The sequence below is a fragment of the Pontibacter ramchanderi genome (assembly GCF_002846395.1).
GTDB lineage: Bacteria > Bacteroidota > Bacteroidia > Cytophagales > Hymenobacteraceae > Pontibacter > Pontibacter ramchanderi.
Window position 1 is genome coordinate 804583 of record NZ_PJMU01000002.1, and the last position, 115343, is coordinate 919925.

Genomic DNA, 115343 nt, shown 5'->3' on the forward strand with positions numbered 1-115343 from the left:
TACCTGTTACATTGGAGGTATACCGCAACGGCGTGAAAGTGGCCACCCTCACACAGGTATACAGCCAAACGCTAAGGTCATTTGAAACAGATGAGCTTCTCCTGACTGCGGACTTCCAGACGGAGGCCGGCGCCACATATGAGTTGGTGGCAGCGGCAGGCAACACAACAGATGCTGTACCGGAGAATAACACATTGCGCAGAAGCTTCGGCGTAGGTGGCAACACGGCAGCCCCACAGGCCGTTGCGACCCGCTGCGGCAACGAGCCCAGCTATACCTTAACGGGTTCCGGCGAGGGCACTATCTTCTGGTACAACACGGCAAGCGGCGGCACACCCATAGCCGCGGGCAACACGGCCAGCGTCTCCTCCAATGGCCTGAGTGGCTCGCTCTACGCCTCCCTCAACGATTTCTCGGCCACCATCGGGCCGGCCACTAAGAAGTTTGCGACAGGCGGAGGCTACAATCAGTTCACGCCAGATGTAATTGTAGAGACAAAGGCACCGATGCTATTGGAGAGTGCCCGGCTTTACATTGGCAACCCTGGCAAGATCACCTTCACTGCCTATAACAGCGACGGCTCGCCGGTAGCTACCAGAACGCTTAAGGTAGAAGCCACCCGCTCCACCCCTGCCCCAGGCGTGCAGGAGGACGACCCGAACGATCAGGGCGCCATCTATTACCTGGGGCTAGAGCTGCCTGAGGCCGGCACTTACAACATCGCGATCAGTTATGACTCCCCAGGTGGAGCTACCATCTACCGAAACAACGCAGGTGTTACCGGCTACCCGTTTGGTGTGCCCAATGTGTTCACCATCACCGGCACCACAGCTAACCCAGGCCCGCTTGGCTATTACTATTACTTCTACGACCTGAAGGTGCGGGCACTTGGCTGCGTTAGCCCAAGAGTGGCTGTGCCGGTGGAGAATGGTGCCCCGATCCCGACGCCGCTCATCACACGCCAAGGGCTGAATCTACAGTCCAGCGTGGCGGACGGCAACCAGTGGTACCTCAACAACCAGCCTATACCCGGCGCCACCGGGCGTACTTACACCCCAACCGTAAGCGGCGACTACAGTGTGCAGGCGCAGTGGCAGGGCTGTGTTTCTTCCCGGTCACAGACCTATACCTTCGCCTACCAGGCAGATGGGCGCGAACTGAAGCAGGAACTGGTTGCTTCACCAAACCCAAGCAACGGTGTGTTCAAAGTCCAGTTCGAAACGGCACAGCAAGAGGATCTGTACCTGCGCGTGACCGACATGCTGGGGCACGAGATTTACAGCCGTCAGGTGAAGAACTTCAACGGCTTTTATGAAGGCAACATCGACCTGTCAGGCAGAGGCTCAGGCATATACCTGCTGCGGGTGGAATTTGGCGACCAGCATTATACCCAGAAACTGGTGCTGCAACGCTAACCGGCAACGCCCAAAGAACAAAGCCCCGGCCCTGAAGCCGGGGCTTTTTCTGTGGAGAGCCTTCTCCGCAATGGCCAGGTATAGCAACAGGTATAGGATTGATTGCCGGCTATACCTGCAGCGGCAGCACGCCGCCTGTTTGGCCAAACCGTCTGTTATACCTATCTTCAGCGGACAAACAATCAAAAACAGACACGATGAAGAAACTACTACTCGCGGCCGGCATGGCCTTTATGTTCGCTTCCTGCGCCCAACAGCCACAGGCCAGCAATGTACCGCCACAAACTGAGGAACTGGAAGAGGTGCCTGAAATGCAGCAGCTGGCCTCGCCGGTAACGGCTACGCAACAGGCTTTCTTCTCCGAGCTCAGCAAACTATGCGGCAAGAGCTTCCGGGGCAAAGCCGTGTTTCCGGCCGATGGCAAAGACCCTTTTGCCGGTAAGGAGCTGACCATGCACGTGCGCGAGTGTTCCGACGAGGTAATCCGTATTCCTTTTCACGTGGGCGAAGACAAATCCAGAACGTGGGTGTTCACTAAAATGGAAGAAGGCCTGCAGCTGAAGCATGACCACCGCCACGAAGACGGCACCCCGGACGAAGTGACCATGTACGGTGGCATTGCCCTGGACACAGACGATGCAACTACCATGCGCTTCCCCGCCGACGCTTTTACCGCCCAACTTATACCTGCCGCCGCTACTAACGAGTGGAACGTAGTGTTGAGCGCCGACGGCCGCACGTTCAGCTACATCCTCAAGCGCGACAACCAGCTGCGCTTCCAGGCCGATTTTGACCTGACCCAGCCAATTAACTAGTCTATACCTGCTGTACCTTAAAAATCAAAACCCCCAAAGCCACGACAGCTTTGGGGGTTTTTGGTTAGAATCGTTTCAACCTTAGGATTTCGAAAGCTGTTTCTTCAGCACCTGGTAATCTATAAAGTAAAGTATGCGCAGCGACAGGCTGTTGGTCTGCGGGCCCGTGATGGTACGGGTAAAGTTTTCGTGGTAGCGCGGCACAATATCACCCTGGCTTTCCAGAATCGCGTTCTTCCACATCAGGCTGATTTCGCTACCCGGCGCAAACCACCACGAGTAGATCATGTCGATGTTAAAGGTATTGAAGTTGATGTTGTGGTTCGGGAGCTCGCCGTCTGCAAAATAGCCGCCGTTCGGGTACGCATCCGTGAGCAACTCCCCTTTGTCGCCGAGCCTGAAAAAGCGATTGTACTCGGCCTTGGACCAGTAGTGCCGCGCCCGCAGCGATAGCGACATGCGGTTGTTGAAGATGTAGGAGCTGGTCAGTTCATTTGATACCGTGTTCACGTCGCGCAGACCGAAGATGATGTCGTGGCTTCTACCGGCATCGGTTGTGCGGGTGAAATGGTTTGCATAGCCCATGTCGTCGAGCCTGATGTTGCGGTTATACCTGTACACGAACATCAGCTTGTCGTTGACGCGGTAGCGGGGCGCAATGGAGTAGCTGAAGCTCTGGCGGTCGTGCTCATCGAAGGTGCGGTAATTGAGCTCCACGTCCAGGGCCAGTTTCTTGCGGTAGTCCGAGGAGATCCAAGTGCCGATGCTGTGATTGACTGGGAAGGCATAGTAGCGGCCATTCACACGCGGCTCAAAAAAATCGTAGGTCACGACAGGCTCCAGGTTAAAGAAGGTGCCCATGCTCAGGAAGTTGCGGAACGTGCCGCTCACCCGGCCATAGATCACGAAATTCTGGAAATCGTCGGGCTTATACCGGCGGCTGTACTGCGCACCCAATTGGGTGTTCATGTTGAGTAGTTTCCAGAACGGCTGGTAAATGTTATACCTTAGGTTCAGGTCCTCGTCCACGGTGTTGCGGATGAAGTTGATGCCCATGTCGTTCGGGTCGTAGGTGTCGGACTTCATGGAATGGGTGAACCGGTACTGAAAATTGCCACTTACCTTGCCCCCTCCCACGCTGTACATATGCCCCAGCTGCGCGTCGCCGGGGTAATATTTCTGGCTCAGGGCGGCGCTGCCCTCCATGGCATAGCGGTTGCCTTTGTTGGCCACCCGAAACAGCATACCCGTCAGGTTGGCGTCGTAGGTGCTTCCGGCGCGCAGCACATTGGTGTTCACCAGCGTAACGTAGGAGTTGTTTTTGAGCGACTGGTCCAGCACCAGAATGTTGTAGTTGGTGAGCGGCTGCGTCTCTTTCTGGAAGCGGTTGCCTTCGCTGTCTTCCAGTGTCGCAAACTGCTTGCCCACCACCGCGTTGAACAAACCTATACCTAACCCGGACTGGGTGCGACCCGATATCTTGGTGCCGTTCAGCATTTTGGTCTCGCGCGGGTTCTCGATGATGGTATTGCCTTGCTTGTGCTCTTCCCGCTCATCGAGGTAATTGATCGGCATGCCCCCGATGCGCCGCGAGTACAGAAAACCACCTTTGTTGAAAAGCTCCGTCCCTTCCATAAAAAATGGCCGGTACTCGTTGAACTGCACCTCAAAAGGCGACAGGTTGAGCACCTGGTTGTCGGACTGCACCTGGCTGAAGTCAGGTATAAGCGTCATGTCGAGCGTAAAGGCGTCGTTGATGCCGTACTTCACATCCATGCCACCGCTGAAATTGAAATTATCCTCATACCGGGTGGAGCCATCGCCGTTGCGTACCGGGTATTTCTCCACATAGCCCGACACATAGGGCGTAAGCGACAGGCGCAGCGGGGCCTCTACGTTTTTGATGCCCGTCAGTCGGCCCCATTGGTTCACGAAGCCGTTGATGGCCGGGTCTACGTGGTTCCAGAAAAAGCCCTGCCGCGTTGACTGGCGGTTGCGCATGAAGTTGAGTCCCCAGAGTTGTTCTGGCTTGCTGCTGAAACGCAAGGCCGAGTACGGAATGCGCATCTCAGCTACCCAACTGTTGCTCTCAATGCGGGCACTGCTCTCCCACACGGCATTCCAGGTAAAGTCCTCGCCGTTGGAAGAGTAGCGGGCATCAAGCTGCACCCCGGCAGGCGTCACAAAAAAGCCGAAGCCGTTTATCTGGTCGTTGTACGTATCGAAAAACACCCCGAAGAAGTCCGTATTGCCTAAATCGTCGCGGCGGCCCAGCTGCCTGAAAATGCTGTCGGGCGATACGTCGTGCATCACCGCGCCCACATAAATAAAGTCATCGTCGTAAAGGATTCGCACGTGAGTAGGATGCACCTCTTTTGGGCCAGGGTTAGGGCGGTTCTGTATAAAGTCGGTGGCAATATCGGCCTGCTGCCAGATTTCTTCGTTCAGGGCTCCGTCTATTTTGATGGGTTCAGTAATACGGAGGGCCTTCAGGTGCTTTAGTTGCGCAAAGACGGGAGCCTTCCTCTCCTGGGCCCATGCCTGTTGGCACATCAGCACCATCAACAGCAACACAACTAACCGCACAAAGACAGGTTTAGGCAGACAATTCATCATAAAGTAAAAAGCACAACAAAAGTGAGTATCCTACAAAGGTATAGAATAGATAAGCCTCAGACTACAATAGTTGCTTTTGAGCGCAAAACAAAACGGCCAATATTATCTGTGACAGGGCAGACAGGCTTATTTTATCGATGAGCACAAAAAAAGAAGCGCCATACCTGGTTATCAGGTATGGCGCTTCCGCAAAAGCTGTCCGAAGTGCTTAGAGGTCCTCTTCGCGCACCAGCATCAGCACCGCCGACTGCGGCACGATGTAGTACTTCTCGCCCACGTAGTTAATCTCGATGGCATCGCGCTGCAGGTAGATGGCCAGGTCGCCTTCTTTTATCTGAAGCGGAAGGTAGCGTACCTGCTCTTGCTCCCCATCGCCAAGCACCTCGTCCTCAAAGCCATAGTCGGCTGGCATCGGGTAGCCGGGCCCCACTTTCATCACGTAGCCCTCCTGCACCTTCTCTTTCTCCTGCACGCCGGGCGGCAGGTATAGCCCGCTCTTGGTTTGCTCCCTTGCGCTTTTCGGCTTGATCAGCACCCGGTCGCCTACAATGATGATCTTTTCCAGTTTGTTATCTTCTGAAATTCTCATAGATAAAGTATGCATGCTTAAATAGGGTCTGCGGTCACTTTAAAACGCATGGCTGCCTTGATGGCAACGTCACGTGTGATTGGTTTGGCAATAGCAGCTCTTGTACGTACGGTATACGTTTCTCCTTTAATGTACTTATCGAGCCTGGCGTTGGTCGACTTCAGCTCAATGGTTTTCACACCTTTCGGCACTTCGTCCAGGTAAGCGATCTTTGTTTCCTCATTTTTATCGTTGCTCAGGTAGATCTCGATGCTACGCAGGAAGTCAAAGTTCTCGTCGGTCGGCTCGGCCACGCTCAGCGTCAGTCTGTTCAGGCTCACGTCCTTCACTAGCTCGGCGCGCGTCTTGTTGTTCTTGAACGTCTCCGACGAGTTCGTTTTGACAGGTATAGGCGAAAGTGGCGTCACCACACCAATCGGGAAGTTTGACTCGATGCGGATGGTCTCTTCCTGATCGATGTAGAAGGTAAGCAGATCGTCTATCTTGTCGCAGGAAGTTGCAATAAACGTGAACAGCAACAGCACCGCCAAAAACATTTTTTTCATAAAAGGGTGAAATTTAAAGTTCTCTTCGTTAATCATATTAATGCCCTACAGGTATGAAAAAAGGAAAGCAGCCTTGCGGGCTGCCTTTCTTGTATGCCTGCACATAGTGCAAAATTAAGCAAAATGATCGAGAGTAAAGAAGTCCTAATCAAACATGTCTGCGGCGCGGGTCGTGTTCGGACCGTTTTCGAGCCAGCTCATCGGGTAGTTTTTGTCCATCAGGCCCACTGCCTCCTCGGTCAGGTATAGCGGCTTGAAGGTGTCGATCATTACGGCGTACTCGTGCGTTTCTTTCTTGCCGATGCTTGCCTCCACCGTGCCCGGGTGCGGTCCGTGCGGAATACCGCCCGGATGCACCGTAAACGAGGCCCTATCCACGCCCTTGCGTGACATGAAGTCGCCGGCCACGTAGTAGAGCACCTCGTCGGAGTCTACGTTGGAGTGGTTATAGGGCGCAGGTATAGCCTGTGGATGGTAGTCGAACAGGCGCGGCACAAAGGAGCAAATCACGAAGTTGTGCGCCTCGAAGGTCTGGTGCACGGGCGGTGGTTGGTGAATGCGGCCTGTTATGGGCTCGAAGTCGTAGATGGAAAGCGCATACGGGTAAAAGTAGCCATCCCAACCCACCACGTCGAACGGGCTGAAGCCGTAATAGTACTGGTGCAGCAAACCGTCTTTTTTAATCTGCACCAGGTGCTCGCCGCCCTCGGTGTACTCGATCAGTTCGTGCGGCGCCCGGATGTCGCGCTCACAGAACGGAGAGTGCTCCAGCAGCTGACCGAAGTGGTTGCGGTAGCGGCGCGGCGTCTCGATCGGGCTGAACGACTCGGTGATCAACAAACGAACCGGCCCGTCGTTGAAGTGGAACTGGTGGATGATGGTGCGCGGGATCACAATGTAATCGCCCTCACGGAACTCCAGCTTGCCCATCTGCGACAGCAGCACGCCGCTGCCCTCATGCACAAACACCACTTCGTCGGCCTGGCCGTTTTTGTAGTAGTAGTCCATTTTGCGCTCCGACGGGTTGCAGATGCTGATGGCCACGTCGCTGTTGAGCATCATGGTTTTGCGAGCACTCAGGTAGTCAGTGCCGGTAATGGTCTGGTCGAGTGTTTTGAGGTGATGCGGGGCCAGCTTGATGCCTTCGGCTACTTTGGGGGCGTACGGCACAGGCTCTCCAATGCGGGTAATGCGCGTCGGCGGATTTTTGTGATATAGCAACGACGACAGGCCACTGAAGCCCAGCGTGCCCACCAGTTGCTCGGCGTACAGACTGCCATCCTCCTGCCTGAACTGCACATGCCGCTTTTGCGGGAAAGTGCCCAATTTGTGATAGTAAGCCATTCCTTTTCTTTGGTTATGGTTTTCAGAAGCTACCTTACCAGGTGCTCTTTCTTATACAAATATAGTATTCTGGATGCTTATACACCTCCCTTGGCCAGACGCTGCGCCTTTCCAAACTGGCGAAGCGCTTCCTGAAACTCCTCGTCCTTTTCGTGCAGGATCGGGAAGAAGCCTGGGTTGCCGTACACGCTGCGCCCGATAAAGGCTTTTACGTTGTTGCGCAACATCCCCTGCGAACGCTTGTACTGCGCCTCGTCATATTTCACCTCCGACTGCGCTGCCATCCGCATCAGGTCCTGCAGCATTTTGTCTGATACATTAAAGGACTTGATAAACTTGTCCATCTGCATCTTCTGCAGGTCTTTTCGGTTGTCGTTGTAGTAGGCCAGGGCATACTCACGAATCACGTTTTTGCTGTACAGTTCGCTCAGCAGCTCCGAAATTTCAGTCGTGTCGCGGGCCACAAACACATCGGGCATGATGCCACCACCACCGTACACCACACGTCCTTTGCCCGTCTTGTACTTGAGCGAATCCACGAACAAGCTGCTGTCGGGGTGGAAGTACTCGCCGTTTTCGAAACGCTGCAGCATGTCTTTCTGGTAGTCTTCGGTACCGGCCACGTATGGTTTCTGGATAGAGCGGCCACTTGGCGTGTAGTAGCGCGAAATAGTCAGGCGCAGCTCCGATCCGTCGTTCAAGGGGATAGGCATTTGCACCAGCCCCTTGCCAAACGAGCGGCGACCCACGATCAGGGCGCGGTCGTTGTCCTGCAGGGCTCCGGCCACAATCTCGGAAGCCGAGGCACTTCCTTCGTCCAGCAACACGATCACCGGATTGTTCTCAAAATCGCCTTTGGTGCGCGCAAATGATTTGGAATCGTAACGGGAGCCTTTGCCATCGGTATAGACGATCATCTTGTCGCCGGCAATGAACTCGTCGGCCATGCGGGTAGCGTGGTCCATGTAGCCGCCGGGGTTACCGCGCAGGTCCAGGATCAGCTGCTGCATGCCCTTCTTTTTGAGGCTCGTCAGCGCTGTCTTAAATTCATCGAAGGTGTTGGCGGCGAAGCGGCTCACTTTAATGTAACCGGTGTTGCTGTTCACCATGTAGCTCACGTCCACCGACACGGTTGGTATCTTGTTGCGGGTGATGGTGAAGTCGAATGGTTTCTTGCTGGCCTTTCGCAGCACCTGTATTTTCACGTCAGTGCCCTTCGGACCACGCAGGCGCTTGAAGACGCCCTCGTTGGTTATACCTGTACCGGCCACGTTTTCGCCATCCACTGTAATGATCTTGTCTCCGGCCTGTATACCTGCCGCTTCAGAAGGACCGCCGCTCAGGGGCGTAATCACATATATCGTGTCTTTGAAGATATTGAACTCTACCCCGATGCCCTCAAAATCGCCTTCCAGGTATGAGCGGGCCATGGCCAGGTCGGCAGCCGGAATGTAAGAGGTATGCGGATCGAGCTTTTCGAGCATTTTGGTGATGGCGTGGTCGGTGAGTTTCTCGGTGTCCACGGTATCCACGTAGTCGCGGTCGATGTAACTGAGCACATCGCGGAACTTAAGGTAAGCCTTGGCCGTGCTCTGCGGGTTAGTGTCGGAGGGCGAGAAAGTATTTGCGCCAATCAGCACCCCTACCACCAGGGCCAGGGCGATGTATAAAGGCAGGCGCACCTGGAAAGGGGTGTTTCGGGGCTTGACCTGCCCATCTGCTTCCGGTTCCTCCTGCGGGTTATAGTTTGTTTCTTCGCTCATCTCAATCTTAAAAACGGTTAAATATAAAGCTAAGCAGGCGCTTTTTGCAGCTTTATAGCGATAAATATTCTGGCTTCACTATACAGGGTTCCTTTACAAGGTATACCGGTCTGCGGTGTGGCTTGTTATTCTTTTAACAATGGTTTGGTCGGGTTTTATTCCATTTTGGTATAAATTAATGCTGTAATGGGGTTGTGGCTTAATTAGCAAAGCTCATTTTGTTGAGGAGCACTAGCAGTTACAGGTATAGCGGTAATAGTGCGAGCGTCCTTGCTTATGACGGCTATCCCGGGGCCTCTATACCAGGTATAGGTAAGGTATAGCCACTACTTCTGTTGCATAGCTGGCTTTTGCCCTGGCCGGGCGGGCCTCACTTTTTTTCTTGATAAAAAAAGTAAGCAAAAAAATCAAGACGCTCCAAACTCGCTGAACGCTCAAACAGTGGAGCGCCGAAAAGTGCACCTGGCTAGTGCTATTTGTTTCATAGCATCCGGGGCAAGTTACTCTTTCAATGCGTGCCAGCGGTTCGTACTACAGCGTTTATACCTAAGAACTGGCAGTTACAGGCTCCCCTCCTGGGGGTAGGGGGCCCTCTTAAAAGGACAAGGAGGGGCAGTTCGACCCGGTATAGCTAAACACTAACTACATCGCTTATACCTTTTGAATGGCAATGCCAGAAAGTCCCCCTTGGGGGTAGGGGCCCTCGAAAAAGAAGGGGGCAGGTGGATGTCAATCGTGCACCTCTCCTTCCCCTGTTTTTAGGGGAAGGCTGGGATGGGGTAATAAGCGTGCACCAGAATCCTGTTAATCCTGTAATCCTGTAAATCCTTGGGGTAGGGGCCCTATATAAAGATTCAGACAACCTTTTCCTCCGCAGCCCGCATTAGACACTCGCAGGTCTGGAAGACGCTGGGAGGTCAAGGAATCCCGAACCCTTCCCCCACAAGCCTCTGCAAATCCCGATTAAATCACTTAACTTTGTACTTTTATGCACAGACCGCCTGTTAATCAGTGACAGCGGCAACTAATCAGGTAGCATGGCGAGGATTTTAGGTATAGATTATGGCAACAAGCGGGTAGGACTGGCCGCGACAGACGCGCTCCAGATCATTGCATCGCCACTCGAGACCATACATGCCAAAGACGTGCTCACCTACCTGAAAGCCTATACCCAGCGCGAACCCGTGGAAGCCTTTGTGGTAGGCATGCCACGCCGCCTGACAGGTGAGGCAACCGATGCAACGCCACACGTGATCGGTTTTGTGCGTAAGCTGCAAAAGGAGTTCCCGGCCATACCGGTGCATACTGTGGATGAGCGCTTTACCTCCAGCATGGCGCAAAAGGCGATGCTGGCCGGCGGCCTCAAGAAGAAGGACCGGCAGGACAAAGGCACCGTAGACCGCGTGAGCGCCGCCATTATTTTACAGTCGTATTTAGAAAGCAGAACGATATGATTTACCCAATTACCGCCTACGGCGACCCGGTGCTGAAAGAGCCGGCGCAGGATATTCCGAAAGACTTCGAAGGTCTGAATGAACTCATCGAAGACATGTTCACCACCATGTACCATGCGCATGGCGTGGGGCTGGCTGCCCCGCAGATTAGCAAGGGCATTCGCCTGTTCGTGATCGATTCGGAGCCGATGATGGACGAGGGCGACGAGGGCAAAGGCGTGAAAAAGGCATTCATCAACCCGGAGATCATCGAGGAAGACGGCGAAGAATGGGGCTTTGAAGAGGGTTGCCTGAGCATTCCGGGCGTGCGCGAAGTGGTGTATCGCCCCGAGCGCATCGTGATCCGCTACTTCGACCAGGACTGGAACGAGCACACCGACACCTATGACGGCATGACGGCCCGCGTGATCCAGCACGAGTACGACCACATCGAGGGCATCCTGTTCACAGATCATTTAACCGGCCTGAAAAAGCGCCTGATCAAGAACAAGCTCACCAAGATCTCCAAAGGTGAAGTCGATGCGGACTACCGCATGAAGTTCCCGGTGAAGCGATAGGCTATACCTTAGAAATAAAGAAAGCGCCTGCCCCAGAGATGAGGCAGGCGCTTTTTTTATACCTGAGGCCTAATGCCTACTCGGTAATAGTCACGGTATAGGTATCGTTCAACACAATTTTTTCGCCTTGGTGGTAGTCAAACTCCTGCCCCTTGGCTATTTCGCCTTCCTCAGCCTCCACAAGCTTTACCTGAACAGTCTTTGGCGTGCTGTAATCGCGGCTGTGGTACACCCCCAGAAACCCGTAATGGCTTGTCAATATCGGTGAGATTGTATTGGGCGGCAGCACAAAAACACCTTCGCTTGTTTCGTAGTCGGTGCCCATTTTGGCTGATCCGGAAAACGCGAGCTTTACGGTTTGAGGAAATTGAAAAAATCCGTTTACAGTTATAGGCAGGATCATGGCCGTCGAACCATCTTTGGAATTGACAACTATCGTTCTGGATGCAAAATCGGCAGGTATACCGAAGATGGGTTTCGGCGTTTTCTCCTCAAAGTTCAGCTTCATTTCCGTTTTGTGCTGGATGGCACCATTCTCATAAGCCATCACTTTCAGATCGAACGGACGGTTACCGCGGAACATGTTGTCTTCCACAGACTTCAGTCGTACCACCTTTTGCTTTTCGCCAGCCAGGAAAGGAATCCGGAGCAGCCGTACCGGCCTGTCAACGCCATACCTCCTGATCTGTATACTGTCTTTGCGCAGGCTGCTCTCAAAGAAATTAGGATACTCCCCTTCTACATCGCCATAATCCAGGTACAGGTATTTTATTTCGTCGTATTCCCGGTCCAGCTCAACTGTCACCTCCACTTCATCTCCCCCTTCCACCAGTGTCTGACTGTTACTAGACATACTTACCTGCATTTTAGCAGGAGCAACAGGTTCATCCCCCTTGCAGCTTGTTAGAAAAAGACTCAGGCACAAGCCCAGACAGAGTAATACTTTGGGTTTCATAGGCAGTAAATATTAGCGGTTAGAAAACATTGTTTTAAATATATATTTCTGAGAGACAGTGTTCTAACAAGCAATATCTATACCATATTCGCTATACTTTATATATTTCCACTGTAATTTACTCTATCCATCTGAAAAGCCTGTCCCAGCGTACTTTCCCGGACAGCGCGGCCTCGTCGTCCACGGAAAACCAGGTGAACAGCGGCTTGCCCACGATGTGGTTTTCCGGCACAAAACCCCAGTAGCGCGAGTCGAGGGAGTTGTGGCGGTTGTCGCCCATCATGAAGTAATAGTTCTGCTGAAAGGTATAGCGTTTCACTTCCTGCCCGTTCAGGTATAGCCTGCCGTCGCGTACTTCGGCTCTTTTGTTGTGCTCGTAGCTGAGGATGATTTTCTTGTAGAGCGGCAGCGTTTCGGGGGTGATGGCCACAGTGGCGCCCTGCTTCGGGATGTAGAGCGGGCCGTAGTGGTCACGGTTCCAGGCTTGGCTGCCGAAAATTCCCGGCTCTGCAGTGCCGGCTGGCATTTGCTGCAGCTCTACCTGCTGTATAAAATCGAGCGAGGCCAGCGCCTGTGCCTTGGCGGGGGTAGTGTGCAGCATGTAGCCGCCCGGCACAGGGTATAGGTCGGTGATGGCACGCTCCTGAAAGAACTTGGGCTGCAGCACCTTATCCGTGGCTACAAAGTAAGCGTACTGCATCTGCTCCGGGTTATTGAGTGGCTTGCCGTTCAGGTATACCTGCCGGCCGCGGACCTCGAGTATGTCCCCGGCTATACCTACGCAGCGCTTCACGTAGTGCGTGCGCAGGTCCAGCGGGTGCTCGTCCTCCACCGGCAGGTTAAACACCACAGGGTCGTTGCGCCTGATTTCGGAAAAGCCGGGCAGGCGGAGCGACTCCAGCTGCAGCGCATCAGAATAGGCAGGCAGATCGGTACCCCAGATGGTCTGGTGCGTGAGCAGCACCTGCAGCGGCGTTGTGGGCGTGCGGGGGCCGTAGTGCAGCTTGCTCACAAACAGGCGGTCGCCCACCAGCATCGACTTCTCCATGGAGGAGGTAGGGATGGCATAGGCCTCAAAAGTTGCCCACCGGAAAACCGTAGATACCACCACGGCAAACACCAGGGCATTTCCCCATTCGCGCAGGGCATTTTTTGGGGCTGGATTTTCCGTCTTTTTCTTCTTCCAGAATGGTAACTGCATGTGCTGAGTATAGTGGGTTTACTATACTCTAACTGCAGGAAGGGTGCTTACATTATACTTTATGCAAATAAAATTACAGGGCTATAGCTTACGGTGAGGGGTCCACTACAGTTTGTTCAGCAATTGCAGCGTTCTCTCGTCGGCTTTGCCGGCGTAGTACTTGTCCAGCACAGCTTTAAACACAGAGTCTAGCTCTGGCACGGCGGCAAAAAGCGTCATGCTGGAGCGAAGCTTGAGATCGTCGGGGTTACCCAATATCTGGTTAGCAGTTTTCCCCTCCAGCGCCAGCATGGCCTTGGAAATTTCGATTAGCCTCGGCCCCAGCACAGGGTGTTGCAGGTATAGCTCAGCTTCGGTTAAGTCTTTAATGGCATAGAAGCGGGCCGTCTCGCTGTAGCCCAGGCCCTGCAGCTGCGGGAAGATGAACCACATCCAGTGGCTGCGCTTGCGGCCGCTCTTTATTTCGGACAGGGCCTGCTCGTAGCTAGTGGACTGGGCATCGAGGAAGCGGTTGAGGCTATCGTGTGTTTTCATATCAGATCGTTAGTGGTTACGCTGACCGTGGTTACTACAGGTACGCAACAGGTAGATGGCCGTATACGCTCGGCCGCTTTGCACCAGGCTGTTTTTCTCTTCTTTTGACATCTTTCGGATGCGGGGGCTCATGCCCACCGACGAAACGGAGATCGTCCGCGCCCAGTCCGCTTCGGTCAGCTCATGGCGGTTCAGGTTCTCGAGCACCAGGGTATAGAGCGCCGCGACATAATCGTTCAGGCTCCGAATTTCGAGCGGCACCAACTCTCGAGTCGTAGCATCGTTCTCAATCTGCAGGTCCGAGTCAATCCGCACACCCACGGTACCAGGGTCGGGCACTCGGTGGCTTTTCCCTGTCGAGTCCGTCTCAAAGGTGTCGAACAGGGTAATGGGGAAATTGCCGATGATGCCGCCGTCCACGACCACGTCCAGTTGCTGCCCTGCGGTCGGCTTTTTATACACCGCCCCCTCGCTGTCGATAAATACGGCCTTGAAGTAGAGCGGGATAGAGATCGATATCCTGACCGCGTCTTTCACTTTCATGTTCGGGTAGTTCTCTTTGGAAAAGACGAGCAGCTTCTGTCTGTTCAGGCTTGTTGCCGTAATATACAGTTCCTTATACCCCTGGGCGCTCAGTTCCTGAAAGGTAATATCTGGATTACCTGTTTTGGCCTCGATCAGTTTGCCGGTCCAGTCCGTGAACCGATCCCCGCGGTACCACCCGTATACGCTGTTCATGCGCGCAAAGCCCCCAATAAACATAAAGCGGCCGTCGTTAAATTTTCGGAACTGTGTCGAGGAGATGATATCGGCTATCTCTTCGGCTGAATAACCCAGCGAGAGCATCATGGCCGTCATGGCTCCAGCCGAGGTGCCACCTACTTTCTCTATACCTTGCAGCTTGCCCTGCCGCTCCAGTTCGTCGATCACGCCCGCATAGGCAATGCCCCGTATACCTGCCCCCTCAAAAGCCAGGTTCCTGATCTGGCAGTTTTGGCCGCATACCTGCGTAGTAAATAAGTAGAGGATAATGGCGAGTAAGGCAGCATGTTTCATAGGGGTAGTGAACTTATTCTACAGACTACATAAGCACAGGCCGCAGAACAGGCGCTTTGTGAGTTATCACTTTCAAGTAGTTAAGTAGGTATAGCGAATGCGAAGCGGCACAGCATAAGCTAGGTTAATAGCGGCGATTCTTCTGACAATATACAAATTCCCCAATTCTCCGTACACCGCAGGTATGGCTTTCCGACAAATCGCTGTATTGCTTCTCCTTGCGTTCGTGCTGCCGCTCACCGGGTATGGCTGGGGCTTCTTTGCACACCAGCGCATCAACCGGCTAGCCGTCTATACCTTGCCACCCGAAATGGTGGGCTTCTACAAAAAGCATATCCGCTACATCACGGAGAATGCCGTGAACCCGGACCGCCGCCGCTATGCCGTAGCAGGCGAGGCACCACGTCACTACATCGACCTGGACGTGTACGGCGACAGCGCCCTGTATAAAATGCCCCGCTACTGGCAGCAGGCCGTGGAACGGTATGGGGAGGATACGCTGATGGCGCACGGCATCGTGCCCTGGCATATCAACCGCATGAAATTTCAGCTTACGCAGGCGTTCAAAGACCGCAACCTCGACCAGATCCTGCGCCTCTCGGCTGACATGGGCCACTACATTGCCGATGCCTGCGTACCGCTGCACACCACCCGCAACTACAACGGCCAACTCACAGGTCAGCGCGGCATCCATGCCTTCTGGGAAAGCCGTCTGCCCGAACTGCTCTCCGACAACTACGACTTCTTTGTGGGACCAGCGAAATACATCGAACAGCCGCAGCTTAAGGCCTGGGAAATTGTTGCCAGTGCCCACATGGCCCTCGACTCGGTGCTCAGTTTTGAGCGGGAACTGACTCTGGCGTTTGACGAAGAGAAGAAATACAGCTATGAAGTGCGCGGCAATATGACCACGCGGGTTTACTCCAGAGAGTTTTCAGAGGCTTACCATCGCAGACTGAACGGACAGGTGGAGCGGCAGATGCGCCTGGCCATCCACACGGTGGCCAGCTACTGGTTCACGGCCTGGGTCGATGCGGGCCAGCCCGATTTGCGGCAGCTGTCCCCCAACCTGTCGGCAGAAGAACTGGAGCGCCTGCGCATGGAGTTGAAGGAGTATGAGCAAGGACCGCACCTGCCCCGCGAAGAGGGTGATGCCCACCTGCACCGCAACCTCTGGATTTCGGGCCGCAGGGAGTGACCTTGCGGGTATACCTGACAGATTTCCAGAACTGTTGCCTATACAAGAACGGGCAGGCTATGTTATGTGAAACATCTAAAATTCCCTATCTTGCCTGTCTAACACACTCACCTGCTTATGAACTATACCTTTACCCTTTTTAGGCGCTTTGCGCTGTTCCTATCGCTTGTCGCTGTCGTTAGCCTGCAGGCGTCGGCCCAACAAAATACAGCCGCCACCCTTCAGAAACTCGACGCCTATTATCAAAAAGCCCTCAAAGACTGGGACGTACCCGGTATGGCCATTGCCATCGTGCGGAACGACTCGGTGATCTTTGCCAAAGGCTATGGCGTACGCGACCTCAAAACAGGCGGTCAGGTAGACGCCAACACCGTGTTTGGCATCGCCTCCAACTCCAAGGCCTACACCGCTGCCGCACTAGGTATACTGGTGGACGAGGGCAAGCTCAACTGGAACGATAAGGTAACAAAGCACCTGCCCTGGCTGCAACTCTACGACCCTTACGTGACGCAGGAGCTAAACATCAAAGACCTGCTGAGCCACCGCGCTGGCTACCGTACCTTTAGCGGCGATTTGCTCTGGTACAACACCACCTATAGCCGCCGCGAAATTCTGGAGCGTGCCCGTCACCTCAAGCCTGCATACAGCTTCCGCGATGGTTACGGCTACTCCAATATCATGTTCATTGCCGCTGGCGAGGTGATTGAGGCCATATCGGGCCAGACCTGGGAGGATTTTATCAAGCAGCGCTTCTTCTCTCCGTTAAGCATGAACCGCTCCTATACCTCCGTGAACGAGCTGGCTGGCAAAGACAACGTCGCTTCTCCGCATGGCTTCGACGAGAAGCATAAGCCTTACCCGACTACCTTTACGGCCTGGGACAACTGGAACCCGGCGGCAGGTATCTTCACAAGCGTGAGCCAACAGGCCCAGTGGATGCGCCTGCAGTTGAACCGCGGTACTTACAAAGGCCAGAAGATCTTCAGCGAAGACGCCAGCGGCATGATGTGGACCGCCCACAATGCCCTGCCCATTTCCAAGCAAGCCGAAACCAACGTGCCCTCCACACACTTTTCGGCAGCCGGCCTGGGCTGGATGATGAATGATTATGAGGGGCGCAAGATACTGGCGCACGGTGGTGGCCACGAGGGCATGAACAGCCGCACGGTGCTGGTGCCCGAAGAGAACCTCGGCATCGTCATCCTGACCAACAGCATGAGCAGCATCATGTCGCCGCTGGCCAACTACACCCTGGACCAGTTCTTCGGGGTGCAGAATGGCCGCGACTGGAGCCAGACCTCGCTCGACAACATGGCCAAGGCACGCAAAGCGCAGGAAGAGGCTGCCGCCAAAGCCGCCAAAGAAAAGCCGCGCAAAAGCAAACCAACTATGGACCTGGAGGCCTACGCGGGTACCTATACCAGTCCGCTGTATGGCGACGCCACCATCAGGGTGCAGAACAAACAGCTGGTGCTGGACTTAGCCCCTGCCCCAGCCCTGGGCGGCAAGCTCACGCACTGGCAGCACGACATCTTCGACCTGGAGTGGAAAAACAACTTCGCCCTGCTTACTCCTACCAAGGTACGCTTTATTGTAGGATCAGACGGAAAGATCGCGGAGATGCGACTCGACGCCAATAACCCTGACTTCCACTTCAGTGAGCTGGAATTCAGGAAGGTGAAGTAAGCGGCCATACCACGAAAAACAGCGGGGCCATACCTGAATTCAGGTATGGCCCCGCTGTTTTTCGTGTAGAAACTTAATAAGCTACAATCACGGAAACAATGCTAGCTACTGCGAAATATCCAGCAATAACAATGTAAGCGAGTGCATCTTCATCAAAGTAAAGTTTTTTCATGAGTGACAACCTTTTAAATGTTAGAAATGCTTTAAAATACCTTTGGCTGTCTTTGTATTTCTTTACGATTATTGCACTCGAAAGTTGTTACCTTATGCTATAACATAACTATACTATATTCAGATATATAAATGTAACCAAATAGTCAGTTTTCAGGCTTTTATCTCTTGAACCCCATTGAATTTGGATACGAAAACTACTCAGTTTTAACCACTATTTTTATTGAACTATTTTTAGCCAACAACTTAAAACAGAAGAGGCAGCACCTCAGCGGTGCTGCCTCTCAGTAAATTATGATGCTTAAGCTAATCTAGGCTACTGCTACCAGCAAGCTGCTAATGGCACATCCTGCCAAAAAGTAAACAGCAACAATTACATTAGCCATTGTTTCACTAAGGGTAAATTTTTTCATGACAATAGAAGGTTTTAATGTTTAGGTTGGACTTTATTATTGTAAGCATAAAAAAATTCACTTCAAGAATAATATTGTTCTATTATTTCTAGAAGACCGTGCAAATGAATATAAATTAATTCTAATAAGCAAATTTATTTATATATTATTTGATAAATATAGTTGCTTAAATACAAATCACATTTATGAACACTTTACATAGTGCAAATTAAAATTAGCTTATCTGATTTTTAAGGAAATTATTAATTGTTTTAGTACAATTAATAATTTCCTTAAAAAAATAATCCCCTGCTAACCAAATAGTTAACAGGGGATCAGACAAAGACTTATGACTTAACCTGCAGAGCAGGTGGCTGGGTTATACCAATTTTTTGTAACGGATACGCTTTGGCTCTATGTCGCCCATGCGCTTCTTCTTGTTCTCTTCGTAGTCGGTGTAGTTACCTTCGAACCAGTATACCTGTGAGTCACCTTCGAATGCCAGGATGTGCGTACAGATACGGTCCAGGAACCAGCGGTCGTGCGAGATGATCACAGCACAGCCAGCAAAGTTCTCCAAGGCATCCTCCAATGCGCGGATTGCGTTCACGTCCAGGTCGTTGGTTGGTTCGTCCAGCAGCAATAGGTTACCGCCCTCTTTCAAGGTCATGGCCAGGTGTACGCGGTTGCGCTCACCACCCGACAGCTTCTCCACTTTCTTCTCCTGATCACCGCCTGAGAAGTTGAACTTACTTACATAGGCACGGGAGTTAACCTGGCGGCCGGCCATCATCATGTGCTCCGTTCCGCCAGAGATCACCTCAAACACCGATTTGCTCGGATCCAAGTTCGCATGCTCCTGGTCTACATAAGAGATCTGCACCGTAGAGCCAACTGTAAACTCACCAGCGTCCGGTTTTTCCTGACCTGTGATCAGCTTGAACAAAGTGGTTTTACCAGCACCGTTCGGCCCGATGATACCCACGATACCACCCTGTGGCAGGGAGAAGTTCAGGTTTTCGAACAACAGCTTGTCGCCGTAGGCCTTGCTGATGTTATGGGCCTCAATAACCTGCGCCCCCAGACGCGGGCCATCCGGTATAAAGAGCTCCAGCTTTTCTTCTTTCTTAGAGGCCTCTTCGCTAGCCAGCTTATCATACTGACTAATACGGGCCTTCGACTTGGCGTGGCGGGCTTTCGGGGCCATACGCACCCACTCCAACTCGCGCTGAAGGGTTTTCTGGCGCTTGCTCTCTGTTTTCTCTTCCTTGGCCAGTCGACTGGCTTTCTGCTCCAGCCAGCTGCTGTAGTTGCCTTTCCACGGAATGCCCTCGCCGCGGTCCAGCTCAAGAATCCAGCCAGCCACGTTGTCTAGGAAGTAACGGTCGTGGGTTACGGCAATCACAGTGCCTTTGTAGTGCTGCAGGTGCTGCTCCAGCCAGTCCACAGACTCGGCGTCCAGGTGGTTGGTCGGTTCGTCGAGCAGGAGTACGTCCGGCTCCTGCAGTAGCAAGCGGCAAAGGGCCACGCGACGCTTCTCACCACCCGACAGGTTGCCGATCACGGCATCTTCCGGCGGGGTGCGCAGGGCATCCATAGCACGCTCCAGGCGGTTGTCCAGCTCCCAGGCGTTGAGTTGGTCCAGACGCTCCTGTACCTCTCCCTGGCGCTCAATGAGCTTGTTCATCTCATCGTCGGTCATCTCCTCACCAAATTTCATATTGATCTCGTCGAATTCCTTCAACAAGCCAACTACTTCGCTCACGCCTTCCTCTACTACTTCGCGCACAGTTTTGGTCGGGTCCAGCTGCGGCTCCTGCTCCAGGTAACCCACTGTATAACCTGGCGACCATACCACTTCGCCGCGGATCTCTTTGTCCACGCCGGCAATGATCTTGAGCAGGCTCGACTTACCAGAGCCGTTCAGACCCAGCACACCGATTTTGGCGCCGTAAAAAAAGGAGAGGTAGATATTTTTGAGTACTTGTTTCTGTGGCGGGTAGATCTTGCTGACCCCGGCCATGGAGAAAATAATAGTTTCGTTGCTCATTTTCCTGTATATCAGTTTAGTGCCGTCTGCCGACAGCAATTTTAATTCATGTAAAAACGGCATTTAAGGCAAGCCGTCCGACAAATGCGCCCGGTTTGGCCATTATTTGTGTCGACAATTACAAATATCGTAAAAATTCATGTGTTTATGGTTCACAAAAGTGCTTTGAAATCACTAAACTTGTAGAAAAACTGTATGGGAGAAGTCCGCACAGACTTATCATAGCACCAAGTCAGGTTACTTTCAGAAGACGTTTGCGCCTAAACAGCAGACTGTCAACGCTACACCCTGACTTGCGTATGCTAAGGTTAGTCTAAATTTTGGACCCTTTGCCCTTTTATGTTCCGATTCTAACCCGATCCTTAAATGGAAAACAACGACCTATTGGAAGAAGCCAAAAAGTATGGCTTTATTCAGGACCAGCAAGTATGGCTGAAAGCTTTTATGACTTACCCCGACCGCAAGGTAGGCGAAGTGAAAGAATCAGAAGATGACTCGCTGGTTTATTTTGCCAGGCGCTTTCACATGTTTAGCGATAAAGTTAACGCCCTGCTCGAGCGCATCGCAGCTTCCGAGAACAAAGGCTCTTTCCTGATGAAGGTGCTGCACATGAAAGACCAGGTGGGTAACTACGACGCGCTGGGTGATTTTGAGGCGATCTACCATACCCTGAGCAAGGCCGAGGAGGAGATCAACGAGACCATCAAGCAAAACCGCGAAAAGAACCTGAACATTAAGATCGGGCTCATACAGGAGGCAGAGGCACTGCAGGACAGCCTAGAGTGGAAAGAAACCTCAGATAAAATGAAGGAGCTCCGTGCCACCTGGATCAAAACAGGCCCTGTGGAGAAAGAGCTCACCGATGAAATAGAGGAACGCTTTAAAACGGCGCTGGAAGCTTTCTTTGAGCGCAAGAAGTCTTTCTTCAACGATAAGAAACAGATGCAGAACCGCACCTACGACAGGTATAGAGACTTGATCGCAAAGTCGGTGGCACTGCAAAACTCGGAGGAGTGGGAAGCTACCACAGCCAAACTGAAGGACCTGCAGACGCAGTGGAAGCAGATTGGCGGCTCGCTGCCACGCGCTACGACGAACAAGCTGTGGACGGAGTTCAGAAAAGCGCACAACCACTTTTTTGAGCGCCTCAAAGTAAAGATCACGAACGAGAAGACCGACTCGAAAGAGAAATACTACGATACCAACCTGGAGCGCAAGCAGGAACTGGTAAGCCAGGCCGAGCAACTGCTTCAGCAAAACAGCCTGAACGACGCCGTGAAGCGCGCCAAGGAACTGCAGGCAGAGTGGAAAAAAGTTGGGCCTGTGCGCCCGGATGTTTCGGATGCGATCTGGGAGCGCTTTATCAAGGCCTGCGACCGCGTGTTTGAAATGAGCAGCCTGGAGCACTACATTCGCAAGCGCCAGCAAAACGCCAACGAAACCTACGGCCACGAGGAAGGACTGCACGCCCGCATCAATGCCCTGCGCGATTTCATTAAGTCGGACCGTCAGGAGTTGGAGGTACTTGAATCGAACCTGGGCAAACTGAGTGAGGCACCGAGCAACGACTCGTTCCGCAGCATGCTTTTAGGCAAGATCCGCAACTTTAACCGCAAGATTACAACAAAGCAGGCCCTGATCGAGGTATTTCAGGAGCAGCTGAGCACAATTAATAAATAGATAAATTAAGATTTAACTATATATTTTAGGGAAGCGCCTATTGCGAATGCGATAGGCGCTTTTTATATTTACATACAGCCCGATTAAAGAGGATTGCAGTAAAAATAGGAGGCTAAAAAAGTTTGACCCAAAATGAACATTTGCAGTGTATTTGCGTTGTTTTGGTAAAAACAATCACAAAAAGCAATAAATATTTCAAAAAAATTTTAGTTTGTGAATTAATTCATACTTTTGCGAACTTATTTTTCAAACGCCATTATTTAAGGAGACACATACTATGTATTGGACACTGGAATTAGCATCATACCTGGAGGACGCACCTTGGCCAGCAACTAAAGACGAGCTGATTGACTACTCTATTCGCTCAGGCGCCCCAATGGAGGTGGTAGAGAACCTGCAGGCACTTGAAGATGACGGACAGCCTTACGAGAACATCGAGGAGATCTGGCCTGACTATCCTACCAAAGAAGACTTCATGTTCAACGAAGACGAGTACTAATTAATGATGAATTAAATAATGACTAATGAGTAATCAATCTCATATTATTCATTAATCACTATTCATTACTCATTGAGCAGCGTCGTTGAAGTAAAAAATCTGGTTGCGGGTTATGAGCATCGTACTCTGATCCGCAACCTTTCTTTTTCTGTGCCAGCGCAGGCCTTCGTGGCTATTATAGGCCACAACGGAGCCGGCAAAACAACGCTTTTCCGCGCTTTCCAGCAAAAAATCCCTTACCAGGGACAGCTCCTGCTACAGGGCCAGGACCTGCGCCACACTAAAGATGCGGCCGCCTCGGGTCTGCTCTCATACCTTCCCCAAAAGAACATTGTCTCTTTCTCCATCAGCGTGCTTGACCTGGTGGTGATGGGCCTCTTCCGTAAGAAGAGCTTTTTTGAGAATTACACCGCCCAGGATTATGAGCAGGCTCGCGCTATCCTGGCGCAACTGGAGCTAACACACCTGCAGGAACAGGATTTTACGACCTTGTCGGGGGGAGAACAGCAAATGGTATGGCTGGCGCAACTCATGCTGCAGGATGCAGACGTGGTGCTGCTCGACGAGCCTACCCAGCAACTGGATGTGTACTACAAGAAGCAGGTGTTCCAACTGTTGCAGCAATGGGTACAGCAAAAAGGCAAAACAGTGTTCTGCATAACACATGACCTATACAACCTGCAACCTATGCAAGGCTACCTGCTCAACCTCTCCAAACCCGACCCCACACTTGAGCTGCTTTCTCCGGAAACGGTGCAGCAGAACCAGGACTACCTCGAAGCACAGCGCATTGTCCGTTAAGGCAGTGATTTAAACTGCTTCACAAGCACTTCGGCCAACAGCAGGTCTTCCGGCGTCGTGATCTTGATATTGCTATAGCTGCCCTCCACCAGTGCTATACCTGCGCCCAACTGCTCTACTACCGAAGCATCGTCCGTAAAGTACTCCTGCTCGGGTTGTTCGTATGCTTCCTTCAGAAGGCTAGCCTTGAAGCACTGAGGCGTCTGCACCAACTTATACCTGGTGCGGGGCACAGCACGGCTCCCATCCTCAGTCAGCTCCCGGATAGAGTCTTTTGGTGAAACGGCCACCACGGCAGTTCCCGACTCGGCTGCCTGCTCGAAGGCTGCCTTGATGATGCCTGTGCTCACGAATGGTCGAACGCCGTCGTGCACCGCTACAAGCGCCTCACCCTGCACGGCAGCCAACCCGTTCTTCACAGAGCCAAAGCGTGTCTTGCCACCCGCCACTGCCATATGGAAAACAGGAAACTTATGTTGCTTGCACAGGTTACGCCATACCTGCAGTTGGTCCTCGGGCAACACCACGACTATCCGTAAATTGGGATTATAGGCATAGAACCGCTCGATGGTGTGCATTAGAATAGGCTTGCCGGCCAGTTCAATGAATTGTTTGGGCAAACTGTGCTGCATGCGGCTGCCCGTCCCACCGGCTACGATAATGGCGTATTCTTGCAAGGCTTTTTCCATGTGATGGCTAACTCTATATAATCTCTGCTACTGGCAATCAGCCAGGCGGGATACATCTGCTGAAGAAATGAAAGCTAAGTTCCGGGTAATTTTTTCTACACTCCAGTTCCACCAGGCAATCTGGAGCAGTTGCGCTATCTCGCTTTCCGGGAAACGCATCTTCACCACCTGCGCCGGGTTCCCAGCCACAATCGCGTAATCGGGCACATCCTTGGTAACCACGGCTTTGGTGGCTACAATGGCTCCGCTCCCGATCTTTACTCCAGGCATGATCACCGCTTCGTAACCAATCCATACATCGTTTCCTACCACAGTATCGCCTTTGTAAGGATAGTGGTCTGCTCCATCATCCGCTCGTTCCCACCCATTTGCGAAAATCTCAAAAGGGTATGTCGAGACGGGTCTGGTCTCATGATTACCTCCATTCATGATGAATTTCGCACCCGAGGCAATGGCGCAGAACTTTCCGATGCGAAGTTTGTCTCCTATAAAATCGAAATGGTACAGCACATTCTTCTCGAAATTGTGCGGGTTCTCCATGTCGTGGTAATAGGTATAGTCGCCCACTTCTATGTTGGGGTTCCGGATGATGTTCTTCAGGAAAACCAAGTTGTTGTGGTGCGGAAGCGGAAACGGATTATTTGGATCTGGACCGGTCATACAGGCTGGTTTAGATGTAGATGAAGCTGCTGCAAAGAAAGCAAAAAGCCCCGACTTTGGAGGCCGGGGCTTTTCTAAAACTTATACCTGCGCTTACAGAATCAGCATTACGTCGCCGTAGCTGAAGAAGCGGTATTTCTCTTTCACGGCCTCTTCGTAGGCTTTCATCACCAGTTCGTAACCACCAAAGGCTGCCGTCATCATCAACAGTGTGCTCTCCGGCATGTGGAAGTTTGTCACCAGCGCATTGGCGATCTTGAAGTCGTATGGAGGGAAGATAAAACGGTCAGTCCATCCCTCGTTAGGCTTCAGGCGGTTGCTGGCCGACACCGACGACTCCAGCGCACGCATGGTGGTCGTACCGATAGCGCACACGCGCTTCTTGTTGTCCAGGGCTTTGTTCACCATCTCAGCTGTCTCGGCTGGCACCATGAAGTTCTCTGAGTCCATCTTATGCTTGGTCAGGTCCTCCACATCCACCGGGCGGAAAGTACCCAGGCCCACGTGCAGCGTCAGCGGCGTCACGTCCACTCCTTTGATCTCGAGGCGCTTCAGTACCTCTCTTGTAAAGTGCAGGCCGGCAGTTGGGGCAGCCACGGCTCCTACGTTTTTGGCATACACGGTCTGGTAACGCTCCTTGTCTTCCGGCTCGGCTTCGCGCTTGATGTACTTCGGAAGCGGTGTCTCACCCAGCTCGTTGATGGTCTTGTAAAACTCCTCGTCCGGACCGTCGAACAAGAACTTGATCGTGCGGCCACGTGACGTGGTATTGTCTATTACTTCAGCCACCAGGTCGCTCTCGCCAAAGTAGAGTTTATTGCCAACGCGGATTTTACGGGCAGGGTCAACCAGCACGTCCCACAGGTGGATGTCCTTGTTGAGCTCACGCAGCAGGAACACCTCGATCTTGGCGCCGGTTTTCTCCTTGTTGCCATAGAGGCGGGCAGGGAACACCTTGGTATCATTTACAACCATCACATCGCCTTCATCAAAATACTCCAGGATGTCTTTGAAGATGCGATGCTCAATCTTGCCCGAATCGCGGTGCACCACCATCATGCGCGACTCGTCGCGGTTAGCGGATGGGTGTGTGGCTAACAGGCTTTCAGGGAGCTCAAACTTAAATTCTGATAACTTCATACTTTTTATATTACAGTATAAATCGTGCTGACTTCGTGCGGTCTGTACAGGTATAATGCCAGCTTTCTAAAAAATCGGCATGGCCTACCCATGATACAATTAAAAAATCAAACCGCAAATTTACTTAGTTTGCCCGAAATATTCTTACTTTTAAGAAAATTACTTTGCCCTAAGCCAAACTATGATCTACCTCCGCCTTATAGCTGAAAGTTTCCGCTTTGCATGGCAGGCCTTGCGTGCCAACCTGCTCCGGACGATTCTATCCCTGCTGGGCGTTACAATAGGTATTTTCGCCATCATTTCGGTTTTTACGCTGGTCGATTCGCTGGAGCGGAACGTGCGCGACAGCATGAGCTTTATCGGCGACAAGGTACTGTATGTGGAGAAGTGGCCCTGGAGCTTTGGCGGCGAATACCCGTGGTGGAAGTACTTTAAGCGGCCGCAGCCCAACACCCACGAATACCGGTTGCTGGACCGCAACCTGACAAATGATGCGGGCGTGGCCATATTTGCCAACAGGGGTCGCTCGCTGTTCAAGCATCGCAACAACAGCTACAAAGACGCCGGCCTGATGGGCGTGACCTACGATTACAACAAGGTAACCGAGATACCGGTGGCCGAGGGCCGCTACTTCGTGCCGCAGGAGGTTGACGCAGCCCGCAATGTGATGATCATTGGCGATGAGGTGGCCAGCACGCTATACCCGGGCCAGTCGGCCATCGGGCAGGAGCTTCGGGTAAGCGGACATAAGTTCACGGTGATAGGCGTTATGGAGAAGCAGGGCGAAAGCATGTTCGGGATGCCTAACTTCGACCAGATGGGAATTATACCTTATGGGGCGTTCAGCAAGATGTACGCCACGGGCCCCAATGGCATTGGCTCGACTATAGCCGTAAAAGGCCGCGACGACGATGTGGGGTTGCTGGAACTGGAGTATGAGGTGCGCGGCATGATGCGCAACATCCGGGGCCTGAAACCGCGCGACGAGGACAGCTTTGCCATTAACCGCCCCGAAATGGCGACCCAGGCCGTGACAGGTCTGTTCCAGGTGATCGGGTTGGCCGGCTGGGTCATCGGTGGGTTTGCAATTCTGGTGGGCGGCTTCGGCATCGCCAACATCATGTTCGTGTCGGTGAAGGAGCGGACCAACATCATCGGTATACAAAAATCGCTGGGCGCTAAAAACTATTTCATCCTGTTCCAGTTCTTGTTCGAGTCCGTGTTTCTGAGCGTTATTGGGGGTGGCATTGGCATCCTGCTGGTGTTCCTGCTCACGCTCATACCGCAGGACATGATGAAGATTTCGCTCTCGATGGGCAACATTATTCTGGGTCTGGGCGTATCGGCGGTCATAGGTATGCTGTCGGGTATTATTCCGGCAGTGCTTGCTTCCAACTTAGATCCGGTGATTGCGATCCGCTCAAAATAGAACAAGACACAACCGTGGCTGCACCGTTTTCTTCTCCACACTGCAGCCGCACACCCTTAAAATTATTTATTAACTGAAGAAGGCGCCTCCGGATGGTTGCGCCGCAGGAGGCCTGCCTCCTGAAGAAGACGAAGAAAGATTTATGACAAAGCTTAGAAAGACAAGCAAAACAAAACTCAACGACGAGTCACACAACACCGGCAGCGGACAGACGATCCTGAACCCGGACGTAAACGAAAATAAAGCGAAATCCATCACAGACCTGCGTGAGGCCGGGCAGGTGCAAGCGCCACCCGCTTCTGAGGAGGACATCAAGATCCGGAAGGCCTTTGTAGACAAAGACTGGAACGAGATCAAGATCGCCGACTCGTGGCAGATATTCAAGGTAATGTCGGAATTCGTGGAAGGCTTCGAGAAGCTGGCCAAGATCGGCCCTTGCGTTTCGATTTTCGGATCGGCCCGCACCAAAAGCACGCACAAGTACTACATGATGGCCGAGGAAATCGCCGCCAAGCTGGTGCGCCACGGGTATGGTGTCATCACGGGTGGTGGCCCGGGTATTATGGAGGCCGGTAACAAAGGCGCGCACTCAGAGGGCGGTAAATCGGTGGGCCTGAACATTCACCTGCCGTTCGAGCAGTTCAATAACATCTATATCGACTCCGACAAACTCATCAACTTCGACTATTTCTTTGTGCGCAAAGTGATGTTTGTGAAGTACGCCCAGGGCTTCATTGTGATGCCAGGCGGCTTTGGCACACTCGACGAGCTGTTTGAGGCGATCACCCTGATCCAGACCAAGAAGATCGGTGCATTCCCGATCGTACTGGTGGGCCGCGAATACTGGGGCGGACTGATGCAGTGGGTGGAGGACGTGATGCTCAAAGTAGAAAGCAACATCAGCGCTGAAGACCTGGACCTGGTGCACATCGTAGACGACCCTACAGAAGCCGTGAAAGTGATCGACGACTTTTACAGCAAATACCTGCTGTCTCCAAACTTCTAAGATTCTATACCTACAAAAAATGCCCCACCGGAAACAGTGGGGCATTTTTTTTCAGCTATTTTACCGACACCTGCTAGTTCTCAGTGTTATGGTGGCTTTAGTTTAGCAGTTTTACCTCAAACAAACTGTTTCCGCTAATAGGTATACCTGCTGCGGTCTGCCCCTGTATTTTTATCTCGAACACGCCTGTCTCGTCGGAGGTATAGAACGTGAACGAAGCGCTTCCGTCGGCTTCGGTTGGCAGGTATGGCTGCCAGTGCAGTAGTTGCCGGAAGTCTGGAAGTTGGGCCTGCATATTGCCCGGGGCGGGAACTACAAAGTTTCGTGGCAGGCTGAACTGCTCATAGAGCACTGGCAGGCCTTTGTCTCGGAGCCTATCACGCGCCTCGCCGCTTTTGGTGTAGACGGCAAACATCCCGTTATCAACAAGGCGCCCCAGATTACCGGCGTATAACTTCTCTTCTGACCAGGCAAGCTCAATTGAGGCAATGTCGTTCAAGTCAAGCGCCATGATCTCGTCCATGTTTTCCAGCATTACACCGTCGAGCAGGTATAGCGGCTCCTCTTTCATCATGCGCTTGGTTCCGGGAGCCACATAAAGCAGCCGCACGGTCTGCCTGCCCTTCTTCTTGCGCATGCGCAGGTTAGTCGTCACCTCCCGGATAGCTTCTTCCACATCCTGAAAAGCAATATATTCGTCCAGCTTAAACACCCTGTCGGCTGGTAGCCGTGGCAGCGGAGACGTAGCATGTGGTTCAGTCAGGCCATAGATGTCATGGATATTGGTGCGGGTATAGTGCTTCAGAGCGATGTTTACTACATGAGGCGGCAGCGCCTTTACAAAAGCAGAGTCCATCTGTTTGGAAAATGCCACTTGTTGGTAAGGACCTTTGATACCTTCCTGCCGCATGGGTTCCACCAAAGTCTCTCTGGTAAAGCGGGCTACGGTTTCGCTTTTCGCGATAGCCTGCCAAAGCTCATTGTCGGCGTTATGCTCTTGCCGGACCCAGTTTGCCTGCACCGAACCGTCTGGCTGCTGAAGCACTGCCCGTTGTGCCGCTACCGAAGCCGTGAGCAGCGAGGTGGGCGGCAGACCTTTTACAGTAACGGTTACCTGCTGGCGTGTACCATACTGCTTTTGGTCGGTCTGCACTGCTATACCTGTTGCACGTGATATCATGACCCGCTGCTCGGCCTCTACCAGCCCCCCAGTGTTTAGCAGCAGCAACCTACATGCCGGGTGCGCAGCATCGGACCAAGGTATGGTGACTGTCTCTGAACCCGCCACATGCTGAGCAAAGTATACCTTTCCTGCCGCCGCAGCCACCAGCACATGACCGATTTGCGATAGGCCACGCACTTTTACCTGTATACCTTCTTCGCTTACGCCACTTACCGCCAGGCTTACACCTTGCTGCTTTGGCTTGGGGAGCACTACCTGTTGTGGGGCATAGCCTGTTGCCTGCAGCTGCGCAATCAGTTCCTGCTGTGCTGTGGCTGCCAGATTAAACACGGCTATACCTGTCGCGTCGCTTTTAAAAGTGGTGATGACCTGCCCGGAAGTATCGGTTACTGTGCCCTGGGCGGCTATACCTATACCGGCTGCATTGGTTACGTTAGCCACTATTTTTGTAGGCACGTCTGCTGCCCATGCGCCCGACTCTGGATAGAAGCGCACCTGCAGTGGTTTGGCAGCTCCCGGGCGTCCTTCCAGGGCTTTCACTTCGCCGGCATTTACAATTGTGAGCTGCTCCTGCCAGTGCTGGCCTGCACTGAAGTTTCTCATCCAGTTGGTGGCGGCCCGTAGCGTATACCTGCCGGAAGACATCTCGCTGGGCAGCAGGAAATCTCCCTGTGCTTTTCCTTCCTCCAGCACCAAGCGCTGGTTGACTAGGGTATTGCCCTTTGCATCCAGCAACTCTACATAAAGTACCCGGCTTGCTGGTGTAGCCGAGTTCTTGCGCACAGCGGCACTGAACCAGAGACGCTCGCCCGCCATGTACCAGGGTTGGCCATGCACCAGTTGCACCTGCTCGTCAGAGAGTTGGCGCTGAACCTGTGCGGCAGCTGCTTTCGCCACTTGCTCCTGCTGTGCAAAAGCAGGAAAACTAAGCAAAGGCGTTATGGCCAGTAGCAGTTTTACTGTCTGTTTGTGGATGCTGTTTTGGAGTATATGCATTAGATCAAATCAAAGTTTAGAAGCCGATCGGCCTTACGTTGGTTACATTGGGGTATAAGAAGGTATAGCGACAGTCGCCGAGTGGCAGCTCGTAGGGCAGGCCGGGGAAAGGCGCGTAAAACATGCGCTGTATCACAATAAAATCTTCTACCATGGCAGAAGCGGTGAAGTAGCCCACTACCCGCTCCCCAGGGTTTGTGACACTGTACATATTGCCATTGATGCGTGCCGGAGGCGGGTCGAAGATACTGCCCACGCTGGTTTGCTGCTCATTGAACAGGCGCCAGAATTCATAGGCCTCGCCGGTCAGGGAAAACTGCCGGATCTTGATGCGGTATTTGGTGGGGATATCAGCTGGCACGACCACCACAGGCTGCTCAAAGTAGCGTCCGTTGAACAGCCTGTCATTATTGGCCACTACTTTGGTATTGATGCTACCCATGTTGGCCCAGCACACGGATGGCACCGGCACATCACCTGTATTGGTATAAAACTCAAACACGCCTTCTGTATCCCAGCGGTAAAAATTGCCTCGCTCTGGCGGGTCCTGCACTTGGGCCTTCACCTCAAAACCCACCGACCGGCGCTCGATCAGCACACCCGCCGAGTTGCGCACGACATCTACAAACTGCTTAAACTCATAGCTTATACCTTGGATGGCCGGCACCGGGCGCACCGCTTCCGGACGCGATGCATACTCCCGACCGTCAGGTAAGGTAATGTGCAAGGTATAGCTTCTGCCGTGCTCCACCTGAAAGTCGCTTTCCTGTAGCGTATACACGCCGGTTCTGCCTTCCTCATATAAAGGCATGCTGTTGCCTAGATTATCCTGCACCGTGACCGTGGCATTGTGCACACGCTCCACTATCACCTGTTGGTTTTCGCTATCGAACGGGGCGGTCCAGGTGAGGGCGACTTTGTTCAGTTCCGGATTGTTCTGGTCTGTGATCATACCGCTTACCACCAGCGACTGCTGCACCTCGCCTGTTTGGAGCTCAAAAGGATCCACACAGGCTTGCAACAGGACGACGGCAAGCAGCATAGTCCATTGCCGGATTTGATGATAGGTATTCTTTACTCGATGCATGGTATGGCAATCAAATTAAAACTTAAAAACCCGCCGGCTTCATGGCGGTGCTGTTCGGAAACAGCGACCGGCAGTCACGCGGTGGGGCCACAAAAGGCGGTTCGTATGGCCCGCTCCGGAAAGGAGCATGCACGGCCCGGTTAATCAGCAATCCTTTTTCGCTTATACCCGATGCCCCAAAATACCCGATCACTTCTTCTCCGGGGTTGCTCAGGCTGTAGAGGTTGCCCCGTATTTTGGCCGGTGGTGGATCAAAGATGCTGCCCACACTGGATTGCTGCTGCTCAAAAAGTCGCCAGAACTCATGCGCCTGCTCCGTCAGGGCGTACTGCCGCACCCTGACCAGGTACTTGGTGGGCATATCAGCAGGGAGCACTACCACTGTCTGCTTATGTATGTTGCCATTGAAAAGTCTGTCGTTGGCGGTAACAGCTCTTCCCGTCACACGCCCGACAAAAGACCAGCATTGGGTAGCAGGTATAGGTATAACATCCGGAGCCCGGCTAAAATACTCAAACACACCCGTGGCATCCCAGCGGTAGTAATTGCTTTTGCCGGCAGGGTCTTGCACAGTGGCGTATACCTCAAAGCCGTCGGTGGTCTGCTCTACCAGTTCGCCGCTGCCATTCTTGACTACCTCGGTGAACTCTTTGAAGGTATAGCTGACCTGCTCCATTTGTGGTGACGGCTGTAAAAGCTCAGGGGCCGACTCATACTCCCGGCCGTCCTGCAACTTGATGTAGAGCCGATACTGCTGACCGGCCTCCCCTGCCATGTATTGAGGCAGAAAATAAACGCCACGCTCCCCTTCAATCAGTTGAAAGCCTGTACCCCGGTTATCCAGAATCTTTACAGAAGCTCCTAACACGGGTCTGTTGTACACTACCTTGCTTTCGCCGTCAAAGGGTTCTGACCAGGAGAGGCTCACTTTGTTAAGGCTCTCGTCGGATTGATCTGTTATCAGCCCGCTCACTACTAGTTTAGGTTCCGTTTCCCCAGTCTGTATCACAATCGGGTCGATGCAGGAGGCCATCCCTATACCGGTCAAAGCCACCAACCAACTTAACAGCCGTCTCATCATCGGGTGATCTTGAAATTGTAGGTAATGGCCGGCACTGCCGAGCCGATCACTGACAGTCGGTAGGCCTGCGGAATGGTGCCACCATAGGCAGGCTTAAAGAACACCGAGTATGGGTTCTTGCGGCCATACACATTGTACACCGAGAATGCCCAGCTGCTCACCCAGTTTGCGTTTCGCTTGTTAGTGCCGTCTATCACAAAGGCCAGGTCCAGGCGGTGGTAGTCCGGTATGCGGTGCTGGTTGCGGTCGCTGTAGTTTACCATCAGCAGGCCATCGATATAGCCCACTGACTCAGGATAGGTGATCGGCCTGCCGGTGCTATAGGTGAAGTTCGCCGATAGGCTGATCAGCCTGGATAACTGTTGGTTCAGGACCAGGGTGAGATCGTGCGGTTTGTCGAAGTTAGCCGGAAAAAAGTTGCCGTCGTTGATGCGCTCCTCGGGCGTAGGGCCATTTACGCGGCGCAGCGACCTGGAGTAGGTATAGCTGGCCCAACCTGTCAGTTTTTTGCCTTTGCGGCGCATCATCAGTTCCAGACCGTAGGCTTTGCCCTCACCTGGCAACAGGTCGGCGTCGAGCGTGCTGTTGAGCAGCAACCGGGCACCATCTTTATACTCTACCAGGTCGTGTAGTTTTTTGTAGTAGGCCTCTGCTGAGAGCTCAATGGTGTTATCCTGCAGATTTTTGAAGAAGCCGAGCGCCACCTGGTCGCCGAGCTGCGGACGCAGGTTGGGGTTGCTCGTTTTCCAGATGTCTACCGGCGAGGCGGCTGTTGTGTTCGAAATCAGGTGGATGTACTGCGCCATGCGGTTGTAGCCCAGCTTCACCGAGCTGTTCTCGCTTAAGCTTATTTTAAGGGATGCCCGCGGCTCAAAATTGCCATACTGCTGTATCACCCCGCCGTTGCTGTAGCTCAGCGTGTCGATGATGCTGGACTCGCGTCGCGGTGACTCCGGATCGTAGACATACACATCACCCGGCCCCAGGTTGTAGTAAGAAGAGTAGCGCAGTCCATAGCTGATCGATATTCTGGGATTGAGCACGTATTCATGGTCCAGGTACAGCGCTGCTTCGATGGAGCGCTCGTGTGGCATGTTGACGGGTAGCAGGCTGGACTGCTCCGAACCCGGTGTAAGCGTGCCCGGGCTAAACTGATACCAGGAGGACGAAGCACCCAACCCTAGCTTATGCTGCGCGGAGGGTTCAAAATTCAGGTCGGCCCGGATCTGCTTGTACTTTATTTCGGAGTCGAGGGTATAGCTGTAGGGTTCTGTTTCGGCCTTTACGCCATAATCATAATCCCCCACGACGCCGGTTACGCTCGACAACAGCTTGTCGCTGAAGGTATGGTTCCAACGGGCAGTGGCGGTGCCGGTGCCCCAGGTATAGGTGGTGTCAGCCCCAAAGCGGAAACCGTCGCGACTCAGGTAGCCTGACAGCATCAACTGGTCTTTGGCGCTGATCGTATAGTCTACCTTGGCATTGAAATCATAAAAATAGCCGTCGCTGTCGCGCACAGACTTATCAGGCACGTAGCGTAGCGCCAGCCCGGGATAAGCGCCGCGGGCCCCAAGCACGAAGGAAGCCTTGTCTTTCAAAAGCGGCGCCTCTACCATCAGGCGGCTGGCGAGCAAACCGATGCCCCCGCTTAGGATGGGAGCCTTTTTGTTGCCTTCTTTTAATTCCACGTCCAGTACCGAAGAGATGCGTCCGCCATAGCGAGCAGGTATGCCCCCGCGGTACAAGGTCACGTCCTGCACCATATCCGGATTGAAAACAGAGAAGAAGCCAAATAAATGGGACGCACTGAAAAGCGGCGCCTGGTCCTGCAGGATCAAATTCTGGTCGATGCTGCCACCCCGTACGTTGAAGCCGCTGGCCCCCTCACCTACGGTGGTCACACCTGGCAATGCGATCACGCTGCGCAACACATCCACTTCTCCCAGGAAATTAGGCATCTTGCGCACCTCCTGAATCGATAGGCGGGCCACTCCCATCTCCAGGCTCTCGACATTGTGATCAGGCGCTTTGGCCGATACCTCTACTTCCCGCAGTTGGTTACTTACCTCGAACAACTCCACCTGCATGGTGCGGCTCTGCTGCAAACTAACCCGGCGCTGGTCCTCTACCATGCCAATGGCCCGCACCCGCAAGGTATAGTTGCCAGCTGGCACCGCCAAGGTATACCTGCCCTGCTCGTCAGCCACAGTGCCTTTTCCCAGCTCCAAGATCAGCACGGTGGCTCCAATGAACGGCTCGCCAGTTTTGGCATTGCGCACTTGTCCACTCAGGGTCACGATGCGTTCCGACGCCTGTCCCGGCACCGCTTCAGATGGCACAGTATCGGACCGGAACACGGAGGCGGCGGACAGGGGCACCAACACGACGGTCTGGTCATCATAGAGCACAAACGAGAGACGGGCTTTTCCCAGGAGCTTTTGTATTGCGCTGGCAAGTGGCTCCTGGCTGAAATTCTCCGTTATCTGCACGCCTTCTACCCACTCCGGCTGGTAAAAAACTCGCAATCGGTGCTTCTGCTGCAGATCCTGCAGTACGGCCGTCAGCGGTTGATTCTGGTAACTGGCTGTAATGCGGCGCTGTTCGGTGCTCTGCGCCCAGGTATGGCCTGAGAGCAACAACAGCAGAGCAAGCAGAAAATAGTGGTAGCGTCTTCTCATAAATCAGGGATGCGGTTGGCGTGGGTGAGCAGCAGGTATAGGAATAGCCCGTTTGCACCATAGCAATATATAGTTTTAACATTGGATTTGAAAATTTTGGTAAACGCCATACCTCAAAGCTTCTCTTCCCGGGCTTTTACCTTCGGGCAGCAGAATCGTACATAATAACTGGAGGGCCACTTGCCTATGTCAGACGAGGACAAAGAGACAATCAGGAAGCTCAAGAAAAAACTTAAAGTACAGGAGCAGAAGAACGCTGAGATACGTGACCACATGGCGGCCGAACGCACGATTTTCGCCAACGAGCGCACACTCATGGCCTACCTGCGCACGGCCATGACCATCTCGGTAGGCGGTTTTGTGGCTATCAAGCTTTCCGACGATCTATACCTGGACATAATTGGTGTTATTTTAATCCCGATCGGCGTTATACTCGCAATTTACAGCTTCGTCAGGTATAGGCGCAAGCAGCGCATCATTGAGGGGCACCACCAGGACTACTGCCCCACCAGCCACGAACACGAGCGGGCACACAATGAGCTGCCCCAGCCCGGCGGAAACGGCAAGCAGACCTCTGCTTAGCGCAAAAAGACCAACTGGCAGCTTCACGACTGGTAAGCGCTGCGCTCTTCGTCGTATTTGTTTAGTATATTTCTCAAAAAAAGGAATAAATGCAGGTGCCCCAGCAAGACGAAATCAAAAGGCTCAAGAAGAAAATCAGGAAGCTGGAGAAGAAGAACTCGGAGATACGCGACGAGATGGCCATACAGCGTACCATCTTCGCCAACGAGCGTACCCTCATGGCGTATTTACGGACCGCCATTGCGCTTATTGCCGGTGGCTTTGCCGCTATCAAGCTTTCCAACCATGTGTATATGACGATTATGGGCCTTGCCCTGATGCCGGTTGGCGTGCTGCTGGCAGTCTACAGCTTTGTGCGCTACCTTGGCAAGCAAAAGCTGATCAAACGTCACTGGCAAAGCTACGAACCCACCAGCCATCACCACGAAACACTGTACGAAAAGCAGGCCTCACGCTATGGGAACATAGATTGAGGCAGATGCTAAGGATAATTGCTGAAAGCTAAACCATTTAGCGCTGATCGCTGTTAAGAAGGGTTAGCATCCTCGAGTCCGAAGGCGCTGATATTTTTGTACCTTTGCTATTTAAAATCAAGCATTCCTGAATGGCTTTTAACCAAGCGCAAGACACAGCAGCCGGCACCGACACTGCCTTTTCGCAAAACGGCGAGACACAGCAGATCGAAGTTTACGGTGCCCGCGAACATAACCTCAAAAACATTTCCATTAAGCTGCCGCGCTACAAGCTGGTGGTCTTTACCGGCATCAGTGGCTCGGGCAAGTCCTCGCTAGCTTTCGACACGATCTATGCCGAGGGGCAGCGCCGCTACATGGAAACCTTCTCGGCCTACGCCCGCTCTTTTATGGGCGGACTCGAGCGCCCCGACGTGGACAAGATCGAAGGCCTCTCGCCGGTGATCTCCATTGAGCAGAAGACCACGAGCCGCAACCCGCGCTCCACGGTAGGCACCATCACCGAGATCTACGACTTTATGCGTCTGCTCTGGGCCCGTACGGCCGAGGCGTATAGCTATGTGACCGGCGAGAAAATGGTGCGCCAGAGCGACGACCAGATCGTGAACCACATCCTGGAAAACTTCGCTGGCAAGCGCATCATCGTACTCGCCCCGGTGGTGAAGGGCCGTAAAGGCCACTACCGCGAGCTCTTCCAGCAGATCCGCAAGATGGGCTTTATCCGCGCCCGCGTGGATGGCGAATTGCTCGAGATCGATCCGAAAATGCAGGTGGACCGGTATAAGATCCACGACATTGAGATCGTGATCGACAAGATTGTGGTGAAGGAAGAGGACCGCTTCCGGCTGTCGGGTTCGATCCAGAACGCGCTCACGCACGGCAAAGGCACAGCGCTGATTTTGGATGTGGATGCTGACAAGACACACTTCTTCTCGCGCCACCTCATGGACCCGGCCACCGGCATCGCCTACGATGATCCGGCACCAAACTCCTTCTCGTTCAACTCCCCTTACGGCGCCTGCCCGGTGTGTAACGGTTTGGGTGAGATACAGGAGATTACGGAAGAGTCGGTTATACCTGACAAAAGCCTGAGCATCCGCCGTGGCGGCATCGCCCCATTGGGTGAGTATCGTGACATCTGGATCTTTAAACAGATTGAAGCGCTGTTCAAGCACTTTAAGGTATCGGTTTCCACGCCCCTCAAAGATCTGCCGGAGGACGTGCTGAAGGTACTGCTCTATGGCCTGGACGAAGACCTGGAGGTAAACACAAAAAAGGGCAACTATGTAGTGGAGTTTGAGGGGATCGTCAACTTCCTGAAAAGCCAAATGGAATCGGACTCCGATAATATCCGCTCCTGGGTAGAGGACTTTGCCCAGACCACGACCTGCCCGGAATGTCACGGCTATCGACTCAAGAAGGAATCGCTGCACTTTAAGATCGACAACACCAACATCGGCGAGCTCTCGGTGCTCGACATCAACAAACTGGCCGCCTGGTTTGAAGGTGTGGAAGAGCGCATGAGCGAGCGCCAGAACGTGATTGCCCGTGAGCTGCTGAAAGAAATACGCAAGCGCATCGGCTTTTTGCTGGACGTGGGCCTGGACTACCTGAGCCTGCACCGCCCTGTGAAGACACTCTCCGGCGGGGAGAGCCAGCGTATACGCCTGGCCACGCAGATCGGTACGCAGCTGGTAGGCGTGCTCTACATCATGGACGAGCCGAGCATCGGGCTTCACCAGCGCGACAACGAGCGCCTCATCAAAGCCCTGCAGGACTTGCGCGACCTCGGCAACTCCATTATTGTGGTAGAGCACGACAAGGACATGATCTTGCAGGCCGACTACGTGGTGGACATTGGGCCGGGCGCAGGTATACACGGTGGACAGGTGGTAACCGCCGGCACACCGGAAGACATGATGAACGCTGGCACCACCACCGCTGACTTCCTGAGCAACCGCCGGGGTATAGCGGTGCCCCGTGTGAAGCGCCCGGGCACTGGCGAAGTGCTGAAATTAAAAGGAGCCACCGGCCACAACCTAAAGAACGTAACGTTGGAACTGCCGCTCGGCAAGATGGTGTGCGTAACGGGTGTATCGGGCAGTGGCAAGTCCTCGCTTATACACGACACGCTCTACCCGATCCTGAACACGCATTTCTTTAGGGCCAAGCGCGATCCGTTGCCTTACAAAACCATCGAAGGATTGGAGCATATCGACAAAGTGATCGAGGTGGACCAATCGCCGATCGGTCGTACGCCGCGCTCCAACCCGGCAACCTATACCGGCGTGTTCACCGACATCCGCACGCTTTTTGCGCAGTTGCCTGAAGCCAAGATCAGAGGGTATACGCCGGGCCGTTTCTCATTCAACGTGAAAGGCGGTCGTTGCGAGGCGTGCGAAGGAGCAGGTATGCGTACCATCGAGATGAACTTCCTACCGGACGTATACGTGCCCTGTGAGGTCTGCAAAGGCAAGCGCTACAACCGCGAAACGCTGGAAGTACGCTTCAAGGGCAAGAGCATCACCGACGTGCTGGACATGACCGTGGAGCAGGCTGTGGAGTTCTTTGAAAGCCAGCCACGCATCCTGCGCAAGATCCAGACGCTGAACGAAGTGGGCTTAGGCTACATTACCCTCGGCCAGCAGGCTACGACCCTATCGGGTGGTGAGGCGCAGCGCGTGAAACTGGCCACGGAGCTATCGAAGAAAGACACCGGCAAGACACTTTACATTCTGGATGAGCCGACCACGGGTCTGCACTTCCAGGACATCGAGCACCTGAGCGAAGTATTGCACAAGCTGACCGACAAAGGCAACTCGGTGCTCATCATCGAGCATAACCTGGACCTGATTAAGATCGCCGACTGGATCATCGACATCGGGCCGGAAGGCGGCGAAGGAGGCGGCACCATTGTAGCGGCCGGTACGCCGGAGGATATTGTGAAAAAAGGCAAAGGCTATACCGCCCGCTTCCTGAAAGAGGAACTGAAAACGAGCCACTACCGCGAAAACGGACAAAGCTAATAGGTATAGCATCTAATAAAGAAGGCCGTTGCTAAGGTATAGCAACGGCCTTCTTTATTAGATGCTTCCAAGTCTGTCTTCCAGCGCCTCGACCTTTTGCAGGTGCTGCCGGAGGAGCGGGAGCTGCTTGGAGGCGAATTGCTTCACTTCCATTACTTTGGCATTCTCTGCCATGTCCTCGTAACGGTTCAGGAGGCGATCGTGCTCTTCGCGGATGCGTTTGATGTAGGCCAGGTCAAAGCCTATACCTGTCTGGCCGCTCACGTCGTCGTATACCTTCTGGTGCGCGCTGCCCAGTTCGGTGGGCACTACAAACTCGCCTTGCACGGCCGTGCTCTGCAGGTCGTCCATCAAGCGCCGGTGGCCCTGGCCCATCTCCTGCGCCATCTCCTTTACTTCAGGACTAACCGCTTTTTCCAGTGCCAGTTCGCTGAGCTGCACCTGCAGCATGTTGGCACTGGTCGCCTCGGCTATGAACAGGGCATCGTTTTTCATGCCCTGCATGCCCATGGCCTCAAACTGCTCTACGCTTTGGGCGGCGGCCTGTTCAATACTGTCGTTGGCGCCACAGCTGGCCATGCTCAGCAAAAGCACTGCACTGGCAAGGTATAGGGTAATTTTTCGGATCATACACATGGGTTTAAAATGAGAGCATCTGCAACCAGAAGCGGTGCAGATGCTCAAGATAATCAGTTTTTGGGAAACGCCCGAAGTTTGGGTTTACCGCTCATTATTTCAGGCCGTCTTTGATCTGCTGGGCACGCTTGTGGTGCTCGCGCAGCTTAGGAAGCGTTTTGGTGGCAAAGGCCTTCACTTCGGCATCATTGTAGTCGTTGTCTTCCGCCACATCTTCGAACAGGCTGATGTCGCTGTCGTGGGCGCTCACCATTTTGTCCATATAATCTTTGTCAAAGTCGGCGCCTTTTTTCTCGCGTAGGTCACGCACGTGGCCCATGTGCTCGTTGCTCATGCTGTCGGGCAGCGTTATGTTTTTGCTGAGGGCCAGGTCGCTCATCTCTTTGCTGGCCGCGGTGTGGTCCTTCACCATCATGGCGGCAAACTCCTTCACCTGCGGATTTGTGGCACGCTCCTGCGCCAGTTTGCTTGCTTCCAGCTCCATCATGCTGCTGCTGGCCGCCTTGGTCATGAATTCAGCCTGATCGTCGCGTTCCTCTTCCATGGCAGTGTCTTCAAAACGCTGCTCTGTAGCGTCCTGTGCTTGCTCCACGCTGTCATTGCCGGAGCCGCCGCAGGCCATTGTGCCAAATAGAAAGGCACAGGCCATTAGTCCTGTTGTTGCAATTCTTTTCATAGTGTTATTTCTAGTTTATAGTAAAATAGTTTGAACAAATTGGTATACGCCCCTGAAGCGTTGGAGTTATATCAGATGCCCCTAATATAAAGACTGCATTGGGTTTAAACCGGAACAGGATATGCAAACACGATACAGAAGTACGGTCATCTACAACTATCTCAGGCATAAAACGATATACACCAAAACAGATAGATCACTCCCCTTAAGCCATACCTTATGACACAACGCTTCGCTTTTCGCTCCAGGCCAGTTTTGTTATTAAGCTGTTGTTTACTGATGTGCGCCATGGCTCATGCGCAGGTAACCGAAGAAGAGCGGGAAGACAAAATGATCATGACGAACATAGACCGTGACCATGACAAGATACTCAAGGTCCATCCGCTGCACTACGGTGAGGTGTTTGTTTCGTACGAACGGGTGCGCGCGCCTAACATCAGCAACGAGTTTGGCCTGAGTTATCTCTATAAGGTACATTTGAAGGACGACAGCTGGTTTACGGAAGCAAGAGACGTGATGGGCATCGGTATCCGTATGAGCCAGCGCTACTACACCTCCAGGAAGAAATCACCTCCTTTCGGGTTCTTTCACGGGCCTATGTTCAGCTACCGTTTCGTTGTGTTCGAGCGCAACGTGTTTGACCTGCCGGACCTGCCGCCCAGCGACCCTGACTTCAGGTATGTGGGCCGGCTTTATCAGAATGCCCTCGATTTGAGCTACCACCTGGGCTACCAGATCCAACTGGGGCGCCACTTCACTACGGAGCTTTTAGGTGGGCTGGGCGGCCGCGTTAAAATTGCCAATGCCACCAACGGCGGCGACCTGATTAAGGAGAACATCATCGGGCATGTGGTGCATTCCGATGAGGGCGCCGTGATTGCCGTGGTTCCCTCTCCGCAGCTAAACTTCTCAATCGGTTATTCTTTCTGATTATTTGTTGATCTTGTTGAGCACGCTGTAGGCCATCAGTTTGCCGTTGCGGTAAGTCTCTGACTTCACCCAACCGGTGCCGGGCACAAACCACTCCACGGTCTGCATGCGGGCACCTGGCATCTTCATACCCATGGCCCGGGTCTGCACCTCCATGTCCTGGTTTATCTTGAAGCCCTCATAGGTACCGGCCGGCACTTCCAGGCGCTCTTTGTCACCTACTGTGCGGCCTGTCACCAGCATAGTGATGGTGCTCATGTTCTGGCCGCTGCCTTTGTCTATCACATTAATGGTGAAGGTGCCGTCTTTGAGTTGCTGCCCGGGGCTGAGGGAGGCCGGGTAATCCATGTGATCGCCTTCCATTCTGACTTCCATGTTCTTGTAGGCCTCCATCATGTCGGGGTTCATGAGCGAGCGCATGTCTACCCAGATCGATCCGTTTTCGCAGCCCACCTGGTAGCTGCCCTCGTTGGCCATCTTCCCTTTCTCGTCATACAACTGGGTATGTACCGTTGCCTCCGTTTTGTTCCCATCGCGGCGCACATCGGTTACTTTGTAGATCACCCGCCCTGTCAGTTTGTTGCGCTGGTTGTAGTTCAGGATTTCGTACTGGGCGTTCTTGGTCAGGAGCAGGTAACCGTTGCAGTCCTGGGCTGAGCCGCTCACTGGCACAGAGAGCAGACCCCAAAGTAGCAGCATGGTAGTAAGCAAGTAACGGTTCTTCATAACTTCAAGGCATTTTGTTTATCAGACTATACCTTAAAGTTAGCTAGTTGTGTTATTAAAACCCTGGTTATGTTCACATTGCAAGTAAACCACACCTTTACATAAGCCAGCTTACCTTAACATCAGGTATAAAAAAAGCCGGGAACTGGGCCCGGCTGTGTAGGTATAGGCATGGCAGCTTAAGCGCCTTTGAACTGTGGTTTTCGCTTCTCGTTAAAGGCGGTTACCCCTTCTTTGTAATCCTCTGAATTACCGGCTATTTTCTGGCAATGCGCTTCGTAGTCCAGCATCTCGTCGAGGGTGGAGCTGAACGACTTGTTAAGCATTTTCTTCATCAGGCCAATGGCTTTGGTTGGTGCTACGGCATAGCGCGCGGCCAGCTCGGCTACGGCAGCGTCCAGCTCTTCCGGTGCTACCACCTTGTTCACCATACCCAGTTGCAGGGCTTCCTCGGCGCTTACTTTGGATCCCAGTGTGCTCAGTTCAAAAGCCTTGAGCGAGCCTACCACACGTGGCAAAAAGAAAGAGGAACCGGAGTCGAGCACCAGGCCCACGTTCACAAACACCTCGATCATGCTGGCAGCCGCGGAAGCGACGATCAGATCGCAGGCCAGGGCCAGGGAGCAACCGGCACCGGCGGCCACGCCGTTCAGTTTGCAGATGATGGGCTTGGGGAGGCTGCGCATGGCCCGGATGATCGGGTTGTAGCGTTTCTCGAGCGACTCCGACAAATCGCGCTTATCGGCACTGGCAATGGCTTTGAGGTCCTGGCCTGAGCAGAAGGCTTTGCCGGCACCTGTCAGAATCACCACGCGCACGCTCTCATCGCGGGTCACCTGCTTCAGGGCGTCCTGCAGCTCGTAGCTCTGCTTGTCGTTAAAGGCATTGAAAACATCGGGTCTGTTGAGGGTGATGGTTGCGATGCCACCCTGCACCTCATATAGCAAGCACTCGTAGTTCATGTCGTTCGTTTGTTTTTAGTAGAGACAACCAAAGGTATAGATAATCACCCTGAAGAGCAAAAGCGGCTACAGCGCCACAGTACCTGCCAGCAGCACCAGCAGAAGGCCTGTCAGAAAGCCGGTATACGCCTGCGCCGGCGTATGCGCATGTAGCTCCAGCCTCGCCGACAACACAGCGCCAGACACCAGTATCAGGAGCACGATAGGTATAAGCAGGCCCGACCCGGGCATTAGTTTGTTCATCAGCATAAGCACTCCTAAGGCTCCTCCCAGCCCAATGCCGTGCGCGCTGATCTTCCAGAAGAATGACACCAGCCACGCCACTAAGACAGATGCCGTAATCACGCCCATGACAAAGTAAAAGATCTGATCAAAGACAGACTCTGTGTAAAACAGGTAAGTCGTGACGGCGTAGCAAAGGGCCGTGAATAAGAGCGGTCTGCTGCGCTGCTCCCGCCGGTCTATTTCATAGGAGTCGATGAAGCCGGTTTTGAACATAGCGAAAGCTCCCAGCCCGGGCACCATAAACGTGGTGAAAAAGATCATGCCCAGCACGATCCAGCGGCTTTGCAGCGGAAGCGAGATAGCAGAGACCGGCAAGAAATAAAGGATGATGGCAAACAGATACGTCGGCATCAGCAGGGGGTGAAACGCAACGGACAAAAAGCGGGCAAGGGAGCGGTTCAAGAGGGAGACAGTGATTGAGTGATTGAGTGAGTTTAAGAGTTTGGGAAGTTGAAAAGCAAAAGTTAAAAAGTCTGGAAGTTAAATTGTAGCGGCATTACACCGTAATATCGGGTGGGGCCAGTAATCGTTCCCCAATTCCCCTCTTGGGAGGGGCAGGGGTGGGTTTATCGTGCTCCGGCAATCGAACACCCAACAATTTAACCATCAACAATTCAACAATTTACAACTCCTTCCGCAGGCGGGCCACCGGTATGTTGAGTTGCTCGCGATACTTGGCCACGGTGCGGCGCGCAATGTTGTAGCCTTTCTCGTTGAGCATCTTTTCGATCTTCTCGTCCGAAAGGGGCTTGCGCTTGTTCTCTTTGTCGATGATTTCTTTGAGAATGTGCTTCACCTCGCGGCTGCTGGCGTCCTCACCAGAGTCGGTGGCGATCCCTTCGGAGAAAAAGTACTTGAGCGGGTAGATGCCGAACTCCGTCTGCACGGCCTTGCTGTTGGCCACGCGACTCACGGTACTGATATCCATGCCAATGTCCTCGGCGATGTCTTTCAGGATCATCGGCCGCAGCTTGCTCTCGTCGCCTTCCAGAAAGAACTCGTGCTGGTACTTGATGATGGACTCCATGGTGCGAAGCAGCGTGTTCTGACGCTGGCGTATGGCATCGATGAACCATTTGGCGGCGTCGAGCTTCTGCTTTACAAAAGCCACCGTCTCCTTCAGCTTCTTGTCTTTCTTATCCGACTTGTCGTAGGCGTCGAACATGTCGGCGTAAGAGCGGCTGATACGCAGGTCCGGGGCGTTGCGGGAGTTAAGAGAGAGCTGCAGCTGCCCGTTTTCGTTCGTTAAAATGAAGTCCGGTATGATGTACTGCACCCGCGTGGTACCGGCCCCGCTGCCTCCTGGCTTGGGGTTGAGCTTGATGATCACGTCGATGGCTTTTTTCAGCTCCTCTTCCGTTACGCCAAACTTGCTCTGTATTTTCTGGTAATGCTTTTTGGTGAATTCCTCGAACGTTTCTTTGATGATGCGCTCGGCCAGGAGTGTGGTTTCGTCCTGTTCGCGGCGCTCGAGCTGCAGCAGCAGGCACTCAGGCAGGTCGCGGGCGGCTATACCTGCCGGGTCGAAGGTCTGGATCATGTGCAGCACCTGCTCGATCTCCTCCTCGGTCGTCATCACGTTTTGTGAGAAAGCCAGGTCGTTTGCAATGGAGCTCAGCTCACGGCGGATGTACCCGTCGCTGTCGATGCTGCCGATAAGCTGCATGCCAATGGTATACTGCTTGTCGTCAAGCTCCAGGAAGCCGAGCTGGTCCATGAGGTTATCGGTGAGCGAAGAGGTCATGGCGATCGGCATTTCGCGGTCTTCCTCATCGCCGCCGCGGTCGCCCTGCATCTTGTAGCCGCTTATCTCATCATCGTTCAGGTAGTCGTTGATGTCGACTTCGTCTTTTCCGTAATCGTCGTCGCTGTCGTAGTCGTCTCCGCTGTCAGAGTCGCTGTACTCGCTTTCGGGTTCCTCACGGCCTTCTTCCAGAGCAGGGTTTATCTCCATTTCCTCTTTTATGCGCGCTTCGAGCTCAACAGTAGGTATCTGCAGCAGCTTGATAAATTGTATCTGCTGCGGCGATAACTTCTGGGATAAGAGTTGTCTTAAATCGAGTCGCTGCATAGTAAGAAAAATGGGTGCTGGTGCCTGTTAGTGCACGTTCAAATTTAGGATAATTTTACTTGCATTTACAAAAAAGGTTAAAATATCGTTACTTTGAGGGATTATTGGAAAAGGGGCTGCACCCGGACACCAACCATGGCTCAACTGCCTGCTACAGGACTTTCCCTAAGCGGTTTAACGTTGCCGACATACAAGTGTCTGTGCATCTTTTTCTGTATTTTCCGAAGGACAGAAAATTATACCCTCCCCCATAATTTGTTCAGACACATTACGCTACTAGAAATAACATGCAACGCACGAAAGTAAAAGAACTGTTGACTGGTGCCGAAGTAGGCAAAGAGGTATTATTGAAAGGCTGGGTGCGCACCAAGCGCGGCAATAAGTTTGTGAATTTCATCGCCGTAAACGATGGCTCTACCATACAGAACCTGCAGGTAGTGGCCGATGCCGAGAAGTTCGGCGATGAAGCGTTGAAGGACGTCACTACTGGTGCGGCTGTTTCCATCACCGGAGAACTCGTGGCTTCACAGGGCAAAGGACAAGCGTTTGAGGTAATAGCCAACACCATCGAAGTGCTGGGCAAAGCCGATCCGGAGACTTACCCGCTGCAGAAAAAAGCTCACTCGCTGGAGTTTTTGCGTGAGATCGCGCACCTGCGTTTCCGCACCAATACCTTTGGCGCCGTGTTCCGCGTGCGCAACACGCTGGCCTTTGCCGTGCACAAGTTCTTCAACGAGAAAGGCTTCGTGTACATGCACACGCCAATCATCACGGCATCGGACGCCGAGGGCGCGGGCGAGATGTTCCATGTCACCAACTTCGACCTCGACAACCTGCCACGTACCGAAGACGGCAAGATCAACTACGAAGAGGACTTCTTTGGCAAGGCGACCAACCTGACGGTATCTGGTCAGCTGGAAGGCGAGCTGGCCGCCATGGCTTTTAGCGACATCTATACCTTCGGACCGACCTTCCGTGCTGAGAACTCCAACACGGCCCGCCACCTGGCTGAGTTCTGGATGATCGAGCCGGAGATGGCCTTCTACGACCTGAAAATGAACGCCGACCTGGCCGAGGAGTTCATCAAATACATCATCCGCTACGCACTGGAGCATAACCGCGAGGACATCGAGTTCCTGGGTCAGCGCCTGGTGGAGGAAGACAAAGCCAAGCCGCAGAACGAGCGCCAGGAAATGACCCTGCTCGAGAAGCTGGAGTTCGTGGTAAGCAACAATTTTGAACGTGTAACCTATACTGAGGCGGTGGAAATCCTGATGAACTCGCCTGCTTACAAGAAGAAGAAGTTCCAGTACGAGGTTTCGTGGGGCATCGACCTGCAGAGCGAGCACGAGCGTTACCTGGTGGAGAAGCACTTTAAGAAACCGGTGATCGTAACCGACTACCCGAAAGACATCAAGGCGTTCTACATGCGCCTCAACGACGACGGCAAAACCGTGGCGGCCATGGACATCCTGGCACCAGGTATAGGCGAGATCGTGGGTGGTTCGCAGCGTGAGGAGCGTATGGAGATACTGGTGGAGCGCATGAAGAGCGTAGGTATACACGAAGAGGACCTGTGGTGGTACCTGGATACCCGCCGTTTTGGTGGCTGTCCGCACGCTGGCTTCGGTCTGGGCTTCGAGCGCATGGTGCAGTTCGTAACCGGTATGGGCAACATCCGCGACGTAATCCCTTTCCCAAGAACCCCGAAAAACGCAGAGTTTTAACACAGGTCATACCTGTGAGATCAGAGAGCCCGGCTATACCTTAGCCGGGCTTTTTTGTTGCTTTTATACCTGAAACTAAATTTTACCTTATCTTAAAGGCTAGAACCCATTTCGCTTATGAAACAACTTTACTCCTTCCTTTACGCGGCACTGCTATGCCCTCTGTTTGCCATTGCTCAAACCGACTTCAGCACCTTCGATGCACCCGTTAGGATAGTCGATGAAATTATACCTGCTGTCTCTTCTGATGGAGATCTCTGTCTTTACTCATATCGCAGCGGATCCGCTTTTTTCTCTACCGTAAACGCCTCAGGTCAGCATATCGCCACTATCGAACACCCCATTACCTTCAAAGCCGCACCTGAAATAGCAGGTGCACTGCCACTGCCAGACCAGTTCGTTTTTTTCAGAAGGGAAATTTTAGAAGATGTAGAACTATTGCAGCCAGTCTCTATTGATAAAGCTACTGGTACTATAGAAGTGTTGCCAGAGATTAAGCTAGCACTTGATCCTGCAAGCACCTTTTTACAGGCTTTTGACTCCGATGGTAAGTTTTACGCTCTTTACTTCAGCAAGAAAACGAATAATCTGCAGGTGTGCGTTTTTAGGAATGCACAGGAACATGTGGTGAAGAGAATCCCGCTTACGCTGTCCAAAATGGATAAACGCCTATTCTCTGGCAGCGCACCATTGTTTGTAGACGAGCAGTTGCCCGTTCCGATAGCCACGGCCAGCAATCACAAAAAGATCTACCTCCGGGGCGAAAAGATGCTGCTGATCCTGGATGGCTTCGGGGCCTCTTCTCCAAATGACAAACACAAAATCACGACAGACATAGTAGAACTTGACTTAGCCGCTCAAACGGCCCATTATTCGCAGCTACCATTCATCAATAATACCAGACCGGTCGACATGAACTCCATTCTTCACAATAATACATTGTTCCGGTACCAAATGTCAAACAAATCCATTAGTCTGTCAGCCTACGAGCTACCTACCTTGCAACTGAAAAGACAGTACACTTACGAACTGCACGACCCTGTGACGCTGAAAGCAACACCCGTGTTCAGAAACGGCGGGAAAAACAAGTATCCGTATGATACGGCAACAATAGAGCCTACCAGCAAAGTGCTGCGCAAAATGACCACTGGCAATGCCTTTGTGCTTGTAGAAGAATCTGCTACTAATACTTTGCAGTTGTCGCTCGGCGCCTACCAAACCGGGATATCGGGCTCTGGCGGTGCAATGCCTAGTGGTATACCGCTTGTGACCGCTTTTGGAGCTGCTGCCCTTCCAGCTGTGATAGCACTGAGTGCTTACCGTATCCATGCGAGCTATAACCCTAGTCTAGCTACTACACACTTCAAAACCAGCCTTGAAAAACAAACCCTCGGACTGGCTGACATACGCCCTGCACAGGGACTGTGGGACGAGGCCGACAAGTACAGCGCTTTGCTCGAAGAGCAGGAAACAGCTCTGGGAGGTGTGATTGTATACCCTTATCAGCAAGACCAGTTACACTATGTGGTATTGGACAGGGCAACAAAGAAGTTCAGGATCGTAACGCTTAAGTCTCCGCAAATCGGCATGAACCCAAGCAATTAGTAGCTACTTATGATAACTGGCATGTTGCTGTAAATCGTGTTGCTCTTGCTATTTTCTTGGCTAGAAATTTGCTAGTTTACTTCAAGAACAATCCCTTATAATTCAAGCATATGCGATATATAATGATAGCGCTGCTCCTGCTCAGTTTTGCCGCCCCCGAGGTACAGGCGCAGCAGGAGTTCGCCAACCTGGAAATCCCCTTGCGCCGGGCCGAAGATTTGGTGTCGGTGCCAGATGGCGACGGCAATGTTTGCTTGTACTACTTTCAGGGGGGCAAGCTGCACTTTAGCCTGGTGAACGCCAAGGGAGAGACCGTGGCCACACAGGAGATCCCCTATCGAAACAACCAGCAACCCCAGGTGCTGGGTACCCGCGTCACCGATTCGGAGTTTGTGTTCTACAGCCGGTTTGTCAATGGTAGCAAGGAGTTTGTGCGCCCCTTTGCCGTGAACAGGTATAGCGGAGCTTTCCGCAGCCTGCCCGACGTGCCGCTGCACCGTGAAAACAACGAAACCTTTGTGGGGGCTTTTGCCGATGCGGCCCACTTCTACATGATCTACACCGACAAGAAAGACAATCTGATCCTGCACCGCGAGCTGGACGAAAGCTACTACGAGAAAAAGACTTTCGCCACAACCGACCTGCCACGCACCCGTACCCGGGGCGAGCGCCAGCAAGAGCTCATTTTTGTGCACCCTGATTTGGAGCGTACCGTGTTTGCAGGTCAGCACCGCAGCAAGATCTATTCGCGCGGCGATAAGCTATACCTGGTTTTCGACGGCTTTTCGCTGCGCGGCAAGAAAAACGAGCTGACCACCGAAATTCTGACCCTCGACTGGCCAAGCGGACAAACAGAATACCGTACGCTCCCTTCGCTCACGGTTAAAAACGACGCCAACTTCAACTCATTCCTGCATGCCAACACCCTGTTTCGGGTACAGCTCGAGAAGGACGAGTTCACGCTGACGGCCTACGACTTTAGCAGCCTGCAGCCGATCAAGGAATACCGGTATACCGCCGACCAGGACATCGACATCAAAGCAACTCCTGTGCACCAACGCGGAGCCGGCGCCTTGTTCTCCTCAGGGAACAGCGTGATCGAGAACACCTCAAAAGTGATGCGTAACTTATCCAATGGCAAGCCGGCCATCACGGTGGATGCCTTTAACGACAGCACGCTGCAGCTGACCATTGGTTCTTACCAGCCGCCAAGCCGGCAGAACCCCGGCGGCGACCCGACCAGAATGGTGCGCACCCCGGACCGTTATATCCAGACTTCCCGCGGGCTATACCTGATGCCGGGCCGATGGGTTCCGGCTTATTCCCTGCCCTATACCTATGGCATGTTCCCGTACAACCGCTATTACTACGACCCGTTCTACAACCGCTCCGGCGAGTCAGTGGGGCCGGGTACCAGTACTTATTTCAGGGCCGTGCTCGATAGCCAGACGCTCGACAAGGCCTTCGTAGCCAAAGATGACAGCACGGTGGCCACGGTGCAGGATAAGATCGAAGCCTATGAAGAGGAACTGAAGGAACGGCCGGAGTACAAGACGTTATACCGCTACAGCAATAACAAACTGCATTACGGCTACTTCGACAAGCGCAGCAAAACTTTCAAGATCTTGGAGTTCACTCAAAACTAAGCCCAACAAAAAAGCCTCGCCGTATTCTGGCGAGGCTTTTTTGCTTTTATACCTGAACGCCTGGCTTACAGGCCCATCAGTTTCTGAATTTTGGCCTGCACCGCCGGGTCTTGCTGGTAAGCCAGCATGATCTGTTCGTAGCGCTCCATCGTCATGCCGTCTTTCTGGATAGCCGTCTGCATGTTTTTCTCAATGTCAGGCTGCATTTCCATCATGCGGCCGATCGCTTTGTTGAAAGCGGCTTTTTCGGCGGCTGTACCCTCAACTTCAGCCAATTTCTGCTGCTGGTGCGCCTGCGCCAGGACGTTAAACCTGTCCACGCTCAGCTTTTCCTCTTCCAGAATTACCAGCATGGCCTTTTCGCTTTCCTGCTGCAGCTCCATCAGGCGCGTGCTGGCATCTACAAAAAGCTTGATGTCCTGGTCAGAGATAGTCTGCGTTTGCTGCTGCGGTGCTTTCTGGGGAGTAGCCTGCTGCGCTAAAGCACCATCGCTGACAGACACCAGGCCTATAACAAGCCCCGCCACGGCAGCGGCTTTCAGTTTATTTAAGATAGTCATAAGATTCGGGGTTAAAGATTTTGTATGATTGATAAAGAAAGGCGGGTTTCTCTCTATTACCAGTTAAACTATACATCATTTGAGAAAAATAGTTTTCGCCTAGGTGCTAGGATGGCTTCAAAGACCCTTCCGAAAACAACTGCTTGCCGATTGCATAACAGAGGATGTCCTTTTTGAAATTAGTACAATATTTCCGTAACACTGCTAGCCAATATAACTATATCCTGCTATATTTATTGTCCAATCTTTTCTATGAACATTCTTTAAAATGAAAAACCTTTACTTCCTGGTTACATTCTGTGCTAGCGTAATGCTTACAGTGCCTGCCACAGCGCAGAGCGACTATAAACCTGGCTATGTGGTAATGCCACAGGGCGATACGCTGCGGGGGCAGGTGAGCTACCGCACCGATCTGGCCGGCAAAACAATCGGCTTCAAACGCGATAACCAGTCCGCCACCGCCTCCTATACCGCCAACGACCTGGCAGGTTATGGCTTTCCGGGCGACAGAAACTACCGCACCCGCACGCTCGACCATGCTGACACCCTGGCTGCAGAGTATGTGTTCATGCAGGAGCTTGTTCGGGGTACGATGAGCCTGTATGTGTACAAGGGCACATACTTCGTTGAAAAGAAAGACAATCCGGATAAACTGCACAAGCTTTACATCACGAAAGAGGAGTATGTAAACCAATACGGTGTAACAGCTCTGCGAGACATTAACCACCATGTGCGCGTCCTCAACACCCTGATGCTGGATTGCTTTGCCATGCTCAGCAAGGTAGAGCGCGTAAAGCTGGCCGAAAAAAGCCTGGTGGACCTGGTAAGAGAGTATAACAGCTGTGCCGGCGACCCAGAGGGCCAGACTACGTTCAAAGAGTCGAAGAAATGGTTTGCAATTCGCCCGGGCTTTGTAGGAGGCATAAGTCATACCTCGCTTGAGTTCTCGGCCAAAGACGAAAGGTACCTGCACCTCGAGCACGCCGAATTCAACAGCAACACGCAGCCTACTTTCGGTATGTCCCTGCTGCTTTACTCGCCTCGTATCAACCAAAACGCATCGCTAATGTTGGAGGGGCGTTATGGGCAAAACAGCTTTCAGGCAGACCCGAGCTACAGATGGTTCGACGCCTACTACGACAACGAGATCTCTTTTGACCTGAGCGCGTTTAAGCTCTCCACCGCATTTCGCTACGACTTTGCCGGCAAGACAGTGCAACCTTTCGTGAATGCGGGTATTTTCCACAACTTCATGCAGCGCCGCGAGTACCGCCATACCCAGTATTTCCGCCAGACCCAGAACAGCACACCCACACAGCGTAACCGCGACAACGCCGATTTTGTAACCAATGCGCAGAAAGGTTTTATGTTCGGAGCGGGCTCTTACCTCAACATCAACAAGCGTCGCCTGTCGCTGGAGGCCCGCTACGAGCATGGTCTGGATTTGCATAAGCAGGATACTATGAGCAAAACAGGCCAGGCGCTCGACTCGAATACGAAGACAATTACAATACTGCTCGGCGTATACCTCTAGGCCTACGTTTGGGCTGCTGACAAGCGCAGCAGCCCGATTCTCCCCAGAAATTCAAAACAGCTGTACCTCAAGAAAAGCTTGGCCGGAGCTCACCTCAGTTCCGGCCAAGCACACCCTACTACCTATTCCCAACCATTTATGAAACAATTTTTACTTGCCAGCCTGGCTCTTGTAGCCCTACTCATCCCTTTTCATGCCACAGCACAGATTTACAGGCCCGGCTTTATCGTGCAGGCGGAGGGCGACACCACCAAGGGCCTGGTGCGCTACCGCGAAGGCAAACTGACCTACCAAAGCTGCCTGTTTAAGACCTCCGAAGACGCAGCGGCGCAGGAATACCTGCCGGCCGACATCCGGGCCTACGGCATTGTGGGCGAGGCGCTCTTTATGAGCAAAGAGGTGCCTGCAACGGATGGCACACTGACACGCATATTTGTAGAAGTGCTGGAGCAGGGAAAACTGATGCTCTATACACAAAACAACCTGCTATACCTTGAAAAAGAAAACAGCGGGCTCAAGCAGCTATACCTGCAGACCGATGACCAGGACATAACGATGTATACAGGCGAGCGGAAGACGATCAACACATCTACCCAGCACCTGATCCTGCTCAACTCCCTTACCCTTGACTGCCCGGTGCCTGACAAGCTGATGCTGAAGGTACAAAAGAGCTTGCACCTGCCGCACGTGACAGCTCTTGTCAGGAGTTACAATACCTGCGCCTCCCCTAACAGTGCCATCTCCTTTAAAGAAAACCAGTCATGGCTCAAAACGGAGCTGGGCGTATTTGCAGGTAGTTACTCTACGGCTTTATACTTCAACCACAACACCACCATTCACAGGTTTTATGGGGCAAAATTCTCCATGAACCACAATTTTGTGTTCGGCGGCGTATTGAATTTCACCTCCCCAAAGAAAAGCGAGCGCTTATCGGTGCAGATGGAGCCGATGTATAGCCAGGAGCGGCACATCGGGAGCTTTACCTACCCCAGAGATTCGTATACCATCAGTGGCGACTATACCATTGAAATGACACGCCTGTCGCTGCCCATCATGGTCCGTTACACCATAACCACCAACGGCAGGTTCAGCCCTTATTTTAGCGCAGGTATAACCAACGATTACATACTGGACGGCCAGGTGTCAGGGCTACAGAAAACAGAATACCATTCCACCGGCACGATCCAATACAGCAACCTTAGAAAGTCTGATATTGGCACTACGTTTTCGCACGCGTTCACAACCGCTGTGGGCACCAGGTTCAAAATTACCGAAAGGCATGCGACCTTACTGCAGTTCAGGTATGAGCACGGCCGCTACCTGGCAACCGACCTCAGCAATTCAGACTCTAGGCTATACCTCACCAAAAAACACCAGGGCTTTTACCTGACGGCCGCTTACCTGTTCAAATAAATTTACCCTGTTGCTTATAACCAATTACTACAAAAAAACGCTCTCCCGGAGTTTCTGTTCCGGAAGAGCGTTTGCTGGTAGTTTGCACAGAACTTCCTGTAGCTTCTATTCCTGTTTCGCCTCGTATCTCTTCAGCTTTTCTTTCTTCACCAGTTGTTTCTCCAGTAGCCGCTGCACTTCCGGTTTCTCGTAGTCCTCCACAGTTTTGACGTGCTTCATTACCTTTTTCATGATTTTGTCCTGCTCACGACCTGTTTCGAGGGCGTAAGAGTAAGGCAGGTCCGTGAAGGTCACCATGGAGTAGAGCGGGATCCACTTATCGGGGTATTGCTGGTTTATCTTACCTTCGATTTTCTTGCGGAGCAGGAAGCGCGGATCGGCCACCTTGTCGCGCATCTCGATAAAGTTCATCACGGCCAGGTCGGCGATAGCGTCGGCGTCGGGTTTGCGTCTGCGCTCAAATTGCTTGAAGAGGCTTTCCCAATCGCCATCGAAGTGTTCCAGCATCTGATCGAGTACCGTAATGTCCTCGAAGCCGGCGTTCATGCCCTGTCCGTAGAAAGGCACTACGGCATGGCAGGCGTCGCCGATGAGCAAAGCTTTGTCTTCAAACGACCAGGGGAAGCACTTCACTGTCACCAGCGACCCAATCGGGTTAGAGAAATAATCCTCGGCCAGGTCAGGCATCAGAGGTATAGCATCCGGGAAAGTCTGCAGGAAGAAGTTGAGCAGGTCGTCATCTGTTTTGATGCTCTCAAAGGAAAGCGGACCCTCGTAGGGGAAGAACAGGGTACAGGTAAAGCTGCCGTCGATGTTGGGCAGGGCGATCATCATGTAGTTGCCGCGAGGCCAGATGTGCAGGGCGTTCTTCTCGAGGGCCCAGCCGCCGCCTTCGGTTGGCGGTATGGTCAGCTCTTTGTACCCATACTCGAGGTAGCTTTGCGAGTAGTTGTAGCGCTCGGTTTTTTGCATGGCGTTGCGCACCATCGAGAAAGCGCCATCGGCCCCGAAAATCAGCTCGGTCTGCAGCTCTTCTGACTCACCGGTTTCGTGGTTGCGCAGGGTGGCTTTGTTGCGCCGCAGGTCCAGGTCGAGCAGCTGCCGGTTGAACTGGTAGGTAATGTCCGGGTTCGGCTCCGAAAGGTCCATCAGGGCGGCGTTCAGGCCTGCACGCGACACCGAGTAGATCGACTGCCCCTCTTTGCCATAGGGCTGAAATGTGAGGTTGCCTTTTTCGTCGTGCATCATGCGGCCGTGCATCGGTATAGCCACTTTGCGCACAGCCTCCTCTATACCTATACCACGCAACGCCCGGAAACCGCGGTCGCTCAGGGCAAGGTTAATCGAACGGCCACCGTCGAGCAGGGTTTTGCGCATGTCGGGCCGGCGCTCGTATATGTCTACCTTGTGGCCGCGCTTGGCCAGGTATAGCGACAACAGCGAACCAACCAGTCCGGCTCCCATGATGGTGATGTTCTTTCTCTCGGCCATAGTGCAAGGGTATAGAATACGTGTTTGTAAAGAAACGTTTTCCATTCGGGAAAGGCAATACTCAGCGGCAATATACCTTAGCCCACAATAGTACGGAAAGTCAGGTTGATGCGCGGCGCGATAGGGCGGTTTGTTTTGGGGAGTTGGTGATGCCAGTGCTGTTGGGTGGCGCCCTGCATCAGCAGCAGGCTGCCGTGCTGCAGGGTAAGCCTGACAGTGGGCAGGTCTTTGCGCTGGCGGTGCCGGAAAGCAAAGCCCCTCTCGGCGCCAAAACTGATGGAGGCTATACCTGGCGCCAGTGTTTTCTCGTCGTCGGCGTGCCAGCCCATGCTGTCCTGTCCGTGGCGGTAGTAATTGAGCAGCACACTGTTATACTTGTCGCCAGAGGCCGCCTCCACCCGCTCTTTCAGCTCCAGCAGTATGGGTAGCCACGGCTGGGGCGCATTGTACAGGCCGGAGTAGGTATAGCCTTTGTCGCCGTACCAGGCCGTGAGGCGCGGCAATGCCAACTGCTTGCCAAACATTTTGATCTCCTCCTGTTGCCAGGCCACCTCTTCGGTCAGCCGTTCAAGGTATAGGTTGCTTTCGGTTTTTGAGAAAAAGTGCGGGGCATAGTATACCTCCGCCTCGGGCATGTCGAGTTGCGAGAAGCCTTGCTTGTTATTTGCCATGATGCTGTTCTACGCCATTCTCCTGTTGGTGGCTGCTCAACTCCGTAGTCCTCTCTCCTTTTTTTAAATACTCGCTGAACAAGTCGGCCACATGCTGGGCAGAGTCTTTGTAGGGCTCCAGAATAAAGGGGGCGCCCGCCTCCTGCAGAGCCACTACCGCCCTGTCGCTGGTGGCCGTCACGGCGATGTGCCCCTGAAACTCCTGGTGCCACAGCAGCCGCATCAAGGCGATATTCACATGAACTTCCGAAATGGTGCTGATCACATTGAGCACTTTCTTGATGGGCAACACCTCTGACAGATCCGGGTCTTCGGCATCGCAGTACACCGCCTTCAAACCCTGGTCCCGCCAGTCATTCACTATCACGGGGTTGATGTCGACTCCGATGTAAGACATGCCCTTGGCGTCCAGGGCGGCGGCGATGCGCTGCCCGTAGCGTCCGAGGCCAAAAATAAGCACGTCTATCTTTTCTTCATCTTCGTCCAGTTCCTTCGAGCGTGTGGGTTTTTTCTTTTCGAATACGCTCAGCATCGGCGAGAGCATGTCATAGAGCTGGTCTGAGAACATGATCATGTAAGTCGAGAGCGTGATGGTGATCAGGCCCACCAGTGTCACCAGACCCAGTGTTTCTGAGTCGATGTGCCCTACCCCCATCCCCATGTTGATCAGGATAAGGGAGAACTCGCTGATCTGCGCCACCGTGAGGCCCGCCTTAAAGGATGTCCGCTTATGATAGCCCATCAGCCCCATGATAACCAGCACGATGATGGGGTTGCCCACAAGCACAAACACGGAGAAGATGATGGATGGCATAATCTGCCCACCCATCAGGCTAAGATTCAACTGTGAGCCAAGGCCCAGGAAGAAGAACAGCAGCAGAAAATCACGGATGCTCGTCAGGCGTCCGCTGATCACCTCGCGGTATTGGGTGGAGGCCAGCGATATACCTGCCATAAAAGCGCCTACCTCTTTGCTGAAGCCCAGAAAATCGCCTAGGGCAGCCAGCAGAATGGCCCAGCCAATGGCAAAGAGCACCAACAGCTCCTGCGAGTCGGCCAGTTGCCGGGTGAGCCTGGGTATAACATACTTTGTGAGCACCACTACCACCGCCAGCATGCCCAGCCCTTTGCCGAACACATACAGTAGGTCCATCCCTACTGACCGCTCCGAATCCGCGCCCAGCGCAGAGAGCACGATCATCACCACTACCACCACAATGTCCTGCACGATCAGGAAGCCAAGCGCGATCTGCCCGTGCAGCATGTCGATCTCTTTTTTATCGGAGAGCAGCTTTACGATGATGATGGTACTGGAGAAAGTAAGCGCCACGGCCACGTACAACGATTCAAGCCAGTCAAAGCCCAGGGCCATGGCTATACCGAAGCCCAGCACCGAGGTGAACACCACCTGCCCAAGCCCCGTCATCAGCGCCACTTTGCCCGTCGATCTGATCAGCTTGACATCCAGCTTGAGCCCCACCACAAACAGCAGAATCGCGATGCCCATCTCGGCAAGCAGGTCCACTTCGTGCTCAGAGTTCAGGATATTGAGCACCGACGGCCCCACGATAATGCCCACAGCGATGAAAGACACGATGAGTGGCTGCCGCAGCACACGGCCAATAGCCCCGACTACGGTAGCCAGGAAAATGATAAGAGCGAATTCGTAAAACTGCTCGTTGATCAGCTCGCCAAGGTTCATACAGGTGCGTTAAATTGAAGGAATGACTTGTTTACCTCCTAAAGATAGTACATTGGTTTACATTTCAGGGTTGTAGGCGAACGGGAATTTGCCTGCTCCGCAGACTCTCTTTAACCAGGTATGCAGCAACAACATACCAGCGTGGCAATTGTTAAGCTCCCAAAAAATACAGGCTTTGTTGAGAGGCTTCGGTTGCCATTCTGGATGTATCTTTGTAGCTTTCTACTTAAGCACACACTTATATTGAAAACATTAGAAGAATTATTTGTAGCGTTTAGTGACGCTGCCTGGGGTATGCCGCTGTTGGTACTGCTGATGGGCGGCGGCTGTTATTTCATGTTTTACTCGGGCTTTTTGCCTTTCCGCTACCTGCGCCATACCATCAACGTGCTGCGCGGCAGATACGACGACCCCAACGACCCTGGCGATATCAACCACTACGAGGCCCTGTCAGCTACTCTGGCGGCTACCGTGGGCATGGGCAACATCAGTGGGGTGGCGGTGGCCATCGCCATCGGCGGGCCGGGTGTGCTGTTCTGGATGTGGGTGAGCGCCTTTGTGGGGATGGCGACCAAGTTCTTTACCTGTACGCTTTCGGTGATGTACCGCGGCCACGACAGTGTAGGTCACCTCGAGGGCGGCCCCATGTACGTGATAGAAACCGGGCTCGGCAAAAAATGGAAACCGCTGGCTGTGCTGTTTTCGGTGGCCGGCTTGTTTGGCACACTGCCTATTTTCCAGGCCAACCAGCTCACGCAGGTGGTGCGCGAAGTACTCCTGGAGCCCAACGGCTTCACAACCACCGATCTGTTCTACACCAACCTCACCATCGGGCTCGGGCTCGTGTTCATCACTTCTCTGGTGATTTTTGGAGGTATACAGCGCATAGGCCACGTGGCAGGCAAAATGGTGCCGAGCATGGTCATCCTTTATATGTTTTCTGTGCTCTACATCATGTTCGCCAATTACACCGCTATACCTGATGCCTTCGCACTTATCTTCAGAGATGCCTTCACAGCGGAAACCATGCTGGGCGGCGCGGTGGGCGCCATTATTATAGCGGGTGCGCGCAGGGCGGCTTTCTCGAACGAGGCAGGTATAGGAACGGCCTCCATGATGCATGGCGCCGCCAAAACCGATGAGCCCATCCGCGAGGGTCTGGTTGCCATGCTCGGCCCCTTCATTGATACCATTGTGGTGTGTACCCTTACCGGACTGGCCATTATCATAACAGGCACCTGGCAAACCTCTGGAGCCAGCGGCGTAACCATGACGGCCACTGCCTTCAACAACGCCATGCCGGGCTTCGGCAGCTATGTGCTGGTGCTGTGCGTGCTGATCTTTGCCTTTACCTCACTGTTCTCTTACTCATACTATGGCACCAAGTGCTTCAGCTACCTTTTCGGCGCGAAGTACAAGCACTACTACAACTATTTTTATGTTGTTACCATTGTGTTCGGTGCCACAGCCACAATCACGGCCGTTATCGCGCTCATCGACGGGATGTACGCCATCATGGCAATCCCGACCATGGTCTCGGCCCTGTTGCTGTCGCCGAAGGTAATGGCCGCAGCCCGCGACTACTTCAGGCGCATGAAGGAGTTTAGAGAGGTGGAAAGGCAGAAAGTTTAGAAGTTAGAAAGTTTAGGCGTTTGAGAGTTGGGGAGTTTGGAAAAGGTTAGAGGTTAGGTGCACACTGTATAGATTGTACACGAGACTTCGCTGCATTATTCAAGAAAAAAATAGTTTATTCTGAATATTTGTAAATTGCTGTCTCATTTGACTATCCACTCTTGTCAGCCTTATGCAGCACATCGAAACAGAGATCCTGATTAATGCGAGCCCGGAAAAGGTATGGGCCATCCTCACTGATTTTGAGCGGCACCCAAAATGGAACCCGTTCATCAAGTCCATTGAGGGCGAGAAAACCGTAGGGAAGCAGCTGAAAGTTTTTATTCAGCCTCCAAATGGGGGCGGCATGACGTTCAGGCCAGAGGTGCTGGTATTTGATGCGAGCAGAGAATTCCGTTGGAAAGGCAAGCTTTTATTCAAAGGTATATTCGATGGCGAGCACTACTTCCGGCTGGCAGATGCAGGCAATGGGGCAACCCGGTTTAGCCACGGCGAGCAATTCAGCGGCTTTTTGGTAGCGCTGATGGGGGGCACGCTCGAAAAAACGAAAGTGGGGTTTGAGCTTATGAATGAGGCCCTGAAACGGGAGTGTGAACAGGTATAGCCACATGGCTGCGGTACATAAAACAACGAAGGCTTGGGGTGACCCCAGGCCTTCGTTGTTTACTCCATTCCTCTTCTGCCACTCTCCAGGTGGTGCATCTCGCTTTCCTGGCTTTCGGCAGCGCTGTAGAAACGGGTAGTTGGGTAGGCAAAGCGAATGTCTGGCGAGGCAAGGAACTCCGTCAGCGCATCTTCCCAGATCTTGTTCTCGCTTTCGCGGCGGCCATTGAGGTTGCAGAGGTAACGCACGGTCAGTTGCACCCCATTTTCCCTTACCTTGGTAAACACCTTCGGCTCGAAGCTCCTGTAGAAGATCAGGTGCTGCTGCGCCTCGATGCGTACACGCTGCTCCTGCTCCTCGTTCAGCCGCTCCGAATGGCGCAGGGCAATCTCCTGCAGTATAGCCTTGGCCTTTTGCCAGTTGCTCTCGAAAGTGATGCGCACCTGCACCTCGTGCCATAGAAACGGGAAACCGTAGTTGTAATTGATTTGCCCCTGCGTGAACACCTGGCTGTTGGGGATGTGCACCACCCGGCCCGTCGCCTGCTCGGAGTCTACCCACTCGCCCAGCTCGTTGATAGTGAATTGGAAGAAACCAATGTCGATGACGTCGCCGGTATAGAGGCCTATCTTGATGCGGTCGCCCACCTTGAATGGGCGCTTCCAGATCAGGAACACCCAGCCCATCATGTTGAGGATGGGATCGCGGAGCACCACCACCAAACCCACCGAGAAGATACCCAGAAACGTGGTGATGGTCTTAAAACCGTCGAACCAGATGTTGGCCAGAAAGATGATGCCCAACCCGGTCACCACATAGTTGGTCGTTTTCTTCCACTGGTACAGCTTCCGGGTATCTGTTTGCTGGCGCGATGCCAGTCGCAGCAGCACCCGGCTGACGATCCAGAGCCCCAGCAACGCCACTACCGACATCACAATGTTTTCCTGTATTTCAGCCGACAGATGGAAATTCTCCTCTATCCAGTGCTCAATCTTTCGCATGCAGCTATGTTTTAATCAACAGTAAACGATGGCTCACACAATTTACCGCATCTTCTCCACTTTATCCAGTTTTTGGCGGGCGGCCTCCAATTGTTTTATACGCCACGGGCTACCCACTATCCAGAGAATGTCGCCTTCTTCCAGCACCAGCTCCGAGTCCGGGTTGAGTATACGCTTCCCATGCTTCTCTATACCTACAATCAGGCCTTTGGTTTTTTCGCGCACACCCGACTGCCGCACGGTTTTGCCAAGCAACAGCGAGTCTGCCGACAGCACCATCATTTCCAGACCTACCTCTTCTTTTGCTCTGCCATCCTGCACAGGCACCACCTCTTCGTTTATAAAGTCCCGGAAAGCCGCCACCTGCTCATCCGTGCCGAACACGTAGATCTTATCGCCCGGGAACACCCGCTCGTTGCGCGTAGGCGCCATGATCGTGCGGTTCTCCCGCTCTATAACGGCCACGTTCACGCCATATTTCTCGCGTATCTGCAGCTCCACCATGCTCTTGCCTACCACCGCAGCGTTTGGCGTCACCTCAAAGCTGGTCAGGTGAGCGTCCCAGGGCACCAGGGTGTGGGTGATGTTGCTGGCGGCCTCTATCTCGCGGGCATTCAGGTTCGACATAAACCGGTTCTCGATCCGGATGTAGAAATTCTGGATGCGCTTCGAGAGAATGACCAGCAAGGCAATAATGAGCAAGCTGACGACAAGGGCCACCTGCACCGAAAACACCTGGTTGAGCATGAAGCCGATGAACAGAATGGCTATACCTACCCGCGTGAACTCGAGCACAATGATCAGGCTACGGTAGTTGCGATTGGCCCAGATACGGCCCTGCGCCTCTTTCTGCGGATGGTATACGGCCATCGCCCATAAAAAGGGCATCATAAAGATGAGCGTGATCGTAACCGTGGCGATGTCTCCCCAGATGCCTGGCAAAATTTCCCCGCTTATAAACGGGTACAGGTAGTTCTCTGCCAGCAGCACAATGGCGATAAGCAGCACCGACGACACCGCCATGTTAAGCAAATAGGAGCGCAGCAGGATCTTCCAGTCGCTGGCCGTGCCGATGGTCTGGGCACCGGAACTATACTCGTTCAGCCTCTTTTTCCATTTCCTCGGCAGCATGCGCTCCACCGACTGGTAAAGCGGTTCCGACATTTTGATCATATAGGGCGTCGTAAAGGTGGTGATGGCCGATACCGCCACTGCTACCGGGTATAGAAAGTCGCTGGTTACCTTGAGCGTGAGGCCGAGCGTGGCGATGATGAAGGAGAACTCCCCGATCTGCGACACGCTCATACCTGACTGAATGGACGTTTTGAGCCCCTGCCCCGCCATCAGGCCACCGGCAGAGATGCTGACCAGCTTGCCCACCAGGGTCACGGCCGTAATCACGGCGATGGGCCCGGCGTATTCCACAATCATAGCCGGATTGATCAGGATACCCACCGACACGAAGAAGATGGCGCCAAACAGATCCTTGACAGACATCACCAAATGCTCAATCTTCTCGGCCTTGGTTGTTTCAGCCAGAATGGAGCCCATGATAAAAGCCCCCAGCGCCGGCGAGAAACCCACCTTTGCGGCCAGGATCACCATCAGAAAACAAAGCGCAATCGAGACGATAAGGAGCGTTTCATCGTTCATCAGCTTGCTTGCCTGCCGGAGGAGCGTAGGTATAAGAAAGATGCCTGCCAGAAACCATACCGCCAGAAAAAAGGCCAGCTTAAGAACAGCCTGCAGCATTTCGGTGCCGGCAAATTGCTGGCTCACCGCCAGCGTCGAGAGCAGCACCATCAGCAGGATCGCCACCAAGTCTTCAACAATAAGCACCCCGAACACCAGCCCGGCAAAGCGCTTCGACTTCACCCCCAACTCGTCGAAGGCCCGGATGATGATGGTGGTGGACGAAATGGAAAGTATACCGCCCAGGAACACGCTGTCCATGGTACTCCAGCCAAGCAGCTTGCCCGTGAGGTAGCCCAGCAGCAGCATCACCACCACCTCTACCCCGGCCATAATGGAGGAGGCCCCTCCTACTTTCACGAGTTTTTTAAAACTGAACTCAAGTCCCAAGCTGAACAAAAGAAAAATAACGCCGATCTCCGCCCATACATTGATGTTTTCAATCTCGACGATGGTGGGAAACAGCTTGACGTGCGGCCCAACCAGCAGGCCCGCAATGATGTAGCCTAGCACCAGGGGCTGCTTCAGCTTCTTGAATATGAGCGTCATGATGCCGGCTGCACCAAGTATGAGCCCGAGGTCCAGGACCAGGTTGGGGAGGTGTGTCATAGAGTCGTGTAGTACTTTAACGATTGACCTGATAGCAAGGCGGCAGGCAGCCAACCTTACAATATACAGGATTAACTGCACACAGGTAGGCCCACGTGCTTAAAAAAATAGTAGACAAGTGTTTAATAACTATCCCTTTACCGCTCCCGCGGCGAAGCAATAAGTTTAGTTTTGCATGGCCTCCGGCAAGGGGGAGCGCATGCCGGCTGTAGCAGCCGGGCTGAAATGGAGGCTTCGCACATCGTCGGCCGCCGGCATCTCGAACACCTCCAGGTCGAAGTATCTGACAGCCGCCAGCAAATGGTCGAATATATCGGCCATGATGCTCTCGTACTCCACCCACACAATGCTGTTGGCAAACAGGTATAGCTCGATCGGCATGCCAGTGGTGGTAGGCTCGAGTTGGCGCACCATCATGATCATGTCTTTGTGCGTACCCGGGTGCTGCTTTATATAGGCGTCGATGTACTTCCGGAACACACCTACGTTGGTGAGGCTACGGCCGTTGATCAGCAGGCTCTTGTCAATCCCGTTCTCCTGGTTATAGCGGTTTATTTCGCTTTGCCGCTCTTCAAGATAGCTCTTCAATAGCTGGATCTTACTCAGCTTGGCCACTTCGGCGGCTGCAAGATACCGGATGCTCGATATTTTGATGTACACGGAGCGCTTGATGCGCCGCCCGCCCGAGGCCTGCATGCCACGCCAGTTCTTAAAGGAATCTGAGATCAGGTAATAGGTCGGGATGGTGGTAATGGTCTTGTCGAAGTTCTGCACTTTCACCGTTGTCAGGTTTATCTCCGTCACCGCCCCGTCTGCGCCATACTTGTCCATGGTTACCCAGTCGCCGATACGCACCATGTCGTTGGACGAAACCTGTATGCTGGCCACAAACCCCATGATGGTGTCCTTGAAAACCAGCATCAGGATGGCCGAGGCCGCACCCATTGCCGTGATGAAGGTCCAGGCGTCTTTGCCGGTGAGGGTGGAGAAAATAAGCAACCCCACTATGAAGTACAGGAAGATGGTGATCACCTGCAAAAAGCTTTCGACAGGTTTCTCTTTGAAGGTTTCGGTGGTTTTCAGGAAATCCTTGCAGGTACGCAGCACGGCCCTCGCCACCCACATCCACAGCAGGATTAGGTAGATGTCGGTGAGTTTGAGCAGCGGCGAGATCCAGGTCGGGAAATCGGCAAACACGATCGGGATGGCCTCCACCACCAGCAAAAGCGGCGCGATGCGGGCCAGGTATACGATCACTTTGTTGCGCACCAGAAACTCGACCACCTTGGTGCTGGACTTGGCGGCAAACTTATGCAGCGAGCCCACCAGTATCTTTCGGGAAAGAAAGTCGGCCAGGTATACCAGAAGGGCCGTCACCGCCATCAGGACCAGTATGTTGATGTAAATGGCTGTCTGCTCAGGTATACCCAGGCGTAGCAATTGTTCAGATGTCCAGCTACTGATCTGATCATTCGAATAAGTAGTGTTCATGGGAAAGAAATAAAGGTTGAAATACTGGGAAGAAAATGATTTGCCTCGATCTGCCTGCGCAAGGCGAACGAACAAACCACAGGCCTGCAGTATGTTGCACAGGCCATTGCCGAGAAAAACTTATTAGAGTGCTGCTAAGGAGCGTTTGGCAGTATGGTAACCGGCAGAAGACCGGCAAGCAGTCCCACAACCAGCGCGCATGGCCTGGGGGCCGCCTGGTTTACCAGGGCCGGCGGGGCCAGCATGAACAGCGAAAAAGAACTTTTGAAAGCCTTTAGCGGACTCAGCACGACACCTGATGTGGGAGCAGCATCGGAAAAGACGTGTGCGTAATGTTCCTCCAGCAAAGGATCGGTCTGCTCGTCTGCAGTCGATGAAAGGTGCGAAGCTATACCTGTGGCAGCCCCATTTATGAGGTAACTGTACACAGCCAGTTCGTGGCCCGGCAACGTAAACGCCCATAGCAGCATCACCCACACAAGCGGGAAAGTCAGGTAGCGCTTTTTGTTACTGTAAAATGCCATTGCACACAAAAGTAAGGCTTTTGTGCGTAAGATGCCTCCCAAACATTTAACCATCGGGCTGATTGCCTCACTCTACCTCGTAGCCCAGCATTTCGTTTACCCTCACCAGCTCCTCCTCGTTATCCGTCATCACGAAGAGTTTGTCGTTGGGCTCCAGCCGGGTGGCTCCGTTTGGCGTCACAAACTTTTTGTTGCGGTTGATCAACACGATGAGCACCCCCTTGGGGAAATGCAGGTCTACGAGGGTTCGGCCAGCGGCGGGGCTATCGGCAGGAACCTCTATCTCCGTCAGCTCACTTTTAAGGTCATACTCCATCTCCAGGTCGAACTGGTACTTTTTGTGTTTCTTGTCCTTCTCACTCAGGTTCAGCCATTTTGCGACTGTGGTGAGGGAAGTGCCCTGCAGCATAACAGAAGTAAGCACAATGAAGAACACAATGTTGAAGATCATCTCGGACTTTTCTATACCTGCCAGCATCGGGTAGGTGGCAAACACGATGGGAACTGCGCCGCGCAGGCCCACCCACGACACATACAGTTTGTCCTGTATGGTGTTTCTGAAAAAGGCCATGCTCAGGAACACGCTCAAAGGGCGCGCCACAAATATCAGGAAAAGCGAGATGAGCAGCCCCAGCCCGACAACAGGCACCATATGCGATGGGAACACGAGCAAACCCAGCGTGAGGAACATCAGGATCTGCATCAGCCAGGCCACGCCGTCGTAAAACTTGGTGAGACTCCGCTTGTGGATGAAGTTTCGGTTGCCGAGTATCACGGCCGATACGTAAACCGCCAGGAAGCCGTTGCCGTTGATGGCATTGGTAAAAGCGTAGGCAAAGATCACCATGGCCATCGTCAGGGCAGGGTAAAGGCCCTCCTGCTCCAACTGTATGCGGTTGATCACCCAGGTCATGATGCGACCCATGGCTATACCTGCCACAGCGCCAATGCTCATCTGCATAAAAAACATGGGCACCAGTTGCCAGATGCTGGCCTCCTGGTTGAGGATCAGGAAGGTGAAGCTCACCGTTAGGAAGTAGGCCATCGGGTCGTTTGAGCCCGATTCCAGCTCCAGCGTGGGGCGCAGGTTGTTTTTGAGCCCGATGTTTTTGGAGCGGAGGATGGAGAACACCGCCGCCGCATCGGTAGACGACACGATGGAGCCAAGTAGCAGACTCTCTAAAATGGTGAGGTCCGTGACCAGGTAGACAAAGCCCCCAAGCGCCATGGCCGTGATGAACACCCCGACGGTCGCCAGCAACACACCCCGCCAAAGGATCGGCTTGGTACTTTCCCAACGGGTGTCGAGTCCACCTGAGAATAGAATGAACGTAAGCGCGATGGTGCCCAGTGACTGAGCTGTTTGCGGATCGTTGAAGTGTATCTTACCCAGCCCCTCTGAACCGGCCAGCATGCCCACCCCCAGGAAAAGTATGAGTGCCGGTACCCCAAACCTGCCCAGGCTCTTACTGATCAGAATACTGATGAAGAGCAAAATAGAGGAAGCTAAAAGTATATCTTCGAACGTTACACCCATCTGGTACCTGAAAGCGTCACACAAAATTGCCAGTCAGCTTACGACACCCTGCGCTGGCACAGGCTATACCTGCGAGCGGCAAAACGGCCTGCATTCTTGCCTAAATTATTACTCGGCGCCGAATAAAGGGGTTACAAGTCGTTGGTTGAACAGCTGTTCCTGCTGGCATTAATTGTGGCTTTCGAGGCACGCGTGGAGTATTTCGGAGAAACGGTATACCTCTTCAAAACTGTTGTACAAAGGCGTAGGTGCCACCCGAATCACGCTTGGCTCACGGAAGTCTACAATAATGCCTGCCTCCATCAGTTTGTTGAAAAGCTCTCTTGCGTTTTGCTTCACAAGAAGCGAAATCTGGCAGCCGCGGGCCTGCGGGTCGCGCGGCGTGATCATCTCAAGCACGTCCTTGCTTACCTGCACATCGTCTATCAGGTACTCCAGGTAGCCGGTCAGTTTCTCGCTCTTGGCACGGAGGTTCTCCATACCTGCCTCGTCAAAAATCTCCAGCGCAGCGCGGTGCACGGCCATCGGCAGAATCTGGGCATTGCTCAGCTGCCAGCCCTCGGCACCTGCCATCGGTATAAAGCCTTTTTTCATCTGGAACCTTGACTGAGCGTCGTGGCCCCACCAACCTGCAAAGCGCGGCAGATCGGGGTTGTTGGCGTGGCGCTCGTGTACAAACACACCCGAGGTGCCGCCCGGTCCGGAGTTGAGGTACTTGTAAGTACACCACACGGCAAAGTCTACGTCCCAGTCGTGCAGCTGCACAGGCACGTTGCCAGCAGCATGTGCCAAATCGAAGCCCACCACAGCGCCCACTTCATGTCCCACTTTCGTGATGGCCTGCATGTCGTATACCTGCCCCGTGTAGTAGTTGATGCCGCCCATCAGCACCAGCGCCAGCTCTTCGCCATGCTCCTCTATACTTTGCAGGATATCTTCGGTGCGCAGGGTATGCTCGCCCTCTCGCGGGAACAGCTCCACGATGGCCTCCTCTGGGGTATAGCCATGAAACTTGACTTGCGTCTCCAACGCATACTGGTCCGACGGGAAAGCCCCACCCTCCATGATGATCTTGATGCGCTTGCCCTCTGGCCTATAAAACGACACCAGCATGAGGTGCAGGTTCACAGTGAGCTGGTTCATGATGACCACTTCCTGCGGCCTGGCTCCCACCACGCGGGCAGCGCCATCGGTAAGCAAACGGTGGTAGTTAAACCAAGGCTCTTCGGTCTTAAAGTGACCCTCTACGGCATAGTTGGCCCACTTATACATCTCGTTGTCGATGTACATCTGCGCCGACTTGGGCTGCAAACCGAGCGAGTTGCCACAGAAGTAAATGGCATCCTGCCCATTAACCTGTGGTGCGTAAAAGCGGTCCTTGAAATGCTTGAGCGGGTCGAGGTTATCTTGTTCCTGCGCAAAGGCAAGGGTATTCTGGTAGTTCATTTTTCTGGTGCGGTATGATTCAGGCGCTATACCTTAAAGTAACTGCGCCAATATCTTGCAAGATAAGAAAATGAACAGGAAGTTGGGGGTGCGTGATCTAGCTCTTAGCTGATGGAACTACCCTCTTTCAAGATAAGCAAGAGTTCGACGCGGGCGTTCGTCACTCAACGGAGGTATAATGCTAGTCTTTGAAACAACCGAAATATTACCTATAGATACTTCTAGAGGCAGTATTTCTTGTGTTCATATTCAGCAAACTCAGTACGATTGGGAAGACGATGAATACTGTCCAAATCATGAAATTCCTTGGCAAGAGATTAAAGTAGTGGTTCAGCCAAAATATGGCTCCTGTGAAAAGTACACAGAGTAGCGAGTGTAGTCTATCCACTTGTTCAGTTGAATACCTGGAGATGTGTTTACCTTTAAGCTCGTTTAGGTCTCTAAAATATTGTTTATTGAAGAACGTCCCCTTGCCTGGGAGAAACCCGGTTACCATCATGAAATTCTGCATCATGTAAATACATGAGATACCCAGTAGAAAGTATTGCCCAGCCACGTAAACCCCATTCGTTAGATTACTTGTCGCTTCGATTTGCTCATTCTGGAAAACGCTCCAGGCATTGTCAAACGCCAAAAGCACCATGACTATCGAACTCCAAATACTTAGTGTCAGCCTAGTTGTTCGTGATAAGGGGGTGTAACTAAATGCATGGAATACAGAAAAAAGAGAAAATAACAGTCCCACTATCATCAAAGCCTTTAGAATAAGAAACTCTGCATTCACTATGCCTAAGTCAGTAACCCAATATGCAACAGCTAAGGATTGTAGCAAAGTAATCCCTTCAGTAAGTTTAGGGGTAACTTCTTTTTCGTAAGCGATAATGGCAATAACTACGAATATAAAGCAGAATGCATAAGGCCACATTTCTATGTGGTGTTCAAGGCTATAGAGCTCTTCATTTCGTCCAGGCAAGAAAACGATAAAGCTGAATATGAATGCCCCTAAAGCAGTAAGCAATACTTTATTCCAACTTTTCGAGAGTCTTCTGTACTCAAAAAGCAACCCACTCAGCAAAGCCAATACACTCAGGGGGATTAAAATCCTCTCTGCAGAATAGATTCTATAGCCGATGTACATCACCAGTACCGAGAGAAATATACCTATACCTAAAAGATAAGGCTTTAGGTCAATGCCTCTGCTCTTCTTTCTCCTGGATTGCGGTACCCGCTTTGTTTTCATGAAATTTGATAATTTAAAATGGAGGTCAATCGATGTCTAATAAAGGCCTGCCTACACCTTCTCCTTCGCCGCACCCGGTACTTCCTTGATAAACCGGCTCTTCTCTAGGTTCAGCCATTCCAAGGCGGTGCCGTGCAGCATGCGGTCTTTGGTGGCGCGGTCGTAGGGCATGGATTCAATCAGTTGGCCGGGCTCGAGTTCGCCGAGCGGGAAAGGATAGTCGGTGCCGAGGGCAATGCTGTTGGCGCCCACCAGGTTCACGAGGTAATCCAGCGCCTGCGGGTCGTGCACGAGGGAGTCGAAGTAGAACTTGCCGAGGTACTCGCGTGGGTTCACGTTGTTGTCGACAGCGCAGAGGTCAGGGCGCACTTCGAAGCCGTGGCAGATGCGGCCGATGGTGGCCGGAAAAGAACCACCGCCGTGGGCAAAAGCAACACGAAGCTTAGGAAGTCTTTCGAAGATGCCGCCGAATATCATGGAGCAAATGGCCAGACTTGTTTCGGCGGGCATGCCCACAAGCCAGGGCAGCCAGTATTTGCTCATTTTCTCTTTGCCATACATATCCCAGGGGTGCACAAAAACGGCCGCGCCCAGTTCTTCTGCTGCCTGAAAAATCGGGAACAACTCGGGGGCGTCCAGGTTCCAGTCGTTGATGTGGGAGCCGATCTGTATACCTGCCATACCCAGCTCTTTCATGCAGCGCTCCAGTTCTTTAATAGCCAAAGTCGGGTCCTGCATGGGGATGGTGCCCAAGCCCACGAAGCGGTCCGGATAGTCGGCGACTATACCTGCAATGTGGTCGTTTAACATCATCGACAGGTCGTAGGTATGCTCGGGCTTGGCCCAGTAGTTGAACATCACCGGCACCGTGCTCAGCACCTGCACGCCTACCTGATGGTGACTGCACTCGTGCATGCGCACGTTGGGGTCCCAGCAGTTGTCCTGTATCTCGCGGAAGAACTTGTCGTCCATCATCATGCGGGCGCAGCAGGGCTTGTGATGCTCCAGTCTAATGAAGCCGCCATACCCGTAGCGTTCCCGCAAATCGGGCCACGTGGCGGGCAGGATGTGCGTGTGAATATCAATCTTGAACAGATTGCTATCGGTGATGATAGGTGATGTAGGCTTCTGGTCTTGCATGCAGGTAAACGGGCGAAAAAGCGGCTATATACTATACGGCCAAATCAGGCAATCCAACAAGATACACATTTTATGGATTATATACCTATACCTTACGCAGGCTTCACCGGTGGCTGCAGCACCTCCCCGCACTTCTTGCAGGTGCGCAGGTCTTCGTTGTCCCAGAAATTGCCCATAATCACGGGCAGCTGTTTCACGATGTCTGTTACCTCGGTAAAGTCTTCGTGCAATTTGTTGCCGCAGTTCTCGCAGAACCACATAAAGCCGTCTTTCTCCCCTTCGCGGCGGTAGCGCTCAATCACCAGTCCAACCGTGTTGGCAGGGCGCTGTGGCGAGTGCGGCACTTTGGGCGGCAACAGGAAAATCTCGCCTTCCTTAATCGGAATATCCACAGGCTTGCCGTCTTCAATGATCTTGAGCACAATATCGCCTTCCACCTGGTAGAAGAACTCTTCGCCCTCGTCGTAGTGATAGTCTTTACGGGCATTGGGGCCGCCCACCACCATCACAATAAAGTCGTCGTTGCCTTTGTATACCTGCTGGTTGCCTACCGGCGGCTTAAGCAAATGGCGGTGTTCCTCTATCCACTGTTTGAAATTGAAAGGTCGCTGTATGGCCATCGTTTTATCGGGTTAGGTTAATAGCTTGAATGTACGAAAAATTGAGTATAAATGGTAGTGTCAGGTATAGCCTCGCCTGCCGTGCAAGTTTAAAGCCTTTTACGTACATTTAAGCATGAACTTAGACCTGACTGATAAAAGAGCCCTCGTGTGCGGCAGCACGCAAGGTATAGGCAAAGCCATCGCTATAGAACTAGCCCAACTCGGAGCCAGCGTGACACTGATGGCCCGCAACGAAGCCAAGTTGCAAGAGGTAGCCCAGGAACTCGACAACAACAAAGGTCAGCAACACGACTACCTGGTGGCCGATTTCAGCAAGCCCGAAGAACTGGTGCAGCAACTGCAGGTATACCTGCAGCAACACGAGCACGTGCATATCCTCGTTAACAACACAGGCGGCCCCGCAGGCGGACCGATTGTGAACGCCAAGCCAGAGGAGTTTCTCAGCGCTTTTAACATGCACTTGATTAATAACCACAACTTGGCGCAGGCAGTGATTCCGCTGATGAAAAAGGCAGGTTACGGCCGTATTATTAACATCATCAGCACCTCCGTGAAACAGCCTTTGCAAGGCCTGGGCGTGTCGAACACCATCCGTGGCGCCGTGGCCAGCTGGGCCAAGACCATGGCCAATGAATTGGGGCAATTCGGCATTACGGTAAACAACGTCCTCCCCGGCGCCACCCGTACCGGCCGACTGGAGTCCATCATCGAGACTAAAGCCAAAAAAACCGACAGCGCCGTGGACAAGGTAGAAGAAGAGATGATGTCCGAAATACCAGCCCGCCGCTTCGCCGAACCCGAAGAAGTAGCGGCAGCGGCAGCGTTTCTGGCTACGCCAGCGGCGGCTTATATCAACGGTATTAATGTGCCAGTTGATGGGGGCAGGACGGGGAGTTTGTAAGTGAGCACCTGAGATGGCATCGCTTTTTGTAATAATCTTCCTCAACCTATGCTTTGTGGCAACGCTGTTGAGCTTATCCAGATTTTATAAACTTAGATTAGAAGATTATTTTTTCAATCTGATATGCCTAAATCTGGTGCCCGCTCTGATGTATGTCTGCAATTATTTCGACATACTCGTGGAGTATCCGATGTCAGTTAAGTACTTAGTGTCACTTGCGGTTGTTTACATTTTAGCGGAGCCTTTCAGAAAGTCCATCTTGAAACAACTTAGAGTTTCGATAGAGAAGTTTAGGCGGTAAAGCTTTCGGAGCGAGGGCTTCTTAAAACAGAAAAAATATACCTTTTATAAAACTCTAAAGCCCAAAACTCCCCCACCTGTTTTTAGGAGGGGGCTGGGGGAGGTAACATGCAGCACATACATAACTACATCGACGGCCAGTTGGTCATGCCTGTGGCGGGGCAGTACATTGACAACTACAACCCAGCCTTGGGCGAAGTGTACTCGCTTATACCTGACTCCGACGAACAGGACGTGGAGCAGGCGGTTCAGGCAGCTTTGAAAGCTTTCCCTGCGTGGTCAAACACGCCTGCCGAAAAGCGGGGGCAGATTATGATGCGTATTGCTGACCTGATTGACCAGAATCTGGACAAGCTGGCCGAGGCAGAATCAATCGACAATGGCAAACCGCTGAAACTGGCGAAGTCGGTGGATATACCGCGGGCCAGTAGCAACATGCGCTTTTACGGCACGGCTATCCTGCATTTCGCCTCGGAAGCGCATTACATGGAAGGCACCAATGCCATCAACTATACCGTGCGCCATCCGCATGGGGTGGTGGGCTGCATTTCGCCCTGGAACCTGCCGCTATACCTGTTCACCTGGAAGATTGCCCCTGCCCTTGCCGCCGGAAACTGTGTGGTAGCCAAGCCATCGGAAGTCACACCCATGACGGCTTATATGCTGTCTGAAATCTGCATCGAAGCGGGCTTGCCAGCGGGTGTGCTCAATATCGTGCACGGTTACGGCAATAAGGTAGGCGCTGCCATGACGGCCCACCCGAAAGTACCCGTTATCTCGTTCACGGGCGGCACCGCCACGGGGCGCACCATTGCGGCTACAGCAGCCCCGATGTTCAAAAAGCTGTCGCTGGAGTTGGGCGGCAAAAACCCGAACATCATCTTTGCCGACTGCGATTTCAACAACGCCCTGCATACATCCATCCACTCCTCTTTCGCCAACCAAGGGCAGATTTGTCTCTGCGGCTCCCGCATTTTCATTGAGCGGCCGCTGTACGAGAAATTCCGCGACTCCTTTGTGGAAAAGGTGAAGGCCATGCAAGTAGGCGACCCGATGGAAGAAAGGTCGAAAATGGGCGCGGTGGTGTCGGAACAGCACATGCAAAAAGTGCTCTCCTACATCGAACTGGCCAAACAAGAGGGCGGCACCATCCTCACGGGCGGGCACCAAGTGCAGGTAGAGGGACGTTGCCAGAACGGCTGGTTCATCGCCCCGACCATCATCGAGGGCCTGCCCTACAACTGCCGCACCAACACCGAAGAGATTTTCGGGCCAGTCGTCACCCTCACCCCTTTCGACACCGAAGAAGAGGTGATAAAATACGCTAACTGCACCGACTATGGTCTTGCCGCTACCATCTGGACCCAAAACCTGCAACGCGCCCACCGTGTCGCGCACCAGGTGCATTCAGGTATCATCTGGGTAAACACTTGGCTCCTGCGTGATTTGAGAACGCCTTTCGGCGGCATGAAGAATTCGGGTGTAGGTCGTGAGGGCGGATTTGAGGCGCTCAGGTTCTTCACCGAGCCGCAGAATGTTTGTGTGAAGTTGTAGTAGGCTATATCTTTCCCCCATCAAAAGAGTATGGTTATATAAACCGTATTCTCCTGATGACCAGCCACAACCAGCCAAACGAAACCCAGTCGTCCGCTATCCTGACCAGTTTAGGTATAGCCGAGGAGGAATGGCATGCGCAGGGTGTAGCGCCGCAGACGCTGGTGGGAATTTACCATGATTTTTTGCAGCGCAATACAGAGTTGCTGGAGATTGCGAAGCAGACAGCTCACAGCCTGCAGCACTTACCTGGAGTTCATGCCGTAAGGTATCGGGTGAAAGACCCGCTGCACCTGTTGCGTAAGGTTATCCGAAAAAAAACGGAGTACCCCGATCGCCACATCGATGAATATAATTACATCGACTGGATCAACGACCTGGCAGGCGTACGGGTACTATACCTGTACAAGTCTGATTGGCATAGCTTGGGCAAACACATACAAGCTAACTGGGCACTGAAGCGCCCTCCTATTGTCTATCTTACTCCTCCTGCAGAGGCAGAAGTGGCGCTTGAGTTTCAGGAAGCGGGAGTAGACATCAGGTGGCACGACCACGGCTATAGAGCGGTACATTATGTGGTGCGTACCCAAGCCAAAGAACAACGGTACTTTGTGGAGATACAACTGCGCACCCTTTTCGAGGAGGGCTGGAGCGAAATAGACCATACCGTGCGCTACCCTGATCACAGCTGCAACGCGTTCGTGCGCGATTTGCTCGCTCCCCTCAATCACTTCACAGGGCAGTCCGACCTAGTGGCGTCTTTTATCCGAACCGTGCTGGAAAAGCTAAAAACTGGTGCCCCTCTCTCCGAAAAAGAACATACCCAATTGCAGGTACAAATAAGCCAATTTGCTATACCTGACACTGAAAAGCAGCGACTATACCTACACCTCGACGCCCTCCAAAGAAAGAACAGATAAGCCTTAAAAACAGCAAGGCCTGCCATTGCTGACGGGCCTTGCTGTTTTAGGTATAACTTCTGGACTTGGCTCCAGGTATAACGCCTCGCTATACCTGACAGCCCCTTTGTCCTTTGTCTAAATTACTGATTCTTCTCTGAAGTCGGGTTGATCAGGTTGCGTTCCAGGAAGTCGGTCATCATTTTGAAGCGGTGCAGGCTTGTAACACCACCACCCACGCCGTGGTTACGGTTTGGGTAGTAGAAGCTCTCGAACTGCTTGTTGGCGCTAATCAGGGCGTCCTGCATCGCCACGGCGTTCTGGAAGTGCACGTTGTCGTCACCTGTACCGTGAATCAGCAACAGCTTGCCTTGCATTTTGTCGGCGAAGAAGAGTGGCGAGTTATCGTCGTAACCAGAAGCATTCTCCTGTGGCGTTTTGAGGTAGCGCTCGGTGTAGATGGTATCGTAATAGCGCCAGTTCGTAACCGGAGCCACCGATATACCTGCTGCGAACACACCGTTGCCTTTGGTCAGGCCAAGCAGCGTCATGTAACCGCCGTAGCTATGTCCCCAGATGCCGATGCGGTCTTTGTCCACGTACGACTGATTGCCCAGCCATTTAGCTGCCTCAATCTGGTCTTCAATCTCGTACTTGCCCAGGTTGGCGTAGGTCACTTTCTTGAACTCAGCGCCACGGGCACCCGTGCCGCGATTGTCCACGCTCACCACAATGGCGCCTTTGTTGGCCAGCACTTGGTACCACAGGTAGTTGGCACCACCCCAACTGTTGTTCACCGTCTGCGAGCCCGGGCCACCGTACACGAACATCAGCACAGGGTATTTCTTCTTCGGGTCAAAGTCGGTTGGTTTGATCATCCAGCCGTTAAGCTGGGTGCCATCCTGTGTCTTCATCGTAAAGAACTCCTGCTTGGCGATGTTGTACTCAGCCAGTTTGTTGCGCAGGGCCTGGTTGTTCTCCAGTACCTTTACCAGTTTACCATCTTTGGCAGTATGCAGGCTCACGGTAAGTGGTGTGTTGGCAGCAGTGTGGTAAGCAAGGTAGTACTTATAGTCCTTGCTCATGTTCACGTTGTAGGTTCCTGTCTCTGTGGTCAGGCGCTTCTTGTTTTTGCCGTTGCTCTTGATGCTGTACAGGTGGCGCTCTAACGGCGATACTTCCGTAGACATATAGTACAGCACGTCATTCTTCTCATCGAAGCCAATGAAATTGCTCACTTCCCAGTTGCCTTTCGTGATCTGGCGCACCAGCTTACCGTTCATGTTGTACAGGTACAAATGGTTGAAACCATCTTTTTCAGAAGAGAAAATGAAGTTCTTGCCGTCTTTCAGGTAGATCAGGTCGTCGGTTACGTCCACGTAGGCTTTGTCGGTGTCTGTCAGCACCACGTTGGCTTTGCCGGTGGTGGCGTTGGCATGAAGTATCTCCAGCTTGTTCTGCAGGCGGTTCATGCGCTGGATCGAAAGCAAATTGCTGTCGTTTGTCCACTTGATGCGCGGGATGTAGATATCGGTCTCGTTGCCAGTATCCATTTTCACCGTCTGGCCGTTGCCCACGTTGTACACCGACACCGTTACGATAGAGTTTGCCTCACCCGCCTTTGGGTACTTGAACTTGTAATCCTGCGGGTATAGCTCGCCCCACATCTGCATGTTGAACTCAGGCACGTTGGTCTCGTCGAAGGTATAGAAGGCGATCTTAGAGCCGTCCGGTGACCAGTGGAAGCCCTGCGCAAACGAGAATTCCTCTTCGTATACCCAGTCCGCATAACCGTTGATGATCGAGTTGAATTTGCCCGTGTTGGTGATCTGCGTTTCTTTCATGCTGGCCAGATCCACGAAGAACATGTTGCCTTCACGGGCAAAAGCCACACGCTTGGCATCGGGCGAGAACGTGGCGTACAGCTGCTTGCCACCGTTGCTCAGCTTGGTCAGTTTCTTCGAGGCGATGTCGTACACATAGAACTCAGCCTTGGAAGAGCGACGGTAGATCTGCTCCTTTTCCGTAGTGAACAGCACCTTCTTTTCGTCTGAGCTAAAGGTATAGCCATCGAACTTGATTGGCTTGTCGCTGCCCTCCGGCTTCAGGTCTTCTCCCTCAATGATGGTATTTACCGCCTGGCCAGTGGTCACGTCGTAGCGCACGATGTCATTCACGCCGTTTTTCTCGTCGGCCACCTGCCCGCTGTAGTAGCGGCCGTCGTTCATCCAGTTCACACCGTACACCGACTTAGCCGAGAAGGTGCCGTTACGGTAGATATCCTCCAGCGTGACCTGCTTTTTTTGCTGCGCCTGCGCCACAAACGCAAAGCACAAAAGCACCACAGCCAGAAAATTAGTTTTAAGGTTGATATGCATGTGTTTAAGGGTTGTTGTCGTTTAGTTTGCTAATTTATCAGAATAATATGGTATTGCCATACCTTGCCACCAAAACCATACCGCCCGCAGGTATAGTAACAAAAAAGCGGCAGCCCTTCCGGAATCTGCCGCCTCTCTGAAAACAGGAAAAGTCTTATTTAGAAGTTGTAACCGAAAGTCAGTAGCACGGTGTTGAGTTTGTCTTCAATATCAACTACCGGCACAAACACCGACGGGTCGCTGAAGTTGTACGGGCTGTACAGGCTGTTGGTCGTAGAGCTGGTAAAAGCAATATCAGCGTAGTACTTGTTCAATCGTATACCTGTACCCAGTGTAAAGGTGTTGATCTTACCGTCAAAGTCGGCATTTCGGTAAGGATCGCCTGTGATAGCGTAGCCCGCCCTGAAACGGAACACCTCGTAGCGGGCCTCTGCCCCCAGTCTAAGGTTTATGGCCGATTTATAATTGCTCGAAATGCGGTCGTTTATGTTATTGAAATAATTGCTGTTGCCACTGAAGTCGTCGCTTTCAGAGTAGCGGGCATTGGCATAATCCACGTACTCGATGTCAGCCGTTATAAAGCCATACTTTTGCAGGAAGAAAGCCACCCCGCCCGATGCGCGGAAAGGCGTCTTTAACTTATAGGAGAACTCGCCTGGCAGCTCTGCCTCACTGTAGCTTTCACCCGGCAGAAACTGGGTATACATAGAGCGTTGGTAGGTTTCGTCGAAGTTGTACAGCGTGGGGGTCTGAATGGAAGCACCAAATCGTATGACATCAGAGGGGCGGACAATAACGCCCAGCTTCAGGTTAACGCCCGTGCCCCGCGTTCTGTACTCATCTCGCAGCTGAAGACTGGTAAAATCCGTATCGGCACTTCCTTCGGCTTCACTGAAGATCCGCTCCTGTCTGAAATCTGAGGTCACCACCCCAAGCGAAGCACCCAGGTATATTTTGTCGCGGTAACTGGTGCCCCCCGCTATATCGATCTGGTTCTGGGAGCCTCTCCTAATGATTTCCTCTGACTGGTCGATGTTACCAACCCGTGCGGTAGGTATAGCAAAGCCATCTTCATCAAAATCAAACAAAAAGGTACCATATGCCAAGCCCTCCATGGAGATAAACCCGTTGTCGAACTCGTTGTCCAGGTCGGCTTGTGTGCGGCCACGCAGGTTAGCCAGCTCGGTAAAATACTCTACTATGGTAGGGTCTTGTCCACCGGCTGTGTTGCGGTATGACGTTCTATTATTAAAATTGTTGAGCCTGCTGAAGCTGATGCCAAAAGTGCCTCCACGCCAGTCGCTATCTTCGTTGGCCTGCTGGTCGGCAAACACAAAACCGATATGAGGCACCGCCACACTGTTGCGCTCATCATTCGTCGAAATACCCCCGACACGGCCCGTAGAGGTGGAGAATCCAAGCCCTGGCGTAATGCTGAACTCAGAGCGCCTGAACATCCCAAGTCCGGCAGGATTGGAAGCCATGGTAGAAACATCTGCTCCCAGTGCAGTTTGTGCTCCTCCTATACCTTGGATGCGCGCGGACCCGGTAAGGCCATAACGGGTGTAGCGCAGGGCATCTACCTCGTCTTGAGCCAAAGCGGTTCCGCTCCAGCCCAGCACGAGTGCCAGGCTGGCCGAAACAATCTTAGTAATTTTCATGGATAGTTAGTTTGTGATTAGTTTCCTCCTCTGCTTCCACGGCCACCGCCGCTTGAGTTGGAACGCGCTGGAGGGCTTGATGTACCAGAGCTTCTGGTTGGTGGCGAGTAGCTTGGCTGCGAGCGCTGCACGGGCTCACTTCGCTGGTAGCTCGGCTGTGAGCGCTGCACGGGCTCACTTCGCTGGTAGCTCGGCTGTGAGCGCTGCACAGGCTGGCGCTGAATTCTTTCCTGACGCTGCACTGGCTGCTGTATACGCTGCTGACGCTCGCGTGGCTGTACCGAAGGCGCCACATACTCTTCCCGCGACTGGTTCATGCGCTGCACAGGCTGCTGACCTTCCGGCTGCTGGCGCGAAGGCCTTACCTGGCCGCTTTGCGGGTCGTAGCCACGGTTGGTGGTTGCCGGTCTGGCTGGCATTGTACGGCCTGTATTTTCACCTGTGTTCACTTCCTGCCCTCTTACATTGGTGTTCCCAGTGGCACGCTCTGTTCTGCCAGGACGGGCATAGTCGGCACCTTGTGTGGCACGCTGTTCGTTGCTAACAGCTTCTGATCGGTTCGGGCGGCCGGTTACACGCTCCGGATTGCCGGCTGCCGGCACGACGCTTCGCTCACCGCGCGGTCCGTACTGTACCTGGCGTGGCTGCACCACTATAGGCCGGTCGTAAATAAAGCGGTTGCCACCATAGTAACCTCGGTTATACCCATGATAGAAGCCCGCATAGTAGTTATCGTATGGCCAGTATCTGCTGCCCCAGAACGGATCGTACATGCCATAAGGGTGCCCCCAACGGTTCCAGCCGGAGCCCCAACCCATTCCCAATCCAATACTCACTCTTATGCCGCTTCTGCGCATAAAAGGATCATAGAAGAACGGATCGTAGGCACTGTAGAAAGGATCATAGAAGAACGGATCGTAGTAGGGGTTTACGCGGTGCATGCGGTGCACATAACTGCTTGTCCAGTATGGGTCCACATAAGCATAGTTCGGTGTGTTCCAGGTTGCCTGCGGACGATAGGTGCGCCCGTCATAGTATTCATCGGCGGCATAGTTTTGTGTTACATCATTCGTGGCGGCTTGCTGCTCATTCTCCGCTGCAGCATACTGCTGCTGAGGGGCTTGAGCCTGTGGCTGCACGTATTCGGTGCGGTCTGATGAGCTGTAATACATATCATCGTACTCTGTCGACTGCATCGCCACCGGGCTGCTGCAGCCAACTGCGAAAAGTGCAATCACAGGGGCTATTGCGGTGCGTATGTTTAATTTTTTCATGGCCTTCCGTGTATAAAATGCTTCTATATCAAAGATATAAACACAATAGCGCAAAACCTTATCAATAGTATAATATATTAACGTAATTTTGAGCCGGAATGATATTAAATCTTCACTATGTGGAAAGCAATATTCATTCCAAAAAGATTAACAATTACTGATATAAGATAAATATTTTTTTTGAATATGAGCAAAGGGCTGCCAAAAAGAAGCGAAGACTACTCGCAGTGGTATAACGAACTGGTTAAAAAGGCCGGTTTGGCGGAAAATTCCGCCGTGCGCGGCTGTATGGTAATCAAGCCGTACGGTTACGCCATCTGGGAGAAAATGCAACGTCAGTTGGACGATATGTTCAAGGCCACTGGCCACGAAAACGCCTACTTCCCGCTTTTTGTACCCAAGAGTTTGTTTGAGGCCGAAGAGCAGAACGCCGAGGGCTTTGCCAAGGAATGCGCCGTTGTTACCCACTACCGTTTGCAGGGCGACCCAGACAAGCCAGGCAAACTGCGTGTAGACCCCAATGCTAAACTCGAAGAAGAGCTAATTGTTCGCCCCACGTCCGAAGCAGTAATCTGGAACACCTACAAAGGCTGGATCCAAAGCTACCGTGACCTTCCCATCCTGGTAAACCAGTGGGCCAACGTAGTGCGCTGGGAAATGCGCACGCGCCTGTTTCTGCGCACGGCTGAGTTCCTGTGGCAGGAAGGCCACACGGCCCACGCCACTGCTGATGAAGCTATAGCCGAAACCAAGCAGATGCTGGAGGTATACGCCACATTTGCAGAGCAGTACATCGCCCTGCCGGTTATTCGCGGCGTGAAGACACCAAACGAGCGCTTCGCCGGCGCCCTCGACACCTACTGCATCGAAGGCTTGATGCAGGACGGCAAGGCCCTGCAGGCAGGCACCTCGCACTTCCTGGGTCAGAATTTCGCCAAGGCATTCGATGTGAAATTTGCGACCAAAGAAGGTGGCCTGGAGCACGTGTGGGGCACCTCATGGGGCGTGAGCACGCGCCTGATGGGTGCGCTGGTTATGGCCCACTCCGACGACGAAGGCCTGGTACTGCCTCCAAAGCTGGCGCCTATTCAGGTAGTGATTGTGCCGATTTACAAAGGTGAGGAGCAACTGGCCCAGATCAGCGAAAAAGTAGAGCAGCTGAGAAAAGAGCTAATGGCAAAAGGCATTAGCGTGAAGTTTGACAATCGCGACACGGAACGCCCTGGTTTTAAGTTTGCCGAGTGGGAGCTGAAAGGCGTGCCGGTGCGCATCGCCATCGGAGCCCGCGACCTGGAGAACGGCACTGCCGAAGTGGCCCGCCGCGACACCAAAGAGAAGAGCAGCCAACAGTTCGACAGCCTGGCCACTTACATCCCTGCCTTGCTAGACGAGATACAGGAGAGCATCTACAACAGAGCTTTGACGTTCCGGGAAGAGAACACGAACAAGGTGGATAGCTACGAGGAGTTCAAGCAAGTGCTGGAGACAAAAGGCGGTTTTGTGCTGGCCCACTGGGATGGCACACCGGAAACAGAAGAGCGCATTAAGGAAGAGACCAAAGCGACGATCCGCTGCATTGCCCTGGACACCCCTCTGGAAGACGGCGTGGACATGATCACCGGCAAGCCATCGAAACAACGCGTATACTTTGCGAAGGCTTATTAATTGCTGTTTGTTAAATCAGCCTTATACTGCACAAGTAAGTATCCTTATAAACCGCCACTTTCCTACCCGGGGAGTGGCGGTTTGCTTTTAGGTATTATTTTCAGAACAATTAACAATCGACAATCAACAATAAATTTGCTATATTTACTTAAACCTACTCCCAAACTATGCTCTTAGACTGGCTTACGGTAGTGCTGCTTATTGGCATCGGTCTTGTCCTGATCGTGGTGGAGCTCATTTTCGTGCCCGGTGTTACCATTGTAGGCATTTTGGGTTTTATACTGGTAGCCGTCGGTATCTGGATCAGTTATGCCGCTCTTGGCACCGAAACAGGGCACCTTGTATTGGCTGGTTCTGTTCTGGCAGGCGCGGTGGCACTGTTTTACAGCTTCAGGTCGGATGCCTGGTCCAGGTTTGCGCTCAAAGACAGCATCAAAAGCCGGGTGAATGAGGAGAGCCCACACCTGTTGGAGGTTGGCGAGGAAGGTATAACCGTATCGGCGCTGCGTCCACAAGGCACGGCCCTTTTTAAGGAGCGCCGACACGAGGTTCAGACCACCGGCACCTTTCTACCGCCAAATACCCCTGTGCGCATTATCAAGATAGTATCGAATAAAATCACAGTAGAAGCAATTACCTAAAACAACTTCATGGAAAACTTTTCAATCTTATTCCTGATCGCGGGCGGCATCATCCTGCTGTTCATCTTCTTATACTTTGTGCCGATCAGCCTTTGGATCACGGCCCTTTTCTCGGGCGTGAAGGTGGGCCTGTTGGAGCTTGTGTTCATGCGCATCCGAAAAGTACCGCCTAGCCTGATCGTCAACTCCATGATCAACGCCACCAAGGCAGGTATAGATGTAACCACCACTGAACTCGAAACCCACTACCTGGCGGGCGGCAACGTGCCGAATGTGATCAAAGCCCTGATTTCCGCCGACAAAGCTAACATCCCCCTTTCGTTTAAGCAGGCTACGGCCATTGACCTGGCCGGCCGCGATGTGTTTGAGGCCGTTACCACTTCGGTAAATCCGAAAGTGATCAACACGCCGAACGTAGCCGCTGTAGCGCAGGATGGTATTCAGCTGATCGCGAAAGCCCGCGTAACAGTTCGTGCCAACATCATGCAGTTGGTGGGTGGTGCCGGCGAAGAAACCATCCTGGCCCGTGTGGGCGAGGGCATCGTGACGTCTATTGGTTCTTCCGTATCCCATAAAAGCGTGCTCGAAAACCCGGATATCATCTCGAAACTGGTATTGCAGAAAGGCCTGGATGCGGGTACCGCCTACGAGATCCTCTCCATTGATATCGCTGACATTGACGTGGGCGAGAACATCGGAGCCAAGCTGCAGATTGACCAGGCGGGTGCTGACCTGAAAGTGGCCGAAGCCAAAGCCGAAGAACGCCGCGCCATGGCGGTTGCCGTGGAGCAGGAAATGAAGGCTAAAGCCCAGGAAGCCCGGGCGTCTGTAATCGCCGCCGAAGTGGAGATCCCGCAGGCTATTTCAGCGGCCTTCCGCAGCGGTAACCTCGGCATCATGGACTACTACAAGATGCAGAACATCCAAAGCGATACCGATATGCGCAACTCCATTGCCAACCCAAACCAGGGCGGGCAGAATAAGCCGAAGGAGTAAATTATACCTGACTCTAATAAAGCAAAAGGGCTATCCATAAACTGGATAGCCCTTTTACTTTTCAAGGAAGCTCAGCTCTAAACTTTACCACTAAATGCGAGCCCCAGTCGTCTGTGCCGCGCTGGTATGAAAAGTGGCCCTCTTTTGTTTCTTTGTCAAGGTGAAACCTGGAGCTGCCCCCACCTACATAATTATGTGCGATGAGCCTGTCAGCCTTGCTCTCATTTTGATCATAGAAATTAAAGTATGGGTAATTATAAGACCGAAATTCACCGCCAATAGGTATTCGATCTACTGCAAAGGTTAAAGGCAGTTGATCTCTGGAAACATTATACTGAGTATCGCTTCTGTATATAACCTGTTCTGCATTGTTTTCATAAGTGGACACCTGCAGGTATACATCAGGGTTGCCTTCCGAAGGAGCAGATATGTCACCGCCCTCTAAGGCATAGTTTTCAAGATAACTGCGCAGTTGCACTTCATAGGCATATAGCTGCGCCACTTTCACCACTTTTATTACCGTTTTGGCCTGGCCGTTGGTATATGTTGTAAGCTTTACAGTATAGCTCCCCGGCTTTTTATAGCTAAACATATCAGGTATACGCGAAGTAGATGTCTCGCCATTTCCAAAATCCCATTTATAAGCATCGGCCTGGCTTACATCCTTAAAGGTAACTCCCTCCTCTGTGGTGTAAAACTCTTCCGGAATAGTAAACTCAGGTGTAGGTATAGCGACAGGGTCGTCTTTTTTGCAGGAAGCGAAGAGAGCTAGTGCCGCAACGGCAGCAAGTAGTTGTTTTCTCATGTTGTAGGAAGCGGCTAAAGGGTTTAAGTGCCCATCAGTTACCCAAAGCAACAGCAGGCAAAATATTAATTCACAACTATATAGCCAAAACTATACCAAAAAGAAAGCCCGCGACTTGTATCGCGGGCTTTCTTTTAACTTTATTCGATTTCAGAGTATCTTAACTCTCTTTCAGCGTGATCGTGCGCGTTACCGAGTTGTAAGGGCCAGGTATAACGGCACCGGCGTTGTTGATCAGTTCCAGCTTGATGGTGGTTTCGCCCATTGGCAGGCCTTCGATGATGTGCGGCATCCACTTATCGAGGATGAACTCGTTTCCGTTGATTGTGGCGCGTACTTTATTGCCGGTTGTCGACAGGTCGGTGTTGATCAGGTAGAAGTCCAGCATGATACGGCGGGTATCGGCGCCTACGTACTCGCCTTTCGGACGGCTGTAGAACATGTGCTGCCCCTTCATATCAAACTCCATACGCTGCTGTGGTCTGCCCACGGTAACCATGCGCAGGTCGTAAGCGCCTTTGTGCTTCAAACTCTCGTGGTAAGAACGCGAAATGAAAGATAGCACCACGTGCTCACCTTCCTCCATCTCTTTTGTGAAGGAAGTCTCGTAGTGGGCCGTGTAAGGCTCGTTGTCCACGATGTTGTGAATGTGCTGTCCTTCCTTTGAGTTAGCCATAAACTCCGAATTGGAGTGAGGCGTCATGCGCGTAAGCTGGAAGTTAGACAGTTCGTATACAAACTCAACCGGGCCGGGCTGCACTACACCATTCTCTGGAGGAGTATTCAATCGGAGCTGAGACTCCGGGTATTTCTGCGAATCGTCGAAAGCGAAAACACGCAATCCGCCCTTGCTCATCACAGCTCCTGTTGGTGTTGGCCCTGTAGTAGTTGCCATTACCGGAGTACGTGTTTCATCATCCTGCATCTGGCGTGTTGTGTCGCAGGAGGCAAAACCCAGCATAAGGGCTGAAGCAAAGAGTAAGTAGGTTTTTTTCATCTAGAGAGGGTTTGAATTAGCAAATAGCCAATATACTGTTTTTATTTGTATATTGCGCACTACGTAATATTAACGTAAAAGTATACAAAAAAGACTATATGAGCGAGATTTTGTTTGATGAAGTTCCTTCATTGGACTTAGCTGATTTTACATCAGGGGATGAAGGACGAAGAGCGCGATTTGTGCAGGAATTGGGAAACGCTTATCAGAACATTGGCTTTATTGCCCTGAAAAACCACGGCCTGAGCGATGACCTGACGGAAAGACTCTACGCCGCCGTTAAAAAATTCTTTGCCTTGCCAGACGAGGTAAAGCAGAAGTACGAAAACCCGGAACTTGCCGGCCAGCGTGGCTACGTTGGCAAGGGAAAAGAAAAGGCCAAAGGTTTTAACACCGGCGACCTGAAAGAATTTTACCATGTAGGGCAAGAGTTGGCCGGTATACCTGACAGCGACCCGATTAAGGCTGAGTATCCGGACAATATCTGGCCTGCTGAGGTGCCGGAACTGAAGGAAACCACCCTGGAGGCTTACAGCAAGCTGGAGGCCGCCGGCAAACAAGTCCTGCGTGCCATTGCCATTCACCTAGGCCTGGAAGAAAACTACTTCGACGAGAAAGTGAAATATGGCAACAGCATCCTGCGCCCGATCCACTACTTCCCGATCGAAAACCCGGATAGCGTGCCGGCCGACGCCGTGCGTGCCGCTGAGCATGGCGACATCAACCTGATCACATTGCTGATGGGCGCCAGCGCCGACGGCCTGCAGGTGTTGCGCCGCGACGGCAAGTGGATCCCGATCACGGCCCTGCCAGAGCAGGTGGTGGTAAACGTAGGCGACATGCTGGCCCGCTTGACCAATAACAAGCTAAAGTCGACTATCCACCGTGTGGTAAACCCGCCGCGCGAGTTGATGCACACTTCCCGCTACTCTATCCCGTTCTTCATGCACCCACGCTCTGAAATGGACCTGACCTGCCTGGAGAGCTGCATAGACGAGCAAAACCCGAAGGCCTACCCGGATGCTACGGCAGGTGAGTACCTGAACGAGCGCCTGGTCGAACTGGGACTTAAGAAAGCTTAATTGAGTTGAAAATGAGTTAGAAGAGAGATGGTGCCTGCACTATCTCTCTTTTTTTGAATCTACGGCATGAGTCTGCGCTATTACATCTTCCTGAAAGACGTACTATTGCTCGCCCTGACCTCGTTCGGCGGACCGCAGGCGCATATCGCTTTAATGTTCCGCTTGCTGGTGCATAAGCGCCGCTACCTCACTGAGCAGGAGCTAATCGAACTCAATGCCCTTTGCCAGATACTGCCTGGCCCTACTTCCACCCAAACTCTTACGGCAATTGGCTTCCGGATAGGAGGTCCTAACCTGGCTTACCTCACGCTGCTGGTATGGCTGTTGCCGGCTTCCAGTATTATGGCTGCAGCCGCACTGGCTATTTCGTACCTGCAGGAAAACAATATCTCGCTCCAGTTTCTGCGCTTCATACAGCCCATGGCGGTTGGCTTTGTGTCCTATGCAGCTTATGCGATCAGCTCTAAAGTAGTTAATACCAAGCTGGCGATAGGTATTATGGTCGTGTCAGGTATACTGGCTTACTTCTTTCACTCACCCTGGGTATACCCGCTACTGTTGCTGGCCGGAGGGGCTATCACAGCACTTCGCTTCAGGCAGCACCCGCAGGAAAAAGACAAGAAACTGCGCATCCAGTGGGCCAACTTTATACTCTTTGTAGGCGTGCTGATCACGGCGGCTGTGGTGGGTGGTGCCACCTCATCGCTACCTGTCAGGCTGTTCGAGAACTTCTACCGAAACGGCAGCCTGGTATTTGGTGGCGGGCAGGTGCTTATTCCGCTGATGTTCACGGAGTTTGTAGACTTTAAAAAGTACCTGACAGCTGAAGAGTTTCTATCGGGCTTCGCTTTGGTGCAGGCTCTTCCTGGCCCAGTCTTTTCCTTTTGTGCCTACATCGGTACGCTAGCCATGCGTGACTACGGCATCTGGGGACAGCTGCTCGGTTCGCTGGTGGCAACAGTCGGCATCTTCCTGCCCGGCACCTTCCTGATCTTCTTTGTAATACGTTTTTGGGATGATCTGAAAAAGTATAGAGTCGTGCGGGCCTCGCTAGAAGGTATAAGTGCTGTGAGCTCGGGCATGGTGGTGGCAGCAGCCATCATGCTCTATCGCCCCATCGACAATACGCCGCTCAATTTCGGTATTGTGGTAGCCACTTTTTGCCTGCTGCTCTTTACCCGTATACCTGCTCCTATCCTCATTTTAGTTGGGTTTGCACTGGGCTTTATTTTTTGATCGGGTATACCTATAGTCTATACCTGAACCAGGCCGCATAAAAGCAAAAAGCTGCCCATGCATTTACACAGGCAGCTTTCTTATTCTGATCAAATAGGCTATACCTATCGGAATGTCTTCTCTTTCATGATGCGCAGCAAATACTCGCCGTATCCGCTTTTACGGAGGGGCTCTGCCACTCCCCGCAGCTGCTCGTCCGAGATAAAGCCCATGCGCCAGGCCACCTCCTCGATGCAGCCGATCTTGAGGCCCTGCCGCTCCTCGATCACCTGCACGAACGTGGCCGCCTGCATCAGCGAGGCGACCGTGCCCGTGTCGAGCCAGGCCGTGCCCCGGTTCAGCACCCCCACCTTCAACCTGCCCTGCTTGAGGTACTCGCGGTTCACGTCGGTGATCTCGTACTCGCCCCGCGCGCTGGGCGCCAGGTTCCTGGCGATCTCCACCACCTGGTTGTCGTAGAAGTAGAGGCCCGGCACGGCGTAGTTTGACTTCGGCTCCTTGGGCTTCTCCTCAATGGAGACCGCCCTGCCCTCCGAGTCGAACTCCACCACCCCGTAGCGCTCGGGGTCTGTGACGTGGTAGGCGTAGACCACGCCCCCCTCGGGGTCCGCGTTCTGGCGCAGCACCGAGCCCATGCCCGCCCCGTAGAAGATGTTGTCGCCCAGCACCAGGGCCACCTTGTCCCCTCCGATGAACTCCTCCCCGATCACGAAGGCCTGCGCCAGCCCGTTGGGCTCCTCCTGCACCCTGTACTCAAAGCGGCAGCCGATCTGCGAGCCGTCCCCGAGCAGGCGCTCAAACAGCGGCAAATCGTGCGGGGTGGAGATGATCAGCACCTCCCTTATCCCGGCCAGCATCAGCGTCGAGAGCGGGTAGTAGATCATGGGCTTGTCGTAGACGGGCATGAGCTGCTTGCTCACGGCCAGCGTCAGGGGGTGGAGCCGGGTGCCGGAGCCCCCGGCCAGGATGATGCCTTTCATGCTTTGATTGTTAGTTGTCAATTGCTGATTGCTCTTCTACAATACCACAATTCAAGTGTTCTTTCATTTCCATCGATGCCGCTGTGTCTTGAGTTGCTGCCGTGGCCAACTGCCGCCTTATTTCAACAATCAACAATTAGCAATCAATACTTCACCTCTCCTCGTACTGCTCGCGGTAATAGTCGCGGTAGTGGCCGCTTGTCACCTCCTCCAGCCAGGCCTCGTTGGCCAGGTACCAGTCCACGGTCCTGCGCAGGCCCTGCTCAAAGGTCACCGACGGCCTCCAGCCCAGCTCCCCCATCAGCTTGGAGGAGTCGATGGCGTAGCGGGCGTCGTGGCCGGCGCGGTCCTTGACGAAGGTGATCAGCTTGCGGCTCGTGCCAGGCTCGCGGCCCAGCCTCTCGTCCATCACGTCGCAGAGGAGCTCCACAAGATCCAGGTTGCGCCACTCGTTCACCCCGCCCACGTTGTAGGTCTCCCCCACCTTGCCGCGGTGGAAGATGGCGTCGATGGCCCTCGCGTGGTCTTTCACGTAGAGCCAGTCCCTGACGTTCTCGCCCCTGCCGTACACGGGCACGGGCTTTCCGGCCTTGATGTTGTGGATGGCCAGCGGGATCAGCTTCTCGGGGAAGTGGTTGGGGCCGTAGTTGTTGGAGCAGTTGCTGAGCTTGACCGGCAGGCCGTAGGTGTGGTGCCAGGCCCGGACGAAGTGGTCCGAGGCCGCCTTGGAGGCCGAGTAGGGCGAGCGCGGGTCGTAAGGGGTGCTTTCGGTGAAGAGCCCCTCGGCGCCCAGCGAGCCGTACACCTCGTCGGTGGAGACGTGGTAGAAGAGCCTGCCCGCGTAGTCACCCTGCCAGCTGCGGCGGCAGGCCTCCAGCAGGTTCACCGTGCCCACGACGTTGGTCTCGACAAAGGCCATGGGCCCGGCAATGGAGCGGTCCACGTGCGACTCGGCCGCCAGGTGGATCACCGCCTCGAACTTGCGCTCGGCAAAGATGGAATCCAGGTAGGCCGCGTCCGTGATGTCGCCCTTCAGGAAGGTGTAGTTCTCCCGCCCCTCCACGTCCCGAAGGTTCTGCAGGTTGCCCGCGTAAGTCAGCGCGTCGAGGTTGAAGATGCGGTAGTGCGGGTATTGCTCCACGAACAGCCGCACCACGTGCGAGCCGATGAAGCCTGCCCCGCCGGTGATTAGTAGGTTCATTACTATACCTGCTCTGATGTATTCTGTAAATGCATTTGCCAATCCCAGGCGCTTTTCATGGCTTCTTCCAAAGTGCTCGTAGTTTTAAAACCTAACTCTTCGGTGGCTTTGGTTACGTCAGCGTATATTTTGGGTACATCGCCCGGACGACGTGGACCGATCTTGTAGTTCAATTTCTCGCCTGTGGCCCTTTCGAAAGCCTGCACCGCCTCCAGCACCGTGTTGCCTGTGCCTGTTCCCACATTGAAGAACTCAATATTTTCAGCCTTGTCAGTCAAAAGACGGTCGATGGCCACGACGTGCGCTTTGGCCAGGTCTACCACATGCACGTAGTCGCGGATGCAGGTGCCGTCCTGGGTGTCGTAATCGTTGCCGAAGATGGTGAGTTGCTCCCGTATACCTGCGGCCGTTTGGGTGATAAAAGGCACCAGGTTGTTCGGAACGCCCAGGGGCAGCTCGCCTATTTTGGCTGATGGATGTGCCCCGATTGGGTTGAAATAGCGCAGGGCAATGGTATGTATGTCGCTGCCGCTGGTAGCCAGATCAGTCAGAATCTCTTCGCATATCTTCTTGGTGTTGCCGTAGGGCGAGTTGGCTTTCTGCACCGGCGTTTGCTCCGTTACAGGCAGTTCGGCAGGTATACCGTACACCGTGCAGGACGAGGAGAACACCAATTTATTCACCTTAAACTCTTCCATCACCTGCAGCAAAGCCACCAGCGAGCCCACGTTGTTGTGGTAGTACTTGAGCGGCTCCGCCACCGACTCGCCTACGGCTTTGTAAGCGGCAAAGTGGATGACGCCGGCTATACCTGTTTCCTGTTCAAAAACCTTGCGAAGCGCTGCCACATCCGTACAGTCGATGCGGTGGCAGGTCACCTCCCGGCCCAGTATAGCGGCTATACCTTGTAGCGAACGCTCTTCTGTGTTAGAGAAATTGTCGATGATAATAGGCTCGTAGCCTGCCTCTACCAGCTCAACCACGGTATGCGAACCAATGTAGCCCGCCCCTCCTGTCACTAAAATTTTCTTCATATGATTTGTTTTCAAGCCTGTGTAAAGCCTCTTTCTTGTAGTCGCTTTCCGACCGGTTATTGTTTAACAACTTGTATGTCTGGGTTGATTGCCAGCAGATCCGCGATCACTTCCTGGTTACTTCCAGGCGCAATGTATAGTTCGTCAAAGCGGTTGTAGCGGATTACCAGCCCCTTTGTGGCGAGCGCCGGTTTCATGCCCACCCATTGGGTTCTCCCTTCCACTATCTGCGTTATTTTCTCCACTTCTACTGCTCCCTTCCAGGGGCCGGACTTATACCTGAGCTTGTCGTCTTCAAGCCAATAAGCAGTGTTTAAGTAAATCCAGGCAATCAGCCCGATCGGCGCCAGCAAGGGCAACAGCATGAAGGGTTTCTCAGCAAATGCCTCCCTGTCCAGCAGGAATACTGCGGCAGGCAGCAGGAGCATACCAACCAGCAGAAACCTGATCAGGCCGCTTCTTTTTGCCGCGTAAACCTTCGGTTGATCCATCTCGACACATGTATTATACCTCCGCTATACCTATACCTGCTTTGCAGACAGGTTTGCTGTATAACGCACGCACACAAAAATATAATATTAAAATATATTTCCTGTCACAACAGACCAGGCTGGAGCGGTATTGTAAAATAAGTCGCTGTTACAAGCGCTGACAAACCCTACAGTTCTCCTGTCACGATTCTGTCTTTGCCGAAAAGGTCCTGCACCACCTGCGCCTGCGTGAAACCGGCCTGCAACAGTGTACTTCGCACCTCCTCGCCATACTGTTCGTTTATTTCGAAGTATAACCGGCCACCTTTTTTAAGCAGTTCCGCCCCAATCTCCGCTATGCGCTTGTAATACTTCAAGGGGTCTTCATCGGGTACGAACAGCGCCAGATGGGGCTCGTACGCCAGCACATTGGCACGCATCAGGGCTTTTTCCTGCTCTTTTACATAAGGCGGGTTACTCGTGATGATGTCCAGCGAATGGGGCGCTATACCTAGTACAGGCTCGAACACGTCCTGCTGCAGCCAGGCGACAGGTAGTTTCAACTGGCGGGCATTGGTACGGGCTACTTGCAACGCTCCTTCTGACAGCTCCAACCCATATACCTTGCCGACCTCCAGATTAGCGGCTATGGCCAAAGGTATACAGCCGCTACCTGTGCAGATGTCAAGCACCTGCAAACCGTTGCGGCCCCTGTGTTCGCGCACGACCAAATCAACCAGCTCTTCTGTTTCGGGGCGGGGGATAAGCACACGCTCGTCTACCTGCAAGTCGAGGCCGTAGAAGTGGGCGGTGCCGAGCACGTACTGCACCGGCTCCTGTTTTTTGAGCCGCTCTACGGCTTGTTGCACCTGCGCCTCCTGCTCCGTATTTAATTCTTCCTGCTGTGCCAGACTCAGCTGCATGCGGCTTTTCTGAAGCACGTGCTCCAGCACCAGCTGCGCAATGGCACCGGCCTCCGGTTCGGGGTAGGCTACTTGTATACTTTCGCGGATGTACTGAGCTGTTTGCTGGATGGTGGCCACAGGTATAGGATTTGTGTGATTTTAGGTACCTTTGCAAAAGTAAAATTTTCTTGCGTATAAGTACCCGGACAAAAGAACTTTAGACAAGGGACAAAAGACTTTTAAGCATAAGGCTGCCATTATGTGCACCTTGAAAACTGCCCCGGTGCAGCGCTGCTACTTAATAGCACGAGACCTTTTCTCTTAACTTTCTAACTTTTTAACTTACGCCTTCTAACTTCTTAAACTTGAACGACGAACTGCATATGCGGCGTGCGCTGGAACTGGCCAGACTGGGCAGCGGCTATACCTACCCAAACCCGATGGTGGGCTGTGTGATCGTGCACGAGGGGCGCATTATCGGCGAGGGCTGGCACCGCGTGTTCGGCGGTCCGCACGCTGAGGTCAACGCCATTGCCAGTGTGCAGGACAAAGGCCTGCTGCCCAAAAGCCGGTTGTACGTCACGCTGGAGCCTTGTTCGCACTTCGGCAAAACACCGCCTTGCGTCGACCTGCTCATCAGCAGCGGCGTGCGCGATGTGGTAATCTGCAACACCGACCCCAACCCGAAAGTGGCCGGCCGGGGTATTAAGAAGCTGTTCGACGCGGGAGCGCAGGTAAAAGTAGGCGTGCTGGAAAGCGAAGGACTGGAGCTGAACAAGCGTTTTTTCACCTTCCATACCCAAAAGCGGCCCTACATCCTGCTTAAGTGGGCAGAGTCGGCAGATGGATTTATCAGCGGTCCCAACAACCAGCAGGTACAGATCAGCGGGCCGCTCTCGCGCCGACTGGTGCACAAGTGGCGCTCCGAGGAGCAGGCCATTATGGTGGGCAGCCACACGGCAGCCAGCGACAACCCGCGCCTCGACACCCGCTTCTGGCCCGGCCACAACCCACTGCGCGTGGTCATCGACCGCAAACTGCAACTGCCCGCGCACCTGCACCTGTTCGACAAGAGCCTGCCGACGGTGGTGTATACTTACCAGCAGCGGCAGCAGCAGCATGAGAAGCTGCAGTTTGTGCAGCTGCGGGAGAGCGAATCGCTGCTGACGCAGATTATGCAGGACCTGCACCGGCGCCAGGTGTTGTCGCTGCTAGCGGAGGGCGGCACTTACCTGCTCAAAAGTCTGTTGAAGGAGAACCTATGGGACGAAGCGATCTGTTTCAAGAGCCAGAACCTGGTGCTCCGCGATGGCACGCCGGCCCCGGGAATGGCCCACAGCCAACTGCTCGAAGTGCAGGACGTTGGCCCCGACAGGCTTTTGCATTACCGGAACAATATTTCAGAACTTAACCTTTAAACCTGCGCGGCAGGCGTGCTATCCTATACTTCAAGTAAAGACACGCACATCCGCGCACTTATACCTATACCTTACTCATTATGGCTGAATCTCTTATAGTAGACCAGAACCTTAGCAAAGAAGAAAAATACAAAGCACTCTTACCGCAGATCGAAGCACTGGTAACCGGCGAAACCGACCTGATCGCCAACCTCTCCAACATGATGGCCGCCCTGCGTCAGGGCATGGGCTTCTTTTGGGTGGGCGTATATTTCAACAAGGAAAATCAGCTGGTGCTGGGTCCGTTCCAGGGGCCGGTGGCCTGCACCCGCATCCCTTACCACAAGGGCGTGTGCGGCACCTGCTATACCCGCCGCGAAACCATCCTGGTGCCGGATGTGGAGGCTTTTCCGGGTCACATTGCCTGCAGCAGCGACTCCAAATCCGAGATCGTAATTCCGGTGATAAAAGATGGCGAGGTCAAACTCGTGCTCGACGTGGACAGCGACAAGCTCAATGATTTTGACGAGGTAGACCAGCAATACCTCGAGCAGCTGATGAAGCTGGTGGAGAGCTGGTACTAAGCTTCCCTTTTACTAAAAGAAATGGCCTTGTCTCTGCTGCGAGACAAGGCCATTTCTTTTAGAACGCTATACCTGAAGTACTTTTACAGCTTAACCCGCACGCCCAACGCCAGGTTAAAAATTTTGCCCAGACCTAAATATTTGGGGTTCTGGATGTACGAGATCAGGTACTCGGCGCTCGTGTTCACTTCGTAGTACACCGCAAACCGTTGCAGTTCTCCTACACGCGCAAAATCCACTTGGCCGCCCAAGTGCAGGTATAGGTGCAGGGCCGTTGGGAATCCGTAGTAGCCTTTCTCGTACTTTTCGCGCGGTTCCACAATAAAGTACTGCTCCCCGAAGGTATAGCTCAGCTGCAAACCCGTGCGCAGCGGCTGCCAGTCCAACGACCCAACCGGTATCGTTTTGAAAGGGACTGCAGTCGCCTTAAGTGCGGTCGTCCAGATATGGTCTCCGCCAATTTGCTCTGGCAGGTAGCCCACAAACAGATCTGTCTCCAGCTTTTCGTGAAAGAAACTGCGGCCTATACCTGCCGACACAAACCCAATGCTGCCTGCATACTGAACTTTGGCATGGTACGGGGAAAACGTGCTGTCCTGACCAAGCGAGGTGAAGGGGCTCAGCAAAAACAGCAGGTTGGCCAGCCATATAATCAACGTACGCTCCATATCAGTAGGCCACCCTTTCAAAACTGTAGCCACCTTCCCATACCTTCAGGTAAGTGAATTCACGCTCTTTTACGGTGGAGGTTGCCAGGTATAGCACATCATCGTCGTAGCGAAAGTCGGCCCTGAACCCATGGATGTGCCCGTGCAGACTCAACTGCACCCGCTCGCTTTCCTTCAGCGTGCTGTGGAAGGCCTCCTCCAGAGCCGTGTCGAAATCGTTGTCGTAAGGCGGAATGTGCGATACCGCAATGGCCTGGCACCAGGTAGCGCTCTCCTGGTGAAGTAACTGCCTGCTCAGCCAGTCGATGTCGGGCACCTTGCCGTTGTAATTATACTCCAGGCTGTTCGTGTCGATGAATACAAAGCGGGTATGGCCGTAGTCGAAGCTGTAGTTGAAGGCGCCGTACATCTGCTGGTATACCTTGCGCCCGTTGGCCAACAGGTCATGGTTGCCCACCACCGTCAGGTAGGGCCATTTGAGCCGTTTCATGATGTCGTGCACCCAACGGAACTCCTGTGACATACCGAAGTCAGAAATATCGCCTTGGTGGATCACGAAATCGATGTAGGGAAAGGTATTGGCTTTGTCGACAAAAGCACTGGCCGCGTCGTAGAAGCGCTGCGTATCGCCCATCACCAGCAGGTGCAGCGTATCGCCGGGCTGCTGGTTCTGCAGCCGTTTCAGGTTGTGGGCCGTAAGGTCGCGCTCGTCTTTGCTCAGCCTGATCTGGTTCGGATGGTATTCAAACAACTCCTCGCAGGCCGAGAGCAGCACCAGGCTCAGAAAGAGTAACGGGAAGTAAATATTTTTCATGGCTGCAGTAGGCGGCGTCATTATGCCTTTGTCCTAACGCTTTTGAGTGAAGAATGTTAATTGCCTACCCGGCAACCACAGTTTCATGTCGCAAATTTAATGTCTAAACATTGAATAAACTTGAATCAGGCGAAATCTTTTGCATGGGCGCAGGTATAGCCTTCAACAAAAAGAAGCCGGGCTGGAGGTTATCCCCAGCCCGGCTTCTCTATAATTGCTTGTTAAGTTCACATTGGCTTATTATCCAAACAAGGTCGGCGGCGCTGTTTTAAGCTGCGCCACCACCGTCTGGCCACCTTTGGTCTTCTGGCCGAGCTCTACTTTCACCTCCGCATCCAGCGGCAGAAAGATGTCTACGCGCGAGCCAAACTTGATGAAGCCGAACTCCTCGCCCTGGCTTACCTCGTCGCCTTCGTTCACATACCATACAATGCGGCGCGCCATGGCACCGGCAATCTGGCGGAACAGCACCTCAGGCCCAGCTGTGGACTCTACCACCACTGTTGTGCGCTCGTTCTGCGTGCTCGACTTCGGGTGCCAGGCTACAAAGTAGTTGCCCGGGTGATACTTGAAATAGCTCACGATGCCCGACACCGGGTTTCGCGTGATGTGCACGTTGATCGGCGACATGAAGATGGAGATCTGCTTGCGTTTGTCTTTGAAATACTCTGTTTCCTCCACGTCCTCGATCACCACCACTTTGCCGTCGGCTGGGGCCACGATCAAATCTTCGTGCAATAACAGGTTACGGTACGGGCTACGGAAAAACTGCAGGATGAGCAGGAAGAGCACTACTGAAACACCGGAGAAAATCTTGTTGAAGGTATTGTTGTCGGCGTTGAAGTTGTACAGCAACAGGTTGAGTACCACCAAAATCAACAGTGTAAAAAATAGAATCCTTCTTCCTTCTTTATGAATTTTCATCCGTGAAAACTAAATGCTACAGGTCTTTATATAAGTTATAATAGCCCATCCAGTTTCGTAGATGGGCTATTATCTGTTCCAAAATTATATAATCTTTCGATTATTTAAATAAAAATCTTCTCTTAGAAGCCTCCGCGGTACTTATACGTCATGGCCACCTTGTCAATCGCCACAATGTAAGCAGCTATACGCATCGGCACGTTGTACTTCTGCGAAGCAGCGTATACGCGCTCAAACGACTCGTTCATGATGCGCTCGGCACGCTCGTTCACGCGGTCCAGCGTCCATTTAAAGCCCATGCGGTTCTGCACCCACTCGAAGTAAGACACCGTTACACCACCGGAGTTTGCCAGGATGTCCGGCACCACCATGATGCCCTTCTCGTTGATGATGTTGTCAGCCTTGTAGGAAGTAGGGCCGTTGGCGCCCTCCACAATCAGGCGGGCCTGTATCTGGTCCACGTTCTTAATCGTGATCACGTCTTCCACAGCGGCTGGCACCAGCACATCCACTTTGGAAACCAACAGCTCGTCGTTGCTGATTTTCTCGGCGTTCTTATACCCCTCCAGGCGGCCTTTGTTGTTGTTCTTGTATTCGATCGCCTCTTCGATGTCGATGCCATTGTCGTTCCAGTAAGCACCGCTTACATCGCTCACACCAAGTATCTTCACACCACGCTCGGCCATCAGTTTGGCAGCCCAGGCGCCCACGTTACCGAAGCCCTGTATCACGGCCGTTGACTTGGCCGGGTCCATACCCAACTTTTCCATGGCGGCCATAGCCGACACCATCACACCGCGGCCAGTAGCCTCCACGCGGCCCAGCGAACCGCCCAGCACGAGCGGCTTGCCCGTTACCACAGCGTGTATGGTAGAGCCTTTCATACGGGAGTATTCGTCCATGAGCCAGGCCATTTCGCGCGGACCGGTGCCCATGTCAGGGGCAGGTATATCCTGGTCCGGGCCAAAAGTATCTATCAGCGCCTGGGTATAGGCTCTGGTCAGACGCTCCATTTCACCGGCAGACATCGAGAAAGGATCGCAGATAACACCGCCTTTGGCACCTCCGTACGGGATGTCCACCACGGCGCACTTCCAGGTCATCCAAGCGGCCAGGGCCTTCACCTCGTCCAGAAACACGTCCGGCGCGAAACGAATACCGCCTTTAGACGGTCCCAGGATTGTGGAGTGGATAACACGGTAACCTTCAAACACACGCACTTTGCCGTCGTCCATCGTAACAGGCACGTTCACGATCACCTGACGCGTAGGGGTTTTGAGGACGTTGTAAACCTCCTCGTCCAAGCCCAATATCTCCGCCGCAATGTTGAAACGCGACATCATCGACTCAAATGGGTTCTCCCTGTCCTTTATCGGTGCTGGCTCTTTGTATAGCATCATTTAAAGCTTTTGAATTAATCAGTGATTAACAATTATGGTGGTAAAGTTATGTAAATAATATTTACACATACCTACACCTTAATCAACATTAATTTAGAATGTTTTGAGGAACGCGACAATGAAGGGAACGACCATTACCAGGCTGTCGAAGCGGTCCAGAATGCCCCCGTGGCCAGGCAGCAGCGTGCCCGAATCCTTAACACCCAGGCTGCGCTTGAGCAGCGACTCCACCAGGTCGCCCAGCACCCCGAAAACCGACACGATGATAGCCACGCCCACCCACTGGTAAAGCTCCAGGTCGAGGAAGAACATGGATAGTAGCCAGCTTACCAGCACCGTCAGGACGGTACCGCCGATCCAGCCCTCCCAGGTTTTGCCCGGGGAGATGCGCTCGAAGAGCTTGTTCTTGCCAAAATTTTTGCCCGCGATGTAGGCGCCCGTATCCGATGACCAGATCAGTAGCAGCAGCCCCAGAATGGGCTGCCAGCGGTACTCTCCCTGCAGGTATCCGAGCAGCTGCAGCAGCGAGAACGGAATGGCGATGTAAAGTATGCCCAGTATGGTAAAAGCAATGTTGGTGAACGGCTGTGGCTCTTTGCGGTACAGCTCGAGCACAAATATCAGGAACAGGGCCGGCAAGAACAGGTATAGCAGCTCGGTAGGCATGTACTCCTTGTCGACCAGGAAGAAAACGATGAAGATGCTGGCGGCCATGAGTGTGCCGTATACCTTGTTGGCTCGTATACCTACGGTGCCGGCCAGTCTGTAAAACTCCAGCGTGCCCAGCACGGTGAGCCCCAGAAACAGGATGAAGAAGGTCCATTCACTGAAGATGATGCCTCCGATAAAAAGGGCCGCCCCCAATACTCCGACAATCAGGCGTTGCTGTAAATTACTAAGGGCAGATAGCTTGGTGCTCATGCGATGTAGGTTGCCGGCAGCCGCCGCCGGGTGGTTTGTGTGAATTTAACTGTGCTCCCGTTCCCCTGCGGCTTCGGCTATACTTTCGGGGCGCGTGGGCGTCAGCATAAACTGCTTGTAAAGGTAATAGATTAGCGCGGCACTCAACACAGCCGATATCAAAATGGTGAGGACCGGCATTGGCTCAGTCGACTCTACATTAAAGTCAATGGCGCCTGTCTGCTGCAGGTATAGCAGAAACACCGTGAAGCCGTTGTTGAAAAAGTGTGCGATGATCGGCACCCAGATATTACCCGACCACAGGTATAGGTAGCCAAACAAAGCCCCTAGCAGCACACGTGGCACAAAACCGAAGAACTGCACGTGGATAGCCGAGAAGATAATGGCCGCCACCCAAACTGCCACATGCGCGTTGCCTGACCAGCGGTGCACCTGGCGCTGCAGAATACCCCTGAACACGAGCTCCTCGCCAATGGCAGGTATAACCGCAATAACCAGTAGGCCCATCAGCAAGCGCGGGAACGTACCGAAATTGGCGATCAGTTTGGTGAGTTCGGCCAGCTCGTCTTCCTTGGCGCGTGCCCATTCCTCAAAGCCCTTCATAAAGCCGGGCAGCGAGAGCTCCGCATTCCAGTTGATAACGAGCGAATTGGCCGGCATAATAAAGATGATCAGAAAACCAGCCAGCAACAGCAAAGTGGGCAACGGCAGCTTTTTCCAGTTCAGGTAATGATCGATGTTCACGTTCGCCAGGCGCAGCATGAGCAATGGTGCCAGCACAAATGAGCAGAACTGCACCAGGCCCTGAAAGAGCAGCAGCGCATCAGCCGCCTCTGGATGCTCCGTTGGGTTAGCCAGCAAATTGGTCAGGTCCATCACCTCTATTCCGAGCACCGTGGTTACCAGCGCCAGGTATATAAAACTGGCCACAAAATAGCCGCCCAGCATAAATGCCAGCAACAGCAACAGCACTAAAATTGGGTGTCGGTCTTCGGAGATGAAACCTTTCATAGAGAAGATTAGGTTTAATTGACGTAAATTTACGTGAAAATTTAACTTTTGCTTTGGTAAAGATAGCGAACATAGAACTGGGCGAGTTTCCGCTGCTGCTGGCTCCGATGGAGGACGTAAGCGACCCGCCTTTCCGGAAAGTATGCAAGGCCAACGGTGCAGACCTGATGTATACCGAGTTCATCTCTTCTGAGGGTTTGATACGTGACGCCGCCAAAAGTGTGCAAAAACTCGACATTTTTGACTACGAGCGCCCCATCGGCATTCAGATTTTCGGCTCCGACATCGACTCGATGCGCGAGGCCGCTATTGTGTCGTCGCAGGCCGGTCCTGACCTCATCGACATCAACTACGGTTGCCCCGTGAAAAACGTGGCCTGCAAGGGTGCGGGTGCTGCCCTGCTCCGCGACATCCCCAAGATGGTGAAGATGACCGAGGAGATTGTGAAAGCCACGCACCTGCCCGTGACCGTGAAAACCCGCCTGGGCTGGGACGAAGACACGAAATACATTGTGGAGACGGCTGAAAGGCTACAGGACATCGGCATCAAAGCCCTGAGTATACACGGTCGGACCCGCGTGCAGATGTATAAAGGCGAAGCCGACTGGACCTTGATTGCTGAGGTGAAGAACAACCCGCGCATGCAGATTCCGATCTTCGGCAACGGCGACATCGACTCGCCGCAAAAAGCGCTGGAGTACAAGAACCGATATGGCGTAGACGGCATCATGATTGGTCGCGCAAGCATTGGCCACCCCTGGATCTTCAACGAGATAAAACACTACATGGCGACTGGCGAAATGCTGGCCCCACCTACCCTGGAAGAGCGCGTGGAGGTTTGCCGCCAGCACTTCACGCACTCGCTGGAGTGGAAGGGCGACAAGCTGGGCATTTTCGAAATGCGCCGCCACTATACCAACTACTTCCGCGGTCTTCCGCATTTCAAGCCCCTGCGCATGAAACTGGTGCAGTCCGAAGACATCCAGGAAATCTACGACACGCTGGACGAGATTGCCCAGACGATGGCGTATGAAGAAGTTTAGGAGTTAGATAGTTTGTGAGTTAAGTGATTAGCTCTATTTCATAAATTTTAAGGAGTTGGTGTTCGGCATGCATGCTGAGACATTAACTCCTTTTATCTTTGCAAATGAGTTTGAGAACTGTGGCTTGCCCCAACCCTCAAACTCCTAAACTCTCTAACTCTCTACCTTATCAAACCCACACTTGCTCCTGCACAGAAAAGAACAGGCATGCCGGCTATTGCCTGGCTCCTGGTCATTATACTTGCCCTGATCTGGGGTACCTCGTTTATTCTTATCAAGAAGGGACTGGTCGTTTATTCTTCGGACGAGCTGGGCGCCCTGCGCATGGTGATCGCCTGCACGGCCCTGTTACCCTTTGCCATCAAAAACCTCCGCACAGTCGAGCCCGGCCGCTGGAAATTTTTGCTGGGAAGCGGTCTGCTGGGCAACTTCTTCCCCGCTTTCCTGTTTGCCATCGCCGAAACGCGCCTGGCCAGCGGACTGGCAGGTGTGCTCAACTCGCTCACAGCGCTGTTTACCCTGCTGGTAGGCGCCGCCTTATTTGGCCAGTCCATCACCTGGATGCGCATGCTGGGCATCGTGATCGGTATAGCGGGCACGGCGGTCCTTATATTCAGCGGCAACGGCAACGCCGAGCTCGACAACATGTACTATGGCCTGTACATTGTGCTGGCCACCGTTTTCTACGGCATCAGTGCTAACCTCATCAAGCACCGCCTGCAGGGCATGAAAGCCGTGGCTGTTTCGAGCCTGGCCTTGCTCACCGTGGGCCCCGTTGCGCTGGTATACCTGCTCACCACCGATTTTCTTTACAAGCTGCAGCACGTACCAGGCGCCTGGGAAGCGTTGATGTATATTGCTATACTGGCCGTGTTCAGCACCGCCATTGCGCTGGTGCTCTTCAACAAGCTGATCCACATCTCCACCACCCTGTTTGCCAGCTCCACCACCTACCTTATACCTGTAGTGGCGCTTATGTGGGGTGTGCTCGACGGCGAGACGATTCATCTGTGGCACTACGTGGGCATGGTCATCATTCTGGCAGGCGTGTTTATTGTAAACCGCGCCAAGTAGTTCCCGAAAAACGGCCAAGGCTATACCTGTTTCAACAGCTTCTGCCCTACCCAAAGCAGAAGCTGTTTTATTTGTGCCCGGCCGGGTTTGCTAATATCAGAATTTTCTAATCTCTCATTATTTTGCTTACTTAAGGGTTTACAAGAACCGACCCAACAACCACATGAGGTTATTACAGACCCTTTTGAGTCTTGCGCTGCTGCTTCTCTCCTTTCAGGCAATAGCACAGGAAGACAATTCAGCATTATTGGCCATTGAGGAATTTCAGCTGCAGGCCGTGAACGACACGGCATTTACCCTGCACGCCACTAACGAGTCGGGCAACCTGGTCACGTATAGCGGACCGCTGCCCGTGCGCATCAACGGCAACCTGCAGGATATCAGCTTTACCGAGGGAGAGGCCCGCTTTTCGCTTCCCCAAAAGGCCAACCTGGTGCAGGTAAGCGCTAACGTCGGCACCCACACCATTGCCCACCTCTACCGCCTCGATGCAGAAGCAGAACACGGTGTGCGTAACTTCCCCATGTGGCTCTCTATCCTGCCGCCGCTTATTGCCATCATACTAGCCCTTATCTTCAGGGAGGTGCTGCTGGCGCTTTTTGCCGGTATCTGGGTAGGCGGCTTTGTGATTTATGGTATGTCTTTCAAGGCCTTTTTTACTGGCTTGCTTGCTGTAGCCGATACTTATCTTATCGGTGCCCTTACAGATTCGGACCACATTTCCGTCGTCATTTTCTCGATGCTGATAGGCGGCATGGTGGCCATCATTTCCAAGAACGGGGGTATGGCCGGTGTCGTGAACAAACTCTCGCGCTACGCCCGGTCGGCCCGCAGCTCCCAACTGGTAACCTGGGTGCTGGGCGTTGCCATTTTCTTCGACGACTACGCCAACTCACTGATTGTGGGCAACACCATGCGCCCTGTTACCGACAAGCACCGCGTTTCGCGCGAAAAACTGGCCTACATTGTGGACAGCACCGCCGCTCCTGTGGCCGCCATCGCTTTCGTGACCACCTGGATCGGTGCTGAGCTGGGCTATATTAAAGATGCCGCCACAACGCTGGGTATAGCGGAGAGTGCCTACTCGCTGTTCCTGAACTCGCTGCAGTACGCTTACTACCCGGTGCTTACGCTGCTGTTTATGCTCATGCTGATCTGGATGAACCGCGATTACGGCCTGATGCACAAAGCGGAAGTGCGTGCCCGCACGACGGGTGCCGTGAGCAACCACCGCGCCGACAGCCGCAGCGATTCCCGGCAGCAGCAGGAAATGGCCGAATTCGAAGCCATTGACCCGGATCGCAGCCGCGCCTTCAACGCGCTTATACCTGTGTTGGTGGTGATCTTCGGAACCGTGATTGGCCTGCTGTACACAGGGCACAACCCCGAAACCTGGGCCGACCCGAGCATTGGCTTTTTCCGCAAGCTCTCCATCACCATTGGCAACTCCAACTCGTATGTGGCGCTTATCTGGGCTTCGCTTTCGGGGGTTGTCTCGGCCATTGCGCTTACAGTGAGCCAACGCATCATGAGCCTGTACGAAACCATGGAGTCGTTGGTGGTGGGCTTTAAGACCATGCTCCCGGCCATGCTCATCCTGGTGCTGGCCTGGTCGCTGGCGCAGGTGACCAAAGAGCTTTACACCGCCGAATACCTGACCTCCCTCTTCTCGGGCAATGTTTCGCCGCGCTGGCTGCCTGAGATCACCTTCTTCCTGGCTGCCATCATCGCCTTTTCAACCGGGTCGAGTTGGGGCACCATGGCCATCTTATACCCGCTGATGCTGCCAGCCACCTGGTACGTGAGCCAGCAGCATGGCATGAGCGTGGAGGAAACTATGCCTATCCTCTACAACGTGATTTCGGTGGTGCTGGCCGGAGCCGTGTTCGGCGACCACTGCTCCCCTATCTCCGACACTACTATTCTTAGCTCGCTGGCCTCTGGCTGCAACCACATCGACCACGTAAAAACGCAGTTGCCTTACGCCTTTACAGTGGCGCTGGTGGCCAACCTGGTTTGCACCGCGCTCTCCAGTTGGGGGGTGCACTGGCTGCTCGTATACCTTATCGGGGCCATCATTCTGTGGGGCATTATCAAGCTGCTGGGCAGGAAAAACGAACAGGAGCCCGTATTGGCGGAAGTAGCAAATTAAGTATACCTAACCAAAGCGTTTATGATTCCGAAGCTGCAATCCAGAGAAGAGATGGCACAGTCCGAGAAACTGACCAGGGAGTTTGACCGCCTGCAACAGTTAATAGACGCGCTGAACAGCAAAGACATTCCGGAAGGTATAGCCGCCACGATCACGCAGCAACTGGCGCCGCTCCACAACACAGGTATACCTGCTTCGCAGTATGGAGCGCAGTTAAAGAAAACCCGGGGCGCTATTCTCAAGCTGGTGAAGAAACAGCTCAAACTGGTTCCTCAAAAGCATTATCAGAAGCTGTGGATGGCTCTTGGAACGACGACGCTGGGCCTTCCTTTTGGTGTGGTATATGCCTTAATGCTGAAGAATTTTGCTTTTCTGGGCCTGGGGATGCCGGTGGGGATTGGAGTAGGTATAGCAATTGGCACCAAGTTGGATAAGCAGGCCAAAGCCGAGGGCCGGCAACTTGACATAGAATAGATCTGGTCAGGCCTTAGGTCAGAAGTCCAGCCGATAAAAGTCGTGCACCACCGTGCGGGCGCCGTAGCTCTCCTTGTAGCTGACCAGCCCCTCGTTCAGGTAGAGCCCCTGCTGCTCTGTGGAAACACCAAAACTGAAATACTTTTTGTGAGCGTATACCTGGCGTATCAGGTGGTCGAGAAGCACGTAGGCGGCGCCTTCCTCCTGTGCCCGGCTGCCTGCACCGATATACTGACAGTGAGCCACCGTAGCGGTTTGAAATACCAGGGCACCCGTCAGCAATTCGCCTTCGCTTGATATGGTGTAAAGTCTGATATTATCGGGAAACGCCTGCACCAGCCGCCTTACCTCTTCGGCTGTGTGCACCGGCTGCAGCTTATGCCGGCTCTCCAGCTGCGTGGCCACAAGCTGCATAAACCCACTATAATCGTCTGACGTTTGAACTTGCCACCCCTGGCCTATACCCTGCGACAGCCGCCAGCGGCGGTCTTTGCTATACCTGACAGGCTGCCCCAGATCGATTACTGAGTTCACATCCCGCCGGTATAACGTGGCGCCATACCTGAGCAGGGCATACAGATCTTCCTCGGCAGGCAATTGGTGATAGATGTGTGGTATGGCTTTGTAAAAAAGCGCCTTTAGCTGCTGCTCCCGGCTATACCTGATCAGCGCATCAAACACCTGCAGCATGAGCGCGGCTTTCATCTTTGTGCCGCTCACTATACCGCCGTAACTCAACCCGGCATGCGCGTGCAGGTCATTCCCTGAAGCATTGGCAGGCAACAAGGCAATCAGTCTTTCTTTATAATAGAACAGCAACGAATGGTCCTGGAATCGATCGGCGTGATACTCCATGTAGTCGCGCTGGAACAGGAACGTACCATTTTTGGAGGCTTGCACAAAAGCATCCCACTCCAATTTATACCTGCTACTATACCTGATTACTGTAACCACTTAGAATGACTGTTTGACAAAGGACAAAAGACGGCTATACCTGTGATTAATAAAAGTTATACTTGTGAAGTAGCCATCTGCACAAAACCGGACAGGCCGCGACCTGTCCCTACAATTCAACCGTAATGCTGCTTAGCACCACGACGTCAGGATGTAACATCGCTACTATTCAACCTACTTCTTAACTCTCCAACTCCTAAACTCTCAAACTTAAAATCACCTGTTCAGCACGATCCGGAAAGTAGTGCCTTTCCCTACTTCGGAGGACTTGACGTAGAGCCTGCCTTGGTGGTAGTTATCGATGATACGCTTGGCCAGTGCCAGTCCAAGGCCCCAGCCCCGCTTCTTGGTGGTAAAGCCCGGCAGGAAGACCGAGTCGAGCTTGCTCTTGGGTATACCTTTGCCTGTGTCTGTTATGTCGAGTGCAATCTGGCTTTTGCCCAGCAGCGATAGCTGAAGTTTAATGCTTCCGCGGCCTTCCATCGCATCCACGGCATTCTTGCAGATGTTCTCGATCACCCAATCAAAAAGCGGCACATTTACTTTGGCCGTGATGTCGGGCGCAAAGCTTGTGCTGACCGTAAAATCTACCTTGCTCGAAATGCGGTTCTGCAGGTAGCCGATCGCGTTTTCGGTTACCTGCAGGATGTTTTCGTCGCGCAGCAGCGGCACTGAGCCGATGTTGGAAAAGCGCTCCGTGATGATCTCTAGGCGGCGGATATCCTTCCAGAGTTCGGCCGTTATTGGCTCGTTCTCAAACTTCGGGCTGGATTTCATGTACTCGTACCAGGCCATCAGAGATGAGAGCGGCGTACCCAACTGATGGGCCGTCTCCTTGGCCAGGCCTACCCATACCCTGTTCTGCTCAGCCTTGCGCGAGTAGCTGAAAGCGAAGTAGGCCATCAGGGCAAAGCAGAAAATAACCATGAGCTGCACGTAGGGGTAGTAGCGCAGCTGCGAGAGCAGGGCCGAGTCTTTGTAAAACACGTAGTTCTCGGACCCTTCCGCCCAAGGCACTATAATGGGGGCGTGCTGCGCCTTCATGCGGGCGATCTCGCGCTGCAGCAATTCATTTTTCCGGCTTTCCGAAATGTTTTCGGGCAGGTGGATGTTCTTAAAGTCGAGGATGTTTTCGTACTCGTCTGTCAGGATAACAGGTATGGTGTGGTTGGAGGAAAGGATCTCCTCTTCAATAAAAACGATGTTGTCGTCGCTGGGCGCATTGATCATGTAGCGCAGTCCTTTGGCGTAAAGCTGCACCAATTCCTGCTCTCTTTCAGACAATTTGCTCACCAATACGTTAGTGTACGTAATGGTAACCGCCCCAATGATGAGCGCGACGATAACGACTAGAAACTTTATTCTGTTTTTCTGGGCGTAAATGGGAATCATGCGGTAGGCGCGAAAATTATCTGAAATTAGTATAAATTAATTAATAAGGGCAAGTAAGTTTCTTTTTAATAAGCAAAGCAGTAATTTTGCACTTTAGTATTCCGAACGTAAGATATGCTTCAGAACTTTAAAGCAATCAGCCTGTCGTACAAGAAAGCACCGCTGGATATCAGGGAACTGATTGCCTTAGATGAGAACTCATGCAGGCAATTCATTCAGACGCTGAAGAGCTTTATTCAGGCTTCTGACATACTGGTGCTCTCTACCTGCAACCGCACCGAGGTATACTATAACTCCGACGTGGATTATAGTACCGAAATCGTAAAGCTGCTCGGCATTACCAAAGGCATCAACAACATTACCCAATACCTCGATTATTTTACCATCCTCAACGAGCACAACGATGCCGTACAGCATTTATTTGAGGTAAGCATGGGGCTCGAGTCGCAGGTGGTAGGCGACATGCAGATCACCAACCAGGTGAAGCAGTCGTACCAGTGGGCGGCCGACAACGAGACGGCTGGACCGTTCCTGCACCGCCTGATGCACACCATCTTCTTCACCAACAAGCGCGTGGTGCAGGAGACTGCCTTCCGCGATGGTGCCGCCTCTACCTCCTACGCTGCCATTGAACTGATCGAGGAGCTGACCGCCGATGTAGTGGCCGAGCCCAAGATACTGGTTGTGGGCGTGGGCGAGATTGGCGCCGATGTATGCCGCCACCTCAAAGACAAAGGCTACCAGCACGTAACCATCACCAACCGTACCCTGGCCAAGGCGCAGGTACTGGCCGATGAGTGCGGCATGGACGTACTTCCTTTCGAGAACATCGTGCAGGGCCTGAAAGAGGCTGATGTGATCATCTCGTCGGTAGCCCGTGAAACGCCTTTCTTCACCAAAGAAATGATTCAGCGCCTGAACGTGCTCACGTTCAAGTTCTTTATAGACCTGTCGGTGCCGCGCAGTGTGGAAGCCGAAGTAGAGGCCGTACCCGGTGTGCTGGTTTACAACATCGACACGATCCAGAACAAAGCATCTGCCGCATTGCAGCAGCGCATCAACTCTGTACCAAAAGTACGCGCTATTATCGAGGAGTCGATAGAGCAGTTTAACGACTGGTCGAAAGAGATGATGGTATCTCCTACGATCAATAAGCTGAAGAATGCACTGGAGACGATCCGTCAGGAAGAGATGGCCCGCTACATGAAAAAGCTGGGTCCGAAAGAAGCCAAATTAATCGACAACATCACCAAGTCAATGATGCAGAAAGTGATCAAGCTGCCGGTGCTGCAACTGAAAGCAGCCTGCAAGCGCGGCGAAGCCGAAACACTGATCGATCTGCTAAACGATCTGTTTGATCTGGAAAAGCAGGAAATTGACGCTAACTAACTCGCTATACCCTATAAATAAAAAAGCTGACCTATCAAGGTCAGCTTTTTTATTTATAGGGTATGCCTTATTCCTGTATCAGAATCTTTTTGCCGAGTATAAAAGCACTCACTATCGCTAGCACGAATAAGATACAGTTGCCTACCAGGTACCCAAACCCATAGTCGGAGAGCTTGCTGAACTCCAACGAAAAGATAGAGTACCCAAAATAGATCACCAGCACAGTCAGGACCAAAAATAAAAACACTCTCATACGGCGCGATTAAGTTACAGGAAAAATGCTCCAGGAGTTATTATTTGGTAACGATGGTGGTTGTTGGCGTATAGATGCCCCAAGTCAGCGCATTCAGCAAACCATCAACAAAGGTATGGGTAACAGTTACGGTGTAGTTCTCCGCTCCTCCTGCCATCTCTTTCGGGTTAGAGGTGCTAATTGGCGCTAGGCCATAGATCAGGTAGTGGTTCATTTTCTTAACCTGCACATTTGACTGGGCGCCACTGCCAACCGTGAAAGTGTATGTGTAGCACGAAGACATAGAAAGCGCCATAGCAGCTCCAACAACAAGCGAAAGTAAATTTCTTTTCATTTTGTGATAAGTTGTAAAAAGTATATGATTGTTTGAACACCCAAATATATAGAACATTATATATACGATAATCAATATCAAGAATTTTGCCGCTTTTCGCAGGACTAGATCCATTCACTAAAAAAATGTCCTTTTTTTATGTTTGAACTTGCGATATATAAATATTTATACATACCTTTGCATATATAAATATTCAAATAAGATATTTGCTTTAACCAGAAAATTTCCGATCCGAGCTACGAGAACAGCAGCAAAATCCTTCTTATCACCCTTAGTGCAGCAAAAATGAGAAACATTTCTATTCTTCTATCCTTTATCTCTGTTGTTCTGCTTTTTAGCTCTTGCACCAGTCATTCCTTTATGTTGACAGAGCGCGACATTGCCAACGATGGCATTGCCCCAATCCAGAAGTCAGACTATAGATTAGTAGCTGATAAGCCTGCCGGTGCCTACGCAGATGCCGATGCCAGGTGGGTTGCTACTTCAAAACCCCATGTGGTTGCTACATCTGCCCGCGTGGTACGCCGTACGGATGCAGTGGCACTATCCGCCGCCACCACGCACGAAGGCCACGAGATACTGAAGCGCGAAGTTGAAAAGGCCATGAAAAAAGAAATGTCTGTGGCTGCTCCTTCCAGAAAGGACACCAAATCGAAAAAGCAAAAGGAATCAGGCGATAAAATCCTGCTATAGGCAGGAACCGACCCAACAGCGGAACTCCGTGAACCGCTTGTTTTATTTAGTAGATAAAAAAGCCAAAGGTCCCCGTCAGCTTCTTATGTAGAAGGGAACGGAGACCTTTGGCTTTTCTATGAAGGTAACTTTCGGTGCTACGCACCAAGGCGGATCGCTAAATATCGATGCAACACTCCTCTAAGCAATCGATCACGTCGATCAGTTTCGGAATGGCAAGGGAGTAGTAAATCTTGGTGCCTACCTTAAACGAAGAGAGCACCCCTTTATCCTTCAGCGTAATCAAATGCTGGGAAGCAATCGCCTGAGGCAGGTCCAGATACTTGTAAATCTCAGTCACAGTCATTTTATCTTCCTTGCCGAGCAAGTCCACTATCGCCAGTCTTTTCGGGTGCGCCAACACTTTGAGCATGGCGGCCGCCTTATCTATTTTCTTAGACTCAATTCTAGACAACAAACTTTTCATAATTAATAATTATACCTAACAGTTTCTACATACATTTAAACAATACAATTCATATTAAGATATATACGGCAATAGCGACATTTGGCTGAAGTAGCTTCAAAGGATTTTTAAAATTTTCTTCCGAAGGCCCCATAACACAACGTACTCCTTGTCAGACACATCCCTAACGTTGAATTGAGTAGATGTACGTATAATAATTAAAATTGGATATATAAAATACTTAATGTTGCTAGATTGCTATATGCCCCTGGCTCGATTGACTCTCTCCGCGAATTGTACAACATGGCAGCCATTCAGTAAAAAAACAGTGTCGCAACGCCTATTCCCAGCACAGTGCAATCCGTATACCTGCAGCCCTTTTAGGTCCCGCGCCCCTGTATGCTCCGGGGTATTTTTGTACCTTTGCGGTCTGTAAACCCTTAACTACAAACAAACCGATGAAAGAGCTTCTCGAAAAATTTGAGAATAAACGCCCTGAAATAGTATTTGAGTGGAAAGACGCTGAAACTGAGGCCGAAGGCTGGGTTGTGATCAACTCGCTGCGAGGCGGCGCGGCTGGCGGCGGCACCCGCATGCGCAAAGGCCTGGACAAACGCGAGGTAGAATCACTGGCCAAAACCATGGAAGTGAAGTTCACAGTGTCAGGCCCGGCCATCGGTGGTGCCAAGTCAGGTATAAACTTCGACCCAGCCGACCCCCGCAAGCGTGGCGTGCTGGAACGTTGGTACAAGGCGGTTATTCCGCTGCTCAAGAGCTATTATGGCACGGGCGGCGACCTAAACGTGGACGAGATACACGAAGTGATTCCGATTACGGAAGACTACGGCCTGTGGCACCCGCAGGAAGGCGTAGTGAACGGACACTTTAATGCCACCGAGCCTCAGAAGATAAACAAAATAGGCCAGCTGCGCCAAGGCGTGATCAAGGTGATCGAAGACCCGGGCTATACCCCCGCTGCGGCTCGTAAGTATACCGTGGCCGATATGATTACCGGATATGGTGTGGCCGAAGCCGTTTGCCACTATTATACGATTTGGGGCGGCTCGTTCGAGGGCAAGCGCGCCATTGTGCAGGGATGGGGCAATGTAGGCGCTGCCGCGGCCTTTTACCTGGCCGGCAAGGGCGTTAAGATCGTCGGCATCATCGACCGCACCGGTGGTTTGATCAAAGACGAAGGCTTCTCGTTTGAGGAGATCAGAGAGCTTTTCCTGGGACGCCAGGGCAACACACTGTATGCGGAGAACCTGATTCCTTTCGAGGAGATGAACAATCGCATCTGGTTGCTCCCCGCTGAGATATTCATCCCGGCTGCTGCTTCGCGCCTGGTGACACGGGGACAACTCGAGCAAATGATCGCCAGCGGACTGGAGGTCATCTCATGCGGGGCCAATGTGCCATTCCAGGATCCGGAAATATTCTTCGGCCCTACAGGCGAGTTTGCCGACCGCAACCTATCCGTTATACCTGACTTCATTGCCAACTGCGGCATGGCCCGCGTGTTCGCCTACCTGATGGAAAACGAGGTGGAGATTACCGACGATGCCATCTTCCACGACATCTCGCGTATCATTAAGGAAGCACTTGAAAAGACACACACCAAAAACCAGGCAAAAACAGAGATCGCCAAGACCTCTTTTGAAATAGCGCTCAGCCAGCTTTTGTAAACTCACGCAAGAGCCCACGCGGCGTAGGTATAAATAAAAAAGCCGGAGAAACTCCGGCTTTTTTTTCACCCTTATATCTTCAATCTGTTGAGCCTCCCTGTTCAGGATAGTATCTTACCAAGGGCCACACAACAGTTAATTATTCCATTCCCAAAAATCAACGCAAATCATTATTGTAATTTTGTTTTATCTAACGACCAAATGTTAGCCAGGTTATACAATAAACAGCATTTTTTTAACAAACCTTTACTTTTTAACGGTAAACAGGCGGTAACAGAGGATGTAACAAAAATATAACTTTTACAATACAACAAGATTCACACGCTCTGCACCCAGCTTATGCCTGCCAAAAGCGGTGCCTGGTGTCCAAAAAAAATTCGCTGGGATTGTGGTAAGTGACTAAGGAATAGAGGCCTTGGTGCTTAGTCAAAGTCGAAGTATTCGCCTTCCTGCAGCTCCACTTTCTTTTCCTGCTTTACTGGTTTTTTGCCGCGCAGCAGTTCCTTCAGTTCCTGCCCTTCCTGCTTCAGGTCCGTTTTGATTTTCTCACGCACGCGCTCGTTGTCGTAGGCCAGCTTAAAGTCGCTTTCTTTGCCGCGCAAAGTCAGGAACAGGGAGCTGTTGCCCGCATCTGTGTCCTCAGCCACCACCCCATACACACTGTCGCGGTCGCGCCGGCCGCCTTTGCTCAGAGGCAGCTTGATGCGGTAGTCCATGTCCTGGTCGAAGGTATGCGTGCCCGAAACAGACACAGTAGGTATAGCCGACAAGTTAGAACGGATGTCCATCTCCGGGATGAAGATGGTGCGCTGCTGTATCCAGAAGTTGTTGCTGAGCTCCGCAAATTTCATATTTGCCAGCTCCGACCGCTTCACAAAGGCCGACATCTTCTGCATAGGTGCAAAGTTGATCAGTTGGCCGTCGCGCACAGTGGCTGCAATCTCCGCCTGCATCAGGTCTGTTTTGGTGTTGAGCTGGCTATCAAAGTAAACATCCGACACAATGTTGGCAGTCAGCTTGCCGCGCAGCTGCTTATCGGAAATAAAGCTTTGCCCGAAGTTTTCAAATACATAGAACAGGCTGTCCACGTTCATGTTATTCAGCTTGGTGGCCGTGCTCACCTTGATGTGGTCGCGGCTGCGGGTGTCCAGCGTGCCGCGCACGGCAAAGTTGCCCCCGATGGCATTGAACGAGATGTTGGGGGTTGATACGATCTGGTTACGCAATTTCACTTCCCCCTTAATGTGCTCTGCACCAAATCGCCTGAATTTAGCCCGCCGGATAGAAGCACTCAGATCGAAGGCAATATCGGGAGAGATGTTGAACTTGTAAGCGGCGCTGCTGGCCTGCCTGGACTCTACCGGGGTATTCTGCTCCTCGCTTAGCAGTTGATCAAAATTAAGGTATTGGCTACTGAAATCGGCCTCGACGAGCAGCCGCTGGTTGGAGAGCAGCAGCCAGGCCATTACGTTGCGGAACATGCCGTTCAGCACAAAGTCAGAGTCTCCCAGACGGCCTTTGAAATCCGAGACAGCCACATCGTTCTTCTTAAAAATAAAGTTGCCATGCAGCCCGCTTAGTGGCATGGGCATCTCCTTCAGGTTTAGCATCACATTGTGCAGCGTAATGTCGCCGCTTGTGTTGAGCGTGCTGTTGCCCGGCCTTGCCTTAAACTCTTTCAGATTGCCTGCAAAGGCAATGCGCACATCTGCCAGACCGCTTCCGCTCTTTACTTCATCGAGCTGCAGCAGGCTGAGCACATAGCCCACATCCAGCATTCCTTTGGCGCTAAAGGCCAGGTATGGGTTTTCGAAATTGCGGTAGGTAAGGCTTCCTTCGAAAGGGCGCTTGTTCAATATGCCTCTCAGGTTCTTCAGCTCCAGCAAAGAAGTCGCGGCGTTTCTGCCGGCACCGTTTGTAAAGTATCCATCCAGGTGCAAGCCCTCTACCTTCTGCTTTGTATCCGGGTGAAAGAATGACGCATTGCGGGCACCGAACTCAAACGCTACCTCTGGGTTATGCTTTCCAGAGGCCTTTCCCTTTACGGCACCCTTAAAGAAAATGTCGCCTTCGCTGCGGTACTGGCTATACTCTCGCGAGATCTGTTGTGGCAGCAGTGAGAGCAGCGACTGTATGTTAGTATCCTTGCCCTGCAGTTGCAAGTCGAGCTCTGTCGTGCCGCCGTAAGCTATCTGACCGCCTACTTCATAGGCAGCACCCTCTACCTGCACGACAGATGGCTTCAGCGCAATGGTGTGCGCTGAGCGGTCTATTGTCAGGGCCGTGTGCAGCGCCACCGATTTCTCCTTGAAGTATTCGCTCTCCCCTATCCGGATCGTGCTGATGGCGGCATTCCCGTTCGTTTCAAGGGCAATTTTATCGTTCGTGATGGCCATGGCAGCGACCAATTGCGGGGCATGGGCCTCGATGTAGTGGTTCAGGTGCAGGTCAGTGTAGCGAATCGCCACCTGGCTCAGGTTGATCTTTTCCAGCTTGAAGGCGAAATCACCAGACGTTTCACTGGAATCAGTGGCCAGGATATGGTAATTGACCTGCCCGTTCTTGAGCACGCGCACATGGATAAAGCCCTTCTCCAGGTATAGCTGCTTCACGTCGTACTTCCCCCGAATGATGTCGAACACACTAAAGGTAAAGTAGAGCTTCTCGGCTCGGGCCAGCGACGAGTCGCTCTCGGCTATACCTTCGTGCACGTTTACCTGGTCGAGTGCCACCGCCACCTGCGGGAACTTATCGAAGAGCGAAAGCGAAATTTTGCCAACATCCACCTTGGTGGTGATGTGCTTATTGGCCTCGTTTACAAAAAGACCAATTATTTTGTCTTGGTACGCATACACCAGTCCCGCCGAAATGCCAGCAACTGCCACTGCTGCCAGCGCGACATAGAATAGCACTTTTTTCACAACACGATTTCGTCCCAAGAGAAAGTTCAGATTTTAAGCATCTTACAAAAGCTAAAGGTACTGCAGTATTCACAAGCGCACAATAGGCGGTGAAGCTCGAAAAAAAATTTTAAGTTTTTTTTCGCAGATGTTTTGCAGTTCCAAAAAAACGCCCCATATTTGCATCATCAAACGGGGACAAAAGGTCAACGAAAAGATAAAACGGGGTGTTAGCTCAGCTGGTTCAGAGCACCTGCCTTACAAGCAGGGGGTCACTGGTTCGAATCCAGTACGCCCCACAAAAGGACAACATAAAAGTTGTCCTTTTTTTA

98 protein-coding genes and 1 tRNA gene (1 of these 99 running past the window's edge) are annotated in these 115343 nt (G+C 52.8%); 41 read left to right on the top strand and 58 right to left on the bottom strand.

Features of this window, described 5'->3' with window-relative positions:
- Nucleotides 1-1415, top strand: partial view of a S8 family serine peptidase gene (locus tag BD749_RS10535; RefSeq protein ID WP_101444297.1) — the final stretch only. The gene continues 2347 nt to the left of window position 1, outside the view; the window shows 1415 of its 3762 coding nt (coding positions 2348-3762); its start codon lies off the left edge, out of view; the stop codon is at nucleotides 1413-1415.
- A gap of 197 nt (nucleotides 1416-1612) precedes the next feature.
- Nucleotides 1613-2230 (top strand): SadB/YajI family lipoprotein, encoded by a 618-nt coding sequence (locus BD749_RS10540; protein WP_101444745.1) that lies wholly within the window; start codon nucleotides 1613-1615, stop codon nucleotides 2228-2230.
- 81 nt (nucleotides 2231-2311) lie between these two features.
- Here BD749_RS10540 and BD749_RS10545 read toward each other — a convergent pair whose 3' ends face one another.
- The 5 genes from BD749_RS10545 to BD749_RS10565 form a co-directional block, all read right to left on the bottom strand.
- Complete coding sequence (locus BD749_RS10545; RefSeq protein WP_180336382.1) at nucleotides 2312-4816, bottom strand: DUF5916 domain-containing protein; 2505 nt, start codon at nucleotides 4814-4816, stop codon at nucleotides 2312-2314.
- A 238-nt stretch (nucleotides 4817-5054) separates the two neighbouring features.
- Complete coding sequence (locus BD749_RS10550; protein WP_101444299.1) at nucleotides 5055-5435, bottom strand: co-chaperone GroES; 381 nt, start codon at nucleotides 5433-5435, stop codon at nucleotides 5055-5057.
- 17 nt (nucleotides 5436-5452) lie between these two features.
- Complete coding sequence (locus BD749_RS10555) at nucleotides 5453-5980, bottom strand: hypothetical protein (protein ID WP_101444746.1); 528 nt, start codon at nucleotides 5978-5980, stop codon at nucleotides 5453-5455.
- Between the two features lie 144 nt (nucleotides 5981-6124).
- A complete protein-coding gene (locus BD749_RS10560) occupies nucleotides 6125-7324 on the bottom strand; it encodes a homogentisate 1,2-dioxygenase (RefSeq protein ID WP_101444300.1) in 1200 nt (399 codons plus the stop codon).
- Nucleotides 7325-7401: 77 nt separating this feature from the next.
- Nucleotides 7402-9087, bottom strand: coding sequence for a S41 family peptidase (locus BD749_RS10565; RefSeq protein ID WP_101444301.1), 1686 nt, complete (start codon nucleotides 9085-9087; stop codon nucleotides 7402-7404).
- Nucleotides 9088-10124: 1037 nt separating this feature from the next.
- Here BD749_RS10565 and ruvX point away from each other — a divergent pair.
- Nucleotides 10125-10541, top strand: a complete 417-nt coding sequence (gene ruvX / locus BD749_RS10570) for a Holliday junction resolvase RuvX (RefSeq protein WP_101444302.1) — start codon at nucleotides 10125-10127, stop codon at nucleotides 10539-10541.
- Nucleotides 10538-11098 carry a peptide deformylase gene (def, locus tag BD749_RS10575; protein ID WP_101444303.1) on the top strand — a complete coding sequence of 187 codons (561 nt, stop codon included), beginning with the start codon at nucleotides 10538-10540 and terminating at the stop codon, nucleotides 11096-11098. Before ruvX ends, def begins: the two co-directional genes overlap by 4 nt.
- 76 nt (nucleotides 11099-11174) lie before the next feature.
- Here def and BD749_RS10580 read toward each other — a convergent pair whose 3' ends face one another.
- The 4 genes from BD749_RS10580 to BD749_RS10595 all read right to left on the bottom strand — a co-directional run bounded on the left by BD749_RS10580 (nucleotide 11175) and on the right by BD749_RS10595 (nucleotide 14844).
- Nucleotides 11175-11951, bottom strand: a complete 777-nt coding sequence (locus tag BD749_RS10580) for a hypothetical protein (protein ID WP_143741253.1) — start codon at nucleotides 11949-11951, stop codon at nucleotides 11175-11177.
- A gap of 220 nt (nucleotides 11952-12171) precedes the next feature.
- The gene (gene lepB, locus BD749_RS10585) at nucleotides 12172-13254 is read right to left on the bottom strand and encodes a signal peptidase I (protein WP_101444305.1); all 1083 of its coding nucleotides are present in this window, start codon (nucleotides 13252-13254) and stop codon (nucleotides 12172-12174) included.
- Between the two features lie 105 nt (nucleotides 13255-13359).
- Nucleotides 13360-13788 carry a DUF1810 domain-containing protein gene (locus BD749_RS10590; RefSeq protein ID WP_101444306.1) on the bottom strand — a complete coding sequence of 143 codons (429 nt, stop codon included), beginning with the start codon at nucleotides 13786-13788 and terminating at the stop codon, nucleotides 13360-13362.
- Between the two features lie 9 nt (nucleotides 13789-13797).
- Nucleotides 13798-14844, bottom strand: a complete 1047-nt coding sequence (locus BD749_RS10595) for a patatin-like phospholipase family protein (protein WP_101444307.1) — start codon at nucleotides 14842-14844, stop codon at nucleotides 13798-13800.
- Between the two features lie 184 nt (nucleotides 14845-15028).
- On the opposite strand from BD749_RS10595, the gene BD749_RS10600 reads away from it, so the two are divergent.
- Together BD749_RS10600 and BD749_RS10605 are read left to right on the top strand one after the other, a co-directional pair.
- On the top strand, nucleotides 15029-16042 hold the full coding sequence (locus BD749_RS10600; RefSeq protein ID WP_101444308.1) for a zinc dependent phospholipase C family protein: 1014 nt from the start codon (nucleotides 15029-15031) through the stop codon (nucleotides 16040-16042).
- A 117-nt stretch (nucleotides 16043-16159) separates the two neighbouring features.
- On the top strand, nucleotides 16160-17728 hold the full coding sequence (locus BD749_RS10605) for a serine hydrolase (protein WP_101444309.1): 1569 nt from the start codon (nucleotides 16160-16162) through the stop codon (nucleotides 17726-17728).
- Between the two features lie 942 nt (nucleotides 17729-18670).
- Here BD749_RS10605 and ettA read toward each other — a convergent pair.
- Complete coding sequence (ettA, locus tag BD749_RS10610; protein ID WP_101444310.1) at nucleotides 18671-20341, bottom strand: energy-dependent translational throttle protein EttA; 1671 nt, start codon at nucleotides 20339-20341, stop codon at nucleotides 18671-18673.
- A gap of 366 nt (nucleotides 20342-20707) precedes the next feature.
- On the opposite strand from ettA, the gene BD749_RS10615 reads away from it, so the two are divergent.
- The 3 genes from BD749_RS10615 to BD749_RS10625 all read left to right on the top strand — a co-directional run bounded on the left by BD749_RS10615 (nucleotide 20708) and on the right by BD749_RS10625 (nucleotide 23321).
- Nucleotides 20708-22021, top strand: a complete 1314-nt coding sequence (locus BD749_RS10615; protein ID WP_101444311.1) for a DUF349 domain-containing protein — start codon at nucleotides 20708-20710, stop codon at nucleotides 22019-22021.
- Nucleotides 22022-22298: 277 nt separating this feature from the next.
- Nucleotides 22299-22520 carry a DUF2795 domain-containing protein gene (locus BD749_RS10620; protein ID WP_007652164.1) on the top strand — a complete coding sequence of 74 codons (222 nt, stop codon included), beginning with the start codon at nucleotides 22299-22301 and terminating at the stop codon, nucleotides 22518-22520.
- A gap of 72 nt (nucleotides 22521-22592) precedes the next feature.
- Nucleotides 22593-23321 carry an ABC transporter ATP-binding protein gene (locus BD749_RS10625; RefSeq protein ID WP_101444312.1) on the top strand — a complete coding sequence of 243 codons (729 nt, stop codon included), beginning with the start codon at nucleotides 22593-22595 and terminating at the stop codon, nucleotides 23319-23321.
- Here the strand turns inward: BD749_RS10625 and BD749_RS10630 are convergent.
- The 3 genes from BD749_RS10630 to queA all read right to left on the bottom strand — a co-directional run bounded on the left by BD749_RS10630 (nucleotide 23318) and on the right by queA (nucleotide 25810).
- On the bottom strand, nucleotides 23318-24010 hold the full coding sequence (locus BD749_RS10630) for a 2-C-methyl-D-erythritol 4-phosphate cytidylyltransferase (RefSeq protein WP_101444313.1): 693 nt from the start codon (nucleotides 24008-24010) through the stop codon (nucleotides 23318-23320). The two genes, BD749_RS10625 and BD749_RS10630, sit on opposite strands and share 4 nt — an antisense overlap.
- Before the next feature lie 27 nt (nucleotides 24011-24037).
- Nucleotides 24038-24670: a CatB-related O-acetyltransferase gene (locus BD749_RS10635; RefSeq protein WP_101444314.1), complete on the bottom strand. Its 633-nt coding sequence runs from the start codon at nucleotides 24668-24670 to the stop codon at nucleotides 24038-24040.
- A gap of 93 nt (nucleotides 24671-24763) precedes the next feature.
- On the bottom strand, nucleotides 24764-25810 hold the full coding sequence (gene queA, locus BD749_RS10640) for a tRNA preQ1(34) S-adenosylmethionine ribosyltransferase-isomerase QueA (RefSeq protein WP_101444315.1): 1047 nt from the start codon (nucleotides 25808-25810) through the stop codon (nucleotides 24764-24766).
- Nucleotides 25811-25991: 181 nt separating this feature from the next.
- On the opposite strand from queA, the gene BD749_RS10645 reads away from it, so the two are divergent.
- Nucleotides 25992-27239 carry an ABC transporter permease gene (locus tag BD749_RS10645; protein WP_101444316.1) on the top strand — a complete coding sequence of 416 codons (1248 nt, stop codon included), beginning with the start codon at nucleotides 25992-25994 and terminating at the stop codon, nucleotides 27237-27239.
- A gap of 142 nt (nucleotides 27240-27381) precedes the next feature.
- Entirely contained in the window at nucleotides 27382-28245 is an 864-nt protein-coding gene (locus BD749_RS10650; RefSeq protein ID WP_245869041.1) for an LOG family protein, read from the top strand.
- A 97-nt stretch (nucleotides 28246-28342) separates the two neighbouring features.
- Here BD749_RS10650 and BD749_RS10655 read toward each other — a convergent pair whose 3' ends face one another.
- Genes BD749_RS10655 through BD749_RS10670 form a run of 4 tightly spaced genes read right to left on the bottom strand, consistent with a single transcriptional unit; the run spans nucleotide 28343 to nucleotide 35270 of the window.
- Nucleotides 28343-30424: a hypothetical protein gene (locus tag BD749_RS10655; protein ID WP_101444317.1), complete on the bottom strand. Its 2082-nt coding sequence runs from the start codon at nucleotides 30422-30424 to the stop codon at nucleotides 28343-28345.
- A 16-nt stretch (nucleotides 30425-30440) separates the two neighbouring features.
- Nucleotides 30441-31511: a DUF4249 domain-containing protein gene (locus BD749_RS10660; RefSeq protein ID WP_101444318.1), complete on the bottom strand. Its 1071-nt coding sequence runs from the start codon at nucleotides 31509-31511 to the stop codon at nucleotides 30441-30443.
- Nucleotides 31512-31533: 22 nt separating this feature from the next.
- Nucleotides 31534-32589 carry a DUF4249 domain-containing protein gene (locus tag BD749_RS10665; protein WP_101444748.1) on the bottom strand — a complete coding sequence of 352 codons (1056 nt, stop codon included), beginning with the start codon at nucleotides 32587-32589 and terminating at the stop codon, nucleotides 31534-31536.
- Nucleotides 32589-35270 (bottom strand): TonB-dependent receptor, encoded by a 2682-nt coding sequence (locus BD749_RS10670; protein WP_101444319.1) that lies wholly within the window; start codon nucleotides 35268-35270, stop codon nucleotides 32589-32591. Before BD749_RS10670 ends, BD749_RS10665 begins: the two co-directional genes overlap by 1 nt.
- A 186-nt stretch (nucleotides 35271-35456) precedes the next feature.
- Between BD749_RS10670 and BD749_RS10675 the strand changes: the two genes are divergently transcribed.
- From BD749_RS10675 to uvrA, 3 genes are all read left to right on the top strand, one after another.
- Complete coding sequence (locus BD749_RS10675) at nucleotides 35457-35852, top strand: YidH family protein (RefSeq protein ID WP_101444320.1); 396 nt, start codon at nucleotides 35457-35459, stop codon at nucleotides 35850-35852.
- A gap of 89 nt (nucleotides 35853-35941) precedes the next feature.
- Nucleotides 35942-36325, top strand: coding sequence for a YidH family protein (locus BD749_RS10680; RefSeq protein WP_101444321.1), 384 nt, complete (start codon nucleotides 35942-35944; stop codon nucleotides 36323-36325).
- 131 nt (nucleotides 36326-36456) lie between these two features.
- On the top strand, nucleotides 36457-39351 hold the full coding sequence (gene uvrA / locus BD749_RS10685; protein ID WP_101444322.1) for an excinuclease ABC subunit UvrA: 2895 nt from the start codon (nucleotides 36457-36459) through the stop codon (nucleotides 39349-39351).
- Nucleotides 39352-39408: 57 nt separating this feature from the next.
- Here the strand turns inward: uvrA and BD749_RS10690 are convergent, their stop codons facing one another.
- Together BD749_RS10690 and BD749_RS10695 are read right to left on the bottom strand one after the other, a co-directional pair.
- Nucleotides 39409-39981, bottom strand: a complete 573-nt coding sequence (locus BD749_RS10690) for a DUF4142 domain-containing protein (RefSeq protein ID WP_101444323.1) — start codon at nucleotides 39979-39981, stop codon at nucleotides 39409-39411.
- A 100-nt stretch (nucleotides 39982-40081) separates the two neighbouring features.
- Nucleotides 40082-40663 carry a DUF4142 domain-containing protein gene (locus BD749_RS10695; protein ID WP_245869044.1) on the bottom strand — a complete coding sequence of 194 codons (582 nt, stop codon included), beginning with the start codon at nucleotides 40661-40663 and terminating at the stop codon, nucleotides 40082-40084.
- A 288-nt stretch (nucleotides 40664-40951) separates the two neighbouring features.
- On the opposite strand from BD749_RS10695, the gene BD749_RS10700 reads away from it, so the two are divergent.
- A complete protein-coding gene (locus tag BD749_RS10700; RefSeq protein ID WP_245869047.1) occupies nucleotides 40952-41593 on the top strand; it encodes an ABC transporter ATP-binding protein in 642 nt (213 codons plus the stop codon).
- Here the strand turns inward: BD749_RS10700 and BD749_RS10705 are convergent, their stop codons facing one another.
- From BD749_RS10705 to rpoN, 4 genes are all read right to left on the bottom strand, one after another.
- Nucleotides 41594-42319, bottom strand: coding sequence for a TapB family protein (locus BD749_RS10705; RefSeq protein WP_101444325.1), 726 nt, complete (start codon nucleotides 42317-42319; stop codon nucleotides 41594-41596).
- 179 nt (nucleotides 42320-42498) lie between these two features.
- Nucleotides 42499-43281, bottom strand: a complete 783-nt coding sequence (locus BD749_RS10710) for an enoyl-CoA hydratase-related protein (RefSeq protein ID WP_101444326.1) — start codon at nucleotides 43279-43281, stop codon at nucleotides 42499-42501.
- Nucleotides 43282-43347: 66 nt separating this feature from the next.
- A complete protein-coding gene (locus tag BD749_RS10715; protein WP_245869050.1) occupies nucleotides 43348-43917 on the bottom strand; it encodes a hypothetical protein in 570 nt (189 codons plus the stop codon).
- 271 nt (nucleotides 43918-44188) lie between these two features.
- Nucleotides 44189-45637, bottom strand: a complete 1449-nt coding sequence (rpoN, locus tag BD749_RS10720; RefSeq protein WP_101444328.1) for an RNA polymerase factor sigma-54 — start codon at nucleotides 45635-45637, stop codon at nucleotides 44189-44191.
- A gap of 287 nt (nucleotides 45638-45924) precedes the next feature.
- On the opposite strand from rpoN, the gene asnS reads away from it, so the two are divergent.
- The 3 genes from asnS to BD749_RS10735 all read left to right on the top strand — a co-directional run bounded on the left by asnS (nucleotide 45925) and on the right by BD749_RS10735 (nucleotide 50615).
- Nucleotides 45925-47364 carry an asparagine--tRNA ligase gene (gene asnS / locus BD749_RS10725; RefSeq protein ID WP_101444329.1) on the top strand — a complete coding sequence of 480 codons (1440 nt, stop codon included), beginning with the start codon at nucleotides 45925-45927 and terminating at the stop codon, nucleotides 47362-47364.
- Between the two features lie 117 nt (nucleotides 47365-47481).
- A complete protein-coding gene (locus BD749_RS10730) occupies nucleotides 47482-48969 on the top strand; it encodes a hypothetical protein (RefSeq protein ID WP_101444330.1) in 1488 nt (495 codons plus the stop codon).
- Nucleotides 48970-49091: 122 nt separating this feature from the next.
- Entirely contained in the window at nucleotides 49092-50615 is a 1524-nt protein-coding gene (locus tag BD749_RS10735; protein ID WP_245869053.1) for a hypothetical protein, read from the top strand.
- A 65-nt stretch (nucleotides 50616-50680) separates the two neighbouring features.
- Here BD749_RS10735 and BD749_RS10740 read toward each other — a convergent pair whose 3' ends face one another.
- Entirely contained in the window at nucleotides 50681-51175 is a 495-nt protein-coding gene (locus tag BD749_RS10740; RefSeq protein ID WP_101444331.1) for a DUF4168 domain-containing protein, read from the bottom strand.
- A 268-nt stretch (nucleotides 51176-51443) separates the two neighbouring features.
- On the opposite strand from BD749_RS10740, the gene BD749_RS10745 reads away from it, so the two are divergent.
- Together BD749_RS10745 and BD749_RS10750 are read left to right on the top strand one after the other, a co-directional pair.
- A complete protein-coding gene (locus BD749_RS10745) occupies nucleotides 51444-52709 on the top strand; it encodes a porin family protein (RefSeq protein ID WP_101444332.1) in 1266 nt (421 codons plus the stop codon).
- 138 nt (nucleotides 52710-52847) lie between these two features.
- Nucleotides 52848-54122 carry a porin family protein gene (locus BD749_RS10750; protein ID WP_101444333.1) on the top strand — a complete coding sequence of 425 codons (1275 nt, stop codon included), beginning with the start codon at nucleotides 52848-52850 and terminating at the stop codon, nucleotides 54120-54122.
- Between the two features lie 105 nt (nucleotides 54123-54227).
- On the opposite strand, the gene BD749_RS10755 is transcribed toward BD749_RS10750, so the two are convergent.
- The 3 genes from BD749_RS10755 to BD749_RS10765 form a co-directional block, all read right to left on the bottom strand.
- Complete coding sequence (locus tag BD749_RS10755) at nucleotides 54228-55613, bottom strand: FAD-dependent oxidoreductase (protein WP_101444334.1); 1386 nt, start codon at nucleotides 55611-55613, stop codon at nucleotides 54228-54230.
- 77 nt (nucleotides 55614-55690) lie between these two features.
- Nucleotides 55691-56284, bottom strand: a complete 594-nt coding sequence (locus BD749_RS10760) for an alpha-ketoglutarate-dependent dioxygenase AlkB family protein (RefSeq protein WP_101444335.1) — start codon at nucleotides 56282-56284, stop codon at nucleotides 55691-55693.
- A complete protein-coding gene (locus tag BD749_RS10765; RefSeq protein WP_101444336.1) occupies nucleotides 56274-57986 on the bottom strand; it encodes a cation:proton antiporter in 1713 nt (570 codons plus the stop codon). The genes BD749_RS10760 and BD749_RS10765 overlap by 11 nt, the downstream gene beginning before the upstream one ends.
- A 294-nt stretch (nucleotides 57987-58280) precedes the next feature.
- Here BD749_RS10765 and BD749_RS10770 point away from each other — a divergent pair, with 294 nt between their 5' ends.
- Complete coding sequence (locus tag BD749_RS10770; protein WP_394341668.1) at nucleotides 58281-59618, top strand: alanine/glycine:cation symporter family protein; 1338 nt, start codon at nucleotides 58281-58283, stop codon at nucleotides 59616-59618.
- A gap of 172 nt (nucleotides 59619-59790) precedes the next feature.
- Nucleotides 59791-60222: an SRPBCC domain-containing protein gene (locus tag BD749_RS10775; RefSeq protein ID WP_101444338.1), complete on the top strand. Its 432-nt coding sequence runs from the start codon at nucleotides 59791-59793 to the stop codon at nucleotides 60220-60222.
- Nucleotides 60223-60281: 59 nt separating this feature from the next.
- On the opposite strand, the gene BD749_RS10780 is transcribed toward BD749_RS10775, so the two are convergent.
- From BD749_RS10780 to BD749_RS10820, 9 genes are all read right to left on the bottom strand, one after another.
- Entirely contained in the window at nucleotides 60282-61223 is a 942-nt protein-coding gene (locus BD749_RS10780) for a mechanosensitive ion channel family protein (RefSeq protein WP_101444339.1), read from the bottom strand.
- A gap of 42 nt (nucleotides 61224-61265) precedes the next feature.
- The gene (locus BD749_RS10785) at nucleotides 61266-63524 is read right to left on the bottom strand and encodes a cation:proton antiporter (protein WP_101444340.1); all 2259 of its coding nucleotides are present in this window, start codon (nucleotides 63522-63524) and stop codon (nucleotides 61266-61268) included.
- Between the two features lie 165 nt (nucleotides 63525-63689).
- Nucleotides 63690-65015, bottom strand: coding sequence for a mechanosensitive ion channel family protein (locus BD749_RS10790; protein WP_101444341.1), 1326 nt, complete (start codon nucleotides 65013-65015; stop codon nucleotides 63690-63692).
- Nucleotides 65016-65149: 134 nt separating this feature from the next.
- A complete protein-coding gene (locus tag BD749_RS10795) occupies nucleotides 65150-65539 on the bottom strand; it encodes a hypothetical protein (RefSeq protein ID WP_101444342.1) in 390 nt (129 codons plus the stop codon).
- A gap of 67 nt (nucleotides 65540-65606) precedes the next feature.
- A complete protein-coding gene (locus BD749_RS10800; RefSeq protein WP_101444343.1) occupies nucleotides 65607-67076 on the bottom strand; it encodes a potassium/proton antiporter in 1470 nt (489 codons plus the stop codon).
- Between the two features lie 168 nt (nucleotides 67077-67244).
- A complete protein-coding gene (gene kynU / locus BD749_RS10805; RefSeq protein ID WP_101444344.1) occupies nucleotides 67245-68522 on the bottom strand; it encodes a kynureninase in 1278 nt (425 codons plus the stop codon).
- Nucleotides 68523-68727: 205 nt separating this feature from the next.
- Complete coding sequence (locus tag BD749_RS10810) at nucleotides 68728-69762, bottom strand: hypothetical protein (RefSeq protein WP_101444345.1); 1035 nt, start codon at nucleotides 69760-69762, stop codon at nucleotides 68728-68730.
- 51 nt (nucleotides 69763-69813) lie between these two features.
- A complete protein-coding gene (locus BD749_RS10815) occupies nucleotides 69814-70902 on the bottom strand; it encodes an amidohydrolase family protein (RefSeq protein WP_101444346.1) in 1089 nt (362 codons plus the stop codon).
- Nucleotides 70903-70994: 92 nt separating this feature from the next.
- Nucleotides 70995-71522 carry a 3-hydroxyanthranilate 3,4-dioxygenase gene (locus BD749_RS10820; RefSeq protein WP_101444347.1) on the bottom strand — a complete coding sequence of 176 codons (528 nt, stop codon included), beginning with the start codon at nucleotides 71520-71522 and terminating at the stop codon, nucleotides 70995-70997.
- 115 nt (nucleotides 71523-71637) lie between these two features.
- Between BD749_RS10820 and BD749_RS10825 the strand changes: the two genes are divergently transcribed.
- The 3 genes from BD749_RS10825 (at nucleotide 71638) to BD749_RS10840 (ending at nucleotide 75200) form a co-directional block, all read left to right on the top strand.
- Complete coding sequence (locus BD749_RS10825) at nucleotides 71638-72426, top strand: SDR family oxidoreductase (protein ID WP_101444348.1); 789 nt, start codon at nucleotides 71638-71640, stop codon at nucleotides 72424-72426.
- Nucleotides 72427-72834: 408 nt separating this feature from the next.
- Nucleotides 72835-74280 (top strand): aldehyde dehydrogenase, encoded by a 1446-nt coding sequence (locus BD749_RS10835; protein WP_101444350.1) that lies wholly within the window; start codon nucleotides 72835-72837, stop codon nucleotides 74278-74280.
- 56 nt (nucleotides 74281-74336) lie between these two features.
- Nucleotides 74337-75200 (top strand): RelA/SpoT domain-containing protein, encoded by an 864-nt coding sequence (locus BD749_RS10840; RefSeq protein ID WP_101444351.1) that lies wholly within the window; start codon nucleotides 74337-74339, stop codon nucleotides 75198-75200.
- A gap of 122 nt (nucleotides 75201-75322) precedes the next feature.
- Here the strand turns inward: BD749_RS10840 and BD749_RS10845 are convergent, their stop codons facing one another.
- The 3 genes from BD749_RS10845 to BD749_RS10855 form a co-directional block, all read right to left on the bottom strand.
- Nucleotides 75323-77557 (bottom strand): S9 family peptidase, encoded by a 2235-nt coding sequence (locus BD749_RS10845; RefSeq protein ID WP_101444352.1) that lies wholly within the window; start codon nucleotides 77555-77557, stop codon nucleotides 75323-75325.
- 158 nt (nucleotides 77558-77715) lie between these two features.
- Nucleotides 77716-79218 carry an OmpP1/FadL family transporter gene (locus tag BD749_RS10850; protein WP_101444353.1) on the bottom strand — a complete coding sequence of 501 codons (1503 nt, stop codon included), beginning with the start codon at nucleotides 79216-79218 and terminating at the stop codon, nucleotides 77716-77718.
- Nucleotides 79219-79235: 17 nt separating this feature from the next.
- A complete protein-coding gene (locus tag BD749_RS10855; protein ID WP_394341665.1) occupies nucleotides 79236-80456 on the bottom strand; it encodes a hypothetical protein in 1221 nt (406 codons plus the stop codon).
- Between BD749_RS10855 and BD749_RS19755 the strand changes: the two genes are divergently transcribed.
- The 4 genes from BD749_RS19755 (at nucleotide 80375) to floA (ending at nucleotide 83794) form a co-directional block, all read left to right on the top strand.
- Entirely contained in the window at nucleotides 80375-80560 is a 186-nt protein-coding gene (locus BD749_RS19755) for a hypothetical protein (RefSeq protein ID WP_180336384.1), read from the top strand. The genes BD749_RS10855 and BD749_RS19755 overlap by 82 nt on opposite strands.
- 118 nt (nucleotides 80561-80678) lie before the next feature.
- Entirely contained in the window at nucleotides 80679-82157 is a 1479-nt protein-coding gene (gene proS, locus BD749_RS10860; RefSeq protein ID WP_101444355.1) for a proline--tRNA ligase, read from the top strand.
- A 167-nt stretch (nucleotides 82158-82324) separates the two neighbouring features.
- Nucleotides 82325-82798: an NfeD family protein gene (locus BD749_RS10865; protein WP_101444356.1), complete on the top strand. Its 474-nt coding sequence runs from the start codon at nucleotides 82325-82327 to the stop codon at nucleotides 82796-82798.
- Nucleotides 82799-82807: 9 nt separating this feature from the next.
- Nucleotides 82808-83794 carry a flotillin-like protein FloA gene (floA, locus tag BD749_RS10870; protein WP_101444357.1) on the top strand — a complete coding sequence of 329 codons (987 nt, stop codon included), beginning with the start codon at nucleotides 82808-82810 and terminating at the stop codon, nucleotides 83792-83794.
- Between the two features lie 61 nt (nucleotides 83795-83855).
- Here floA and BD749_RS19680 read toward each other — a convergent pair whose 3' ends face one another.
- Nucleotides 83856-84599 carry a PKD domain-containing protein gene (locus BD749_RS19680; RefSeq protein ID WP_101444358.1) on the bottom strand — a complete coding sequence of 248 codons (744 nt, stop codon included), beginning with the start codon at nucleotides 84597-84599 and terminating at the stop codon, nucleotides 83856-83858.
- Nucleotides 84600-84759: 160 nt separating this feature from the next.
- Complete coding sequence (locus tag BD749_RS10880; RefSeq protein ID WP_101444359.1) at nucleotides 84760-85596, bottom strand: hypothetical protein; 837 nt, start codon at nucleotides 85594-85596, stop codon at nucleotides 84760-84762.
- Between the two features lie 98 nt (nucleotides 85597-85694).
- Here BD749_RS10880 and BD749_RS10885 point away from each other — a divergent pair, with 98 nt between their 5' ends.
- Nucleotides 85695-86678: an isopenicillin N synthase family dioxygenase gene (locus BD749_RS10885; protein ID WP_101444360.1), complete on the top strand. Its 984-nt coding sequence runs from the start codon at nucleotides 85695-85697 to the stop codon at nucleotides 86676-86678.
- A 66-nt stretch (nucleotides 86679-86744) separates the two neighbouring features.
- Nucleotides 86745-87914, top strand: a complete 1170-nt coding sequence (gene chrA, locus BD749_RS10890; RefSeq protein WP_101444361.1) for a chromate efflux transporter — start codon at nucleotides 86745-86747, stop codon at nucleotides 87912-87914.
- Nucleotides 87915-88018: 104 nt separating this feature from the next.
- Here the strand turns inward: chrA and rfbA are convergent, their stop codons facing one another.
- The 5 genes from rfbA to prmC form a co-directional block, all read right to left on the bottom strand.
- Entirely contained in the window at nucleotides 88019-88894 is an 876-nt protein-coding gene (gene rfbA, locus BD749_RS10895; protein WP_101444362.1) for a glucose-1-phosphate thymidylyltransferase RfbA, read from the bottom strand.
- A gap of 151 nt (nucleotides 88895-89045) precedes the next feature.
- Nucleotides 89046-90095 (bottom strand): dTDP-glucose 4,6-dehydratase, encoded by a 1050-nt coding sequence (rfbB, locus tag BD749_RS10900; protein WP_101444363.1) that lies wholly within the window; start codon nucleotides 90093-90095, stop codon nucleotides 89046-89048.
- 2 nt (nucleotides 90096-90097) lie between these two features.
- Nucleotides 90098-91129 carry a UDP-glucose 4-epimerase GalE gene (gene galE, locus BD749_RS10905; protein WP_101444364.1) on the bottom strand — a complete coding sequence of 344 codons (1032 nt, stop codon included), beginning with the start codon at nucleotides 91127-91129 and terminating at the stop codon, nucleotides 90098-90100.
- 56 nt (nucleotides 91130-91185) lie between these two features.
- Nucleotides 91186-91620 (bottom strand): PH domain-containing protein, encoded by a 435-nt coding sequence (locus BD749_RS10910; protein ID WP_101444365.1) that lies wholly within the window; start codon nucleotides 91618-91620, stop codon nucleotides 91186-91188.
- Between the two features lie 167 nt (nucleotides 91621-91787).
- Nucleotides 91788-92642: a peptide chain release factor N(5)-glutamine methyltransferase gene (gene prmC / locus BD749_RS10915; RefSeq protein WP_101444366.1), complete on the bottom strand. Its 855-nt coding sequence runs from the start codon at nucleotides 92640-92642 to the stop codon at nucleotides 91788-91790.
- 227 nt (nucleotides 92643-92869) lie between these two features.
- Here prmC and ribD point away from each other — a divergent pair, with 227 nt between their 5' ends.
- Together ribD and BD749_RS10925 are read left to right on the top strand one after the other, a co-directional pair.
- Entirely contained in the window at nucleotides 92870-93922 is a 1053-nt protein-coding gene (gene ribD / locus BD749_RS10920) for a bifunctional diaminohydroxyphosphoribosylaminopyrimidine deaminase/5-amino-6-(5-phosphoribosylamino)uracil reductase RibD (RefSeq protein WP_101444367.1), read from the top strand.
- Nucleotides 93923-94002: 80 nt separating this feature from the next.
- A complete protein-coding gene (locus tag BD749_RS10925; RefSeq protein ID WP_101444368.1) occupies nucleotides 94003-94485 on the top strand; it encodes a GAF domain-containing protein in 483 nt (160 codons plus the stop codon).
- 83 nt (nucleotides 94486-94568) lie between these two features.
- On the opposite strand, the gene BD749_RS10930 is transcribed toward BD749_RS10925, so the two are convergent.
- The 6 genes from BD749_RS10930 to BD749_RS10955 form a co-directional block, all read right to left on the bottom strand.
- A complete protein-coding gene (locus tag BD749_RS10930) occupies nucleotides 94569-95153 on the bottom strand; it encodes a hypothetical protein (protein ID WP_101444369.1) in 585 nt (194 codons plus the stop codon).
- Nucleotide 95154: 1 nt separating this feature from the next.
- Nucleotides 95155-95967, bottom strand: a complete 813-nt coding sequence (locus BD749_RS10935) for a metallophosphoesterase family protein (protein ID WP_101444750.1) — start codon at nucleotides 95965-95967, stop codon at nucleotides 95155-95157.
- 240 nt (nucleotides 95968-96207) lie between these two features.
- The gene (locus BD749_RS10940) at nucleotides 96208-96891 is read right to left on the bottom strand and encodes a phosphatidylserine decarboxylase family protein (RefSeq protein WP_101444370.1); all 684 of its coding nucleotides are present in this window, start codon (nucleotides 96889-96891) and stop codon (nucleotides 96208-96210) included.
- Nucleotides 96892-97013: 122 nt separating this feature from the next.
- On the bottom strand, nucleotides 97014-98288 hold the full coding sequence (locus BD749_RS10945; protein WP_101444751.1) for a Glu/Leu/Phe/Val family dehydrogenase: 1275 nt from the start codon (nucleotides 98286-98288) through the stop codon (nucleotides 97014-97016).
- 96 nt (nucleotides 98289-98384) lie between these two features.
- Nucleotides 98385-99212, bottom strand: coding sequence for a phosphatidate cytidylyltransferase (locus tag BD749_RS10950; protein WP_245869056.1), 828 nt, complete (start codon nucleotides 99210-99212; stop codon nucleotides 98385-98387).
- 45 nt (nucleotides 99213-99257) lie between these two features.
- A complete protein-coding gene (locus BD749_RS10955; protein WP_101444371.1) occupies nucleotides 99258-100223 on the bottom strand; it encodes a CPBP family intramembrane glutamic endopeptidase in 966 nt (321 codons plus the stop codon).
- 53 nt (nucleotides 100224-100276) lie between these two features.
- Here BD749_RS10955 and dusB point away from each other — a divergent pair, with 53 nt between their 5' ends.
- The 4 genes from dusB (at nucleotide 100277) to BD749_RS10975 (ending at nucleotide 104966) form a co-directional block, all read left to right on the top strand.
- A complete protein-coding gene (dusB, locus tag BD749_RS10960; protein ID WP_101444372.1) occupies nucleotides 100277-101266 on the top strand; it encodes a tRNA dihydrouridine synthase DusB in 990 nt (329 codons plus the stop codon).
- Nucleotides 101267-101473: 207 nt separating this feature from the next.
- A complete protein-coding gene (locus BD749_RS10965) occupies nucleotides 101474-102340 on the top strand; it encodes a DMT family transporter (protein WP_101444373.1) in 867 nt (288 codons plus the stop codon).
- Nucleotides 102341-102503: 163 nt separating this feature from the next.
- The gene (locus BD749_RS10970) at nucleotides 102504-104492 is read left to right on the top strand and encodes a Na+/H+ antiporter NhaC family protein (protein WP_245869057.1); all 1989 of its coding nucleotides are present in this window, start codon (nucleotides 102504-102506) and stop codon (nucleotides 104490-104492) included.
- 21 nt (nucleotides 104493-104513) lie between these two features.
- Entirely contained in the window at nucleotides 104514-104966 is a 453-nt protein-coding gene (locus tag BD749_RS10975; RefSeq protein WP_101444375.1) for a hypothetical protein, read from the top strand.
- Between the two features lie 18 nt (nucleotides 104967-104984).
- Here BD749_RS10975 and BD749_RS10980 read toward each other — a convergent pair whose 3' ends face one another.
- Together BD749_RS10980 and BD749_RS10985 are read right to left on the bottom strand one after the other, a co-directional pair.
- Nucleotides 104985-105920, bottom strand: a complete 936-nt coding sequence (locus BD749_RS10980) for a GNAT family N-acetyltransferase (protein ID WP_101444376.1) — start codon at nucleotides 105918-105920, stop codon at nucleotides 104985-104987.
- Between the two features lie 216 nt (nucleotides 105921-106136).
- A complete protein-coding gene (locus tag BD749_RS10985; RefSeq protein WP_101444377.1) occupies nucleotides 106137-107312 on the bottom strand; it encodes an ATP-binding protein in 1176 nt (391 codons plus the stop codon).
- Nucleotides 107313-107426: 114 nt separating this feature from the next.
- On the opposite strand from BD749_RS10985, the gene hemA reads away from it, so the two are divergent.
- Nucleotides 107427-108701: a glutamyl-tRNA reductase gene (hemA, locus tag BD749_RS10990; RefSeq protein WP_101444378.1), complete on the top strand. Its 1275-nt coding sequence runs from the start codon at nucleotides 107427-107429 to the stop codon at nucleotides 108699-108701.
- A 67-nt stretch (nucleotides 108702-108768) separates the two neighbouring features.
- Here the strand turns inward: hemA and BD749_RS10995 are convergent, their stop codons facing one another.
- Together BD749_RS10995 and BD749_RS11000 are read right to left on the bottom strand one after the other, a co-directional pair.
- Nucleotides 108769-108954: a hypothetical protein gene (locus BD749_RS10995; protein WP_101444379.1), complete on the bottom strand. Its 186-nt coding sequence runs from the start codon at nucleotides 108952-108954 to the stop codon at nucleotides 108769-108771.
- Nucleotides 108955-108994: 40 nt separating this feature from the next.
- Complete coding sequence (locus tag BD749_RS11000) at nucleotides 108995-109288, bottom strand: Bor family protein (RefSeq protein ID WP_076668661.1); 294 nt, start codon at nucleotides 109286-109288, stop codon at nucleotides 108995-108997.
- 360 nt (nucleotides 109289-109648) lie between these two features.
- Between BD749_RS11000 and BD749_RS11005 the strand changes: the two genes are divergently transcribed.
- Entirely contained in the window at nucleotides 109649-109981 is a 333-nt protein-coding gene (locus tag BD749_RS11005; RefSeq protein WP_101444380.1) for a hypothetical protein, read from the top strand.
- Between the two features lie 157 nt (nucleotides 109982-110138).
- Here BD749_RS11005 and BD749_RS11010 read toward each other — a convergent pair whose 3' ends face one another.
- Entirely contained in the window at nucleotides 110139-110447 is a 309-nt protein-coding gene (locus BD749_RS11010; RefSeq protein ID WP_076421268.1) for an ArsR/SmtB family transcription factor, read from the bottom strand.
- A gap of 437 nt (nucleotides 110448-110884) precedes the next feature.
- On the opposite strand from BD749_RS11010, the gene BD749_RS11015 reads away from it, so the two are divergent.
- Nucleotides 110885-112111, top strand: coding sequence for a Glu/Leu/Phe/Val dehydrogenase dimerization domain-containing protein (locus BD749_RS11015; RefSeq protein ID WP_101444381.1), 1227 nt, complete (start codon nucleotides 110885-110887; stop codon nucleotides 112109-112111).
- Nucleotides 112112-112533: 422 nt separating this feature from the next.
- Here BD749_RS11015 and BD749_RS11020 read toward each other — a convergent pair whose 3' ends face one another.
- Nucleotides 112534-115032 (bottom strand): AsmA-like C-terminal region-containing protein, encoded by a 2499-nt coding sequence (locus tag BD749_RS11020; RefSeq protein WP_101444382.1) that lies wholly within the window; start codon nucleotides 115030-115032, stop codon nucleotides 112534-112536.
- A 203-nt stretch (nucleotides 115033-115235) separates the two neighbouring features.
- Here BD749_RS11020 and BD749_RS11025 point away from each other — a divergent pair.
- Nucleotides 115236-115310: transfer RNA gene (locus BD749_RS11025), tRNA-Val, on the top strand.
- The last annotated feature ends 33 nt before the right edge of the window (nucleotides 115311-115343 follow it).

Excerpts from the sequence above, each read along its gene's own strand:
- BD749_RS10540 (WP_101444745.1), top strand. The coding sequence starts at position 1,613 with ATGAAGAAACTACTACTCGCGGCCGGCATGGCCTTTATGTTCGCTTCC.
- BD749_RS10550 (WP_101444299.1), bottom strand. The coding sequence starts at position 5,435 with ATGAGAATTTCAGAAGATAACAAACTGGAAAAGATCATCATTGTAGGC.
- BD749_RS10555 (WP_101444746.1), bottom strand. The coding sequence starts at position 5,980 with ATGAAAAAAATGTTTTTGGCGGTGCTGTTGCTGTTCACGTTTATTGCA.
- BD749_RS10560 (WP_101444300.1), bottom strand. The coding sequence starts at position 7,324 with ATGGCTTACTATCACAAATTGGGCACTTTCCCGCAAAAGCGGCATGTG.
- BD749_RS10565 (WP_101444301.1), bottom strand. The coding sequence starts at position 9,087 with ATGAGCGAAGAAACAAACTATAACCCGCAGGAGGAACCGGAAGCAGAT.
- ruvX (WP_101444302.1), top strand. The coding sequence starts at position 10,125 with ATGGCGAGGATTTTAGGTATAGATTATGGCAACAAGCGGGTAGGACTG.
- def (WP_101444303.1), top strand. The coding sequence starts at position 10,538 with ATGATTTACCCAATTACCGCCTACGGCGACCCGGTGCTGAAAGAGCCG.
- BD749_RS10580 (WP_143741253.1), bottom strand. The coding sequence starts at position 11,951 with ATGTCTAGTAACAGTCAGACACTGGTGGAAGGGGGAGATGAAGTGGAG.
- lepB (WP_101444305.1), bottom strand. The coding sequence starts at position 13,254 with ATGCAGTTACCATTCTGGAAGAAGAAAAAGACGGAAAATCCAGCCCCA.
- BD749_RS10590 (WP_101444306.1), bottom strand. The coding sequence starts at position 13,788 with ATGAAAACACACGATAGCCTCAACCGCTTCCTCGATGCCCAGTCCACT.
- BD749_RS10595 (WP_101444307.1), bottom strand. The coding sequence starts at position 14,844 with ATGAAACATGCTGCCTTACTCGCCATTATCCTCTACTTATTTACTACG.
- BD749_RS10600 (WP_101444308.1), top strand. The coding sequence starts at position 15,029 with ATGGCTTTCCGACAAATCGCTGTATTGCTTCTCCTTGCGTTCGTGCTG.
- BD749_RS10605 (WP_101444309.1), top strand. The coding sequence starts at position 16,160 with ATGAACTATACCTTTACCCTTTTTAGGCGCTTTGCGCTGTTCCTATCG.
- ettA (WP_101444310.1), bottom strand. The coding sequence starts at position 20,341 with ATGAGCAACGAAACTATTATTTTCTCCATGGCCGGGGTCAGCAAGATC.
- BD749_RS10615 (WP_101444311.1), top strand. The coding sequence starts at position 20,708 with ATGGAAAACAACGACCTATTGGAAGAAGCCAAAAAGTATGGCTTTATT.
- BD749_RS10620 (WP_007652164.1), top strand. The coding sequence starts at position 22,299 with ATGTATTGGACACTGGAATTAGCATCATACCTGGAGGACGCACCTTGG.
- BD749_RS10630 (WP_101444313.1), bottom strand. The coding sequence starts at position 24,010 with ATGGAAAAAGCCTTGCAAGAATACGCCATTATCGTAGCCGGTGGGACG.
- BD749_RS10635 (WP_101444314.1), bottom strand. The coding sequence starts at position 24,670 with ATGACCGGTCCAGATCCAAATAATCCGTTTCCGCTTCCGCACCACAAC.
- queA (WP_101444315.1), bottom strand. The coding sequence starts at position 25,810 with ATGAAGTTATCAGAATTTAAGTTTGAGCTCCCTGAAAGCCTGTTAGCC.
- BD749_RS10645 (WP_101444316.1), top strand. The coding sequence starts at position 25,992 with ATGATCTACCTCCGCCTTATAGCTGAAAGTTTCCGCTTTGCATGGCAG.
- BD749_RS10650 (WP_245869041.1), top strand. The coding sequence starts at position 27,382 with ATGACAAAGCTTAGAAAGACAAGCAAAACAAAACTCAACGACGAGTCA.
- BD749_RS10655 (WP_101444317.1), bottom strand. The coding sequence starts at position 30,424 with ATGCATATACTCCAAAACAGCATCCACAAACAGACAGTAAAACTGCTA.
- BD749_RS10660 (WP_101444318.1), bottom strand. The coding sequence starts at position 31,511 with ATGCATCGAGTAAAGAATACCTATCATCAAATCCGGCAATGGACTATG.
- BD749_RS10665 (WP_101444748.1), bottom strand. The coding sequence starts at position 32,589 with ATGAGACGGCTGTTAAGTTGGTTGGTGGCTTTGACCGGTATAGGGATG.
- BD749_RS10670 (WP_101444319.1), bottom strand. The coding sequence starts at position 35,270 with ATGAGAAGACGCTACCACTATTTTCTGCTTGCTCTGCTGTTGTTGCTC.
- BD749_RS10675 (WP_101444320.1), top strand. The coding sequence starts at position 35,457 with ATGTCAGACGAGGACAAAGAGACAATCAGGAAGCTCAAGAAAAAACTT.
- BD749_RS10680 (WP_101444321.1), top strand. The coding sequence starts at position 35,942 with ATGCAGGTGCCCCAGCAAGACGAAATCAAAAGGCTCAAGAAGAAAATC.
- uvrA (WP_101444322.1), top strand. The coding sequence starts at position 36,457 with ATGGCTTTTAACCAAGCGCAAGACACAGCAGCCGGCACCGACACTGCC.
- BD749_RS10690 (WP_101444323.1), bottom strand. The coding sequence starts at position 39,981 with ATGATCCGAAAAATTACCCTATACCTTGCCAGTGCAGTGCTTTTGCTG.
- BD749_RS10695 (WP_245869044.1), bottom strand. The coding sequence starts at position 40,663 with ATGAAAAGAATTGCAACAACAGGACTAATGGCCTGTGCCTTTCTATTT.
- BD749_RS10700 (WP_245869047.1), top strand. The coding sequence starts at position 40,952 with ATGGCTCATGCGCAGGTAACCGAAGAAGAGCGGGAAGACAAAATGATC.
- BD749_RS10705 (WP_101444325.1), bottom strand. The coding sequence starts at position 42,319 with ATGAAGAACCGTTACTTGCTTACTACCATGCTGCTACTTTGGGGTCTG.
- BD749_RS10710 (WP_101444326.1), bottom strand. The coding sequence starts at position 43,281 with ATGAACTACGAGTGCTTGCTATATGAGGTGCAGGGTGGCATCGCAACC.
- BD749_RS10715 (WP_245869050.1), bottom strand. The coding sequence starts at position 43,917 with ATGCCGACGTATCTGTTTGCCATCATCCTTTATTTCTTGCCGGTCTCT.
- rpoN (WP_101444328.1), bottom strand. The coding sequence starts at position 45,637 with ATGCAGCGACTCGATTTAAGACAACTCTTATCCCAGAAGTTATCGCCG.
- asnS (WP_101444329.1), top strand. The coding sequence starts at position 45,925 with ATGCAACGCACGAAAGTAAAAGAACTGTTGACTGGTGCCGAAGTAGGC.
- BD749_RS10730 (WP_101444330.1), top strand. The coding sequence starts at position 47,482 with ATGAAACAACTTTACTCCTTCCTTTACGCGGCACTGCTATGCCCTCTG.
- BD749_RS10735 (WP_245869053.1), top strand. The coding sequence starts at position 49,092 with ATGATAGCGCTGCTCCTGCTCAGTTTTGCCGCCCCCGAGGTACAGGCG.
- BD749_RS10740 (WP_101444331.1), bottom strand. The coding sequence starts at position 51,175 with ATGACTATCTTAAATAAACTGAAAGCCGCTGCCGTGGCGGGGCTTGTT.
- BD749_RS10745 (WP_101444332.1), top strand. The coding sequence starts at position 51,444 with ATGAAAAACCTTTACTTCCTGGTTACATTCTGTGCTAGCGTAATGCTT.
- BD749_RS10750 (WP_101444333.1), top strand. The coding sequence starts at position 52,848 with ATGAAACAATTTTTACTTGCCAGCCTGGCTCTTGTAGCCCTACTCATC.
- BD749_RS10755 (WP_101444334.1), bottom strand. The coding sequence starts at position 55,613 with ATGGCCGAGAGAAAGAACATCACCATCATGGGAGCCGGACTGGTTGGT.
- BD749_RS10760 (WP_101444335.1), bottom strand. The coding sequence starts at position 56,284 with ATGGCAAATAACAAGCAAGGCTTCTCGCAACTCGACATGCCCGAGGCG.
- BD749_RS10765 (WP_101444336.1), bottom strand. The coding sequence starts at position 57,986 with ATGAACCTTGGCGAGCTGATCAACGAGCAGTTTTACGAATTCGCTCTT.
- BD749_RS10770 (WP_394341668.1), top strand. The coding sequence starts at position 58,281 with ATGCCGCTGTTGGTACTGCTGATGGGCGGCGGCTGTTATTTCATGTTT.
- BD749_RS10775 (WP_101444338.1), top strand. The coding sequence starts at position 59,791 with ATGCAGCACATCGAAACAGAGATCCTGATTAATGCGAGCCCGGAAAAG.
- BD749_RS10780 (WP_101444339.1), bottom strand. The coding sequence starts at position 61,223 with ATGCGAAAGATTGAGCACTGGATAGAGGAGAATTTCCATCTGTCGGCT.
- BD749_RS10785 (WP_101444340.1), bottom strand. The coding sequence starts at position 63,524 with ATGACACACCTCCCCAACCTGGTCCTGGACCTCGGGCTCATACTTGGT.
- BD749_RS10790 (WP_101444341.1), bottom strand. The coding sequence starts at position 65,015 with ATGAACACTACTTATTCGAATGATCAGATCAGTAGCTGGACATCTGAA.
- BD749_RS10795 (WP_101444342.1), bottom strand. The coding sequence starts at position 65,539 with ATGGCATTTTACAGTAACAAAAAGCGCTACCTGACTTTCCCGCTTGTG.
- BD749_RS10800 (WP_101444343.1), bottom strand. The coding sequence starts at position 67,076 with ATGGGTGTAACGTTCGAAGATATACTTTTAGCTTCCTCTATTTTGCTC.
- kynU (WP_101444344.1), bottom strand. The coding sequence starts at position 68,522 with ATGAACTACCAGAATACCCTTGCCTTTGCGCAGGAACAAGATAACCTC.
- BD749_RS10810 (WP_101444345.1), bottom strand. The coding sequence starts at position 69,762 with ATGAAAACAAAGCGGGTACCGCAATCCAGGAGAAAGAAGAGCAGAGGC.
- BD749_RS10815 (WP_101444346.1), bottom strand. The coding sequence starts at position 70,902 with ATGCAAGACCAGAAGCCTACATCACCTATCATCACCGATAGCAATCTG.
- BD749_RS10820 (WP_101444347.1), bottom strand. The coding sequence starts at position 71,522 with ATGGCCATACAGCGACCTTTCAATTTCAAACAGTGGATAGAGGAACAC.
- BD749_RS10825 (WP_101444348.1), top strand. The coding sequence starts at position 71,638 with ATGAACTTAGACCTGACTGATAAAAGAGCCCTCGTGTGCGGCAGCACG.
- BD749_RS10835 (WP_101444350.1), top strand. The coding sequence starts at position 72,835 with ATGCAGCACATACATAACTACATCGACGGCCAGTTGGTCATGCCTGTG.
- BD749_RS10840 (WP_101444351.1), top strand. The coding sequence starts at position 74,337 with ATGACCAGCCACAACCAGCCAAACGAAACCCAGTCGTCCGCTATCCTG.
- BD749_RS10845 (WP_101444352.1), bottom strand. The coding sequence starts at position 77,557 with ATGCATATCAACCTTAAAACTAATTTTCTGGCTGTGGTGCTTTTGTGC.
- BD749_RS10850 (WP_101444353.1), bottom strand. The coding sequence starts at position 79,218 with ATGAAAATTACTAAGATTGTTTCGGCCAGCCTGGCACTCGTGCTGGGC.
- BD749_RS19755 (WP_180336384.1), top strand. The coding sequence starts at position 80,375 with ATGAGCTGTAATACATATCATCGTACTCTGTCGACTGCATCGCCACCG.
- proS (WP_101444355.1), top strand. The coding sequence starts at position 80,679 with ATGAGCAAAGGGCTGCCAAAAAGAAGCGAAGACTACTCGCAGTGGTAT.
- BD749_RS10865 (WP_101444356.1), top strand. The coding sequence starts at position 82,325 with ATGCTCTTAGACTGGCTTACGGTAGTGCTGCTTATTGGCATCGGTCTT.
- floA (WP_101444357.1), top strand. The coding sequence starts at position 82,808 with ATGGAAAACTTTTCAATCTTATTCCTGATCGCGGGCGGCATCATCCTG.
- BD749_RS19680 (WP_101444358.1), bottom strand. The coding sequence starts at position 84,599 with ATGAGAAAACAACTACTTGCTGCCGTTGCGGCACTAGCTCTCTTCGCT.
- BD749_RS10880 (WP_101444359.1), bottom strand. The coding sequence starts at position 85,596 with ATGAAAAAAACCTACTTACTCTTTGCTTCAGCCCTTATGCTGGGTTTT.
- BD749_RS10885 (WP_101444360.1), top strand. The coding sequence starts at position 85,695 with ATGAGCGAGATTTTGTTTGATGAAGTTCCTTCATTGGACTTAGCTGAT.
- chrA (WP_101444361.1), top strand. The coding sequence starts at position 86,745 with ATGAGTCTGCGCTATTACATCTTCCTGAAAGACGTACTATTGCTCGCC.
- rfbA (WP_101444362.1), bottom strand. The coding sequence starts at position 88,894 with ATGAAAGGCATCATCCTGGCCGGGGGCTCCGGCACCCGGCTCCACCCC.
- rfbB (WP_101444363.1), bottom strand. The coding sequence starts at position 90,095 with ATGAACCTACTAATCACCGGCGGGGCAGGCTTCATCGGCTCGCACGTG.
- galE (WP_101444364.1), bottom strand. The coding sequence starts at position 91,129 with ATGAAGAAAATTTTAGTGACAGGAGGGGCGGGCTACATTGGTTCGCAT.
- BD749_RS10910 (WP_101444365.1), bottom strand. The coding sequence starts at position 91,620 with ATGGATCAACCGAAGGTTTACGCGGCAAAAAGAAGCGGCCTGATCAGG.
- BD749_RS10925 (WP_101444368.1), top strand. The coding sequence starts at position 94,003 with ATGGCTGAATCTCTTATAGTAGACCAGAACCTTAGCAAAGAAGAAAAA.
- BD749_RS10930 (WP_101444369.1), bottom strand. The coding sequence starts at position 95,153 with ATGGAGCGTACGTTGATTATATGGCTGGCCAACCTGCTGTTTTTGCTG.
- BD749_RS10935 (WP_101444750.1), bottom strand. The coding sequence starts at position 95,967 with ATGAAAAATATTTACTTCCCGTTACTCTTTCTGAGCCTGGTGCTGCTC.
- BD749_RS10940 (WP_101444370.1), bottom strand. The coding sequence starts at position 96,891 with ATGAAAATTCATAAAGAAGGAAGAAGGATTCTATTTTTTACACTGTTG.
- BD749_RS10945 (WP_101444751.1), bottom strand. The coding sequence starts at position 98,288 with ATGCTATACAAAGAGCCAGCACCGATAAAGGACAGGGAGAACCCATTT.
- BD749_RS10950 (WP_245869056.1), bottom strand. The coding sequence starts at position 99,212 with ATGAGCACCAAGCTATCTGCCCTTAGTAATTTACAGCAACGCCTGATT.
- BD749_RS10955 (WP_101444371.1), bottom strand. The coding sequence starts at position 100,223 with ATGAAAGGTTTCATCTCCGAAGACCGACACCCAATTTTAGTGCTGTTG.
- BD749_RS10965 (WP_101444373.1), top strand. The coding sequence starts at position 101,474 with ATGCCGGCTATTGCCTGGCTCCTGGTCATTATACTTGCCCTGATCTGG.
- BD749_RS10970 (WP_245869057.1), top strand. The coding sequence starts at position 102,504 with ATGAGGTTATTACAGACCCTTTTGAGTCTTGCGCTGCTGCTTCTCTCC.
- BD749_RS10975 (WP_101444375.1), top strand. The coding sequence starts at position 104,514 with ATGATTCCGAAGCTGCAATCCAGAGAAGAGATGGCACAGTCCGAGAAA.
- BD749_RS10985 (WP_101444377.1), bottom strand. The coding sequence starts at position 107,312 with ATGATTCCCATTTACGCCCAGAAAAACAGAATAAAGTTTCTAGTCGTT.
- hemA (WP_101444378.1), top strand. The coding sequence starts at position 107,427 with ATGCTTCAGAACTTTAAAGCAATCAGCCTGTCGTACAAGAAAGCACCG.
- BD749_RS10995 (WP_101444379.1), bottom strand. The coding sequence starts at position 108,954 with ATGAGAGTGTTTTTATTTTTGGTCCTGACTGTGCTGGTGATCTATTTT.
- BD749_RS11000 (WP_076668661.1), bottom strand. The coding sequence starts at position 109,288 with ATGAAAAGAAATTTACTTTCGCTTGTTGTTGGAGCTGCTATGGCGCTT.
- BD749_RS11005 (WP_101444380.1), top strand. The coding sequence starts at position 109,649 with ATGTTGACAGAGCGCGACATTGCCAACGATGGCATTGCCCCAATCCAG.
- BD749_RS11010 (WP_076421268.1), bottom strand. The coding sequence starts at position 110,447 with ATGAAAAGTTTGTTGTCTAGAATTGAGTCTAAGAAAATAGATAAGGCG.
- BD749_RS11015 (WP_101444381.1), top strand. The coding sequence starts at position 110,885 with ATGAAAGAGCTTCTCGAAAAATTTGAGAATAAACGCCCTGAAATAGTA.